The organism is Actinobaculum suis, from assembly GCF_900618115.1.
Lineage (GTDB): Bacteria > Actinomycetota > Actinomycetes > Actinomycetales > Actinomycetaceae > Actinobaculum > Actinobaculum suis.
Genome location: NZ_UYIO01000001.1, coordinates 1,613,267 through 1,728,609 on the forward strand (window position 1 = coordinate 1,613,267; position 115,343 = coordinate 1,728,609).

A 115,343-nucleotide genomic window follows, 5' to 3' on the forward strand; every position below is an offset into this window, starting at 1 on the left:
CAGGCCTTCAATTCCTTGCGCCAAAGAAAACACACGTTGGGCATCCGGATCGCCCTTCACCGTTTCCCGGAACTCTACGGCTTCGTTGTAACGCGGCGCGTTTTCGTCAAAAACTTCCGGGAGTTTAATATCGTTGCCCATCACCGCGGGTGGAAGTGCCTTGGTGAGCCGGTCCCCCATTTCGTAGGGGTAGCCGAGCACGCGGGAAGCGTCTTTGAGCGCTTGCTTGGTTTTGATGGTACCGAAGGTGACCACTTGGGAAACCTTATCGTGGCCATATTTTTCTTCCACGTATTCGATAACTTCACCGCGCCGCCGCTCATCAAAGTCGACGTCGATATCCGGCATGGATACTCGTTCCGGGTTCAAGAACCGTTCGAAAAGCAAGCCGTGTTTGATCGGATCAAGTTGGGTGATTCCCAGCGCGTAGGCAACCATGGAACCGGCACCCGAACCACGGCCCGGCCCCACGCGGATACCATTATCGCGAGCCCAATTAATGTAATCGGCTACTACCAGGAAGTACCCGGGGAATCCCATTTCGCAGATCACGCCAACTTCATAGTCGGCACGTTTGCGCACGTCTGCCGGAATTTTTTCGCCGTAGCGTTCATGCAGGCCGCGTTCTACTTCTTTGACGAACCAGGAAGTAATATCTTCACCCGCAGGGACGGGGAATACGGGCATATAGTTCGCCCCTTCCGCCGCGGTTTGGAAAGAGACTTCGCAGCGTTCGGCAATGAGCAAGGTGTTTTCCATGGCCCCGGGCAAATCTCCGAAAAGATCATACATTTCCTGGGTGGAACGCAGATGGTACCCTTCGCCGTCGAACTTGAAACGGGTGGGATCTTGCAGGGTGGAGCCGGAATTAATGCAGAGCATAGCGTCTTGGATTTCGGCGTCTTCCTTGCTTACATAGTGAGAATCATTGGTGGCGATAAGCGGGGCGTCGATCTTTTTTGCCAGATCTAGCAGGGCGTTACGCACGCGGCGTTCCACCTGGTTATTGTGGTCCATGATCTCCACGAAATAGTTTTCTTTCCCGAAGAGATCTTGCATTTGCCCGGCCGCTTCCAGCGCTTCTTTTTCTTGGCCGAGCCGCAACCGGGTTTGTACTTCCCCGGAAGGGCAGCCAGCCGTGGCAATCATGCCCTCGTGATATTGCTCCAGCAGGTCCATATCCATGCGCGGCCATTTACCCATTTGACCTTCGAGGGAAGCTTGGGAACCCATGCGGAAGAGGTTGTGCAGGCCCGTATTGTTATAGGACAGCAAAGTGAGATGCGTGTAAGCACCACGGGCAGAAACATCATCGGCACGTTGTTCTTCGGTTCCCCACAGCACGCGATCTTGCCCGAAGCGGGAAGTTCCCGGGGTCATATAAGCTTCAATGCCAATAATCGGCTTCACCCCCTGAGCTTTACATTCCTTGTAAAACTCGTAGGCACCAAAAAGGTAACCGTGATCGGTGATAGCGATAGCGCTTTGCCCGAGCCGTTTAGCTTCCGCTACAAGCTTTTGAATCTTTGCGGCTCCGTCTAGCAGAGAATAATCAGTGTGAACATGCAAGTGCGCGAAATCTTTAGGAGCTGCCATGCGGCCGATCCTACCGCACGCATACAGAGCTGCTAATGGGCCCGGGCATGTCTCACGTTTCCAGAAGAGCGCAAGTGGTAGTTAGCCGCGCAAATATTTACGGGCGGTGCGATGCGGTATCCCCGCGTCCAGGTATTCTTGGCCCGGAACTGCCACATAGCCCAGTTTTTCGTAAAACCCCAAAGCGCGGGTTTGGGCTGACAGTTCAATGAGTATTCCATCCCCAAGGTCCCAGGTAGCCACAGCGGCGGCCTCTGCAGCCTCCATAACGCGCCGCCCAATTCCCTGCCCGCGCGCGTGCGCGCAGGTTGCCACGCGGCCAATATGTACAACGGGAACCAACGTAGCTACTTCGGCTTGTATTAGTTGTACTTGCACGTCTGATTCCGAGACCAAAACTCGCGTAGGTGGTTGCGCGCCCGAAACTTGCGGATAAGACTGCGCGCCCGAAGCTTGCACACCGGAACCTTGCGGGTAGGACCGCGTGCTAGGTATCGCGTCTGCTTTGGTGGCCGGCAGCGTGGAGGAGCGGGGGCACCACGTGGCGTCGAAGTTTGCAGCGGGTACGGTCACTATGGGCACGCTAGCCGGATTCTTCCCTACCCCAGGTAACCCGACCCAATATTCTTGCAACTGCGCGCGGTTGAGGAACTCATCCGGAGGGAGCACCCGGGCTGTGCCGGCGTCGTGGCCTTTTATGGGATCGGTGACCACTAGGTGGATCGTGCGCTCATCGTGATCGGCACTGTCCCATTCTTCTTCCGGGGAAACGCCCTGCTCTGCAATAAAAACCTGCTGGCGGATTTCCCGGGCGCGGCGCAATATTTCGGCTCGCTGCCCCGCTTGCATTCCAGTTTCGGCACCTATTTGCATGTTTTTACTTGCCTATTCCTATTTGCACGCGTTCTTATTTGCACGCGTTCTTATTTGCACGCGTTCCTATTTGCGCGCGTTCCTATTTGCACGCGTTCCTATTTGAACACGCCTTCGCGCATGAGGTCGAGGGCGCCTTGCAGATCTGCCGGATATTGGGAAGTGAACTCACGCCACGTACCGTCTGGATGTTCGAATCCAAGCCGGGTGGCGTGTAGCCACTGGCGCTCCAAACCTAGTTTCTTTGCTAATACGGGATCGGCACCATACATTTCATCACCCACACACGGATGGTTCAGGGCAGACATGTGGACGCGGATCTGGTGGGTGCGCCCGGTTTCGAGATGTACTTCCACGAGCGTGCCCCCGGCCATAGCTTCGAGCGTGTCGTAGTGGGTGACGGCGTGCCGCCCGCCCTTTTGCACCGCCATTTTCCACTGGTGGCGCCGGTCGCGTTTGATCGGGGCATCTATCGTGCCCGAAAGCGGATCGGGATGGCCTTGCACTACCGCATGATAAATCTTCACCGGGATGCGATCATGAAATTCGCGTTTGAGGAGGCTATAGGCCCGCTCCGATTTAGCAACAACCATGCATCCCGAAGTTCCCACATCAAGCCGGTGCACGATTCCGTGCCGCTCCGGTGGCCCCGATTTTGCCACCGGTATTCCCGCTTCCTGCAAAGCACCTAATACGTCCGGACCCTCAAAATTCAAAGATGGATGCGCGGCTAATCCGGCCGGCTTATCGACCACCACTACATCTTGATCTTCATACAGCAAGGGAATTTCCACTCCCCCGATCGGTTCTACCTGCCGCGGCGCCGGAAGATTAATTTCCACCACGTTTCCCGCTGTCACCACGTCCGACTTCACCGCCTGCTGGCCGTCGAGGCGCGCCTGCCCCTCATCAATAATGCGTGCAATCGAAGAACGTGACATACCGGTGATACGGGCTAGTACTAGATCAATACGCTCCCCGTCAAAAGAATCCGGGATCGGGTAGACACGCCGCTCCGTCATCGGCATCCCTCCGTTTCTCTCCTCTCCGTAGATGTTTCACTAACGTGCGCTGCGGTTGCTTCTTCTGTTTTGTCCGTTGTAGGCACACTAGCGTTATCCAGCTTGCTGCTGGTTTCCAGTTCTCCAGTGCCAGGCGTATCCGCGGTGGCCAACTTGTTGCTGGTTTCCGTGTTTTCGGCCCGGAAGGCTTGTATTAGCAAAAGAACGACGCCGCCCACGATCGCAATATCGGCAATATTGCCTACAAACCAATCCGCATAGGCCAGGAAATCGACGACGTGCCCGGCCAGTTTTCCGGGTGGGAAGAACAAACGATCGATCACATTACCGATCGCGCCACCCCAAATCAGCGCGAACGCAATCCGGGTGAGCCGCCCCACCGGCCGGGAAAGAAGCCAGGGAATTACTACTACGCAAACCACCAAAGCAAAAACGGTAATCACCCGGGTGGCGCCCGCACCCATAGAGAAAGCGGCACCCGGATTGAAAACCAGTTGCAGGCCAAACAGATCGCCAAGCAGAGGGATCCGTTCCCCCGGATCCAGGTTTGCTAAAGCCACCCGTTTCGTAATCTGGTCTACGATCACGATGCTGAGGGCAATTACGGCTACGCCTAGCCATTGCGGAAGCCGCGCATCTAGCCCGGCTGGCTTCGTTCCAGCCGTTTCCGGTTCGGCTGGCTTCGTTCCAGCCGTTTCCGGTTCGGCTGGCTTCGTTCCAGCTATTTCTGGTTCGGCTGGCTTCGTTCCAGCTGATTCCGGTGCGGCGAGTTTGGGCGCGGCGGCTGGTTCCGCCTCATTACTGGCCGTTTCCGTTTTCTTCATCATGCCACCTACCTCCGCCCGCTTCGCTGAAATTGCGGGCGGACACCGCTTCGCTTCCTGTTACTACCGAGCTACCAGGATACTATTGCCGAACTACCCGGGGCCGAGCTACCAAGCTACTATTGCCGAGCTACCAGGGTACTGTCACCTGCATTTCGCCCGCTTCTCGCTCGCATATCGCCGGTATCTGGCTCGCAATCGTAAGCAGCTACCGGGCAGCAACATATTCTTTTTGGCACGGAGAAGCGGCGGCCTACCACATTAGGGTATAGGCCGCCGCTTTTCATTAACACTACTTGGTCTGGTTTGGATCTTGGGCGCCGGATTCGACGTTGTTCAACAAAGACTCCAGGTAGCTGCGTAGACGCGTACGATAGTCGCGCTCGAAATCCCGCAGTTCGGAGATCTTGCGTTCCACCAAGCCACGTTCCTGTTCCAGGTTGGCCAAAGTGCGGTTCGACTTTTGTTCCGCATCTGCCACGATCTGCTGGCTCTTGGCCTTGGCTTCGGCAACAAGCTGGTCCGATTCGGATTGGCCACGGGCCACCAACTGTTCGTAGGTTTCCTGCGCCATCTGCAATACCGCCGCGGCGGAAGTGCCAGCCTGTTCGCTTGGTGCCTGGCCCGCGAAGGAAGCCGTGGTGCTTGCCTGATCGGGACCGGCCAAATTCGCAGAAAGACCTGCTTGCTGATTCTGGGCTGCACGAGCTTCTGCCGTCTTCGCCCGGTTCTCCGCATCCTCGCGGGCAGCCGTTAGCTCGCGAATCGTTTCGGCAACCTCGTCGAGGAAGAAATCTACCTCATCCTCGTCATACCCCGTATCAACGCTTGCGGGTCGCTTAAAGCGGATGTTTAAAACATCTTGTTCCGTGAGCAACGCCATTCCTCACCTCTGAAGTTTCTATATGTCTAAATATTCCTCGGGACAAAGTCCCATAGGACCTAGAGTACCCGTTAATCCTAACCGTGTTCCCAGACCTTTGGAACATATCCGCCATGGCTAGTTATGCTTCTGGCCCGGGATTATGCCCTCAGAACACTCGAATAATGATCGAATTGAGAATCTGCAGGCCGAAAAACAAAATGAGGAAACCGATATCGAGAGAGATACCACCGAGCCGCAAGGGCGGGATATATCGCGCTAATAAGCGCAACGGCGGATCAGTGAGTTTGTAAATCAGGTTGATTATCACCAACAAAACACCGCTGGGACGCCAGTCTCGGGCGGTGATTACCACAATGTCTACAATTACTCGCCCCACGAGGATCAACAAGTATGTCTGTATGAGGAGCGATAATATAGTGCCAAGAACTGTCATTAGAAGCTATCGGTAGACTCCCGGCGTTGCATTTCCATGCGAACCGAATGCGGGGTCATCAACAGCACTTCCGAAGAGATCTTGTTGAGATCTCCGTGCAGACCAAAGCACAAACCGGTAGCAAAATCGACGATCCGATTGCGTGCTGAATCGTCAGCTTCCGCAAGGTTGATAATTACCGGCAAGCCATTGCGGAACTGCTCCGCAAAACCCCGTACATCCGTGAATGCCCGCGGCTTAGCGGTGATAATACGGGAGAAATCCGGTCCGGAATCCACCGCGCGCAAGGAGCTTACTTCTGCTTCCTCTTCGTGGTGGTCATCCTCGTAGTATTCTTCGGCGTCGTCGAACTCATCAAGATATTCATCATCATTGAGAGCTGCCCGGTTGACTATTCTTTTGAACATTCCCATGGCTACCCTTTCACAGTTTCCCTGAGCCTCAAGGTAGGTGAGTTTGGCCTGCTTGTCACTCATGTACCGCGGGCGTGTCGCCCCGGAGGGAACTAACACTACTGCCCCGGTATGCAGCATTAAGCAGGCCGGCGCCTACTTCCCCAATTCTAGCCCCGCTCTTCGAGCGTGACGATTCCCGCAAACCTTCCGGTGCGAGGTTGCGCACCTTCCCCGCTGCGTTGCGCTACATGGGTGGCACGGCGGTACGAATAATACGTGGGGTCTTCGTAGGTGCACGGCTCGTTATCGTATATTTGCCCAACGAGCGGATTTCCGGCCAGTTGGGCACGCAAACCAGCCCGCATATCCAGGGCGGGCGTGCCCCACCGGCTCGAAGCGCCCACCCCGGGCAGTATCGCTGCGGAGTCTTCCTGCATTTGCGCGCTTACCTCATAGCAAGCCGGGCAAATGCACGGACCCACATAAACATCAACGGGAACGCCGAGCCGCTCGATCGCGGCCGGCACGATACCGGCGAGCAGACCGCGCCGGCCCGCATGTACAGCCGCTGCGCGCGGGCTGGTTTTCCCTACCAAAAGTACCGGCATGCAGTCCGCCACCATAACGGCCGCGGCGAAGGACGCTTTGCCGTCATTAGCCGCGGCGGGAGGTGCCAACGTGAGCCCATCGGTTTCTGGCGAGGCGTAACAACCAGATTCCGCTAGGGCTGCGGCGTCGGCAATGCGCGTGCCATGTACTTGGTCCATGAACACGGGGCGGGTGCCTAGTTCGCGGGCAAGTAGCTCCCGATTGCGGGAAACTCGGCCCGGGTTATCTCCTACGTGGTGGCCCAGATTGCAGGATTCAAACGGGCTTTCAGAGACTCCGCCAGCGCGGGAGGTAAATCCTGCTTTCACCACATAGCCAGAGATTTCCCGTTCGCACACCCACCGCACGAGCATGAACTAGTCCTCTTCGAAAAGGAAGGAGGGAATGTCTAGATCGGCGCGGCGCGGTTCTTCCACGCGGCGCGGCAGTTCCACATTGCGCGATTCGTAACGGTAACGATTCGCTTCGGTTTCGGCCGCGTGTTGCGGACCCGCAATTGGGTGGGCGGGGCTGGCCACGGTATCCGGAATGCCCGCCGGTACCGCGTCTTCCACCGGGATTTCCGGAACCTGCTGCGCCACCGGTACTTCCGGCACTGCTTGCGGTTCCGCCGCGGGAACACCGCGATCCTGGTTTTCATCAAAACCAGCGGCGATCACCGTAACGCGCACTTCATCACCCAGAGATTCGTCGATGATCTGCCCCACGATAATATTCGCGTTCGGATCCACCGATTCCTTGACCAGCTTCGAAGCTTTCGCCAGTTCCTTCATGCCGAAATCTTCCCCGGCCTGGAAGCTGAGCAAGACGCCGTGGGCGCCGTCGATCTTCGCTTCCAGCAACGGGGAGGCGATCGCGTTTTCGGTAGCCCGCATGGCCCGGTCTTCCCCAGAAGCGGTACCGATCCCCATCAGGGCGGTGCCAGCATCCTTCATAATCGCCTTGACGTCCGCAAAGTCCAGGTTTACCAGGCCGGGAATCGTAATCAGATCAGAGATCCCCTTCACGCCGGAACGCAGCACTTCATCAGCCAGGTTATAAGCCTCAATAATCGTCAGATCTTGTTCGCTGATCTCCAGCAAACGGTCATTGGGAATAACGATGAGAGTATCTACAGCCTTGCGCAGTTCCGCAATCCCGCTTTCCGCATTCCGGGCACGCTGGGCGCCTTCGAATTCGAAGGGGCGGGTAACGACGCCGACCGTCAACGCCCCGGCATCCCGGGCAATGCGTGCCACCACGGGAGCCGCACCGGTTCCGGTACCGCCACCTTCACCGGCGGTCACGAAGACCATATCCGCTCCCTGCACGGCGTCTTCAATAATTTCGGTGTTTTCTTCCGCCGCCCGTTTTCCCACGGAAGGATCAGCTCCCGCACCCAGGCCATTAGAAACATCGCGCCCAATATCGAGCTTGGTTTCCGCTTCCGATTTGACGAGCGACTGCGAATCCGTGTTTACGGCAATGAATTCGACGCCGGCTAGGCCATCTTGAATCATTCGGTCAATCGCGTTTACGCCACCGCCTCCAACGCCGATGACCTTAATATCGGCGACATTATGATTTACCGTCATCTGTTTCCCTCCCGAACCTCAAGTAAAACTTGAGGTTTTACGCCTCTGACTTCGCGCAAAAGATATTGGCGAAATGATAGTGATGCAATTCTGACGCGCGGGCAACTTTCAGTCCCGCATAAAGTCACGCTTTAATGCCCTTCTTTCTAACTATTTAATTACCGCTGCGGCGGGTTCGGAGATATCGAAAACGGTGCCCGGCTGGCCGAGCAGCACGCGCAAAACTCCGAGTTTTTCCTGACCTTGCGAAGCATCTCCCCACACCACAGTTCGACCTTCCGTCAAGGCCAGCACCACCCGGCCCGCATTATCTAATTTAGTGCTCTCCACCAGGGCCCGAATATCTGGATCCAGGCCGCGCAAAACTTCCAAAGCCGTACTCACTGCCGCCGGATTAGTCTCGGTGGTAGCCCCGATGCGGGGCAGGGCGGCCCTGGCTTCTTCCGTCACCCGCATTTCTTCCCCCTGACCGTCCACCGGCGTGCATTCCGCACCGCGGCCCAAGCAGGCCACGGCTTCACGCCACGAAAGTTCCACACTCAAACCATGCGGATACTCCTTATGCGCGTTCACGCTAGCTAATTCCGGGATCTCCTCCTGGAGGGTGCTGGTCACCTTCCCCAGCCCTAAACGCGTAAGTGGGATACCCGCAAATTGGTTAAGTAGTTCTGCAATATCGGCATCGCTTACCACGGCTTGGGCAGATACCTCAGAGACGCTAATACGATCCTCATGCAAAGCAAAGACCGGGCTGAAAAATATCAGCCAAAGAGCGAACAGGCCCGCCCCGACCACAGCCCCCAGGCCCAGGGTTTTGCGCCACACTACGCGGCGTTTTTCGCGGCGCCGTTCCCGGCGTCTTTCCGCTAAATCCGGGGGCCGCGTGCCCGAACCGCTCGGGCTTTCTCGGCGCTGGTGTAGCTCTCCAGCCGCCTCGCTGGGCGAAATATCAGCCAGTTCAAAGAAAGAATCTTCGTAGACCACCGGCGCGGTGACAGCCGTGGGTGTAACCGGATGAGCATCGGTTTTGCGAGGCCGGTGCGCGGCTGTGCCCTGCGCCGGGCGCGGTTGCCGTGCGCCCTTGTGCGGTTGCGGCACGGCCGCGCGTGATTGCGGCACGGCCGCGTGCTCGTATGACTCACGTGATTTATGTGGCTCACGCGACTTGTGCTGCCGCGGGGTGCCCGCGCGCTCGCGCGGCTCACGCGGAGATTCGCTGCCGCGCGGGGATTCGCTGCCGCACGGCCGGCTGGCGGCGCGGCGCGGGTTGAGATCGCGCGCGGTACGGCGTCGGCGTACCTGGGAGCTTCCGTCCCCCGCATCCGGTGCGGGAACGGTAGGCTCCGCTGGTTCGTTTCTGCGGCCTCTCACCCGGCCTCCTTGAAACGATGCTGCAAGGTTTCCACGATGAGCGGGCAGAGTTCGGTAACGTCCCCGGCACCCATGGTGAGTAGCAGATCCCCCGGGGTGGCACTGCGTGCCAAGGTCCGGGCCGCTTCCTCTTTACTGGCAATAAAGGTGCCGTGCCCGTCCATTTGGGTGGTGATTAGATCACCTTCCACTCCCGGCATCGGTTCTTCACGCGCCCCGTACACGCCGGTAACGATCGCCGTATCCGCACCGGCCAGGGCGCGGGCGAATTCGGCCGCGAAATTCTTGGTCCGCGAATACAGGTGGGGTTGGAATAGCACCCGCACGGCTCCGCTTCCCGCTTTTTCCCGCGCGGCCTGCAAAGTGGCGGCCACCTCAGTGGGATGGTGAGCGTAGTCGTCGAAAAGCCGAATGCCGCACACTTCCCCACGCGGTTCGAAACGCCGCCCGGTTCCGGTATAGCTTTCCAAGGCCTTAGCCATAACCGCTGGGTCTACGCCCAGGTCTACCCCGGTAAGCCACACTCCGGTGGCATTTAGTTCATTGTGCGCGCCCGGAACCTGCAAGGTGAACCGGGCCAGGGTTTCCCCTTCCGGTGTTTCTATCACGCACTGGCCGTGCCCGCGTACCACTACGTGCTGGCGGGCCCCCGGTGCTGGCGCGCCGCGGCCATAGCTGGCCACGCGAATATTACGCGCCCCGGCCGCAGCGGCAAGGTGGCGTGCCCCAGGATCATCCGCGCACACAACAAGAAGCCCGCCCGGTACGATCCGCGCCGCAAATTCCTCGAAAGCGGCCGCGAAGGCTTCCTGCGTGCCATAAAAATCGAGGTGGTCCGGCTCAATATTGGTGACCAGTGCTGCCCGCGGCGCATAGTTCAAGAAAGACGCATCCGATTCATCGGCTTCCGCTACCAAAACATTGCCGCTACCCAAATGGCCGCCACTCAAATGGCTGCCATCGGCCGCGCGGATGCTTCCGCCAATCGCCCACGAAGGGTCTTGCCCGGCAGTTCGCAAAGCCATGGCGAGCATGGCCGAACTGGTGGTTTTGCCATGTGCGCCCGCAACCGCCACAAAATCCCGCGCCCCAGCGGCAAAAGCCAAAGCTTGGGAACGGTGCCAAACTTCTTGCCCTCGCTGGCGGGCCACCGCCAATTCCGGGTTATCTTCGTGAATCGCGGTAGAGCGCACCACAATCGCGCCTGCCGGCACATTTTCTGCCCGCTGGCCGATAGCTACCCGCGCGCCCGTTTCCCGCAAACGCTGCGTATTTTCTGATTCACGCGCATCCGAACCGGTAACAGTGTGCCCTTCGGCCAGTAACAAGGCGGCGACGACGGACATACCGGCCCCACCAATCCCAATCATGTGGAAGTGCCGCCGCGCTGATGTGCGGGCGGAAGTGGCCTGTGCTAACTGCGGTGTTGTCATCGTGCCTCACGTTCTGCTGCAACTTCTTCAATCACACGGCCCAAACGGTAGGCCCCATCGCGCGGGCTAATACCGCGCTGTGCGAGCCGTATGCGCTCGAGCTGCTCCGGATCGTGGAGAGTGCGAACTACTAAAGCTATGCTTTCTGCGCAAAACTCTTCATCCTTGACCAGCAAAGAACCACCCTTTTCCTGGGCGTCTTTAGCGTTGAGTGCCTGTTCCCCGTTCCCGATGGGAAGCGGTACGAACATGGCCGGAATGCCCAGCGCACAAACTTCCGAAACGGTTCCGGCACCGGCCCGGCTAATCACCCAGTCGGCCACCGCATAGGCTTCTTCCATTTCGGAGAGATATTCGAGCACCGCATAGTGTTCGTAGCCGGCAACCCGTTCCCGTACCGGGCCGTCTTTCCCGCGGCCCGTCAAATGCAGCACCTGGATCTCAGCTTCCGCGAAGGTCTCCGCGTTTTCAGCCACTACCTCATTAATATGTGCGGCTCCTAGCGATCCGCCGGTTACCACCACAGTGCGCATTTCGGGATCCAAACCGAAACGGGCGGCCGCCGCTTTCCGGCGTTCGCTGCGGTCATTATCTTCTGCCAGCTTCGCTATTTCAGGGCGGAGCGGCAGGCCCACAAACTGGGTGGTACCGTTGCGGGCACGCAAACGGGTAGTGGCAAAAGCTAGGCACACGGCGGCTGCATGGCGGGCGCCGAGCCGGTTTGCCAACCCGGGCAAAGCATTTTGTTCGTGTATCACGAAGGGAACTTTTAAGGCACGCGCTGCCGCATAGAGGGGCGTGGAAGTGTATCCTCCAAAACCTACCGCCACGTCCGCATTGGTTCGCCGCAAAATCTCTTTACAGCGTTTGATAGCGCGCGGGTAGCGCACCGGGAAGCGGAACAGATCCGCATTGGGCCGGCGCGGGAAAGGAACCCGCGGGATTACTTCGAAAGGAATTCCCGCTTCGGGTACCAGGCGCGATTCCATACCTTCGGCGGTTCCTATCGCGGTTACTTCGTGCCCCCATTCCCGCAGCTGGCGGGCCGTTGCCAGCATGGGATTAATGTGGCCAGCGGTACCGCCCCCGGCAAGAACGATCCGTAACGCCATAGCTGCCTCCTCTGGTTGCTTCACCTTGTTTTGCTAACGATTGATACCACGCGTTTGACCAAGTGGGGCCGCTGTTTGAAGGAAGCGCGTACTCCCTCTACGGAGAATGCGGCGCTAATTGCCACTCCCACGGCCATCAGGCAGGAGATCACCGAAGATCCTCCTTGGCTCATGAATGGTAGTGGAACCCCGAATACTGGAAGCATGGAAGTTACCACTAGCATATTCGCCAAGGCTTGCCCGCACAGCCACAGGGCAATCCCGCCCACCGTAAGCTTGGCGAAGCGGGAAGGGTGGTGTATGCAAATACGCACTAGGGATATCCCCACCATTAGGAATAGGATCACTACCGCCGCGCATCCTAAGAAGCCCAGCTCTTCGCCCACGACGGCGAAAATGAAATCGGTTTGAGCTTCGGCTAGATTGCCCGGCCATTTTTCAATCCCGGTGCCCAAGCCCGATCCGCCCAGGCCTCCCGAACCGAAAGCCCACAGCGCATAATCCGCTTGGGTGGGAGAACCACCGGCAGGCAAGGTAAAAATGTTTTCGAAGAAGTCTTGCACGCGGGCCAAGCGGGAAAGGCTCACCGCAATGGCGAGGGCCGTACCCAGGATGCCAGCCAGGCCGCCTACTGCAAACCATTGCCAGGCCATGCCGGCTAGCCAGAGCATTCCGGCCGTGAACAAAGCAAAAACCAGTACGGTTCCCATATCGTGGCCCAGGCCTACCAGCCCGGCGGAGAGCAGGAAGATAGCAATGGGCCACACCCAGTTTTTTATGTCTTCCCATTCTTCCCGGCGCAGCAAGTTGACGCTTGCTGCCCCGCGAATATTTACCAAGGTGGCGGCTAACGCAATAATCGTGGCTAGTTTCAAAAACTCGGAGGGTTGCATACGGATAGGGCCTAGCGCCACCCAGTTGCGGTTACCGGCTACAGCCACGCCGAGGGGTGAAAATACCAAGCATTGCAAAAGTAAGGCCCCCGCCCAGAATGCGGCCCAGGATTTGCGGAAGAACTCGATGGGGAAACGAGACAGAATTGCCGCGACTACTATTCCCACGCAGGCATAGAAAATTTGCAGATAAACCCCGCGGAAAGTGTTGGTAGCTCCCGCCGCGGCGCTTCGCATCGCGCCGGGCGTGACCGCGGAAAACACCATAACGAGACCTAAAACCGTGAGCACGAGGGTGGCCACCGCGAGCATAATGATCGAATGGCGCATTACGTCACGCACTTTTTCGGCGTTTTCTGCCGGCAGGCGGGTAGCGCCCGTTACTGGTTTGCCTTTCGGGGTACGGCGGCGGGCCTGGCCCGTAGCGCCGCGTGACCCGCGGCGTGTGGCACGGGTCGGGGCATCGTGACGGGTCGGGGCATCGTGACGGGTCGCGGCATCGTGGGTGCCACCGGTTTTTGCCATGTTGTTATTTCCTCGCTTCCCGGGCGAAGGCGTCCCCGCGATCGGCATAAGAAGTGAATTGGTCCATGGAAGCGGCGGCCGGCGCTAGGAGCACGGTATCGCCCGGCTGGGCAATTTGCCGGGCCCAGGTGATCGCTTCTTGCATGGGAGCGGTGGCCAGCGCGGAAATGTAGTACACCGGAATGGTGAGCGCACCGAGAGCCTCATGCCATTCTTCCTGTTCCGTACCGATCACCACCACGGCCCGCAGTTTGCTTTCCACTTCGCGCACCAAGTTTGTGAAGTGGGCCCCCTTCGGTTGCCCACCGGCGATCCACACCACCGTCCCGTCGGCTTGGGCGAGCAAAGAAGCCCGCGCTGCGTGAGCATTGGTGGCTTTCGAATCGTCGATATATCGCACCCCGTCTTTCACGGTTACGGTTTCAATGCGATGTTTGCCGGGCAGCATGGATCGCAGGCCGGCCCGGATCGACTGCGCGGAAATCCCCAATGCCCGGGTGAGCGCTGTGGCCGCCAAAGCATCAGCCACAATATGTTCCGGAACTACTTCCGCATCCGGGGCAAGCTGCGCCAAATCGGCTAGTTCGTACAGTTCGGTGGCCGTATTCCAACGGTCAGCCCCAAAGGCACGGTCTACCACGATGCCGTCTACCACGCCGAGCTGGCCCACTTGCGGCACGCCCGCGGTATATCCAATCGCCCGGGCACCTTCTACCACATCGGCCCCATCGACCATATTTTGTACTGTCTTGTCCCCTACCGGATAGATCGCTGCCCGGCGCACATTGTGGTAGACCCGGGCTTTGGCACGCCAATATGATTCTCGGTTGCCATGCCATTCCAGGTGGTCATCGTCAATATTGAGGCAGACCGCGGCGTGCGGAGAAGCCGTGTTCGTGGTTCGCAATTGGAAGCTGGATAGTTCTAAGGCCAGGGCCCGCGGAGCATCATTATCCGTGCGGATTGTTTCGGTGACTGCGGGGTTGCCGATATTGCCTACCGGGGTCCCGCCCAAACCTGCCTGCCTTAAAATATGGGCAGCCATGGTGACCGTCGTCGTCTTCCCGTTGGTACCCGTAACCGCCAACCAGGGCGCCCACCGCCCGACGCTATCGCAGGCACGCAAACGCCACGCCAATTCTATTTCGGAGGCCAGTTCCACCCCGTTTTCTTGCGCGAGGGTGAACAGCGGCGAGGTTTCCCGGATGGCCGGGGCGGGCACGATCAAGTCCGGACGCCAGCGGAGCACCTTTTCTGCTAATTCTTCCGCATCCGCATCCGAACCGGCAGTGGATAGCGGCAAAGCGGTTACCGCCGCGAGTTTAGATATATCGGAATCCCACGCGGAAACCTGCGCTTGCGTAGTGTTACACAGGGCACTTGCGGCGGCTTGCCCCGATTTTCCGAGGCCGACGACGGCGATTCGCATCCCCGCCATGCTTTCCGCACCCGGAATGTGCAAGCTCGTGGTGTCCAGAAGGTCGTAGTCGTTTTCCATTACTGCATCGCCAACCATTCGGCATAGAACAAGCCCACTCCCACGCAGGCACAAAGCGCTTCAATAAGCCAGAATCTGACGGTAACCGTGATCTCATTCCAGCCTTTGAGCTCGAAATGGTGATGTATCGGGGCCATGCGGAAAACGCGTTTTCCGGTGGCTTTGAATACTGATATTTGGATGACGTCGGAAACGATTTCGAAGACGAAAAGCCCGCCGGTAAGCAAGGCCAAAAACTCGGTATGGGTGAGGATAGAGATACCCGCGAAGGTCCCGCCCAGGGCGAGCGAACCGGTATCTCCCATAAAGATTTGCGCCGGGTTCGTGTTCCACCACAGGAAACCAATTACGGCACCCACTACCGCAATCGCAATAATCGCCATATCCCGCGGGTCGCGCACGGTATAGCAGCCGGGGGCGGCATCGACCACGCCCAAGCAGGCATGGTTGGACTGCCACATCGCAATACCGGCATAGGCCGCGAAAGCAATTGCGCTCGCCCCGGAAGCCAAGCCGTCCAAACCATCCGTCAAGTTCACCGCATTCGACCAGGCGGTAATCAAGAAATTCGCCCACAAAACGAAGAGGATCACGGCGCCGACCGCGCCCGCAAAAGCCAGGTCGAATTTAGTTTCCCGCATCACTGAAAGCGCGGTGGATGCAGGTGTGCGGCCATGTTCATTGGGGAACATGAGCACGGCTATCGACCAGGCAATCCCTACGACCGCCAGCCCAATAATTTTTGCGATCGGGGTGAGCCCCAAAGATTGTTTCTTGCGGATCTTGGTGAAATCGTCGGCGAATCCCACCGCTCCCATGCCAATCATCAGGGCCAGCAACAATATCCCGGATACTCCCGGGGTGCGGCCGGTGGCCAGGTTGGCTACCAGGTAGGCAACTACCACGGCGAAGATAATCATTACCCCGCCCATGGTGGGCGTGCCGCGTTTGGTGAGGTGCGAAGTAGGGCCGTCTTGCCGGATGAACTGGCCGAACTGCCGGGACACCAAGAATTTTATGAAGAGGGGCGTGCCCAACAACGTTACCACGAGTGACACCGCGAACGCGATGAGAATCGCTAGCATCTCTCCCTCTCTTTCGAGCTCGTAACGGCCGAGTCCGAAGCTTGCCCCGCCCCGGCCGCATTATTTTCATTCGACCCGCTCGCGGAATCTTCCGCGAAACTATTAGCGATCTGCCACACACCCGAACTGTGCGAGCCTTTGAGCAAAACCGCATCGCCGGCTCTGAGCATACCCGCTAGCTCGGCTTGTGCGCCGGAAGCGTTCGCCGCCTCCACCACGGTAATGCCATGTGTGCGGGCACTTTCCGCCAGCGGTGTGGTTTCCGCACCCACGGTGAGGAGATAGTCGACGCCGGCTGCTGCCAGTGGTGCGGCCAGGGCGCGGTGTTCGGCCGCGCTAGCTTCTCCTAGTTCAAGCATGGCACCCAGCACGGCGATTTTGCGCCGGCCGGTACCAATCCGGCCCAGCGCAGCAATACCAGCGCGCATGGAATCCGGGTTGGCGTTGTAAGAATCATCGATTACCAGGTATTTACCTCCGCTTCGCCACTGCACGTCCATGCGGTGCGGGGAGGCGGCAGGAGCGGCCAGGCCGGCCGCGATTTCTTCTCCGGCCAAACCCAAAGCGTAGGCGCCAGCCGCAGCCGCCAAGGCGTTACTGACTTGGTGCGCGCCCACCAAGCCGAGTTTGACGTCTTGGGAGCCGTATCCGGCAGGGCCGCGGAGCCGGAAATGGGCTCGGTCGTTTTCATCGAGCCGCACATTTTCGGCCACGAAATCTGCTTCCGAGTTGCCGGCTGCCGAAAAACGCCATACTTTGCCGGGGGCCAGGCTGGCCATGGTGGCCACCCGCGGATCGTCGCAGTTTAAGACAGCGGTGCCACCGGGCCGCAAGTTGCTCACCAGTTCGGATTTGGCACGCGCCACGTTTTCAATACCGCCAAAAACGCCGAGGTGGGCGCGGGCTACCGCGAGAACCACTGCCACATCGGGAGGCGCAATGGAACACAGGTAGGAAATATTGCCGATGCGGTCCGCTCCCATTTCGGCTACCAGGGTGGCGGTGTTTTCGTCTACCCGCAATACCGTGAGCGGCAAGCCGATCTCGTTGTTCAAGGAACCCGGCGGGGCTACTACTTCGCCGCGGCTTACCAGGATACGTGCCAGTAGATCTTTGGTGGTGGTTTTACCCACGCTGCCGGTTACTGCCACTACGCGTAGCTGGGGGTTTGCGGCGCGAGCGAGCCGCAAGTTTTCCCGAGCTAATTTACCTAGGGCGGCCGGTACGTCTTCCACCACGATGAGGCGGCGCGGATCGGCGCCGCTGGCGGTAGCACATTCCGGATCGGTGGTGAGCACGGCGGCTGCGCCCGCTTGCAGAGCCGGGCCGGCAAACTTAGCCCCGTCCACGCGCGCACCTTTAATGGCAGCAAAAATTGCTCCCGGCGTGACTTCCCGGTTATCGCGCACCACTGCCCGGGCCCGCACATTTTCGTGGCCGCGAGTGGCTAAATAGCCTTCCGCGGCCTGCGCTACCTGGGCGAGAGTCATTTCAATCATGCGAAGTCTCCTTTGTGGCCCACAGTGCCAGCACCTTCTGCCCCGGTCGCGCCAGCTTCCTGGCGGGCAGCGCCTTCTGCCCCGGCCGCGCCAGCTTCCTGGCGGGCGGCGCGGTTTTCCCGGAGCGTGAGGGCGCGGCGTGCTTCTACACGGTCATCAAGTTCTACTTCTCCGCCGCGCACCGGCTGGTGAGTTTCATGGCCACGCCCGGCCAGCAGCACGGTATCGGCCGCGTCCGCACCGCAAATGGCAGCGTGAATAGCTTCGCGCCGGTCCGGAATTTCTATTACGCGGGCCGGGCCCGCCGCGGTACCCCGCAAAAGGTCGGCACGAATTTGCGCCGGATCTTCCTCATGCGGATCGTCATCGGTGATATACACGAGGTCTGCTGCGGCGGCCACCGCCCGGCCCATAGCCGGGCGCTTATCGGCGTCGCGCTCCCCGGCCGAACCGGTAAGCACAATAAACTTGCCGGAAACAGTATCGCGCAGGGCCGCCATCGCATTTTCCAGGGCCGCCGTATTATGTGCAAAATCCACCACTACGCGCGGCTGTTGGGAAATGATTTCCATGCGTCCGGGCACTACCGGATCCACTCCGCCCGCCAGTACCGGGCGGATATCCACGCCCGCTTCCGCGGCCATTGCCACCGCCAAAGCCACATTTTCCACATTGAAGGAACCAGGCAGCGAAGTGCTAAACACGTGTTCTTCTCCGGCCGGGCTACGCAAAGCAATCTGCGTGCGATGGCCGGGTTGTACGCGGGTAACTTCCCAGGTGGGGAATCCGGGCACGCTTTCTTCACCCGGCAGTATTAGCTGGGTGGCCGGGATTTCAGCTTCGCGCAGCAGGCGCTTGCCCCACTCGCTTCCGCTGCGAATAACCGCGCGGCGCGCCCGCTGCGGGGTGAAGAAAGTACGTTTGGCCTGGTAGTAGCTTTCCATGGTCTGGTGGAAATCCAGGTGGTCTTGGCTCAAGTTGGTAAAACCGGCCACGTCAAAACAAATCGGATCGGTACGGCCTTGCGCCAAAGCGTGGGAAGAAACTTCCATAACTAGTGCATCCCCACCCCACTGCCGGTGGGTAGCCAAGAGTTTTTGCAATTCATCGGGCATGGGCGTGGTCAAATGCGCGGGCACGGTTTCCCCGCCGACCCGTACTTCCACGGTGCCGATTAGGGCCGGCTTTTTCTCGGCCTGGCGAAGTAAAAAGTCCAGGATGTACGCCGTCGTCGTTTTTCCGTTGGTACCTGTAACCCCGCAGGAAAGGAAACTGTGGGCTGGGTAGCCGTACAGTTTTGCGGCTAGTTCCCCCAGATGGGTTTGCGGCGATTGTGCCACCACCACCGGAACCGGGGTGGAGTTTTCGGGTACCTGGGCAGAGGTTCCAGAAACCCGTGCGCGGTTTTTAGAACCGTAACTTACGCCGGCATCAGAACCGGCACCGGCACCTGCGGCAGTGTTTACGAAAACGGCACTAAAACCCGCACCGATACCGGAGCCCGCAATAATTTCTGCGCCGGCCGCATCGGTATAGATTGCTACTGCTCCTTGAGCTACCGCGGCAGGTGCGAAAGTGGCGCCATGCACTTTTGTACCCGGCAGGGCCGCGAAGAGATCTCCCGGGCCGGCCAAGCGCGAATTAGCGGTAACCCCGGTGACGAGTGGATTGGCGCCACGCGGAGCCGTTTCGGTCAGTTCGCCCAAGGGCATTGCCTGCGCCCGTTGCGGTTCTTGTACCACGTCCTGTACCTACTTCCTGCTTCCTGCTTAGCCAATATCTGATGCGTACCACGGGTATTTGTACAGCGGCACCTCCGAAGGGGGAATGCCCAGCTGCCGGGTAGCGAACTGCGCAACCTCCTTGAACACGGGCGCCGCGGTTTCCCCGCCGTAACCGGCCCCTGCCCCACCGTAAACGATACCCGCAATTGCGATCTGCGGGTTTTCTGCCGGCACGACGCCGATAAAGGTACCTACCCGCTCGGTGAGGTTACCAGCTGCGTCCGGGACCTGCGCGGTTCCGGTTTTACCCGCCACATTGTAGCCGTCTACGCGCGCCGCCCACCCCGTAGAACCAGGCTGGGTGACCCCCTGCATCATATTCAGCATGGTTGCCGCTGATTCTTCGGAAATCACGCGGTGGGATTCTCCGGGCCCGGTGGGTATTTGGGCGCCGTCTGGATCGGAAACCGCGTCAATAATCCGCAAGGGCACGTAAACGCCGTGGTTGCCGATCGTGGCGGCAATTTGCCCCAGTTGTACGGTGGTGGCCGCCCAGCCCTGCCCAAACATAGTGGTGTAGCGGGTGCGGTTATCCCAGGTGGAAGGATCCCGCAAAATACCGGCCGATTCGGCAGGCAATTCAATCCCGGTAGGGGTGCCGATCCCGAAAGATTTCATGTATTCGAAACGGGTTTCATCCGGCACGGTATCGCCCACTTGGACCAACCCGGTGTTATAAGACAGCGCCATAATCCCGGCTACCGTCATTTGCCGGTTCGGGTGTTCGTCATTGTCCGAAATGGTTTCCCCATTGGGCATGGTGATCTTATCGGGCACGCCGAAAGTACTTAGCGGGGTCACGGACCCTTGGTCGATAGCCGCCGCAAAGGTGGGGATCTTGCCGGTAGAGCCCGGTTCTACGGGAGCTTGGACCGCTCGTGAACCCCAGTTTTCGGGGCTCGTGCCCGCCAGGTTTGAAGGATCCGGTGAATGCGAATCTGCTAGGGCGAGGGTGCGCCCGGTCCCAATTTCGATAACTACGGCAGAACCCCATTGTGCTTGGTTTGCGTCTACCGATTTATCGAGCGCCGCCATGAGGGAGTTTTGTAAATCCCGATCAATAGTCAAAGTGACGGACCGGCCATTCTCCGGTTCTACGCGGGTAGCCGTACCGTTGGGTACCACGGCCCCGCCGCCGGCCACTTGCACCGTGTATTCGCCGTCTTTACCCGCGAGAATATTTTCTTGCGTGCGTTCAATTCCGGCTTGTCCTACCGATTCGGGTTGTTCGGCAGTTTCGCCCACGTACCCGAGAATATTTCCGGCCACCGGCCCGTTCGGATAATCCCGTTTCATATATTGTTCGGGTTCAATACCGGGGATACCGAGGGAAGCGATTTCCCGCCAAGTTTCAGGGGAAATATCTTTGGCGATATAGACGAAGGTGGATTTCTTTTCCCCGCCGATCATTTTCCCGCCCAGTTCGGCGCGGTCAGTTTTGAGGATCGGAGCTAGTACTTTCGCGGCTTCTGCGGCCCCGGTACCGGCAACGACGGGCGCACCGGTAGCGTCGCGTTGCAGATTGCCTTCCGCATCGGTGGCGTAGTGTACGTAATCGCCGATGAGTTTCTGGTTGACGCCTATGTTGTAACGTTCCACGGAGGTAGCTAGTACCGCGCCGGAAGAATCCCGAATATCGCCGCGCTGGGCGTGCAGGGTATAGGTGCGGGTACGGAAAGCATCAGCCGCGGCGGAAAGCTGTTCGGACCGTAAGAACTGCAGGTCAAAAAGTCGGATTCCGAGCACGAGGGAACAGACCGCGAAAATTACGACGAGTGTGCGCATCCGGCTGCTAAACAGCGGGCGGCGTACGGGCCGTGCCGTACGCGCCGTGCCGTGAAGCTTACTCATCACCCTTCCTTCACTTTCCTTCCTCTCACCGCTACTCGTTTTCTGGGCGCTGCTGGTTCCTCAACCTAGTTTTCTACCTTTTCCCAACCTAGCCAAGATCCCGGTCATCGCGCCGAGATCGGCAGATAACTGCTAAGGCGTGTTGGTATGCGGGGTGATAACGCGACCCTGTGCCAGATCAATATGTTGCACATTTGGCGCCGGTTCCAGGCCGAGTTCTTTGGCCCGCTCCAGCAAACCGCCCGGCGTAGAGGCTGCCACCACTTGGTCCCGCAAAGTTGCTTCGTGAGCAGATTCTTCGGCAATGCCTTGCTGTACCGAACGAATTTCGTAGGCGGTTCCTACCATGGCCGTATTGAGCGAAAAGACGGTTATCAAAGAACCGATGAACAGCAGCGCACAAATCGCGATCGTCCACCCAAAACCGCGACTCGCGGTGGGGGTGGGTACCACGGTGAGATGGGGTTTGCCATCAATTACACGGCGTGGTTCGGGCCGGGCCTCGGTTTCGAGACGGCGTACTGCTTGACTCACTGTGCACCTCCATCGCGCATCGTGTTATCGCGCATTTTTTCGGCGGCGCGTAAACGCACCGAAGCAGAGCGCGGATTTTCGGCTATTTCTTCCGGGGTGGCCTGGCGGGCCCCGCGTGTCAATAACCGCAGCACGGGTTCATGGCCGGCCAGTTCTACCGGAAGCCCACGCGGCGTTGTGGAACGGGAAGCATCTCCCAAAACTTGTTTAACGATTTTGTCTTCCAAAGACTGGTAGGACTCGACGACGATCCGCCCGCCCACTCGCAAAGCAGAAATCGCTGCCGGCAGGGCCCGCTCCAAAGCGCCCAATTCATCATTGACCGCAATCCGCAAGGCCTGGAAAGTACGCTTAGCTGGATTACCGCCGGTGCGCCGCGCCGGGGCGGGTATAGCCGCGCGCACAATGTCCACTAGCTGGCCGGTGCGGGTAAGCGGCTCCTTGGCCCGCTGGCGCACAATTTCCCGGGCAATACGCGGGGCGAATCTTTCTTCTCCGTAACGGCGCAAAATCCGCACCAGTTCTTTTTCGGATGCCTGGGCTAAAAGCTCGGCCGCGGTAATACCACTCTCCTGGTCCATGCGCATATCCAAAGGTGTGTCATGGCTATAGGAAAATCCGCGTTCAGTGGCATCCAGTTGCAGGGAAGAAACTCCCAGATCCATGAGGATGCCAGCTACACCATCCGGGGCATAGGTAGCCGCTATATCGGCGACGGCGTCGTACACCGCCTGTACGGGCCGGAAACGCTCCCCGAAAGGTGCCAAGCGTTCACTGGCCAAGGCGATGGCTTGCGGATCACGGTCGATGCCGATCACCGTAAGTTGCGGGAAGCGGATGAGCGCCGCTTCGCTATGCCCGCCCATGCCGAGCGTGCAGTCGATGAGAATAGGCTTTTCCGAGGAGAAAGCGGGGGCTAGGAGGTCGAGGCACACATCGGCGAGAACGGGCTGGTGCAAGGCGTTGTGCGCCGCCCGTCCTTCTCCGTTGCTCATTTTGTGCCTCCCCGCATTCCCTCCTCGGAAAAGATCCCCTCCGCGGTTCTGAAGCTGGGGAATTGCCTCAGAGCCAGACGGAGAAGATCATCCCCGAGGCAGGATCCTCGTGTGCTGCTACCAGCGTGAGATCTTCGTTTCCTGGTTTTCCGGTGTAGTGGGCGGTTAGAAGAGCCCCGGAATGACTTCTTCTTCCCGTTCGGCGAATGCCGATTCTTGTTCTTCCAGATACGTGGCCCAGGATTCGGCGTTCCAGATCTCCACGCGGTTTCCCGTGCCGATCACTGCCAAATCCCGTTCCAAGCCCGCATATTTGCGGAGCATCGCCGGAATGGTGATGCGTCCCTGTTTATCGGGAACATCATCAACTGCACCGGAAAGCAACATTCGTGTATACGAACGTGCCTCCTTTGAGGTAAGTGGAGCCTTAGCCAAGGTTTGCTGCATTTCCGCAAATTCCTGAAGTGGAAAAACGTAGATGCAGTGTTCTTGGCCGCGGGTCATGACCAGACCTCCCTGCAGTTGGCCACGGAATTTGGCGGGCAAGATGATCCGGCCTTTCTCATCGAGCTTCGGCTCGTAAGTTCCTAGGAACATCTCGCACCCCCTTTCCCGTGGCGCTCCACTCCACAATACTCCACTTTGCTCCCTCAGCATTTCAAAAATGCTGGCCAACAGCAAGCAAAATAGCATATTTGCGCGGTTTTACGGGGTGGAGGAAGGTGGGCGCCGGATAGCTCACGGCGTGTTTGCGCCCGCGCGAAAAGGTGTACGAAAAAACGCGTGGACGCCGTTGCGGCAAACGTTTTTGGCCGGAATCGAAGCGCTAACCCAGGCGCGCCACCTCCCCACTAAACCGCGAAATCTGGCGGTTTTAGGAGCAGGGTGGGAAAGCGGTAGTAGCATTGCCGCGGATTAAAAAACAGTGGGCCCGTGGTCTTCTCCACCAGTTATTTCGGGGAGAAAACCACGGGCCCACCGCGATATGCCTTTTGTCCTAGGCTTTCAGTTATTTTGTTCTCATTATGCCAGTAGGCTGGGCGCCGCCGAATTTGAGCCAGGCACCGTCGATTTTGGGCTAGGCGCCGCCGTAGTTAGGCTATGCGCCGGCAAAAATAGGCTAGGCGCCACCAAAATCGCGCCGCCGCCGGTTCCATTCCTCTACTTGGCGCGCCATGAAACCGCGCGCCTTGGCACCCGGTGATTCCGTATTGGAATCAGCACCTACTGGCTGCTCTATTTTCTGGGTGGTGATACCCGCGAGCGCATACCACACCCCGCCGAACATGATGATCACACCACCCCCGGAAATCCACAGCATGCTTGCCGCCACACCCCATACGAGCAAGGCGATTCCGCATACCAGCGCGAGTAAACCGAGCACGAGATGCCGAATGGACAGCTGCCGCGTGACGGTTTCCCGAACTTCCTTCGGCTTCATGTTCTGAGCGAAGCTCGGATCCTCATCCGCCAGTTGTGCCTCGAGCTCCTCGAGCATCTTGCGCTCGTAATCAGACAGAGCCATGGGGCCTCCTTACCGAAAAGTCTCGTACCAGTTTAGCTTGTTAGTCCCGCTCAACCATAGCCGGTTCCGCGCCGCAGATCGACAAATGTTCAAGAGTCAGGCGTGGTTTTCCAGACTATGGCGCGATTTACGCGGTTTACTCGGTCTTGTTGGGGCCGGCCACTTACTCGGTTTTGTTGGGGCCGGCCACTTACTCGGTCTTGTTGGGGCCGGCCGCAGGGGCACGAAGTGGAGCGTCTGGAGTTTCCGGTTTGGTCTGGATGCGCTAAGCAGCCGGGCTGCCCGGTTTGTCCGGGGCGCGCGAACCATCTGGGCTGCCCGGCTTGTCCGGTGCACGTGCAGCATCTGGGGCGTGCGGGTCTGCCTTGGTGCCGAGCAGACTGGCCGGGCTTAGCACACTATCTCCAAACCGGGCGCGAATGGAGTCCATGGTTTTTTCAGCAGCGGAGCGGCGGGCGTCGTCGTCGAAAGCAAGTTGGACACCCTCGCCTTCCGGGCAGAGCTGTTCAGCACGCAAACCCAGTAGGCGCAAGCCGGGCGGGCGGATCTCGATGGGACGGAGAAGTTCTACCGCGCGGTCGTAAAGGTCTTGGGCTACTTGGGTGGGTTGGTCGAAAGTGGCGGAGCGGGTGATGGTGCGAAAATCGGCGAAACGCACTTTGATGGAAACCGTGCGCGCGGCCAGGCCGGCTTGGCGCAGGCGGCGGGCGGCGTCGTGAGCGTGGGCGAGCAAAACCTGGTGCAGTTGGGAACGTTCAGCCACGTGTTCGAAAAATGTGGTCTCCCGGCCCATGGATTTTTCTTCCCGCGTGGTTTCTACTGGGCGCGGGTCGTGCCCCATCGCAAGTTCGTACAAGTGCGTGCCGGCAGCTTGACCCAACACGCGAATCAGGCGCTCCGGGCCAAGCCGGACCAGATCACCCACGGTATCCACACCTTCCCGGTCAAGCCGTTCGCGTGTGCGATCACCTACTCCCCACAGCACGCCGACCGGTAAAGAGTGCAGGAAAGGCAGGGTTTGGGCGGCGGAAATAAGCATCCACCCGTCCGGTTTAGCCTGGGCAGAAGCAATTTTGGCCACGTGTTTGGTGGCGGCGATTCCAACCGAGGCAGGCACTCCTTCCTGGGCACGGATTTGCGCGCGAATCATTTGCGCGATTTCCACCGGGGACCCAAAGAGGCGGCGCGCTCCGGAAACATCGAGGAAAGCTTCGTCTACGGAAACTTGCTCCACCGCGGGCGTGACCTGCCGCAAAATATCCATAATGCGGGCCGAAACCGCCTGATATTTTTCGCCGCGCACGGGCAACATCACCAGTTGTGGGCACCGCCGGTAAGCCAAACCCACGGGCATGGCCGAGTTGACCCCGCATTCCCGAGCCTCATAAGAAGCGGCGGCCACCACGCCGCGTTCCTGCCCGCCTACGGCCACGGGCCGGCCGCGCAACTCCGGATGGTCTAGCAGTTCCACCGCCACGAAAAAGGCGTCCATATCCACGTGGAGAATCGGGGTGTCCGAATCGTCCGTCCCCCAAGAGTGCCGGGCGCTTTTGACTCGCGGTCCTCGTGACATATCGGATTCCTCCCTCCTTGTATTATCGCCGATCCGCGGCGCGGACGGTACTAGGCAACCGAAGCCAACGGCACCCGGAAACGGAAAGCGACCGTACTGGGTAACGCAAGCGCGCTTTATTTGGTAACAGGAGCGCGCGATACTCGGCAACGCGAGCGCGCGATACCCGGCAACGCGAGCGCGCGATACGCGGGAGCGAAAGGCGGCTTTTTAGTCACAAATGAGCGAAAATAACATTATTTTCCGTGATCTAGTAAACTATTTGTGTGGCTGATTTTCCTGTAGAACCTGTTGTGACTGATTTTTCGGTGGCCGAGCTGGAACGACATCGAGATCGCCCCTCTTTAGTAACTCTTTTTCTTTCCGGGGTGGAATCTTCGGCACTTGATTTGGATGATCCAACGTACCTCGAATTTGAGTACATGCAGCATTTTCGGTGCGCGGTAGACGCCGTTTTTCCCCCCAAGCAGCCGCTCAAAGCCTTACATTTAGGAGGGGCTGGGTGTGCCTTTGCACGGGCTTTAGATGCCTTGCGCCCCGGTTCGCGCCAGCTCGCAATCGAAATTGACCGGCGGCTGGCCGAATACGCCCGGCAGTGGTTTGATCTACCCCGTTCCCCGCGCTTGCGGATTCGCGTGGAAGATGCCCGGCACACCCTCGATACGATCAACCCCGCTTGGGACGTGATCATTCGCGACGCTTTCCAAGGCGTGGAAGTTCCTAGCCATTTGCGCACGGTAGAAAGCGCGCGGGAAGCAGCGCGCATCCTCGCTCCCGGTGGGGTTTATCTGCTCAATTCCATTGCTTCGGCCGGGTTGAACCGTTTGAACGCAGAAGCCGCCGCCTTGTTTACCGCTTTCAAATACGTAACCGCGATTACCGACCCGGCGATTTTACGGGGCCGGCGCTTTGGCAATATTGTGCTTGTTGCTTCTAATGACGAACTGCCGCTGTACGAACTGGAGCGGAAAGTGCACAGCCTTCCCCTGCCCACGCGGCTAGTAGATCCGGAAGACTTACGGGCGCGGGCGCGCGGTGCCCAACCCGCCCGAGATGCCGAAGTTGGTTGGGTGCCAGGAGCACACCCCTAAGCACGACGCCGGACGCGAGAGCTTCCGAGCAACCGAGCGTTTCCGAACGGCCCGATGTTTCTGAACGACGCCGGACGCGAAAGCCTCCAGGCGACCGGTTGTTTCTTAGGGCCGCCGCTCCACCTCCGAGGGCACCACTCGCCTCCGCGGACCGCCGTGTACCGGCTGCCTTTCCTTAGTCTGCCGCGTGCCGGCCGCGCCGCGGCTGCTGGCCGGGGTCAGTTTCGGAAGAGTTTTCGGCGTCGTAAGCTGTGCCATTAGTTGGCTCTTCGACTGTGCCGTTATTCGGCTCTTCATCCGCCGGGGTTTCTGCCGCCGTTGCTTCTTCGCCCTGTGGTGACGATGCTGCCTGGCCGGTATCCTCAGCCGGAAGGTTATCGCCGGCTACCGTTTGCTCGGTGCCCGCGGCCGGGTGGTCGGCGGCTGTGCTCAGCACCGGCCGGGCCGTACCAGCGTCTCCGGCGGTGGGCGCATTTTCGGGGTCGGTTTGCACTTGCGGGGCACTATCGGCGTCGTACCCTTGTGAGCTACCCGGGAACTGGGCTTGGCCACGCTGTACCATCCCGGGAGGCAGGGGGAACTGACGCGCCACGAACTGCCCATCCCCCGCAGCCGGCGCGCTATACGTAATCCCGGCATCTTCGGCATGGTTCAAGTTAACGGCCGGCCACTGCCCGCGCGAGGCCGCCGAAGCTCGCGGCGAAGGCCCGGTACGGTAGCCACGCGCGCGGCGGAAAGCTTCCAGCTGTTCGGCAATCCCGCCCAGGGATTCAAACTCGGTATCCTCGCCAGCCCGCGCCTGATCTTTTTGTTTCGAAGCTTCGTATTGGGCGAGGAATTGTTCGGCCGCGCGGCCAATTTCTTCTACCGAAGGCACATCAGCGCTCGTGCGCGGTGCCTGTACCAGGCCCGGATCGGCGTCGGACTTATCGTATTCTTCTTCGAAAGCAGTAACTATCTCCCGCAACTGCTCGTTTTGCTTCATCATGGTTTCCAAAGCTTCGTTTTCTTCCCGCGCCGAAACTTCCAGATCACCCAGCGGGAAAGAGAACCCAGAAACCGAAGCCAGCATAGAAAGACCCGAAACCGCGCCGGCAGAATACCGGTTTCCCGTCAGGTACACCGGCACGCGCACGGTAAGCGCCACCGATTCCATCCCGAACTGGGCAATGTTGTACTCAAAGAAATCCGAAAACGAAGCCGAATACCACACATTTGCTTGCAAAGCCGGGGCAACTTTCTCCCGGTTGTGGGACCGCACGAGCATATCCGGTTGGCGCGTGTGCGGCAGCCCCGCCGGAATAGAACCGACCGAGAAAACCCGTTTAATTCCGAAATAGTGGAGAGTATCCACAAGATCGGCAGCGAAAGTATCCCAGTAGAAATCCGGTTCCGTACCGGTAAGGAGCAGGAAGGGCCGGCCTTCCATATCCCGCACGACATAAAGGTCGATAGCTGGCCGGAACAGCCCCACTAGCTCGCCATTTATGTAATTGACGCGGGGGCGTTGGGCCCGGTAGTCCAAAAGGGGATCAACATCTATACGGGCCGCGCGTACCGTATCCAAAGTAAGTAGTTCTGAACGGACCAGATCCGAAACTGAGCCGGCGTCGTTCAAAGGATCCGTCAGGTTCACCACCAGAGTATCTAACTGGTCTGGAAAATCGCCGGTTGCGGCATCAATAAACCTGCCCACGTGATCTCCTTCCTGTGCGTGCCCTCAGGGGCCTCAACGCCATCAATCTTCTCATATGCCCGAAATCTGATTGATTTCGTTACAAGCGCATTTGCCTGCCCAGCGTGGTGGCCTGGGACACAACGGAGGCGAGGATTTTTCGCGATAATTGCATGTCAAATTCTCGGCACCGAAGTTTCGATCATATGCGGTTTGCGTGCAGAATACATTTTCCGCACGCACCCGTTTTGCTCGCGGCGTGCTTGCGGTAGTTATTTCCACGAAGCCGGTACTGCTTCCACGAGTTGCGTAACCAGGGTGCGTACTGATGGTGCACGGCTGTAGCTGGCGGTTGCAGCTGGCGGTTGCAGCTGGCGGCTGTAGCTGGCGGTTGTAGCTGGCGGTTGTAGCTGGCGGTTGCAGCTGGCGGTTGCAGCTGGCGGTGCGTGCTTGTGGTTCACACATGCCGTGCGTAACCGTGCCAAGAATTGCGCATTTTCTTGCGGTCTCTCCTGAGGAGTTGTATATAGTGACAGGCACTGAACAGTCCCCCCGGCAGCGCGCTATTGGCGAAGAACAGTCTTTCGTCGATACTGCGTATGCTGCGCTCGACCAACAACGCGATACTTACCAGGAGCGGCTTGATCGGGTGCGGGCACAGACCGGCCAGGAATCGGCTGGGGAAATGAGCGAACGCGATTCGTTTGCCACCCACTATGAAGATAACCTCATCCGCTTGCGCAATGTGGAGAACCGTTTGGTTTTGGGCCGCCTTGATTACACCGATGAGCGCGCTCCGGAACATATTGGCCGGATTGGTCTCAAGAATGATGCGCAAGAGATCATTCTTTTGGATTGGCGGGCCCCGCAATCTGAACCTTTCTACCGGGCAACTGCCGCTAACCCGGGTGGGGTGCGGCGCCGACGCCATATTCAGACCCGTTTACGAACGGTTACCGGGGTGGAAGATGAGCTTTTGGACGCCACGCACGCAAATGCGGACGATGAGCTGAATCTGACCGGGGAAGGTGCGCTCATGGCCGCCATGAATAAGGCGCGTGACGGCAAGATGGGCGATATTGTGGCTACTATTCAGGCCGAACAGGACCGGATTATTCGCTCCGACGCGCACGGCATTTTGGTGGTGCAAGGTGGGCCCGGGACCGGGAAAACAGCGGTGGCCTTGCATCGCGCCGCCTATCTGCTCTATACCTTGCGGGAGCGGCTGTCCCGTTCCGGAGTGCTTATTATTGGGCCTTCTCCCGTGTTTTTGCGCTATATCGATGAGGTTTTGCCTTCTTTGGGCGAATCTGATGTGGTTTCGACGACGATTGGCGGGCTCGTGCCGGGTGTGCGGGCCACCCGTACGGAAACACCGGCACTGGCGGAACTTAAAGGCCGCCTAGTGTGGCGTGATATTGCGCGGCGGGCGGTAACCGAACTGTTGGAAAAGCCTTTGCGGGAGCAAGTGGTATTCGATATTGGCGGGGTGACGGTGCGTTTGCGGCCGCGCGATGTGCAAGAAGCACAAGCCCGGGCCCGGCGTACCGGCCGGCCGCATAATGAGGCCCGCGATACTTATGCGAAGCATTTGGTAACGATTTTGGCTGAGCAGATTGCCCACGAAAACGAAGTAGAACTAGCCGATAACCAGTGGATTGTGGCCGATGTGGCAGCTTCGGTGGATGCGCGGCGGGAAATCAATTTGCACTGGCTACCTTCTTCAGCAGCCGAATTATTGGAACGCTTGTATAAGCGCCCGGCTCTGCTTGCCCAGGTTGCACCCGAGTTGACGGAAGCGGAACGGGAAAGTTTGTACCGCGCGCCCGGGGGTGGATGGAGCGACGCCGATATTGCGATCATTGATGAGCTTTCCGAGCATTTAGGGGTTTTCGATTCTGATATTGACCGGCGGGAGCGGCGTTCCCAGCGGGCCGCGGAAGCGGAAATTGACCAGTTCACTCAGGATGCGATGGAAGGTATGGGCCTGGGCGGCGGAATTGTGACCGCGGAAATGTTGGCGGAACGGATGAAGGATCAGCAGCATCGTGATTCTTTGGCAGAACGTGCCGCCGCAGACCGCACTTGGACCTACGGCCATGTGGTGATCGACGAAGCTCAAGAGCTCTCCCCCATGCAGTGGGAAATGATTATTCGCCGCAACCCTTCCCGTTCGATGACGATTGTGGGCGATGTGGATCAGCGCCCCGCGGGAGCACCGGAAGGCGGCTGGAAAGAACTTTTGGGCCGGTTGTCCGCGCAGGTGCGGGAAGAACATTTGACGATTTCTTACCGTACGCCGGCCCCGATTTTGCGAGCCGCCCAACGTGTTTTGGCCGCAGCGGGAGTACAAGTGCGGCCGGTAACCGCCGCCCGGGATGCCGAAGATTCCCTTACTTTGGTGCCGGTGGCGAAGGAAGGCGGGGCGCTGGCCCGGCAACGGGCAGTGGTGGAAACCGTGCGGGAAGCTTGCCTGCATATGGATGAACTGTACGGCCAGGATGGCGGTACGGCGGCAGTGATTGTGGCCAGTGCGCGGCGTACCGAATTTGCGGAAGTGTTAGATAATGCCCAGGAGCTGGCGGCGTGGCGGCGCGATACCGGCGGCGTTGACGTGACGGCCAGGATTCAGCTTTTGGACGCAGTGGACGCGAAGGGCCTCGAATACGACGCCGTGGTTTTGGTGGAGCCGCAAGAGATTTTGGAGGAAGGGCCAGGCAACCTGTATGTGGCCATGACCCGTCCTACCCAAAAACTCCGCGTCGTTTACTCCGGGGAACTGCCCGCTGGCTTCACCGATTAGGCCCCGGCCATAGGGGTGTTAGGCCCCGGCCATAGCGGGTGTTAGGCCCGCCGTGGGTTAGCCCCGGCCGGCTTGTGGGTTTGATTAGCCCCCGGCTTGCAGGTTAGCCCCGGCCGGCTTGCGGGTTTGGCCTGGCCGCGGGTTAGGCTTGGCCGCAGGTTAGGCTTGCGCTTCGCGTTCGGCGCGTTCGCGGCGTAACTCGTCGATGGCAGCTTGGAAATCGTCCACGGAGTCGTAGTTGGAGTACACGGAAGCGAAACGCAGGTAGGCAACCTCGTCTAGTTTTTTGAGAGGTTCGAGGATAGCGAGTCCCACATCATGCGAGTTTATTTGGGATCCGCCAGCGGAGCGAACTTCTTCTTCTACTTGGGATGCGAGTAGGGCGAGTTGGTCTTCGGTGACCGGGCGGCCTTGGCAGGCTCTGCCTACACCGCTAATGATTTTGTCCCGCGAGAAGGGCTCCGTTGCCCCCGATCTTTTAATAACAACAAGAGACGCGGATTCAATAGTGGTAAATCGGCGATGACACTTGAGGCACTCCCGGCGACGACGGATAGATATGCCGTCGTCTGTGGTCCGGGTATCGACTACTTTTGAATCCGGATTCCGGCAAAATGGACAATGCATGCTTAAACGCTACTAGCACGGCATGTTTATCAGCAAATAGCTGGGCATGTAGAACCGCGCGCGAACTATTTGCACGCGCGCACTAGTGCGAGACCATCCGGGCCTCATTACGAGACCATCCAGGCCTCCAGCTCCGCTCAGATCTATTCAACAGCTGCCCTATTTAACAGTTGTTCATTTCACAGCCATTAGGAGTTGGACCTGACCCCCTGTTGGTGGACATAGGCTAGCCCCGGCGTTCAGCCGGAGAAAGGTAGTCTTCTACCATGTCCCGTAAAACATATTCCGCGCAGTTCAAGAAAGACGCGGTAGCCGCGTACGAGTCCAGCGAGGCTTCAATGGCGCAGGTTGCTTCTGATCTGGGAATTAATCGTAATTCGCTGCAAAACTGGGTAAACCAGTTTGGCACCGGGGTGCGGGCCAGGCGGCGCAAAGAAGCAGAGGCGGCGCGGGTCTTATCTGAAGCAGAGAGAATCCGACAACTCGAAAAGGAAAACGCGCTTTTGAAAGAAGAACGCGATATTTTGCGCAAGGCGGCGCAGTATTTCGCGAAGGAGATGGGCTTGTGATCCGCTTCAAGTTCATCGAGGACCACCGTACTGAGTTCTCAGTCAAGCGGATGTGTACCGTACTGAAAGTAAGGCGTTCTTCCTATTACAAGTGGGCCGCAAATGCGGCCCGGCGCGAGCAACAGGTATACGCTGACGGGCTGCTAGGGGAGCGAATTCGGATCGCTTTCGAGGCGGAAGGTGGCTTGTATGGTGCTAAACGTATAGCCGCGTTGCTTACTGCGCAGACCCCGGACCAGCCGGTAAATCACAAACGCGTAGCACGGGTGATGAAAGCTCTCGGGTTGGCAGGTTTTACGAAAAAACGTCGTGTTCGCACTACTGTCAGTGATCCACATAAGCGGGTCTTTGATGATCTTCTCGAGCGTGATTTCACCGCGGCCAGGCCTAACGACAAGCTTGTCGGGGACATTACATATCTTCCCCTTGCCGGGCAAAAGAATATGTATCTGGCTACTGTGATTGACTGTTTCTCCCGGAAACTGGTCGGTTTTGCGATTGCAGATCACATGCGTGTTGAACTCGCCCGAGAGGCATTACTGATGGCCGCAGACCAGCGAGGATCCTTGCGTGGAACGATTTTCCATTCTGATCACGGCAGTGTATACACCTCCTCTGTATTTCAAGAAACATGCCGCCAGTTGGGAGTACAACAATCCATGGGAGCTGTAGGCAGTAGTGCCGATAACGCGCTGGCAGAGTCATTTAATGCAACGCTCAAACGAGAAGTTCTCAAAAATGCGAAGGTTTTCCCCAACATGCTCTCCTGCCGCCGGCAGGTCTTTGCGTGGTGTACTCGGTATAACACGAAACGATTGCACACCTGGTGCAATTACCAGGCCCCAGACACCTTCGAAAAACACGCGTCAGCTACACTTGACCTTGCAGCATAAACACCACCCCCATGTCCACTTTCCGGGGGTCGGGCCCGTTTCCGGATGCATTGCCATTAGTAGCTTTTTACTCACGCGCATTTACTATCTCGTGCTTACCCATACTATCTCGTGCTTATCTCGCGCTTTCTGGAAAGTCCGCGTGGTTCCCTGTATTTAGCCGCTTCTCAGTTCGTTCTCAGTTCGCGGTAATTCGCGGCTCACAGTAAACCGGCATAGGTCGTATATTCTTATTGGGCCGGTTATCAATAGGCCGGAATTTGCAAGACTTGCCCCGGCATAAGTTGTTCAGAAGAAAGCCCATTGATTCGCTGTAAATCCGCCAAGGCAGTGGCATGATCGGGAGCATCAACAATCTGGGCGGCGATCGAACTCAAAGTATCTCCAGTCTGCACGGTGACCGCTCCCCCGCTTTCTACACCAAACACAGAGCCGATGAGCAACCCCATGCTCAGGACTACGGCCGCAACAAAAACGTAGAGCGCAGCTTTCATGCCCGCCAGGACCGTGCGTTCCAGATCCGCAATCCCGCACACTGAATGCCCGGGGGCCACATATCCGCGTGCTACACGCCTGCGTACTGCATACCCGCGCACTGCATGCCCGCGTTCGCTATCTTCGGGTTCGCTATGGCCGCGCGCCACCTGGCCGCGCGCAACCTGGCCGCGCGCGGCATGTTTGTTGACCGCTTGCCCATTCGCTGTATCTTTACCTGCTTTACCTGACGCAAAGCTCTGTGCCGCCGGGTTTTTATCCGCTGCTGCAAGCGGTGGCACCAGCCGGAGCTGCGGCGCTGGTGCCACGCGCCGCACCGGTGCTTCTTGGTCTTCATATCGCAGTACTTCCGCAACACTCATGCGACTCCCCCGATCCTATTCGAACACATGTTCGTCGAACGTCTGTACGAATACTATCGCCTTGGCGGCGCACTGTCTAGAACAATTGTTCGACACGCGTGGCGAACAATTGTTTGAAAGAGCTCCGTTCTGGCTCTACCCTTGATGTATCCATAACAGCAGGCACCTCCGACAGAATTAGTTGGTGCGCGTGATGAACGGAGTAATAATGTCCCGCCTTCCCGAACTCACCGAGCGTCAGGCATCCGTTCTTTCCTGCATCATTAAGGCGATAACGCAGCGGCATATGCCGCCCACTATTAGGGAAATCTGTAAAGAGGTAGGGCTTTCTTCCCCTTCTTCGGTGAAGCACCAGCTAGATTCTTTGGAACGCCTGGGATATATCTCCCGCGATGCACATCGCCCCCGCAAAATCGAACTAACGGAGCTCGCTCTGGAAAGGCATGGCTTGATATCCGGTAGTGATTCCGTGCCTGGCGAGGGCTTACTTTCCGGTCGAAATGCCACTTCCGAGGCGGCGGGGTTGGCACCGGTATTGCCTTTACGTAGTGTGACCGGTGCTAATGCTGAAACCGGTGCATATGCTTCGGGTGGTTCTCCGGCTCCGGCCGGTACGGTTTCTCCGCTTTCGCATGCCACCTATGTGGATGAGTCAGGTGAAGTAGAAATACCGGAAGCGGTAAATGTGCCGGTGGTGGGAAGAATTGCGGCAGGCGCTCCGATTCTGGCAGACCAGCAGATCGAAGATGTATTCCCACTTCCCCGCCAGCTCACGGGAAGCGGCGAGTTGTTTACGTTGAAGGTTTCCGGGGATTCAATGATGGATGCCGCCATCTGCGATGGCGACTGGGTGGTAGTTCGCCGCCAACCGGTGGCTAATAATGGCGAAATTGTGGCAGCCATGATTGACGGCGAAGCTACTGTAAAAGTGCTCGACCGCCGCAACGGCCACATCACTTTGCTTCCCCGCAATGAAAACTATGATCCGATCCCGGCTGATGAAGCACAAGTATTGGGCCGGGTTGTCATGGTAATGCGCCGGCTGTAATTGCTGCGCATAGCGCGGCCCGCCGGTAGCGTTATGCATCACCGGCAGCGTTATGCACCACGAGCAGCTATATTTATGCCGCGCCAGTACCAGTGTTGCCACCGGTCGCGGCTAAACGTTGTAGCGCACCTTGCACGGTTTCGGGATTCGTCGTCGTCCACATGCGCGGCATTGAAGCCATCAGGAAACTTCCGTAACGCTTAGTGGTGAGCCGGGAATCGAGTACTGCCACTACTCCCCGATCATCACTTTTACGCAATAACCTGCCCGCGCCCTGCGCCAATAGCAAAGCTGCTTGGGCCACCGAGACTTCCATGAAACCGCTCCGGCCAGACTTCTCCGCTTCCTGCGTGCGGGCCTGCACCAAAGCATCATTGGGGCGTGGGAACGGAATTCGATCAATAATCACCAGCCGGCAAGTATGCCCGGGCACGTCCACTCCCTGCCACAAAGACAGCGTGCCAAATAAAGATGCTGCGTCATCGGCCGCAAAAGCGGAAATAAGTGCCGGCAAGGATTCCTCGCCTTGCAATAAGACCGGGGTTTCAAGCCGCTCCCGGGCAAACTCAGCTGCGTTTTCGGCGCCGCGCCGCGAGGTAAACAGACACAAAGCCCCACCCTGGGAAGCTTCGATAAGCCGCACCAACTCTTCCAAGTTCTCATTTCCGTAACCGTCGCGGCCCGGAGCTGGTAAGTGGCTCGCCACGTAAAGAATCGCTTGACGGGCCGGATCGAAAGGCGAACCGACGTCGATCCCCTCCCACGGGCCTTGCGAAGGATACAGAAAACCGACCTCGCGCGCCGCGTGCTCAAACCGCCCACCAATTTGCAAAGTAGCGGAAGTCAAAATCACCGGGGTCTCTTCGAATAGTTCATTCGCGAGCGCCCCGGAAACATCCAAAGGCGCCACGTACAAAGTGGGGCGTGCTTCCATATCGCGTGCAATCCACGGCACCAAACCGTTGCCCACGCGTTCAGAGAGCAACTGTTCCACAACGTCTACGATTTCTGCCACGCGGGCCCGCAGCACGGATTTCGCGGCCGCATCATTCGGATCCTTACCGGGCAGGTCCGCGATATCTTCCTGCGCGTTTTGCAGTTCGCGCAGCACGAGGACCAGCGAATCTTGCAAATGCGGGGGCAAACCGGCAAGCCGGCCATCTGGAATATCGGTCAGTACGTCTTCGAGGCCGCCCGCGGCGTCTTCCAATTTGCCGGGCAAAACATTTTCGCGGCGCAATAGGCGGGCCAGGCTACGCAATTGCATCGCCGAAATGCCTACCGTGAGTTGGGAGGTTACCCGGCTTGTTAGTTCGTGTGCTTCGTCGACGACGTACGCATCAGCTTCCGGTAAAACAGGCGTGCCCTGACTTTGGACGCCGAGCATCGAATGGTTCGTGACCACGATATCGGCGCCGGCCGCGGTTTCTCGCGCCTGGAAAGCAAAGCAACTTTCGTATAGAGGGCAACGCGAACCTAAACATTCCCGTTTAGAAACCGAGACCTGGCGCCATGCTCGATCGGAAGCACCGGGGATGAGGTCGTCGCGGTCTCCCGTTTCGGTTTCGTTCGCCCAATCGCGGATGCGGAGTACTTCCTCCCCCAGGGCCGAGGCACCGTAGGTTCCTTCCGCCCGGGAAAGGAGCGAATCATCTTCCGGATAGCCGCCGGCCACTTTGCGTAGGCACACATAGTTGTTCCAACCTTTAAGCAAAGCAAAACTTGGTTTTTTGCCCAATATTTTCTGGGTGGCGCTAGCGGCAAGCGGGGCGTCATGACGCACGATTTGGCGTTGCAAAGCCAGGGTGGCGGTAGAAATGATCGCCCGTTTTCCCGTGCGCGCGGCCCATTCCATTACCGGCACTAAATAGCCCAAAGATTTCCCGGTGCCGGTACCGGCTTGTACGAGCAAATGTCCGTCTTCTTCCAGCGTGCGAGCAACTGCCGCAACCATTTCTTCTTGGCCGGGGCGAGATTGCCCGCCTAGCTCACTAACGGCTTCCTGCAGGATTTGCGCACAACTTGCCGCACTTACGTTTAAAGTTTCCGTAGTGTTGGACTGTATGTACTCCCCTCCACCGGACTGTGCGTATTCTTTGTTACTGGACTGTGAGTATTGCCCGCTGGCGGTGTTTGTGGATTCTTCAGTGCTAGAAGCTGGGTTTTGTTCTTCCTCATGCATGAGAAACCTGGTCTTCCTGGGCAGCTTCTTGCCAAGCGGGGGAGAATTCTGCGGCGAGTTCTTCCGGTACGAGGGCATGCACGTAGGTGCCGGTAGCCCGGTATTCGACAGGAGCTAGCAGTTCTCCACGTTCATAAATCAGCGACACTAGTTCGCCGCGATCAAAAGGTACGATCGCTTCGAGCTCATGGCTTGGCCGCGGCAAAATCTCGTCGAGTTTTTCGCGCAGCTCTTCCAGACCTTCCCCGGTAAGCGCCGAAACTGCTACCGAATCCGGATAGCGGGTTTCTAGTGCAGCTAGATCTACCGGATCGGCGAGGTCTTTTTTGGTGAACACCATGAGTTCGGGAACTTCGCGTGCCCCCGGTACGGTTTCGAGTACTTCGTGTACCGCGCGGATTTGCCCCACCGGATCGGAGTGGGAGGAATCAACAGCGTGCAAGAGCACATCGGCGCTGCCCACTTCTTCCAAGGTGGAGCGGAAAGCTTCCACGAGTTGAGTGGGTAAATTGCGCACAAACCCAACCGTATCGGAAAGTGTGAACTCGCGGTCGGTGGCCGTGCGGGCCCGCCGTACCGTGGGATCCAGGGTCGCGAAAAGCAGGTTATCTACGAGCACTCCAGCCCCGGTAAGCCGGTTGAGCAAAGAAGATTTCCCAGCATTTGTGTAGCCCACGATTACGACAGATGGAATACCTGTGCGTTCACGTTCGGCACGGCGAGTATCGCGGGCAGGTTTCATTTTCTTGATATCGCGGCGCAGCTTTGCCATGCGGAAGCGGATGCGGCGCCGATCCAGTTCCAACTGGGTTTCACCCGGACCGCGCGACCCAATACCAGCACCACCTGCTGCCTGGCCACCAGCTTGCCGGGACATCGATTCACCCCAGCCACGCAAACGCGGCAAAAGGTATTCCAGCTGGGCTAGCTCCACTTGGGCTTTACCTTCTTTGGATTTGGCGTGGCGGGCGAAAATATCAAGCACCACCGCGGTACGGTCTACCACTTTTACGTCGACGATATCTTCCAAACCACGCCGTTGTGAAGGCGCCAATTCGGAATCAACAATCACCGTATCCGCACCCACGCTCGCAACCAGTTCGGCCAGTTCATGGGCTTTCCCTTTCCCTAAGAAAGTGGCCTTATCGGGTGTATCGCGCCGTTGCAATACCCCTTCGAGTACCTGGGAGCCAGCGGTGTGGGCGAGCGCGGCAAGTTCGCGCAATGATTCTTCTGCTTCTTCACGCGAAAACTCGTAGATACCAACCAGGACCACTCGTTCCAAGCGGACTTGCCGATATTCAAGTTCTAGAGCTTCATCTTCAGAAAGGTCGCGGTGTACACCGCTTACCCGCTGGAATTTTTGGCGCTGTTCACGCTCCAAAGTATCCCCGGACCATGCCCACCGTTCTTCGGCTGTTTCTTGTAGGGAGGTTCCCTCCAGCGAACTGAGATCAACCGTGCCTGCTATTTCTTCCTGGTGCCCCGTTTTTTCTTCCCGGTATGGAGTTTCCTTCTCGGTGTTCGCGGCAGAATCGGTAAGCCGTTGGTCCTCTTTGTGCAAACTGTATTCCTTTCCTGGTGCTGTTTGGACGTGTTCCGCGGCTTCCTCGCCTGCGGAATAATGCTTATTGTTCGTACCTGCTCCTTAACTGTTCTGCCCATTTTCCCACGAAGACGCCGGCGCGCCAACGATACGTATCACGATGCGTGTTTTGCGCGTCACCGTACTTTGCCGGTCGCTGTACTTTGCAGGGCGCCGTACTATTCCGGTCTGCCGGTCGCCGTACTTCGCCGGCGGTATCTCGGCGCGCCGGGTTTCTCACCCCTGCCGCGGGCCGAGTATCTGGTGTTTTAAAATCAGGGGTATGAGCGAGCACTATTTTTCCTCCAACCCGGAATCTGCGGCGCATGAACACCCGATGAAGGTGCGTTTGCGGGGCCGCGAGTATCAGGTAACCGGGTCCGACGGCGTCTTTGCCGGCAACCGTGTTGATAAGGGCACCTCGGTGTTTTTGGACAAGGTTCCCGATCCGCAGGTGGGAGCCGGGCAGATCGCCCTTGATTTGGGGTGTGGCTGGGGTCCGCTCACTATCGCGCTGGGTGCACATGCGCCGCAAGCGGAACTGTGGGCAGTGGATGTGAATGAGCGGGCGCTTTCGTTGACGAAACGTAATACGCATGCCGCCGGTGTGGAAGCCCATGTCGCTACTCCTGAAGATGCTCTAGCACAACTAGCTGACCGGGAGATTAGGCTGATTTGGTCTAATCCTCCTATCCGTATTGGCAAAGCAGCTCTGCACGAATTGCTCGGTACTTGGTTGGCAAAACTTTCCGCCGATGGGGAAGCTTTCCTGGTGGTGCAAAAGAACCTGGGTGCTGATTCTTTGGCTCGCTGGCTACGCGAAACGGGATGGGAGTGCGCCAAGATCGGTTCTGCGAAAGGCTTCCGTATTCTGCGAGTAGCCCGTAGCTAAGAACGCGTAACCCGAAGCTTTAAGCCCGTGGCCCGTTTCTGGCTGCTCTTTTTCAACGTGCTTTCTGGACGTTCTTTCTGGCTGCTCTTTCTGGATGCTCTCCTACCGCTAGTGCTACAAGTAGCGTTTACAGATCGACGAGGATGTAGCGCAAGCCGTTATCGCCTATCGGGCGCTGGCTAGTTCTCGGGCGCTGGCATGTTGCCGAGCGCTGGCTCGTTGCCGGACGCTGGTGTTTGCCCCGGTAGCGAAGCATAGATTTGCGCGGCAATTTTTGCGGCTTGGCCGGCAGTATTGTCGTGCCAGGTGAGCCGCGGATCGGCGGTAAACCAGCTGATTTGTTTGCGGGCAAGCTGGCGGGTAGCAACCGTGATTTTTTCGATTGCTTCGCTTTGGCTCATTCTTCCGGCTAGCACTTCAATAGCTTGCGCGTATCCCGTAGCTCGGCGCGCCGTGGGAGTATTAGCCAGCCCTTGTTCTAATAGTTCGGCAACTTCAGTAAGTAGCCCGGCCGCAAACATTTCCTCCACGCGTTTGTGAATACCTGCGTGTAATACGGCCCGTTCCCGGTTGATGCCATGCATATATACCTCCGGATAATGGGAGGTATGCCGCGGGAACCGGGAAGTGTAATGGCCGCGCAAGCGGATTATTTCTACGGCCCGGATAACCCGCCGCCGGTTGCGGTGGTCAAGCGTTTCGTAGGCTTGCGGATCACGGGTGGCAAGTTCGCGCAAGATTGCTGGATAGTCCGCCGTGGCTTCTTTTTCTACTTGGGCTCGTACTTGCGGATCGGTACCCGGAAAATCGAGCTCATCGAGCAAAGCGGAAACGTATAGTCCCGAACCACCCACTACCAGCGGGATCTTGCCGCGCTGCAAAATATTTGCGAGTGCGGCTCGCGCCTGTTTCTGGTAGGCAGCCACCGATGCTTCTTCGCTAATGTCGAGCACGTCTATCAGGTGGTGGCGAATTCTTTGCCTTTCCGCCGGGGTGGCTTTCGCCGTCCCAATATCCATGCCCCGATACAGTTGGAAGGCATCCGCGGAAATAATTTCTACTCTGCGCCCGCCACCCAGCATTTCCGCCAGCTCTAAGGAAATAGCGGTTTTGCCGCTCGCCGTGGGCCCGACAATCGCGATAATCACTCAGTTAGCCTATCTTCATTCGCGGCGCGCACGTTTTCCCGCGCAATACGTAGAGCCTTCGTGCACTGCTCATAGGTGTAGCCGCGCCGCGCCAACATGGCATACACGCGTTGCTCCAAAGTGTCCGGGTTACCAGAAGCTGCTAGCAGACGATTCTCTGCCAAACTGATCGCCCCGGCCAGTTCAGTTTCCGGTGCCAGTTCGGAAAGCGCGGCGCTAATCAGTTCTTCACTGATCCCTTTGCGGCGTAGTTCGATCCCGAGCACGCGGCGCGACATCGGTTTGACGGCCAGTCGGCGCCGCACGTATTCCTGGGCGAACCGGGCATCATCCACATAGCCGGCCGCTTCCATTTCCGCCAAGGTCTGGAGAATAACTCCTTCGGGAAGGCCGCGTTTGGCCAGCACCTCCCCTAACTCCGCCCGCGCATAGTCCCGCATACCGAGGCGACGATAGGCAATTTCTCGCGCTTTTTTAACTTGCTCTTCCCGAGGGAGCTCACTTAGATCAGGCCCGCGGCTTTTCCGCCTCGCCATCTAGCTTTTCACCGGCTCCTTCTCCGCCGGAGCAGCTTTCTCCGCCGTCTTAGTTTTAGCGGTAGTAGCTGTAGCCTTCTTTTCCTTCGCGGAAGTGGCTGTTTCCTTCTTGGCGGTACTCGCGGCTTCCTTTTCTGCCTCTGCCGCGGCAGCTTCCGGATCTTCGCGCACGCCCACGGCAATTAGGATCTTATTTTCGAGTTCTGCGGCAAGGTCCGGGTTATCGACCAAGAACTGGCGTGCCCTTTCCTTACCCTGGCCCAGTTGGTCGCCTTCATAGGTGAACCAGGCCCCGGACTTGCGAATAATTCCGGCTTCTACACCCATGTCGATAATTCCGCCCTCGCGAGAAATACCTTCGCCGTAAATAAGGTCAAATTCGGCTTGTTTGAAGGGCGGCGCCATCTTGTTTTTTACGACCTTCACGCGGGTGCGATTCCCGATCGGGTTTCCTCCTACTTTCAGAGCTTCCCCGCGCCGCACATCCAAACGCACCGAAGAGTAGAACTTGAGTGCCTTTCCACCGGTGGTGGTTTCCGGGTTCCCGAAGAACACCCCAATTTTTTCGCGCAGCTGGTTAATGAAAATCGCAGTGGTACGGGTGGAAGACAGCGCCCCGGTAATCTTCCGCAAGGCCTGGCTCATAAGCCGGGCTTGCAGGCCCACGTGCGCATCTCCCATATCTCCTTCAATTTCGGCTTTGGGAACGAGCGCGGCCACGGAATCTACCACCACGACGTCGATAGCTCCGGAACGCACTAGCATGTCCATAATTTCCAGAGCTTGTTCTCCCGTATCTGGCTGGGAAACGATCAATTCATCGGTATTCACCCCGAGTTTGCGTGCGTATTCGGGATCCAGAGCGTGTTCGGCGTCGATAAAAGCAGCGATCCCGCCTTGCTTTTGGGCTTCCGCTACCACATGCAAGGCCACCGTGGTTTTACCGGAAGATTCCGGACCATAAATCTCCACTACGCGCCCGCGTGGCAAACCGCCCACTCCGAGTGCAATATCCAAAGCAAGGGACCCGGTAGGGATCACCTCAACGCGGCGTGCTGGCCGGTCCCCCAGCCGCATCACTGAACCTTTACCGAACTGTTTATCAATTTGCGCGAGCGCCGCATCAATTGCGCGTTGCCGCTCGTCCTTATTTTCGGCGTCCTTCTTTTCGGCCATTCCCGGTCCTTTACTCGATATTCCTACAGAACAGGCTTCTAGCGAAGCTTTCCCTCTCCGGGTACTTCGCGATCGCCCTCCGCTTGCCCTCTCCGAACAAGCTCTGTTTCTAAGGTACGTCCAGCCTCCGACATAAAAAGACGCCGCGAACCAATCTGTTGATATCGCCGGCGCTTTTGCGATCTGTGGAACACTTTAATCCGAACGGGTGTTCGAGGGAAGCTCGGTTTTGGCGTGTTGCGCTAGAGGAATATCACCCGCGCCCAAACCTCCCGGCGCCACGCTCCCCATTCTTCCCCGCCACCCAGACTTCCCAGGCGTCCGTACTTCCTCGCCACCCAGACTTCCCAGGCGCCCGTACTTCCAGGCCGACCTTCGCGCACACCTACTTGCCGGCGGCGGCGCACATATTCGTCTGCAGCGGCCGCGCGTGTTTATCTGCGGCAGCACGGCAGGTTTTTTTAGTGTGGAGGCAGACCACGCTCGTTTGGTTTTATGCGGTGTAGGTACCGGTATTTTTCGGGGAAGCCCATGTTTTCACACAGGGCGTCCCACACTTTTTGGGGTTCGACGCCGTCTTCCACGGCTTCCGCTAGAGACCGGCCATCTAGGGCAGAAAGTACCATGTCTTGGGCCACGCTATGGCCACGATCGCCAAAAACCCATTCCAGGTTTGCCCAAAATTCTGATTCGCGCACGCGCTTCATCCTAAACCCCCACCCGTGGTGGGGCATAGAGTGGTGGGGCATAGAGTGGTGGGGCATAGAAAAGCCCGCGCACCGGGCGCGGGCTTCCTTTTAGCAGGCCGGTAATCCAGCCTGCGCAGTAGTCTGCTTACGAAGAGGCTTTTAGCGGCCCATCTTGGCGTATTCGCGGCGGACCATTTCTTCCGGAATGGCATCCGGGATACGCATATGGGCTGGAATGCGCCCTTCGTGAATATCTACGCGGTCTGCGGCCAAGCGCAATACTTGACTCAATGGCACGTTCAACGCGCGGCAAATTGAAGAAAGCAGTTCTGAGGATGCTTCCTTTTGGCCGCGTTCAACTTCGGAAAGGTAACCCAAGGAGACGCGTGCATCCGAAGAGACTTCCCGCAAAGTACGGCCCTGGCGTTGCCGATACGCACGTAGGACTTCTCCCAATTCCACGCGAAGGAGCGCAGGCTGCGTTGCCTCACGTTGCTCCGTTGTAGGAACATTATTCTTCCGGTTCAGGCCGGTCCGAGTATTTTCTGTCATCATTACTTTCTAACGCCTTCGCTGTGCACTTTATTCCCCGCCTGGCGAAATATCTCCGAAATATTGTGTTTCCCGAGTTTCGCGGCGCTTTCGCATCCCTGATGGCTCCCTTAGTAGCCATCTGTTCTGCTTCCAGTATTAAGTACGCCACTTGTGACTGGAGATTTGCTGGGAGTCTGCCAGAAAACTCCCAATTAGATTTTCCGTATCGTGCTTTACCAACTACCTATACGCGAAGGCAAAAACATCTTGTACATGGTAGTACTCCCAGTCTACACGGCTGGATCCAGGCCGAGTTTTTCTCGCAACAGCCGGATCGCCTGCCACACTGCGCCGGCACGTACTTCCTCGCGCCCTCCCGGTAAATGTAGCTCGCGTTCCGCACTGCCCAGGCTCCCGCTAATCGCGATCCACACGGTTCCGGCCGGATGGCCATCGGCAGGTCCGGGCCCGGCAACCCCGGTGGTGGCAAGGGCGACTGTGGCGTCATATAGGTGGCATGCGCCGGCCGCCATTTGCCGGGCGACTATCTGGTCAACCGGTCCGGTTTGTGCCAGTCGTTGCTCGCTGACCCCAAGAATGCTGGCTTTTGTTGCCGTGGCATAAGTACATATACCGCCCCGTAGCACGCTCGAAACTCCGGGGACTTCCACGAAGGTAGCAGTAAGTGCTCCCCCGGTTAATGATTCGGCGCAGGCAATGGTCAGGCCTCGTTTTTCGAGTTCGTGTACCGTCTCAGTAAGTTGTGCGGTCGCCTCAATTTTCATTCGGGTTTCCTTCGTGGGCGATAGCGACGGCGTCGCGCGTGTACCCAATGGCAGACCAGATGGACAATACCAACGCTACCCCGAGGATTATCCACCCCACCCACATGCAGGCTTGGGCAAGCATGGGCGTGGCCGCAAACCAGGAGTCCCACGGGACGATCAGCCAACCGGCCCCCACGGATTGGGCGACCATTTTGTATTTGCCGAGGGTGCCGGCGGCCATGACTTTCTTTTTCACGACCGTCATGCGCACGATCGTGATGTAAAGTTCGCGGGCGATGAGCAAGATGGTGACCCACCACCAGAGCCGGCCGTGCCAGGAAAGCATGATGAGCGCCGCCGCGATTAGACCTTTATCCGCAATAGAATCGGCGAGTTTGCCGAAGTTGGTGATGAGGCCGCGGCTACGGGCGAGGTGACCGTCGAGCTTATCGGTGGCGGCGGCAATAACGAAGATCGCCCAGGCGGCGAAGGCACGCCCTGGGGTTGGTTCCCAATACGCCCAGATAAAAACGGGGATGAGAATAACGCGTAACATAGTGAAAGCGTTCGCAATATTCACAATGGGTACTTCAGTTGAGCCCTGATTTTGCTTTTCGGTCATGTGGCCCAGCCTACCGTGCCCAGCCGCGAAACTTGTGACTCGGCGCGAGATTATACTTTCCGGACTCAGCGGGTGATACGGGCACGGGCTTCGATCACCTCGAAAGGCGTGGCCTGCGCGCGGGTAGTTACTTCCCCATCCACCGGATAGGTATAGCCCTCAACCGTGAATTGTGCCCGCCAAGTAACCGCAACCTGCGGGGAATACACCCCGGGCCGCAAATACGTATGCGTCACCGTCCCCTGCGGCCAGGTATCACCCGGAACCGTACTGTGGAAAACCGGGCTTCCGTCACCAGGATTCCACTCATAACGCACCGGCATCAGTTCCACCACCACTGGGAACCCATAGACCTCTACCTGGCGAGTATGCGCCTGCACCGAGGACATGAAATACACCGGCTTGTTTATCAACACCCAAGAATCCGCTGGGGAAATCTCGAAACTTCCACCATCAGTAACCAAAGAAGCCACATCCTCAATGGTCACCAACGACGCCGCATCAATCTCCACCACCGGCGCGGTATCTCCCGTATCATCTGCAGCTGGCTTGGCCGCAGCTGCAGTCCCCCGCGGCTTAAACCGCGACCGACCCAACCAAGCCATCCCCACCTGCTCCTGCGAATCCAACTCCCACTCCGCCGGCTGTAACAAGTGGTAGACACGGCGACTAGAACCAGACCCTGGTTTCTTTCCGCTACGCCACAGGCCACTACCGGAACTCTTTGGGGAACCGTGGTGTCGTATAGCTTCCGCGGCGCTATTGCTTCTGACATCGCGGTGCACGATTGTCACGGTAGCCTTGTTCCCGGTCGCTAGCCAATTACGGTCAAAATCATTTGCTTCTACTTTCGGGATAATAAACATGCAGGAAGCTAGCAGACCGAAAGCTAACGCGACCTTCCAATAAGTATGGCTATTCCACCTCTTTAAGGGCTTCGGATGCTCCAGCATTATTGCTCTGCACCGTCCTCCGAAATCCCATCTTCCGGGAGCTCCATATAGATGTCAGTAACAACCCATTGATCCGAATGATTCTCGAGAATCATTCCTACCTTAAATTCTTGCGCACGTGCTTCGCTGGTGCCTTCAGGGGAATTGAGTTGACTCGAGCCTCGCTTTCCTGCAAGGGCAACGACAAAATCGTTTTGTTCAGCGTCATACCATCCTTGTCGTTCGTATATTTCGAACTCAGGCATCGTTTCCAGATACCCAGTCCACCCTTTTAGTCGCCGAATTTCTTCCTGGCACCATGCACACTCGGCACCCGACATTTTTTCGAGGTCTTCTGTTTCCAAAGTCGTGGCACCATACAAGGTGAGTAGCAAATAATATTCGGCCGCGGCGATAGCGCCGTCGGCATCGACGTTTTCCATCGCGGCCGGCGGGACTGGTTTTTCCGCTTCGCCAGCTTCCTTCACGGCTGTTGTGGAATCAGCGTCATTGTTGGTTTCCACAGATTCCTTGTTCGCGGCATCGCTAGTTTGCAACGACTCCGGAGGTACCACCGTCAGGGTCGGGCTCGGCGAGCTTGAATCAGTCGAACCACAGCCGACCAGAACCGGCAAGACAAACAAAATAGACAATCCAAGAGCGGCATAGCGCCACGCGGCAGGCCGCCACACAAATCTAGGCTTCATACCGCGAAGAGTAGCCGCTTCCCCGGTATACAACCACTGCCTATCCACAGGACGAAAACTGCGCGGCCTTCCTTCCCAGCGCACAGCCCCAAGCCCAGCCCAGCCCAAAGCCCAGTCGAGTTAACAGCTCAGCGCCCGGCCCCATCGCTACCGCCACGCCACTCAAATGCGTTGCTACCGCTACACCGTCTAAGCGGGCTAGCTTTGTTTTACCTGCCGGTTAGTTGCCAGGCATCTTCGCCAGATTCCCCTTCAGCGTCAAGGTCGTCGTCATACCAGTTTTTGGCAACCGGTTCCTGGTTTTCTTCCGCCAGCGGGTCCGTAGCGTAGCGGTCGTAATACTCACCGGCATAGCCATTTGCGTTGTGCGCGCTGAGCGCTTGGTCCGGGCTCATCCCTGGCCCGGCATTAGCTTTTCCCGGCGAACCACCCGCGTTTCCGGCCGGATAAACACCGTGGGAATAATCGGCGTCGTCGGCACTGGCACTCGATGAAGGGCCACCAGCTACCCCACCGGCACCATAACCAGCGCCTGCACCGCCTGCGGAACTCGCATCACCAGCCGCGCCACCAGCTTCATCATCTTCGTACACGGATTCCTTTTCGCCCCGGAGCACGGCCAAGGCATCCTCCACGCGTTCGGGTGACACCAACACATCGCGTGCCTTCGAACCGAGGGAAGGCCCCACGATTTCGTATTGCTCCAACAGGTCCATCATGCGGCCGGCCTTCGCGAAACCGATGCGGAGTTTACGCTGCAACATCGAAGTGGAACCAAACTGGGTGGTAACCACGATTTCGGCGGCCTGCAGGAGAGTTTCCAGGTCGTCGCCGATTTCTTCGCGCTGCTTTTTGACGGCGCGCACTTCTTGCACGGTCTCTTCGAAATCTTCGCGGTATTGCGGGCGCAGTTGCGCCTTCACATGCTCCACCACTTTTTCGATTTCATCTTCGCCCACCCAGGCACCCTGCAACCGCATCGGCTGCTTACCGCCCGGCATGAATAGCGCATCGCCCTGGCCAATCAGCTTTTCCGCCCCGCCCATATCTAGAATCGTGCGCGAATCAGCGATGGAGGAAGTCATGAAAGCCAAACGCGAAGGAATATTCGCCTTAATCAGACCAGTCACTACGTCCACAGAGGGCCGCTGCGTGGCCAACACCAAATGGATACCGGCCGCTCGTGCCAGCTGGGTAATACGCTGGATGGAGGATTCCACATCGCGCGGGGCCACCATCATCATGTCTGCCAATTCGTCTACCACGACCAGCAGATACGGGTAGGGCGCCAGCTTCCGATTGGGATCATGCGCCTGCACCTTCCCTGCCCGAATCGCCGCATTGAAATCAGTAATGTTCTTGAAATGGTAGGCCGCCATATCGTCATAGCGAGCATCCATTTCTTTCACCACCCATTCCAAAGCTTCCGCAGCCTTCTTCGGGTTGGTAATAATGGGCGTAATCAGATGCGGAATACCGGCATAAATCGTCAATTCCACGCGTTTCGGATCGATCAGAATCATCCGCACTTGGTCCGGCGTTGCCCGCATCATAATGGACGTAATCATCGAGTTGATGAAGCTCGACTTCCCGGACCCGGTAGCGCCCGCCACTAGCAAGTGCGGCATTTTCGCCAGATTTGTGACCACAAACCGCCCGCGCACGTTCTTCCCCACACCCACGGTTAGCGGATGCGTATCTTTATGCGCCACTTCCGAAGCCAACACATCTCCCAAATGCACTACCTCGCGGTCCGCATTCGGAATCTCAATACCAATCGCCGATTTGCCGGGGATTGGCGAAAGAATACGCACGTCCGCGCTGGCAACCGCATAGGCAATATTCTTCGAAAGCTGGGTAATTCGCTCCACCTTAACGCCCGGGCCAAGTTCGACCTCATACTGGGTAACGGTGGGCCCGCGCGAAAAACCGACTACGTGCGCATCCACATTGAAATCTGCGAAAACCTGCGTGAGCGCGGCAACTACTTCGTCATTCGCTTCGGTCCGTTCGGCGTGGTTGCCACCCAAAACCAAACAGTCCGGGGAAGGCAGTTCATATTTCACGCTCGGATCGAGCGCCAATTGCTGTGTGCGCTGGATCGGCGCCCCACCCTGCGGTGCCGGCAAGCCTGCCGGTTCTGTTCCCGCAATAGGTTCTTGGCGTTTCGTTTTTACCGTTTGGGTGCGTCCCGGAGCCGCGGCCGCCCCCGGCGTGGCACCGCTTTCGGCAGGCCCGTCCAGCTTGCGGGTGGGAGCTTCCGTTCCGGCGGCGGCGCGCTGCGCCGTCAAAACTTGCGTTGCCATGGCATCCCCGGCATTACCATCTCGGCCCGCATCACCGGGCGAAGCCGCGCTCGGGGTGCTCGCCGCTGCCGTAGAGTCTCCTACCTGGCCGGAGTTCTTAGAGAGAGCCGCGGCCCAACGGCGTTTCTTGCGCGGTTTTAGCTCGGTGGTAGGTTCGGCGTCGTCGAGCGTTGCGGGTGAATCGTAAGGTACAGAGGCGGAAGCACCCTGGTTTGCTATATCTGCCTCGTGGGCACTAGCCGCTTCGGCACGGTCTTCCCGCCGCTGCTCCCTCCATTCGAGGAAGTTTTGCGCCAGCACCTGGATCGAAGTGTTAGTCATGTAAAGCAGTGCCCATAAAATGGCGAGCACTAGGATCGGAATTGCACCCCACGCGGATAGCAACATATTTAGGATGCCGCCGGAGATCCAGCCGAGCAGGCCGCCGGCCTTTTCAATCCCGCTGAAATCGTCTACGGGGCTTACCGGGTTGATCGCAACATGCAAAATTCCGGCTACTGCGGTGAGGATAATGCCCAGGCCAATGGCCATTCTTTGGCTGGCGTTAGTGCGGTCGGGAACGATGAGGCGCACCGCCATGGCCAGGCACAATACCGGCACGAGTACCGACAGTAGGCCCACTACCCCGGCGGTGGCATGATGAATGATGCCGCCTAGCACTCCGCCCATACCGAACCATTCGCGTAGTGCCACTAGGATCGCCAGGGCTAAGAATACGAAGAAGAAAGCATTGCGTTGATTTGCGGACAAGCGGCTCGTCTCCTCACCTTCCGCGGGAAGTTTACGGGTGGGCTCCGCGTTTCGTTGGCGTTTTGGGGACGCCGCGCCGCTACCGCGCCGCGAGGCACGCGGCGACGCACTTCTACTTCTTCGAGAATTCTTGTTACGGGATGCCACGTTCCGAATTGTAGCCGCGCCCCGCGTTGCCCGCCGCCCCCACCACACTTTCGGGATGACCTCACACCCTCCCGGAAATAGCGAAAAAGGCCGGTTGGCAGGCGTTATACATGCCCATCAACCGGCCTTTCCAGCGGCTTTAGTTTGCCGCTCCCTGCTGCAGGAGAGAAGAGGCGTCAACGCCGCACTTTGACATGGCGTTTAACATGGCCAAGCCATCCTTTTCCAATTGCGGATCTCCGTTTTGCAATTGTTCTAGGCCCGTCATATCGCCTTCCGTGACCTTGCTGAAAGCGTCGATTGTATGGTCAGATATCTTGCCAACCGTGTTTTCTGCCATGCACTGCACCAAATCGGGGTGCTTGGCCGCGTTTAAGGATTCCTCGCCCGTGCCTAGGTAAAGCAAAGGCAGGAGTGCCTTCCACGTTTCCAAGTGTTTAGCTTCGTCATATGTGGTGGCAGAAATGTCCCCGCTAGCCCCGCCGGCCTGTTTTTCAGTAGCTGCTGGAGTGGTTGGAGCCGCGGGCGTAGGCGTAGCGGCGGGCGTGGTGGCAGGCGTAGTTGCTTCTGCTACCGGTGTGGTGGTGGCGGTAGCGTCGTCTGCAGCGTCAGTCTTATTCATTGCATAAACGACGCCGAGAATCACCACAGCTAGCACCAAGACGGCCACCACAATCGCAATTACGACGCCGTTCTTCCGTTTCGTTTCCGGTTGGGGAGAACTGAAAGGCGAACTGCCATAGCCGCCAGCAGGATTCGGAGTTTGGCCAGCCGAGTACTGCGCGCTAGCTTGCCCACCCGGGTACTGCGCACCGGGTTGTCCGGTCGGGTACTGCGCGCCGGGATACTGTCCGCTTTGATATTGATTAGCCTGATATGGCTCTGGAGGATACTGCCCGGAGGGATACTGCCCCGCGGAGTTTTGCCCCGCCGAGTACTGCCCGGCAGGATTCTGCCCGCCCGGGTACTGGCCTGGAGTGCCGGCGCCGTTTTGCTCCGAACCCGGATAATTGCCCCGCCCGTATTCGGGCCTTTGGTTTTGATTCACGATTCTCCTTCGTGTTCGGATCAGGAAGATCTTTGGCGCTTCTCCGCGTAGTAATCGATATTATCATCGCCCGTGGCGCCAACACTCTTTATTGTCTATCTAGCTATTTATTAGCTAGATAGACATTGGTCCGCCGTTTCTGCAGATCCACCAGCTCGGTTATATCTCTACAACGGTCGGGATAATCATGGGTGCGCGGCGCAGCTTGCGGGAAGCCCACCGGCCAATTACCCGGCGCATTGCCTGTTGCATGCCGTACGCATCCATGCCCTTATCAAGTGCTTCTTCGAGGGCTTGTTGTACGTCGTCTTGAATATCGTCGAAGACGGCGTCTTCTTCCGCCATGGCCCGCGCTTGGATATGCGGACCGGTAACGATACTCTTCTCGTTCGGGTCTACAACGGCGAAGACCACGATAAACCCTTCCGAAGAAAGCACTTGCCGGTCTTTGAGTTCAGATTCGGTGAGAGTACCGATCGAACCTCCGTCTACATAAATGTTTTGGAAAGGTACCGAGCCGACGAGTTTGCATTCGCCGTCGAGCATATCGATTACGGAACCATTTTCGGCCAAGATTACGTTTTCGGGCGGCACCCCGGTTTCCACCGCAATCTTCCCATTAGCTACCAGGTGACGCACTTCCCCGTGCACCGGCATCGCATAGGCAGGTTGCAAAATGTTGTACGTGTAGAGCAGTTCGCCTTGGGCGGCGTGCCCGGAAACGTGTACCCGCTCGTTGCCCTGGTGGATTACTTGCGCGCCGAGCTTGATTAGCCCGTTAATTACACGGAACACCGCGTTTTCATTACCGGGAATGAGAGAAGAGGCCAAAAGTACGGTATCACCTTCCCCAATGGAAATTCGATTATGGGAACGGTTGGCGAGCCGTGCCAACACCGCCATTGGTTCCCCTTGGCTTCCCGTAGACATGTAGATGCGCTTATTGGGTGCTACCGAATCCATATTCCGCACGTCGATCACGGTGTTTTCCGGTATATCCAGATAGCCGAGTTCTTCCGCAATCCCCATATTGCGCACCATCGACCTGCCCACGAAAGCAACTTTACGGCCATGATTTGCGGCCGCGTTTAGTACTTGTTGCACGCGGTGTACGTGGCTGGCGAAGGAAGCGACTACTACTTGCCCTTGCGCGTTTTCGATTACGCGGTCGATCACGGGAGCGATTTCAGCTTCCGAGTGGACGAAGCCGGGCACTTCCGCGTTCGTGGAATCCACCATGTACAGGTCTACGCCTTCTTCGCCGGCGGCCGCGAAGGCCCGCAGGTCGGTAAGGCGCCCGTCCACGGGTAGTTGGTCCATCTTAAAGTCCCCGGTAATGAGGATATTTCCTTCCGGGGTGCGGACGAACATGGCTAGCGCATCGGGGATGGAGTGGTTGACGGCAATGAATTCGAATTCCATACCGGCAATTTCCAGCACATCGCCTTCTGCCACAATCTGGGTGCGGGCGCGGATCCGGTGTTCTTGCAGTTTGGCTTCCACGAAAGCGATCGTGAGTTGCGAGCCTACCACCGGGATGTCTTCGCGCATTTTCAGCAGATACGGTACGGCGCCGATATGGTCTTCATGCCCGTGTGTGAGCACGATGGCCACAATGTCATCGAGCCGATCTTCCAGGTAATCAAGGTTCGGCAAGATGAGATCTACGCCCGGTTGGGTTTCTTCGGGGAAGAGCACCCCGCAATCTGCCACTACCAGTTTGCCCTTGTATTCAATAATGTTACAGTTTCGACCGACCTCACCCAGGCCACCGAGCGGCACAATCCGCACGGCATCCTGGGCGGGTGGTACGCCCTTGCTATCTTTATTCACCCCGTCATTCTCTCATGACCTGGTTATTACGGGGTGATTTACTTTACGCAGGCAGGAGGTTTTCTTCTCGCATCACATTTGCGAGTTCGGTAATTTGCGAATTTGAGGCTCCAACTAGCGGCAAACGGAGTGTGGCAGAAGGCAAAACACCTTGCAGTTTGAGAGCTTCCTTCGCCATTACCGCGCCTTGCCCGCCACCCATAATCGCGTGGATGAGCTGCATTTGGCCGGCAAATTCTTCCCGCGCGGCCGGCAGATCCCCGGCGTCGACCTCCTGTGCCAGGGCCCGCAAGCGATCGGCAATTACATGCCCAGCAACGGAAACCACCCCGGAAGCACCGTGAGCAAGCCACGCAAAGTTGAGGGCATCATCCCCCGAATAGTAGGCAAGCCCGGTTTCCGCGATTTTCACGAAACCGCTCGCCACGTCCCCAGTGGCATCTTTCACTGCCACAATGCGCGGGTGTTCCGCAAGCCGTTTGAGCGTATCAAGTTCAATTTTTACGCCGGTACGGCCCGGAATGTCGTAGATCATGACCGGTAGGTCGGTAGCTTCAGTAACCGCCGTAATGTGCTGGTACACGCCTTCTTGGGAGGGGCGGTTGTAGTACGGGGCGACGACGAGGATCCCCCGAGCACCATTCGCCTGGGCACCCTTGGCAATCCGGACGGCGTGGGCGGTGTCATTCGAACCGGCGCCAGCATAAACAAGTGCGCGCTCACCTACGGCCGCTACCACTTCCCGTACCAGGGTGTCTTTTTCTGGCTGGTGGGTAGTGGGCGCTTCTCCCGTGGTGCCATTGAGCAACAGGGCGTCACACCCATCATCAACGAGCTTATTCGCCAGCTTCACAGCGCTATCTACATCCAGCGAGCCGTCTTCATTGAACGGCGTAACCATCGCCACTGAAACCGAACCAAATGGGCGAGCAATTTCCTTGTGCATGATCGCATTGTAGCTGGCTGCGCGCAGGCACGCGGCAATTGTTCATATGGCAAAAACGATGCCGGTGTGTACGAAAAACTCCTTACACACCAGCATCGCAGCTAGTTTATTGCTATTGAGTTGTTTCCCGAGCAAATCCGAGCTTTTGGTTTCCTGAACCAGCTCGAACTTTTGGCTCTTAGACAGGCCGGAGCTTTTGCTTCCTAGGCAAACCAGAGTTTTTGGGTTCGTCTCTTAGTTGCTGGAATTGTTTCTCTTGCCCGCTCCGCTACCAGGTGCATCTTCGCCGTCAAATGCATCATCGCTACCAAATGCATCGTCGCCACCCGGTTCTTCGCCGTCGATTATTTCTTGTTCAAAATCGGGGTCGTATTCTTCTTGCAGTCCGCAAGCCACCATGGCGCGGTCAACTTCCTGGGCGTCCTTTTCCATTTGATCGAAGCTGTAATCCGTGGGAATCTTCGATTCGTCGTAATTATCCGAGAGAACTACGTCCATCATGGCAAAGAAATTATCCGAGATCTTGCCGTCGGTTTCCTTCGCCAAGCACTTGGCATCCTTGTCGATGTTTGCCTGGTCGTACCCAGGATCAAACTCGGCCTGTAGCTCTAAGATCGGCTTCCACCTTTCGGCTCCGCCATTGCCCTTGCCAAGGAAGTAGAAAGCTGCGGCCACTATCGCGATGATGACGATAATCGCCACGATAATGCCCACAATGAGGCCGGTCTTCTTTTTCTTCGGTTGCGGAGAGAAAGGTGTTGACCCCGGTTGCGGAGAGAAAGGAGTTGACCCCGGCTGGGCAGAAAAGGCAGAGGTACCGGTAGTTCCGGCTCCCGCAGTTACTGGCGGCTGGCCCGGGTAGGCCTGGCCTTGGTCTGGCCGCTCCCCGCCCGGCTGAGCTGTCTGCGGCTGGCCCGCCTGCGGTTGCCACGCATTTGGCTGACCTGCCTGCGGTTGCCCGGTTCCGGGGGCGCCGGCCCCGGAACCTACTTCGGGGCCTTGCGGCGCACCGGCCGATTGCGACGAGGGAGGCATGCCGCCGAGCGGCGTCGCTCCATTTTGCGTAGTCGATTCGTCGTTCTGGCTCATATTTTTCCTCGTTTATTTCGCTTCCCAGTTTTCCCCACTCCGCTTTTCCGTTGGAAAACCGATTTCCTGGAAATACTTCCGGCAAAACCTTTCCTTACGGAAAAGCGGTTTCCCGCAGGAAACACTTCCTCGGAAATCTTATGTTCCCGGGATAGCTTCCTGTTCATTACCGGAAAAGCTCTCCCGCGATAGCTATCTCGCGAAGGCTTATGCGCGAAGATTTTCTTGCCGCAGAGAGGGTTTCTCAAGGGGCAGGGTTTGTTTCCCCAGGGACAGTGTCCCCCCCAGGGACAGTGTTTCCCCCCCCCCCCCCCCCCCCCCAGGGAGAGTGTTTCCCAGGGCCAGTGTTTCCGTTTCCCAGGGATAGTGTTGTTTCCCGAGTTTCCCAAGGGGTGGGAACGGGGTGTTATCGGCCGGCGCAGCGGCTTCGCCGCCAATTAGAAGCCATAGGATCCTTCATTTTTGGAAATATCCTACAAATCCATTCTCCAACCTGCCTGTCATTTTAGAGGTAAAGCACTGGCATAACCAGTACGTTTCCTCAGCTCGCCCCATAACCTCAGCTGATCCGCCTAATTACTTGCAAGCCCCGGGAGTTTTCCACAGCTACAGGTCCAGAAGATCTTCCAGGCCGTAGGTAAGCCCGCCGCGGCCAGAAATCTTCCGCACGGCCAACAAAACTCCGGGCATAAAGCTCGTGCGGTCGAAGGAATCTTGCCGGATTACCAATTGTTCTGCCGGGTTGCCCAACAAGATTTCTTCGTGCGCATTCAGCCCGCGCAAACGGACCGCGTGCACGTGCACGCCATCGATCACGGCCCCGCGGGCACCTTCCGGATCAATCGTCGTCGCATCGGGACTGGCCGGCACCCCGGCCTTTTGCCGGGCTTGGGCAATACGTTGCGCGGTAGCAAAAGCAGTACCGGAAGGCGCGTCCACTTTGTCAGGGTGATGCATTTCGAGCACTTCCACGGATTCAAAATACGGCGCTGCCAGTTCCGCAAATTTCATGGCTAATACCGCGGAAAGCCCAAAGTTTGGGGCCACCAACACGCTTTGCCCAGTTTCTTGTGCCCGGGATTGCACTTCCGCAAGGTCGGCGTCGTCCCACCCACTGGTTCCCACCACCACATCAACACCCGCTTCGAGCAGGGCGAGCACATTAGCCTTCGTAGCATCCGGAACGGTAAATTCCACCGCTACTGTGGCGCCGTTCAAGTTCTCCGCGGTGAGCGGATCGCCATGGTCAAGCCGGGCCACCAATTCCAGATCCGCGGCCGCCGTGACCGCGTCGCACACAGTTTTACCCATACGCCCCGAGGCGCCTACAACCGCAACTTTAATCATGTACTGAGCCTACCCGGACGCCTGCCCACGAGCGCGCGCCGTCCACAGCGCGCGCAAGCTACAAAGAACACGGGCTACCCGCAACTGGACAGAAAACACTTCGCCTACCGACTTCTGTATTTTTACGTTCCGGACGCCACATTTAGGCGCCCAGCGATAAGACTGGAATCATTCCAGAAAAGCATCTATAGTGGATGCACAGGCGATGAAAAGAGTCGCATCGCATGGCTCAATCGAGCCGAAAAGCCCGATTTTTAGCAAGGAGAGTACATGTCGCTTATTAATACCCAGATTCAGCCCTGGGAATCGCAGGCTTACCACAACGGCAAGTTCATCGATGTTTCGACCGAAGATTTTGCCGGGCGCTGGGTGATCGTCTTCTTCTACCCGGGTGATTTCACCTTCGTCTGCCCCACGGAACTGGCAGATCTAGAAGAGATCTACCCCGAACTGCAGGAGATCGGCGTAGATGTTTATTCGGTTTCCCGTGATTCGCACTTCGTGCACAAGGCTTGGCACGAAACTTCGCCCGACGTTTCTAAGGTCACCTACCCGATGATTGGCGATGTGAAGGGCGAAATCACGCAGGCTTTCGACAATATGCGTCCCACTGGCCTGGCGGATCGTTCCACTTACCTCATCGATCCGGACGGCATCATCCAATACATCGAAACCACCTCGGAGGGTGTGGGCCGCAACGCTAAGGAACTGCTCCGCAAGGTCAAGGCCGCCCAGCACGTACGGGCACATCCGGACCAGGTCTGCCCGGCCAACTGGGAAGAGGGCGATGAGACCCTCACCCCGTCCTTCGACCTCTCGGGGAAGATCTAAATGGCAGTTTTGGATGCACAAACAACAGCGCAGCTGAAGAAGTATTTCGAGCTCATCCGCGAACCGATCGAATTTGAACTCGTGGCTGATGAGTCTCCGGAATCGGCAAAGTTGCGTGCCTTCCTGGAGGAAACCGCGGCGATTTCCGAAAAGATTACGGTGCGCGAAGTTACTGGTGAGCGGGCCCCTGCTTTTCGGATTAGCCGTACCGGTACCGATGTAGCGGTAACTTTCGCCGGCTATCCGGGCGGGAGGGAGTTCGAGTCCTTCCTGCTGGCCGTACTCCAGGTAGGCGGGCATCCCGTAAAGATCGACGAGGATGTAGCGCAAGCCGTACGCGAACTTCCTGCCCTGGAATTCACCACCTACATTTCCCAGACCTGCCAAAACTGCCCGGTAGTGGTACAAGCTTTGAACGCGATGAGCGTGCTCAACCCAAAGATTCGCCACACCGCGGTAGAAGGCAGCTCGCATCGCGCCGAAGTAGAACGTTTGGGTGTGCTCAGTGTGCCCACGATCTACCTGAATGGGGAAGAATTCGCACAAGGGCGCATGGGCGTGGAGAAAATCATCGCGAAGCTGGCCGAATCCGGCAAGCTCGCAGATGCTTCGGGTACGACGCCGGAGGGCACGCTGCGCCCCATCGCGGAACGACGTATGGACAAGGCCGATGATTACGACGTGCTCGTGATCGGTGGCGGCCCGGCCGGTGCGACAGCCGCGATCTATTCTGCCCGCAAGGGTTTGAAGACGGCTTTGGCTACCGGCACGATCGGCGGCCAGGTATTGGAAACCACCGATATCGAAAACATTACCGGCACCCCGCATATCGAAGGTGTTGACTTTGGGGCAGCCATTGAACGCCACCTCGGAGATTACGATATCGATATTTACGAATCGGTAGAAGCTACCGGTTTGGAGCGTACCGATGCCGGTAAGATCCACGTGACCTTCGCCGGCGGTGGGGAGCTGCGCGGCCGGTCGGCGATTTTGGCGCTGGGGGCGAGCTGGCGTTTGCTCGGAGTGCCGGGCGAATCCGAATACCGCACGAAGGGCGTTTCCTTCTGCGCGCACTGCGATGGCCCCATGTTCGCCGGCAAACCGCTGGCGGTGGTGGGTGGAGGTAACTCCGGTGTGGAAGCCGCCATCGATTTGGCGGGCGTGGCCAGCCACGTTTCCCTCTTCGAGTTCCAAGACCACCTCAACGCCGATTCGGTACTCATCAAGAAGGCCGAAAACACGGAAAACATTGACATTCACGTGAATGCAGCAGTGAGCGAAGTACTTGGCGACGGTGAAAAGGTAACCGGCCTGGCCTGGAATGATCGTGCCTCTGGTGAACGCCACGAAATTGACCTTTCCGGCGTTTTCGTTCAGATCGGCCTGGTTCCGGCAACCGCCTGGTTGGGCGATACTGTGGAACGCAACCGGGCTGGCGAAATCATTGTGGATAAGCAAGGCGCTACCTCGCTCGAGGGAGTGTATGCCGCCGGAGATTGTACCGATGGTCCCTTCAAGCAGGTTTCGACCGCTTTGGGATCCGGCGCTACCGCGGCGCTCGGCGCCTTCAACCACATGATCCGCGAGGGCGTGGAAGCCTAAAACCAGCACTGCGGGTTCATGGAGCTGTTTCGCGAAAAACCAGTTCCCCGGTTTCCCTAAAACTGGCAAACCGGCCTAACTGGCAAACCGAATTTAGGGCCGCTCCCCTAGCTCAGAGCCGCTTCCCTTAAGTTGGGACAGCTCTCCTGGGGTAGGTAGAACAGCTCTCCTGGGGTAGGGCCGCTCACCTCGTTTATTGCAATACTGCAACCCGGCTGGGAATCTCTAGTACAACCGAGATTCCCAGCCGGGTTCTTTTTCGTTGTTTGTAAGGGCGAATAATGACGCGGCGTCCACGCTGTTTACTGCGCGGCGCCCACGATGACGCTGGAACGCGGCCCGCTGGCAAGCTCGCGCGCCAATTCCGCGATATCTGCGGCCGTAACTGCCCGCGCCCGGCGAATATGTTCACCTTTGGAAATGAGCTGGCCGCGGGTTAGTTCGGAGGTGCCTAAACGTTGCATTTCCGCGTTCACGGATTCCCCGCTGAAGACGATATCGGCCCGCACCCGCCGGAATGCCGATTCCACTTCTTCGGCGCTTACACCGTCGCGAGCTAAACGATCCAGTTCGCTATGCATAAGTTCCATAACTGCAGGCGCGTTTTCGTTCGCACACCCGGCGCTCAAACCGTACATACCGCCTTCCCGGTATGCGTTCAGGAACGAATAGACCGAATAAGCCAGGCCGCGCTTTTCGCGTATCTCTTGGAAGAGCCGGGAAGAGCTACCTCCGCCGAGGATCGCATTCAAGGCGAACAGCACCGGCAGGCGCTCATCTCGCACATCCAAACCCGGCATGCCAATGAGTACCGCGGCTTGTTCGACGTCTTTTTGGAGTCGCACGTCTTGCCCGGCCGGATATTGGATGCTGTCGCTTTCCCGGCGGGTGGCCGGATTTTCGGTAGCCGCAAACTTCCAGCCACCATTTTCCAAGGCATCTACTACACGGCGGCAAAAATCTTCATGGTCCACTGCCCCGGCCGCGGTTACTACTAGCTCTGCGGGCCGGTACACGGCGTGGTAGTGCGAGGTGAGGGCCGTGTGCGCTAAGGATTTAATATCTTCTGGGGTGCCGCCAATTGGCCGGCCCAAAGGATGTTTCCCGAACACTAGCTCGGGTAGTTTTTCCATGGCCACCATGGACGCATCATCGGCGTACATGGCGAGCTCTTCTAGGATCACGCCGCGTTCGGTCTGGAAATCCGCTTCGGCAAGTTTGGCGGAAGTGATCATATCCGCTAGCAAAGCAATAGCTTGCGGCAGATCTTCGTCAATTACATGCCCGTAATAGCAGGTGTATTGCTTGGAAGTGGCGGCGTTAAAACCGCCACCCAAATAGTCACTTTCGGCCGCAATATCTTGCGCGCTGCGCGTGGCAGTGCCTTTAAAAAGCAGGTGTTCCAAGAAATGCGTGGAACCTTCCGTACCGGGAGTTTCATCACGCGAACCGGCCCCCACCCAAAATGCGACATGGGTGGACCGCACATGCGGCAAAGCCGAAGTCAAAACCCGAAAACCGCCGGGTAGTACGGAGCGGCGCACCCGCGCGCCTTCATCATCTAGGTCTAAGCTGTGCCCTGTTTCCAAGGGGAGATCAATTAGCGAATAATGCACCGGACCAGCCTAACTGTTTTTTCCTGCTAGCGGTGCAGATACAACCGCTGGCGGTGCTCATACAAGTAGCGGAACGTATACAAGTATTGGTTCGCTAGCACGGGTGCGGGAGTTTCCATTTCCGCACACGCCGATTCCGTTGCCCGGGGAGTGGGGCGCCACCAGATGCCCGTGAGTTTCGGTAACAGCACGGCGGTCCCCGGGTGGGCGGGGCTACTGCCCTGCCCACCCGGGGACCGCGAGTTTACGCGGGCTGGTAGCGCCGCGTATGTAATCTGTTTTTAGTCTTCAGCCGGCTTGGTGTGCGTGCGGCGGCGACGCCGGCTGCCCCGGCTTCCCCGCGTAGTACGGCGCGAACCGCGCCCACCTTGCCGTGCTTCACCGTTTTCTTCGGATGCAGCCTCACCGTCGTTTTCTTCTGCTTCTTCCGCGGAAGTGGCGGAAGGTGCAGATTCAGCCGAATCAGCCGTGGCAGAAGAACTGGTGGAGGTGCGCCGGCGGGTGCGGCTGCGCCGCGATCCGCGCGAATTGGAAGCCGATTCCTTAGCTTCCGGTGCTTCCTTAGCTTCCGGTGTTTCCTTAGCTTCCGATGCTTCCTCGGTTTCTTCTTCCGTGCCGTGGTTTTCGGCATCCGCGCTTTCGGCGTCAGCGCCCCCGGCAACGGCGAGGGAAACCTTTCCGCGATCATCGATCTCGGTAATTTCTACCTCGACCTTGTCACCCACGTTGAGCACGTCTTCTACCTGCTCCACGCGCTTACCACCTACGAGGCGGCGGATTTGCGAGATGTGGAGAAGGCCGTCGCGGCCCGGAGTGAGGGAAATGAAAGCGCCAAAGGTGGTGGTCTTGACCACGGTACCTACGTAGCGTTCGCCCACTTCCGGTAGTTGCGGGTTGGCGATCTCGTTGACCATATCGCGAGCGGCTTCCGCGGCCGGACCATCGGTAGCGCCGATGAAAACAGTGCCGTCTTCTTCAATGGTGATTTCGGCGCCCGTTTCGTCTTGGATCTGGTTGATCATCTTGCCCTTCGGGCCGATCACTTCACCGATCTTATCCACCGGGATGTTCACGGTAAGGATCCGCGGCGCGGTGGGGGCCATTTCGTCTGGGCTGTCAATTGCTCCGCTCATGAAGTCGAGGATTGCCACCCGTGCGTCCCGGGCTTGGTCCAGCGCGCTAGAAAGTACGTCTGCCGGAATCCCGTCGAGCTTGGTATCAAGCTGCAGGGCGGTGATGTACTGCTTGGTGCCAGCCACCTTGAAGTCCATATCTCCCAGGGCGTCTTCCGCGCCGAGGATATCGGTAAGCGCTACCGAACGCATTTCGCCGTCGATTTCGGCGGTGATCAGACCCATGGCAATACCGGCCACCGGGGCGCGCAGCGGCACGCCCGCGTTGAGCAAGGAAAGCGTAGAGGCACACACGGATGCCATGGAGGAAGAACCATTCGACCCCATGGTTTCCGATACCTGCCGGATGGCGTACGGGAATTCTTCACGGGAGGGCAACTGCGATTCGAGTGCCATTTCCGCCAGGTGACCGTGCCCGATTTCGCGCCGCTTGGGCGAACCCACGCGGCCGGTTTCGCCGGTGCAGTAGGGCGGGAAGTTGTAGTGGTGCATGTAACGCTTTGCCGTTATCGGCAAAAGGTTATCAAGCTGCTGTTCCATCTTCAGCATATTAAGCGTGGTAACACCCAAAACCTGGGTTTCGCCGCGCTGGAAGATAGAAGATCCATGCACGCGCGGAAGCACTGCCACATCGGCGTAGAGAGACCGAATATCGCGCGGGCCGCGCCCGTCCATACGCACACCCTGGGTAAGCACGTGTTCGCGCATAACCTGCTTGAAGCTAGCGTTTACTGCCGCGCCCAGTGCCTTCGCGTCTTCTTCTTCGTCATAAGCAGCATCGTCTCCGCTGGTCAGTTCGCTGACCACCGCTTCGGTAAGCTCGTTGAGCGCGTTATCGCGTTCTTGCTTATCCACAATGCCCAAAATGCTGTCGAAGCGATCACCCAGTTGCTTTTCGACGGCGGCGTACTGTTCTTCCGTGTAATCGGGGAAGATCGGGTATTCCACCTTTTCCTTGCCGCATTCGTCGATGAGCTTTTGCTGGGCTTCGCACAGGGTGCGAATCACCGGCTTGGCGGCTTCAATACCTTGGGAAACGATCGCTTCGGTGGGTGCAATCCCGCCGGAAGTAATGTTTTCTTCGGTCTTTTCTGGCGCTTGCGCTTCGATCGTGGTGATAGCGACGTCGTTACCCACCACGCGGCCCGCAATATCCATCGTGAAGGTGGAACGGGCAATTTCCGAATAGCGCGGGAATGCCACCCACTGGCCATCTACCAGGGCAAGGCGGGTGCCGCCTACCGGCCCGGCAAAGGGCAGATCCGAAAGCGAAGTGGAAAGCGAAGCCGCATTGATAGCGAGTACGTCATAAGCATCGTCCGGGGCTACCGAAAGCACGGTTGCCACGATCTGCACTTCGTTACGCATCCCCTTGGTAAACAGCGGACGCAAAGGCCGATCAATAATCCGGCAAGCCAAAATAGCGTCCGTTGAGGGACGCCCTTCCCGGCGGAAGAAGCTACCGGGGATCCGGCCTACGGCGTATTGGCGTTCTTCTACATCAACGGTGAGCGGGAAGAAATCAAAATGCTCTTTCGGGGCGCTGGAAGCGGTGGTGGCCGAAAGGACAGTAGTTTCTCCGTCCAGGTAGGCCAAGGCGCTTCCCGACGCCTGCTGGGCGAGCAACCCAGTTTCAAAACGAATCGTGCGGGTACCGAAGGAGCCGTTATCGATCACGGCTTCCACGGAATGTACGTTAGGACCCTCCACGGGACCTCCTTGTTCTTGTTTCTTATCTTTTCCCGCCGCGGTCGTCAGTAAAAACTCACGGAGTGAGCGGCTCGCAGCAATGCGCTTGCGGCCGGCTTATATATTCTCCGGAAGCTATCACCGAAGACCACACGGGATCTCCTGCTATCTATATCTTCTATTAGTGTTTGCACACGAGGCCAGATTTCTGGACGAAACTGGGAAAACCCTCATGGCATACTGAAAGCGGCCCGGAACTACTCCGAGCCGCCCACGATTTTCTCCTAGCGACGCAGTCCTAGGCGCGAAATGAGAGAACGGTAACGTTCAATATCCTCATCGGCCAGGTACGTCAGCAAACGACGGCGTTGCCCGATCAAGAGCATCAAACCGCGCCGCGAATGGTGATCGTGAACGTGAGTGCGGAAATGCTCCGTCAGGTTCTTAATACGAGCCGAGAGCAGAGCCACCTGGACCTCCGGCGAACCGGTGTCTCCCTCGTGGGTCGCGTATTCGGCAATGATCTTCTGCTTTTCCTCAGTAGAGAGGGACATGCGATTCTCCTTTAGTATCCGTTGCGCGGAGCAGCGGGGCCTGTTCTCCCGAGCATGACGCTACCGCGGCCGATCGACGGCAATCAAATATCTTAGCACCCGTGCATACCCTCCCGCTTGTGGTACTGCTCGCAAGCAAGGTCGACACTGCTCGCAAGCAAGGCCGGCAGGGTGCGGACGATTCAGGTGGGGCGAAGGTGATTCCTGAAGCAACGCAGCCGCTCACTGCGCGGTTATTTACCACCATTTACTGCGCGGTTGCGGGGGTTGCTTACTGCGCGGCTGCGGGAGTTGCTTACTGCGCGGTTACTTGCCCGGGCGCGAGGCGGACGGCAGGCGGAACTCCTAATTTGTCCGCCACTTCTAGCAAGTCCTGATCCATGCGGGCTTGCAGACCGCTCACCTCATCAAATTTCATCATGGGCCGGATATAAGCAATAAATTCCACGGAAATTTCTTCGCCGTACAGATTTAGATCAGAACGTCCGAGCACATGCGCTTCTACCGTGCGGCTCTTCGCCCCGAATTGCGGATTATTGCCCACGGAAATCGCCGCCGGAAGATACTCGGTGGCGCGCGTGCCCGGCACCGCTCGTACCAGCCAACCGGCATAGACGCCGTCGGCAGGAACTTCCCCTAACTCGCTTCCGGAAAGGTTCGCGGTGGGGAATCCAAGTTCCCGCCCCCGCTTAGCGCCATGTTCTACGACGCCACGGATACGGTGTGGGCGCCCTAAGATTTCGGCGGCATCGCTAACATTTCCAGCTTCGAGGAGTTCCCGAACTTTTGTAGAAGACCAGCGCTGCCCATCCGGCCCGCACAGGTCGCTCACGACGTCGATATCCACACCGAAGCGTTGCCCCAGGCTGAGAAGGGCACGCGTATCGCCGGCGTTACCGCGCCCGAACCGAGCATCTTCACCAACAACAACTCCGCGGGCCCGCAATTGGCCCATCAGCTGGCGGGTAAAAAACTCCTGCGGGGAGGCTTGCGCATAGGCGAGTGAATAATCCTGCACGTAGGTAGCACCAATTCCGGAGGCGGCAATGCGATTGAGCCGGTCTTCTAAGTTGATAATGAGCGGGACCTTGCTCTTCGGGTTGTGAATTGTTGCTGGATGCGGATCAAAAGTGAGGACCACCGGCATCCACCCATGGGTGCGGGCCATTTCTACGGTCCGCCGTAAAATCGCCCGATGGCCGCGATGTACGCCGTCGAAGATACCGAACGTTACAGCTGTTGCACTCAAATCTGCCGGGATGTCTTCCGGCCTACGCCAAATTCGCACCCCCTCACCATACCTTTTACGGGCCACACAAAGCGGTACGCACACCCAAGCAAATGTCTAGGACTTTCGTCTCAGGGGTGGCGCGGGTGCACATTCGCCCCTTTTCGAGACGCACTTAGCGGTGCTAACGTGTACTACAACGGTTTAGTAGAGCATCGTCAAGGGAGACGCATATGGTGCCAACCGCCCCAGAAATTAGCGCTTGGGAAAAAAGTGAGTTTCGTGCTTTGGTAGCGCGCGCCGCCCAATCGCGCACCCGCTTCGGGTTTGGGTATTTAGATTACGACGGTCAGCTAGATCCTGACCACGACCTCGAATTATGGATCAACTGCCGCATGACGCATGTTTTCTGCCTGGCAGCTTTGCGAGAACAGGCAGAAGCGGAACCGGGCCCGCATTCTGCCCGGCAGCTGGCAACTTTTGGGATTAAGTGTTTGCGCGAGCACTTCTTCGATACCGCCCACGGCGGGTTTTTCTCCCGCCTCACGGCCGCTACCGGTCTGCCTTCCGGCCCGGGCGCTGACCGCAAAGAAGCCTACGCCCACGCTTTCGTGTTGTTAGCCGCCAGTTCCGGCATTCAGGCGGGAATTACCGGTGCGGAAGAACTTTTCGCTTTAGCCTGCACGGCACACGAGAATTTCTTCTGGGAAGAACAGTACGGCCTGGTCTGCGAATCTTGGGACCGGGCGTTCACAGAATCGGAAAACTATCGCGGCGTGAACGCGAATATGCACACTTTGGAGGCAAGTTTGGCGGCCTGGGATGCCACTGGCAACCCGCGCTGGCTAGCCAAAGCCTCACAAATCATTAATTTCGTGCTCGGGCAGGCCGCCTGTACCGGCTGGCATATTCCAGAGCATTTCAGCGCCACCTGGCAGCCCCTCCCCGATTTCAACCGCGATAATCCCGCCGATCCCTTCCGGCCCTACGGCTATACGCCCGGGCACGGCGTGGAATGGTCGCGGTTGATTTTGCAGTTCTGGGCGGCGGTAGAAACTCATGCCCAGCAGGCTGCGGCGCTCGCGGATACTGCGGGTGCGGTAGCGACGTCGAACAAAGTAGCAATATCTAGCGAAGCGCCAACGCCTAGCGGGACGGCCCGCAGTGACGCCGATACTGGCTCCCCCTTCGGCAAGTTACCGGCGCGGGTTTTTGCACAGCTTCCCCAGCTGGCACACCAATTATTTGCCACCGCGATTCGCGACGGATGGAACATAGACGGTGCTCCCGGTTTCGTGTACACGATCGCTCCGGATCGGAAACCGATCGTGCATGAACGCATGCATTGGACGGTCTGCGAAGCAATTAGTGCCGCCGCCGCTTTTGCTACCTACAGTGAAACCCACCCGGAAATGATTACAACCGCGAGCGCGGTAAGCCACGTAGTAGCGGACGCAACCAGCGACGCCGCCCCGATTTCCGAGGTTGCCCCGGTTTCCGAGGTTTCCCTGGTTTCCGACGCCGCACCGATTCTGGATCCCGCCCCGGTTCCGGAAGCTGCCTATTTCCGGGATTGGCACCGGCAGTTTATTGCGTATGCCCGTACCTATTTGGTGCACGAGCCAGGTTTATGGATCCATGAATTGGATGCACAAAACCAGCCTTCGCGTATCACTTGGCCGGGCAAACCTGATGTATACCACGCCGCCCAGGCCATGCTCATGGATGGGTTGCCGCTCTCCCCGTGCTTCGCGGGTGCCCTAAAGCTCACCGCGCAGGCCTAAATCGGACTCTCCGTGCAGGCCTAAATACTGGCGTAAGCCAGACTTTATAGCCCTTAGCTTGGCGGCGCGGTTGCTTGCGGCTACTCGCCTCGGAGCGGTACCAAGCTAGCTCGGGGGCCGATCTACCACCGGCCATATTGTCATGCCACTACCTGCAAAGTTGCCGGATAGTTGCGGCGATCTGACCACGTGAATCGTTTTCCGCTCACCGATTCCCGATTCCCTAATTTCTCGTTATTTATTTAAGGAACATTCGATGAGAAAGACACCAAAACATCGGGGGTATAAAGCCGTGGCCGCAGGCCTGGCTTTTGCCCTGGGTGCATTTGCTATACCAAACGCATTTGGCGCAGATTCTTACCCACCACGCGGGGAGGCTAGCCCGGGAAGTGCCCAACCCGTCGTCGCCGGATATCGGGTACAAGATATTCGCGATTGGAGCCCGGAAACAGATCCATTCTCCGCGCAGTTGCGCGCTACCGTGCCCTTGCAGTCTCGCATCGACCATAATCCAGCAACTCAGGTACGCCCCGAACTTGATGGCAAAGCCCAGGTTATGCTCATGCAAGGAGATTATGGGAACTCTTTCTTCGGTTCCACCACCTACAACAATACTTTTGGGGACCACACGCTGAATTTCTGGCAGTATGCCGATTATTGGGCACCTTGGCACGGGGCGGCTTCGAAGGGGGTCCCGCAGTCGCTGTATGACCCGCCCACCTCTGATTGGCGAAACCGCGGGTTTGAGTTCGGGGTGCTTTCCATTCCGACGCCGCAATACACTAACGCCGCTCACCGTAATGGCGTGAAGTCTATTGCCGTCATCTATTTTGATCCTTTCTTCCGGCCCGGCCTTACTTTCTCCGAAATGTTTGATAAGGATTCGGAAGGTTACATTATTGGCCGCAAACTGGTGGAAATGGCTAAATACTATGGCTTTGACGGTTACTTCCTGAACCAGGAAGAACGCGGGAGCGACCCGGGCGAGTTCAAGCCGCTCATGGCCTATTTAACGGCCCAGGGATTGTGGACACAGTGGTATGACGTGAATTCGAGCTTTGATGAGGCCAAGGCTTCCTGGCTGAAAGACAAAGAGCACGGGCAGATCCACAATTCTGTGTTCGTGAACTATGGCGGCGACCCACATAGTATGCGTAGCTTTGCGGAGAGCCACGGTTATGACCCTTACGCGGAAGTGTTTGCGGGCATTGAAGCGAATCAAACTGGTTTTGCCAGCCCCGGTAATGTGGACCGCTCTTTCACTTCGGCCGAGAATCATTCACCGGTTACTTCTTTGGCACTGTTCACCCCTTCCGATATGTATCAGCGGGGTTTGGATGACGACATTAAAACCGCCACCGGCCGTACCTCTCCCGAGTTTCCCTTCATGCAGCAAGACGAATATCAGTGGATGGTGGCGCAGCGTGAACGTATGTACTTCTCTGGGCCGCACCAGGATGTGACCCAGGCAGGGGCGGTAGAAACCCGCCCGGAAGTGGGCGTAACGAAGTCCGGTTGGCCGGGCGTAGCCGATTTTACGCCAGCGCGTTCTGTGATTAGCGGGCAGAATTTCGCCACCGATTTTTCGACCGGGAAAGGCCTGCGTTCCTACACGGACGGCCTGGTTGCTAATGATTCCGCGTGGTCGGATATGGGCGCGCAGGCAATTCTACCTTCCTGGCAGTGGTGGATAACCAATGACGGCGCCGATACGAAGATGCAAGCGGATTTCGATTACGGTACCGAACCGCGTTTCCAGCTGAATGGTACGCCTACCACTCCGCCTTTCACGCCACGCGGAGCTTGGGCCGGCGGTAATTCCCTGGCCTGGTATGGAAACCTGCACGGGACTAGCACGCTCCGGCTGTTCAAAACCGATCTGGAAGTAACTGCGGCGTCGAACCTGGCCCTTACTTGGCAGAACAGCACTCCAAAACCGGAGGCCGCCGCGAGCGAAACGAGCGAAAACAGCTCCGAAACCGCGCCGGCACCGCACCCGCAACTGGCGGTACGTCTAGACTTTGCGGGCGCTACCGCAGCTAATGCGAAAGCAAGTGCCGCAGGTGCCGCAGCAGATGACGCAGCAGGTGCAGCAGGTGACGCAGCAAATAACGCAGCGATTTTGCCTTTGCCCGCCGCGGCGGCCGGTGACGGCTGGCAAAACGCTACCCTTGACCTTTCTGAGTATGCTGGCAAACGCATTTCTATGATCAGTTTGGTAGCTACCGGTGAACAGGACGGCTTGCAGGTGAATCTGGGGGCTTTGACGCTCAGTAACGGCCAAGCAAAGCCGGATGCGCCTGCTGGTTTGCGGATAGATGAAATGCATAGCGATGGGCAAATGGTTGCTTCTTGGCAGCCGGGGAACTTCGCGAATATTGACTACTATCTGCTTGAAGGCGTGGATGCTTCCGGCACCGTACACCGCCTCGGGAAAACTTACGGCGATACGTATTACGTGAAGAATGTGGGCTTGAGCGGTAATTGGACCCTGCGACTCACCGCGATTGGCAAGGATGGGAGCCGTTCGGAGCCTTGTGACCTGGCGGTTCCGGGCAAGCACATGCCCCAAAAGCTAACTTATGATTCGGGTTTGGATCCACAAAAGGCTTTCCAGCAGGCTACAAAGCCCGGTGAGGTCACGCTTTCGTGGGAGGCGCCAAGTGCGGGCGCACCCGAAAACTACACCGTAACTTTGGAAAATATTTATGCTCCCGAACTGTATGCGGGCAAGGCTTCCGTGCAGGTGCCGGGGACGCAAACTACGGTGACTTTGCCGGCTCCGCCGGAAGGTCTGCCGTTCCGGGCTACGGTGAGTGCGGTGCAAGCTGATGGTAGTAGCGCGGCAACGAGCTTGCGCGGCCGCTACCATGACGCTTACGCAAAGCCGCTGACTCAACAGGATCTGGTTGTACAGGCCGATTCTTTCCATTTGCGTAATCCTTCTGCTCAGGATTGGCAGACCTTGGATTTGGCCGCGCCGAATGACCATGGGGAAACTTTGCGTGCCACGCGTGGTTCTTCCGCGGATGAGAACGCGCGGCTAACGCGCGAACGTGAGCTTGCCTCGCCGGTAAGCATTTTGCTTACTGATTATGCGGGTAATGTTTCGGCACCGGTAACGGTATCTCCGGGTGGGCAGATCGACGACGCCGCCGCGCCCGAGATTTGGGTGAGCCCGTGGACGGAGCAGAAGATTGGCGCGGGTGGAAGTCTCACACCGATAACAGTGCGGGCTGTGGATAACTTCTCCGCCCCAGAGGTGGCGGTGAGTATTGAACCAGATCTGCAAGCTGGTGAGGCTAACGCGAACGCAGCGCCGGAGGCTACGGCTCCAGCTACGGATACTGCCACTGCTACACCTGCGCAAAATACTCGGTCCGCGCGGGCGAAGCGGGCCGTACCGCAGGCTGAAAAGCTGGCTGATACGGAAAAACTCGCAGGAACAGAAGGTGCTACAGATGCTGGGGACAACCAGGTAGTCACAGCAGCGCCAAGCGCCGATGCTACTGGCACTGGTACGACTGCGGATGGGGCAACCGGGGATTCTAATTTGGCGGCTTATGGTTTGTCCTATGATCCGCAGACCCGCACCGTTAGCGGAGCTCCGAATTGGGAGGGCGTGCGGATCTTGCGGTTCACCGCAACGGACGCGGCCGGTAATAAGGCTTCGGTTACGGTACGAATCGAAGCGTCCGGCCCTGCCCCCGCGGTACCGCCTGCGCCGGTCACTCCACCAAGCACCGAACCGAGTACCGCGCCGACCACGAAACCGAGCACCGCGCCAGGTACCGCGCCGACCACGAAACCAAGCACCGGACCGAGCACAGAGCCGAGCATGGCACAGAGCACCGAGCCGAGCACCTCGCCTACCCCGCAACCAAGTGCGGCGTCTGCTGATAAGGCCAGCCAAAAGCCTGCCGGTAGCAGCCGCGCGGACCGTACTGAGCAGGGTAAACGGGGCCGGCTTTCGTTTACTGGAACGCAGGTTGGTGTAGGTATTTTTGTCGGTTTGATGCTTCTGGCTTGCGGCGGGGCTGCCATTTGGTGGCGGCGGGCGCGCGAAACGCGGGAGTAGCTAAACCGCTAGTGGGCTAGAGAGTATTTGTATCCGATTTCCCGTTGGCCGCCGGTTGTGAGCTCGGTTGAGCTTGCGCCGGCGGTCAGCTTTTGCGGCGCGCCTGCGCTTTGCCCAGCTTCCCCGCTTGCGGCAAGCGGCGTGCGGCACGCGGTTTTGCGGCACGCGGCGTGCTCGCTTGGCTTCGCCGCGTGCAACAGCTGGAGGAAAGTTTAGGCAGACCGAGCCGAGGCCGGCGAAACGTAACCGGCGGTGGAATCGCGGATTACCAAGGTGCCGCCGGCTTGTGCCTGGGTATGGGTAGTGCCGGTGTCGATGCCCCGGGCAAGAATTTGTGCGGCTTTGGTACCGAGCAGGCCGGGGTCGCGCGAAACTGCGGTAAGTGGCGGAGTGACTACGCGGCTAATCAGTGAGTCTTCATAGGAGACCACGAGTACGTCTTGCCCGATTTTGAGGTCGTGGCGGCGGAGTGCTTCTAGCCCGCCGAGCGCCAATACTTCGTTATCGAAAATGATGGCGTCGGGGCGGCGCGCGGCGGAAAGCAAGCGAATCGTGGTAGCAAAACCGGCTTGTTCGGTAGCATCGGTTCCCCCGGAAACTACCGCTTCAATTCCGGCACGGCCAGCTTCGTAACGTAAAGCCTCCGCACGTTCCGCGGTGTGGAAAAGATCCGCCATGCCGCTCACATAAGCAACGCGGTGGGCGCCGCGTGCCAACAAGTGGCTGAGGATCGCGTGCATCACGTCCCCCTCATCAATTGTGATCGCGCTGAAACCAGCAAACTCGTGGCCCACGAATACGGCGGGGATACGCAGTTCTTTGAGTACTTCTACGCGCGGATCGTCTATACGCGGATCGACGACGATCACCCCGTCTACTCTCCCCTGCCCATACCAGCGGTGGTAAGTTTCTACTTCTTCGGCTACGTTGTGCCCGGAACGCAAAACCAGGTCCAGCTCATACTCGGTAAGCCCGCTTTCCACCCCGAGAATGAATTTGAAGAAGAAAGTCTCGGTGTTAATGGATCTTTGCGGGCGGGCAATGTAAAGACCAACGGCGTCGGCGCGGGATTTGGAAAGGGCCCGCGCATGCTGGTTAGGAACCCAGCCCATAGTTTTCGCGGTTTTTAAAATCCGCGCGCGCGTAGCTTCGGAAATTCCCGGCTTGGAATTGAGCGCAAAAGATACTGCGGTTGGCGAAACGCCAACCGTTTCGGCAATATCTCTAATGGTCGGCCTGGCCATCGCGCTACGTTCCCTCTACTCTCTACTCTCGCCGTGCCCGCTACCATGTGCAAACAGTCCCGCTCAAGCGTACAAACACCTGCTTCTACCCGCAGGTTCGTAGTTTCTAATGGGCCCGCTTAGGACTCGCTAATTACCACTGATTGTACCCACAAAAACTAAGCGGTACAGCGGCGTCCGGCCAAGCGAAATTCTCCGGAAAATGCTTCGAATTACTACCTCGAAAACACTTGCACTAAACCGCTTTAGTCACTACGCTCATATGGTAGATGCCAAAGGAGTCATCAATCTTCCACCCGCATTTAGCGTTGCGACAATCCGGCCGTAACAGCTGTTATTTCCGCCTTACCCAGTAGCTTCTACGCGAAAGAGTAACAGCGGCAAAACTACAGAAAAGCGGGAAACGGAATTCCCTTACGGTCAAAGGAGGGCCGCGTATCCCAGGAAGGCACAAAAGCCTTTCGGGAACTGTTTACCCCTTTTGCATCCCGGCGTTCTATCCGCCTTTCTCAGTAATGACCAGCAGATACGGGGCATCACAAATGCACGATAATCGCAGTATTTTGGAAGGCCGCGTGCGGCGCGCGCTCGCGGAGAAGATTCTCCCGGCCTGTTATACAGAACTTACCGACTTAGACGTAACCTGCTGGCAGGTGCCAGATCCAGAAGCGAAACCGGTAACTCCAGCGCAGGTCCCGCCTTTCTCGCAGTTCCGTCCGTTTGCCATTGGTGAGTATTGGGGTCGGGCGTGGGAAACCGTGTGGATGCGGATGCGAGCGCAGACCGCGCCGCTTGCTCCCGAAATCAAGGAACTGCTTGGGCTTGGTGCCCGCACAAGCACTGCTGATACCGCGAGCGCTGACGGTGTTTGCGGGCCGGATAATACGTGCGGGCCGGATAGTACTTGCGCTGCTGACCAGGTTGAGATCCTGGTGAACCTGGGGTGGCAGGACCACTCCCCTGGTTTTCAGGCGGAGGGCCTGGTACACCGCACGGTTGTCCCGGAGGGAGCCCCGGCGGGCACAGACCAGGCATATATCGGCCCTACCGTGAAGGCGATCAATCCGAAGAATTTGTGGATTCCTGCTCGCAAGGTTCTCAGCGCTAGCGGCGATATTGATTTCACGATCGAAGCGGCAGCGAACCCGATCTTGCTTGATGTGCCGCCTTTCCAAGTTACTTACGAGGGCGATATTCGTACTTCTTCTGCCCGCCCGCTTTACCAACTGGTGCAGGCCAGTGTGGTTTTGCGGCACGGCCAGGTTTATCAGCTCGCGCTCGATATGAGCGTGTTGCACGAGATGGTGGCGGCAAAACCGGAGCTGGACGGGCATGACTGGTTGATTTTGCGCACGCTTTCTGCGGCTTTGGACCAGTTGGACCTGGCTGATATTCCGGCTACCGCTGCCCGGGCCCGGGAACTATTGCAGCCGGTGCTGACCACTCCTGCCCATGTGGAAGCACCGCAGATTTACGCCGTCGGGCATGCGCACATCGATTCGGCGTGGCTGTGGCCTTTGCGGGAAACGCCCCGCAAAGTGAACCGTACTTTGGCCAATGTGGTCAATCTTTTGGAGCAGGGCGAAGACATGTACTTCGCTTTCCCGGCCGCTCAGCATGCCGCGTGGCTAGCCGAGGAAGATCCGGAATTGTTTGCCCGGGTACGTAACTGGGTGGCAAAGGGCCGGATTGTGCCGGTCGGTGGCATGTGGGTGGAATCGGATGCGGTGCTTCCCGGTGGGGAGGCTATGTGCCGCCAGTTTGTGGAAGGGCAAGCTTTCTTCGAAGAAGCTTTCGGGGTGGAATGTAGCGAGGTGTGGCTGCCCGATTCCTTCGGCTATTCGGCGGCTTTGCCACAAATTGCGCGGGAAGCTGGAATCAAACGGTTCTTGACGCAAAAGATTTCTTGGAATCAGGTGAATGCTTTCCCGCATCACACTTTCTTGTGGGAAGGTATTGACGGTTCGCGGATTTTCACGCACTTCCCACCCGCAGATACTTATGGTTCCGATGTTACGGGGGCGCAAATCCGTCACGCCGTGATTAATTCTCGCGATAAGGGCCATACTTCGGTTTCCTTGCTGCCCTACGGTTACGGGGATGGGGGCGGTGGGCCAACCCGCGAAATGCTGGGCCGCCTAGCCCGGCAGCGTGATCTGGCCGGTGCTCCGCGGTTGCTTTCGGCTTCCCCGCATGATTTCTTCGACCGGGCTATCGAAGCCTACGAAAAGCCGCCGGTGTGGGCCGGGGAACTCTACCTGGAATTGCATCGGGGCACGTTCACTTCGCATGTGGCTACCAAACGCGGCAACCGGGAAACGGAAGCTTTGCTTAGGGAAACCGAGTTGTGGTGTACGACGGCGGCCGTGCGCGGCCTGATGGAATACCCCTACGAAGAGCTGCGGGCTTTGTGGCGGCAAGCTTTGCTGTGCCAATTCCACGATATTCTTCCCGGTTCTGCCATCTCCTGGGTCTACCGCGAAGTGGCCGGTATTTACGCCCATCTGCGCGAGCGTTGCGAAGCCTTAACAAAGCAGGCTTTGCAGGCTTTGACGAGCCAGGCAGCAAAGGTGCCAAACGCCCTGGCTACACCCAGTGGTACGGCCGGCACGGTTTTGCGGGCCAATGCCACTTCCTTTACGCAAGATGGCGTGCCGCCTTTCGCGGTGGGCTACGTGGGCGCGCGCGAAAACTCCGAAGCTGGGCCAACTGCAAACAATTTGGAGGCCGGGCCGGATTATTTGAGCAACGGGCTGCTAACTTTGCGTTTTGCGGACGGGGCTTGTGTATCTTTGCAAGACCGTTCCGGGCGCGAATATATTCCGCGGCAAGAAGCGGCCGGCACTTTCCAGGTGCATCAAGACTTCCCCAATATGTGGGATGCCTGGGATATTGATCCTTTCTATCGTGGTTCGGAAGAACGCCTAGACCTGCAGTTTGGCGGCACCGAATTTTTGCAGGCTACTAATTCCGCGGAATTAGCTGGCTCCGGGGTGGCCGCACAAACCGCGGAATTAGTAAGCACCGGAATAGCCGCCCAAACCGCGGAATTGGTTGGCACGGCGGTGCAGGCAGTTTCTACGGCCCGGTATGGCGATTCTGAGTTGCGCATTACGTGGCAGTTGCGGCCCGGAGAAGAGTTCGCGCGCGTACGCGTGGATGCTGATTGGCACGAACACGAAAAGCTTCTCAAACTAGCATTCCCGGTTCGGATTCACACCGATCGGGCCCAATACGAGACGCAGATGGGTTATATCGAACGGCCCACTCACACAAATACGTCTTGGGATGCGAGCCGTTTCGAAGTTTCCTGCCACCGCTGGTTGCGGCTAGCAAATGCCGGGGCTAGCCTCGCGATCGCTAATGATGCGACCTACGGTTGGGATATTACGCGCCATCAGGAAGGCCGGCGCAGCACGTATTCGCGCGTGCGGGCAACCCTGCTGAAATGCGCCCGGTATCCCGATCCGGAACAAGACCAAGGCCAGTTCTCCTGGAATTTCCGGCTCCACCCGGGAGCCAGCGTGGAGGCGGCAATTGCTGATGGTCAAGATATTTGCTTGGGCACCCGCTATGTTTCCGGCACCCCGGCAGGCCCAGCCGGCCCGGCAGTCCCGGCGGCAAGCCCGGTAGCTCCGCTCTTCCGCGTGGAAGGGGCCGTAGTCGAATCGGTGGCCATGGCTCCCGACCGTTCGGGCAACGCCGTCGTACGCATTTATGAGGGCCGCGGTGCTACTAGCCACGTAACCATTCAAGCTCCCGAGTTTTCCCGCGCCTGGTGTACCGATTTACGGTACCGCAGCCCGGAAGAATCCGGTTATGCAGGGCCGGAAATGCGGTGGGACGGTAAGGCCTGGCAGCTAGAACTCGCCCCCTTCCAGATCGCGACGATTCGATTCGAGCGTGCACTATGAGATTCGGAGTCAATTACACGCCGCGGCAAGGCTGGTTCTATTCCTGGCTAGATTTCGACCGCGCGCAAGTGCAAGCAGATTTCACGGCGCTCAAAGAAATCGGGGCGGATCACGTGCGGATTTTCCCGCTCTGGACGCTCCTGCAACCCAACCGGACCTATATCCGCCCGCAAGCCATTCGGGATGTGGTCAGCGTGGCGGAAGTCGCCGACGATCTGGGGCTGGATATTTTCGTGGACGTTTTGCAAGGCCACCTTTCCTCCTACGATTTCCTACCTTCGTGGGTACTCAGCTGGCACGAACGCAATATTTTCACCGACCCGCAAGTCGTTGCGGCCCAGCAAAACCTGATTACCACTTTGGCAGGCGCGCTCGCCGACATTCCGCACGCGCGCGGGCTCAGCCTAGGTAACGAGATTATCCAGTTCGCTGCCTCTCGCCACCCTTCCCCGCAAGCGCTCACTTCCCACCAGGCCCGTACCTGGCTGGAAACGCTCTACCGGACGGCAAAGGCCGCCTGGCCGCACGGGATCCACACGCATTCTTTTGATGACGATTTGTGGTTTGCGCCCGACCAGCCCTTCACCCCCGAACTGGCCACCGCAATTGGGGATCTGACCACCGTCCATTCCTGGATTTTTGGCGGCGTAGGCCCAGCATACGGAGCCGACGCCCCCGAACTCGCCTGGTTTGCTCGCTACCTGTGCGAAGTTGCTAATGCTTGGGCAGAGATCTCTGCTTCCGCACCCGAGGGGCGCGGTTTGTGGCTACAAGAACTAGGAGCGCCACTAAATTACCTGCACGACGACGCCGCAGCCGCCACTTTCCTAACCAAAACTATCGACTGCCTTTTGGGCGCCCATGGCGGCGGGCCTACCCCGCACCTGCAAGCAATCACCTGGTGGTGCTCCCACGATGTGGATCGCCACCTCGCAGATTTCCCAGAAGTGGAATACGGCCTCGGGCTTTTCAACAGCGCCGGAGAACTAAAACCACAAGGCCAGGCTTTCCAAAAAGCGATCACCCAGTGGGGCACCCGTGCCGGTACGGCGAGCCGCACCGGCGCAACCAGCCCCCACCCCAGTGCCTCGAGCGGCGCAACCAGCCTCCACGCTGGAACAACCAGCTCCCCCGCAAGCGATACCAGTTCCGCCCAGAACGCGGCCGCTCCCAGCTCTGCCGCGGGCACGCCCCGAAACACTTTGCGGATAAATATTTGCCCACAAAGGCGCGACCTGCTGGATCCGCGCCACGAATTCTTTGCTACCTGGGTAGCCCATGCCCGGGCTGGGGACGTGCGACGCATCGTCCTCGGCACCGCACCCACCCCCAGCCCGGCCACGCCGCCAGTAGCCAAAGCAAGTTTCCATCCCCAGCAAGCGGAGACCACCGCCTAGCCGGAGAGGAATAACGGAAGATTTCCAAACGGACTTCAAGGAGGAAGTGCCATGAAATACGCAAAACTATTTGCGGTTATCGGGGCGGGCGCCCTCGCCCTCACCGCCTGCACCGGTGGAGGTACGGCGTCACAAGACACAAAATCGGCCGCACCCGATAAAACCAGTAGCGAAAGCACCAAACTATCCGGCGAAATTTCTTTCCAAACCTGGTCGCTGAAGAATGACCGCTTCACGCCCTATTTTGAAAAGCTAATCGCAGATTTCCAAAACGAACATCCCGGCACCACCATTAAATGGATGGATCAGCCCGGTGAAGGCTACGAAGATAAAGTCCTGCAACAAGCAAACGCAGACGAACTACCCGACGTCGTCAACCTGCCACCCGGATATGCCGCCCAACTAGCGAAAGCCGGCATGGTAGAAAACCTCGAAACCGTCAACAAAGACGTTTTGAAAGAATACGTTCCGGGCGGCATTTCGGCCTACCAGTTCCCCGGCGTAGAAGGCACCTACGGCTACCCGTGGTACCTCGGCACCGACATGAACTGGTTCAACACCGAACTCCTCGAAAAAGCAGGGGTCTCCAAAGACCAGCTCCCCAAGACCATGGACGAACTCTTCGAAACCGCCGATAAGGTAGCAAAAGCCACCAACGGCGAAGTCAAGATGATCTCCAACCTGCCCGACGCCGACGCCTTCGCCAATGCCGGCGTAAAATTCCAGAAAGACGACGGCACCTACGACTTCAACACCCCCGAAGGGGTGAAACTCGTACAGCGCTGGAAGGACGCCTACGCCAACGGCTCGATGACCCCCGAAGCGCTCAACGCAGACTGGACGGGCAACGCCATGCTCTACAAGCAAGGCCGCACCGCCTGGACCACAGCCTCGGCTGGCTTCGCCTCCGAACTGGAAAAGGAAGCCCCCTCCCTACTCGGAGTCTCTGTAGCCACCCCGCGTATCGGCAACCCGCCACTCTTCGTGCAAGGCATCTCCGTCTCCGCACATTCGAAGAATCCAGAACTGGCCCGCGCCTTCGCCCAATACGTCACCAATAACCACAACCAAGTGGAATTCGTAAAAATCGCCCAAGGTTTCTTCCCCGGCACCCAAGAAGGCAACTCCAACCCGGACACCTTCACTTCCGTCATCAAGAATGACCTGCAGAAAACCGCGACCACCACGGCCGCCGAAGCCATGAAGACCGCCGCCCCCACCACGGGCGTGGACTTCACCGAAGACATGGGCAAATACACGAAACAACAGGTAGCGCTCGCGGTGCGTGGTGACGTGCCGATCGAAGACGCCCTGCAAAAGATTTCCGATTATGCCAACCAAAATGCTGTGAAATAGCGGCCGCTAACCGCTACTCACAGCTCTTACCCCTGGCTCGCTGGTAAAGGGCCGGCTGGTGCGGCACGCAAACCACCGCACTATCGGGCACCGTAACCGGCCCTTACCGCCAGCCAAGACCGCGCGCACGCGCGTAGCAACACAGCAACAAGTAACCATATGCAAGCAAGGGGCGGCAGCGGAGTTTTCGCTCCCTGCCGCCCCTGCTGAAAGGACTGATTTACGGTGATAGTCAACTGGCTCGGTGATAAATCATGAAATGGCACCGTTGGTATACGCCCTACGTGTTGATTGCCCCGGCGATCCTCTGGGTGCTTGTTTTCTCTATCTGGCCGTTCCTGAACACGATCTACCTTTCCTTCACGGACGCCAGGCCCCTGCGCACCCCAAATTTCGTAGCTCTCGAAAACTACGCGCAGCTATTTTCTGATGAACGCTTTAAATTCGCGATTATGACCTCGCTCGTGTACGTAATCGTGTGCGTACCATTGCTTACTTTCCTGCCGCTTCTTTTGGCCGTTCTGGTGCAAAAGAAAGTACCGGGGATTTCCTTCTTCCGCACTTCTTACTACCTGCCGGTAATCGCTTCCGTGGTAGTTATCGGGGTTATTTGGACGTGGCTTTTCGATTCCCAAGGGATCATCAACGAAACCTTGCAATGGCTGCATTTGACCGATCAGCCAATTAACTTCCTCACCGAACGGTGGCTGATTGTTTTCGTAGCCATCTCCCTTACCGTGTGGAAAGGATTGGGCTACTACATGGTGATCTACATGGTAGGCCTGGCCAATGTACCCAAAGACCTGTACGAAGCCGCCGAAATTGATGGGGCTGGCTGGTGGCGCCGCTTCTGGAACGTCACGGTTCCGGGGGTGCGAGGCATTATGCTCCTCATTTCCGCGCTAGTCACCGTGGCCGCAATCCGCGTCTTCTCCGAAATCTACGTACTCACCAACGGTACTGGCGGGCCCGGCGGACAGTCGCAATCCATAGTCATGATGATCCAACAGGCCGGTAAGGGACTGAACGGCAACCTCGGATATGCTTCCGCGATCTCCGTAGCCCTGTTCTTCCTTACCTTCCTCCCCCTGGTTTTGGTTGCCTACATCAACCAGGGAACAGAAATCCGGGCCACCCGCAAACTTGCCAAACAGCAAAAACTCATCGCGCGGCAACGGCGAGCAGAACGGGCCCAGCACACCGGGCATCGCCAGGAGGTAACCAATGAATAATCCACGCCAAGATAATTCTGCGGTAGCGCGCCCGCAGGCCGCTCCCGGCCCGTCCGCGCAACCGGCCCCGCCCGCTCTGCCCGCCACCCCGCCGGCCGCTCCCACCACCCAGGTAGTGACCGCGCCGTCCGGTACGGTTCCCACCCGGCGTCGTGCTGGGATGCACATGCGCCGGACCAACCGGCCCTTGCTAACTATTGGCCGCTACGTGCTTTTGCTTTTGATCTTCGTCATTTCGGTGGGACCATTCCTGATCCAGCTTTCGATGGCTTTCAAAGGCAAGAACGAAGACGCTTTTGGTTTCCCGCCGCAGCTCATCCCAGATGACCCAACGCTGGAAAACTTTGCGGAAGTGACCCGGAATGTGCCGGTGCTCCAATATGCGTGGCATTCGCTTTTGGTAGCCGTAGCTATCGTGGTTTCCAATGTCATTTTTGCTACTTTGGCGGGCTACGCTTTCGCGATCATGAAATTCCGTGGGAAAGCGATCGCCTTTGCGATTATCTTGTCCACGTTGTTACTTCCCGGCGAAGTAACTCTTACCTCCCAGTACCTGACCGTGAAAGCGCTTGGCGCGGCCAATACGCTGGTAGGCGTCTTCCTCCCCGGGGCGATTAGCGCCATGAATGTTTTGCTCATGACGGCCGCTGCCCGTTCCATTCCCACCGCGATTTTGGATGCTGCCACTTTGGACGGCGCCACTACTTTCCAAAGGCTGCGGCTCGTGGTGTGGCCGAACGTGCGTGGTATGGCCGCCGTGGTTGCCCTCATGTCATTTATCGGCGCTTGGGATGATTTCCTGTGGCCCTTGGTAGTGCTTTCTGACCCCGAAAAGTACACGCTCACGGTAGGAATCCAATACCTGAACTCCTCCTTCGGTTCGAATCCGCGCGTGGTGGCGGCAGGCACCGTGATCGCACTGGTCCCGATCATTATCCTCTTCGCGGTGTTCCAAAAGCAGTTCTTCCGCGGCGTGGAACAAGGCGCAGTCAAGGAATAATGATGAACGTTTGCCCGCTCCTCCCCCGCCCCCGCAGCTTCCGGGCCCTACCTGGCGTGCTCCGCCTCGATGCTACGACTATCGTGAGCGGGGACTTCGCGGCCGCTACGGCGTGGATTTTGCGCCGCTCCACCGGTTTGCCCTTCCCGGAAAAGATCGGTACCGAAAATCTGCCGGGCCCGCACCTGCGCACCGTGCACGATTTACAACTGGGCGCGGAAGAATATCGCCTCGTGGTGCAGCCCAGCGGTGTATTGATATGCGCCGGCGGGCGGCGCGGGGCGATCTGGGCAGCGCAATCTTTGTTACAACTAGCCCAAGTTCCCGCGCCCGCACCACGGGCGGTAAAGCTGGCCACCGCGCCAGTGGGTACGGAAGCTAGGCAACCGGCAACGCCGCCTGCAGCGGCAACGACGCCGGCAACGGCGCCCGCACCGACAACGGCCACGGCACCGGCCACGGAAACAGTACCGGCACCGCCGCTGGCCAGATGCGGCGTGGCGGAAGAGCTCGTGGTGCCCTGCGCAGAAATTACGGATCAACCCCGCTATGCCTGGCGCGGTTGCGGCCTGGATACGGCCCGCCACTTCTTTCCCGTGGCAGACCTCGCGGATTTTCTGGGCTGGCTTTCCTATTACAAGATCAATGTTTTTCATTGGCATTTGACCGATGATCAGGGTTGGCGCTTCGAATCGCGCCGCTATCCGCGGCTCACTTCCGTGGGCAGCTGGCGGAGCGAAACGATTAGCCCCTTGCACGGTACGGATCGGACCCCACACGGTGGTTTCTATACCCAAGCCCAAATCCGTTACATTTGCCAATTGGCGGAAAAGCTAGGCATCACCGTGGTTCCCGAAATTGAATTCCCCGGGCACCTATCTGCCGCAATCGCCGCTTATCCCAAACTCGGCGCTACCTCTGCGCAAGACGTACCGACCGCACCTGCCACTAGGCCGGTGGCCCGCACCTGGGGTGTTTTCGAAGGGACCCTGCGGTTCACGGAAGAAAACTTACGTTTCGTTACCGATATTTGGGAAGAAGTATTGGAAGTAACCGGGGCACGTATTGTTCATATAGGGGGTGACGAGGTACCGCCCGGGCCGTGGAAACTTGATAAACCCACCGCGCAGTTCTGTGCCAGGCATGGTATTGCCGGCCCGCACGCTCTCCAAGCTTGGTTCACAAACTATCTGGTCAGCTGGTTGGATGAACGCGGGGTACAAGCCGTAGCCTGGGATGAAGCTTTCGAAAACGTTCCGGCCACGCAGCAAGCCCCGAACCTGATCTGCCAGGCTTGGCGCGGCCATGCTCGCGGCCAGAAAATCGCGGCGGCAGACATCCGCACAATTATGAGCCCGGCCGAGCTGCTCTACTTTAACAACTACCAAAGCCTAGATAGCGCCGAACCCTATGCCCAGGGCGCGCTATCCACAGTTGCAGATGTATGTGCCTATGACCCGAGTGCAGGGCTGCCCGCGCCGGCCGCACGCAATGTGCTTGGCACCCAATTCATGGTGTGGACGGAATACGTGGAAAACTACCGCCAACTGCAGTATTGCGCATGGCCGCGCGCCCTTGCTTTCGCGGAACTAGCTTGGCACGCCACCCCGGTGCCCGCGCCCGCCGCAGCTCCAGTACCGGCAACAACTAGCGCACCGGTAGCTACCGCGGGCAATGCAGCGGCCGCGAGCGCGCAGACCGTTACCGAAACCAAAGCAGCCGCCGCGAGCGCGGCGAACTCAGATTTCCGCGCCCGCATGGACGCACATCTCGCCGTCCTCGCTGCCGCGGGGCTGAACTATCGACCATTGGCCGGCCCTCTCCCCTGGCAAAAAGCGGGGACCGGGCGGCGCCAACGTCCCGACCGGCTAGACGGCATAATTATGTAAACCCTGCGGGCCCGGCCAGCCCTGGCAGAGCTAGCTGCGGGCGGTGCCGGCGCACTACCGCCCGCATACCTGGTCTCCTGCCGAACGAGGTGGCCAGACCGGCTCGGACAGTTTTGGCAAAGTGGCGGGCGGGGGCACCTACGGGCGGGGCCACCTACGAGCATGGCCACCTACGGGTATGGCTACCCGCGGGCTGGACTAGTGTGGGGCGCGGCTAGCGGCGGCGTCGAAAAACTAACCGTAAAAGCAACCGATACTAAGGCAGGAAGAGAAATGAACGAGCAGATTTTAGTTGCGGGTGAGGCGCTCATTGATTCAATTGCGGCGGCCGGGCAGGCCCCGCGCGAAGTCGTGGGCGGGAGTTTGTTCAATGTGGCAGGCGGACTGGCGCGGCTGGGGGTTCCCACCGATTTTGCCACCTGGTTTGGAAAAGACGCGCGCGGCCAGCAAATCGCTGCCCATGCGCGCAAACTGGGAGTGCGAATCGTGCCGGGTTCGGCGCAAGCAACGGCGACGTCGGTAGCGCACGCCCGCCTCGATGCAGATGGGAAAGCTAGTTATACCTTCGAGGTCGAATCGGATATTCCCACGCTGGAAAACTTAGGCGATATTGGGCATGTGCATATCGGGTCTTATTCGGCAGTAGTTTCCCCGAGTGGGGAAAAGATCGCGGCCTTGGCCGCCGCACAGGCCAGGCGCGCCACGATTTCGTATGACCCGAACTGCCGGCCAGATTTGATGGGAGATCCAGATGCAGCGCGGAAGAAAATAATGGCGCTCGTGGAACTGGCCGATATTGTGAAAGTTTCCGATGAAGACTTGCATTGGCTTTACCCGGGGCTAGCGTTATCGGAGATTTTGGCGCAGTGGGCGCAAATCAGCATTCCTTTGCTAGTGGTAACCCGCGGGGCTGAGCCGGCGCTAGTGAGCGTGCGCGGGAAAACGCCTTTCCATGCGCTGGCCTCTCGTAAAGTACCGGTAGGCGATACCGTGGGTGCGGGTGATTCCTTTATGGCCGGGCTTTTAACCGGGCTGTATAGAGACCGTTTTATCGCTGCCGGTTCGGCCCGCGAGCGCTTGCGGCAAACCAGTTTTGCAGACTTTGGGGTCGCTTTGCAGATCGCACAAACTTGCGCGGCGATAACGGTTTCTGCAAATGGGGCTTATGCGCCTACGCGGGCGGAAGTGGCGGCCGCGTTCTGAACAGGTTAAGTTCTTGGCAGGTTAGCGGCTGTTTTTTGGCGGGTTAGCGGCTGGGTTCTTGGCGAATGCTAGATTCTGGGCATGCCCGGTTCTTCCCGTGCTGGGTTCTTAGGTGCTCGAGTTTTGCGGTCTGCCACGGGGCGAGGTTTTTCGGTTTTGTGGCGCCGGGTTGGTGCGTGCAGAAAACGCGGAATTGGTGAAGAGTGGGGATATGAGTACGCGTATTTCTTTGGTTAGTGGCGATATTACGGAGCTCGCGGTAGATGCGATCGTCAATGCTGCCAATTCGAGTTTATTAGGCGGCGGCGGAGTGGACGGGGCAATTCACCGCGCCGCCGGGCCGCAACTTTTGGCAGCCTGCAAACAGCTTCGCCGCGAACAGCTCCCCGCGGGGCTTCCGGTTGGCCAGGCGGTTTCCACCCCGGGTTTCGATTTACCAGCACGCTGGGTTATCCACACGGTGGGGCCGAATCGGCATCGCGGGCAAACCGACCCGGAACTTTTAGCAGCGGTTTTTCGCAATAGTTTGCAAGAAGCGGACCGGCTCGGTGCCACCTCGGTAGCATTCCCGGCAATTTCCGCGGGCGTGTACGGCTGGAAGATGGAAGAAGTGGCGCGCATAGGTCTCGAAACTGCGCGCGCTTACCCCGGGCCGGCCAGTATCACCTTCTGTCTTTTTAACGACGCCGCGCTCTCCACTTGGCAGGAAGTTGCCGCCGCCCAGCAAAACTAGAAATCGCCACTACTTAGCGGGAATCGCTGCTACTTAGCGGGTTCGGCGTCCCCAGCAGAGCAGCCCGAACGAACCAGAGAGCCTAAAGAAGCAGCAAATACAAACAGGCGCGGGCCCCTGCTGATTTCTCGTAGTGGCCCGCGCCCGGTATCGCCTCGCGCCCGTTTAGCGAGTATTGAGTTGTGATCTGTTGGCGGTGCCTGCCGGCAGATATATTTCTTTAGCCGACCGGCGATTTATGGTTACTCGAGCTTGCCTCAGGTCTTGCTCGCAACCCGTTATCCACACGTTCAGCGATGCTGACGCTAGTGGTATTGCTGATACTCACCGGTTATAGGTGCTAACTCACTGCTTCTCAGTGGTGTTAGCGATTCCCAGTGGCGGCACTGCCATTGCGTCTCTTTGGCTCGCCAGGTTTACCCCGGCTTGCCAAAGCACTATTTTACGCGGCGAGTTCAGTAGGCGCGTGATTTCTGCGCGTTTCTTCCAGAAGTCTAGGCGGCCGGCGGGAAGAACCCCACGTGGCTGTAGAACACGGTGAATGCTAGGAAACACCAGAGCACACCGCAACCCCAGGTAGCCAGCGTAAAGAACCTTCCAATGTGTTTGTTTTCCGGTGCGAAGGGCGAAAGCATCGCTGCCAGCCCCGTACCGCAATACAAGAACATCATCAGGAGCGGTTCAAGCAGGGAACCCGCCATGAGGCGCGCGATCGGTTCGGTGTCCGGCGGGCGCCACATTCCGAAGTGCATGCCCGCAATCCCGAAGAAGATTAGGCCGATACCACCGATTGCGGCCACGTAAAGGATAGGGCGCAGGGTGGCGACGACGTCGAACTTCCGCTCCCCACGATCCTCGGCACGTTCGCCGCGGATAATCGCGAGCCCGGCGAAGAAGGTGAGAACGCCGAAGAAAGCGGCCGGTTCACCGAAGGTGATGTTATCGACGGCGCAGCAGAAGGCACCGTCAATTTGGGCTAGCGGCCAGGTTAGCATCATGTGCAAACCGGTAATACCGAGGAATGCACCCAGCGCGGCGAAAGTCCAGCCAAAGCCGGCTACGGTACGCCGATTGGGGCGCCCCGCGGCCCGCATAAACAGTGGCACCATGACCATAATTGCGCCGGTAACAAGCGCCATCATGGTGTTATAAGTAATACCTTGCATCAATATGCTCATTACTTACGCTCCCCTAGTATTCCCTGCCGTACAGACATCAGGGCAACGCAAATAGCGCCGGTAAGGCACCAGCTCAGCGCGCCAAGATCTTGCCCGAAATCACCACTTGCGGTGACCCAGAAAACAACACCAATGGCGATGCCAATGATGAGCACTGCCCAGGTTATTTTTGCGAGCAACGCTGCCCACCGGTAAGCGACGGCGTCGCTTAGGTCCCTGGGAAGACCTGTTGTATCCAGCTTCTCGTCCATGGGACCATAGTACCCCATTTCTGGGAAACATCTGCAAAATCAGCGAACCATTTCAGGACTTTAGTCCTCAGGCTGGGAAAACTACCTTGGGGCCGATTAAATCGCCACGGCGCACACCGATCGCCACCAGATTGTTTGTTTCGTCCACGAGTGCTACCGGCGTGGCGCATTCTTGTATTTGAATGGCTTGGCCATGCCGCAAAGCAGCAACCTGGGCGGCAGTCACTGTGACCACGGGCAATGCCCGACTAGCTGCTTGTGCCGGAGGCATTAGTCGTAGCGTTCCGCGCGGGTTTGCGAGGCTATCGGTGTCTTGTTTCCCGGCGTTCTTCGTTTCTGTTTTTCCGGTGGCGTGCGTTTCCGCTTTTTCGGTGTTCCCCGTTTCCGTTTCCCCGGTGTTCCCCGTTTCCGTTTCCCCGGTGTTCTTCGTTTCTGTTTTTCCGGTGGCGTTCGTTTCCGCTTCCCCGGTGGCGTGCGTTTCCGTTTCCTCGGTGCGGCTGGATGTTGTATCAGCACTGGCACTCACGGCAGATGCGGTTACTTCCGCCGCAAGTTGTTCGATGGTGCGTGCTTCAGCGAGGGTAAACCCGCCTACGCGCCGCCGTTCCAAAGAGGTCATATGGGCTTCCGTGCCGGCCGCGCGGCCCGCATCGCGTGCCAGGGCCCGCACATAAGTTCCCGCTGAACACACTACGTCTACGTCGATATCCACTACCGGCACTTCCCGGATTTGCGGGACTGCACCTTCTGCAGGGGCAGGGACTTCTACCGCGGCGGTACCGGGGCGCGCCGGCCCGCAAACAGTTAGCGCCGAAATTTCGATCTGCGCTGGGGCCAGCTCGACTTCTTGGCCAGCGCGGGCGGCAGCATAGGCGCGTTGGCCGTTAATTTTCTTTGCCGAAAAAGCGCTTGGCACTTGCCAGATTTGCCCTATTTGGGTTTCTAATGCCCGCCGGATTTCGGCCTCAGCACTGCTCCCAGGCGCAGGAGTATAGCCGGGCGCGCGCAACACTTGCCCGGTGGAATCTTCCGTATCGGTACCGATTCCGAATCTGAAACCAGCGCGGTATTCCTTTTCGGTTCCCGCAATGTAGGGCAACAGCCGGGTAGCGCTTCCCACGCCGATTACCAGCACGCCGGTAGCCAGCGGATCGAGCGTACCGGCATGCCCCACTTTCCGAGTACCCGCTAAACGGCGGATAGCGGCAACGACGTCGTGCGAAGTAACCCCGGCAGGTTTGTTGACCACCAGGACTCCGTTCCCCGCATCGCAACCGCGCGGTAATTCGCCCCACGGAAGCTCGCGGCGCAAACGCTCACGCCGCGGGCCGCGCGCTTTTTTCGATTTTTTACCGTTATCGCCGTTTTGCGGGTGCGTCATTTGGCAGTGCCTCCTGTATTTCCGGATAGATTCGGCTGGGCAAGGGCGTGGCGGAGACGCCCCTGGGCAATGTCTATGGCGAACCCGCACACGAAAGCGATTACGGCAGGTACCGCGAAAGGCAAATGATTTGTGCCCAGCGGCATAGCGTCAAGTAGTGGCCGCAAGCCGGCAAATATTTCCAGCTTCGTGGCCCACAGCGCTTCGAAAAGCGAAACGAAAGCCGCCACCCAGGCCGATATCCGGTACGTCCAATACAGCCGCCCGGGAATCAAAATGTCTACCAGGGTTGTTACCACGAGCGTAATAACTACCGGGTAGACGAGTTGGTTTACCGGTTCGATCAGGTTGAGGATCGCCTCTAGCCCCATATTGGAAAATCCGAAAGCAATCAGCAACTGGCCCACCAACATGGTGTTATAGCTAATACTGGGGAAATACGAACGGAAGAAAGCTGTAGACGAGGTAAGCAGACCGGTAGCCGTGGTAAGGCACGCCAGGATCGCAATGGCCCCGAATAGCACCTGCCCACCCGTGCCGTAGAACTGTTGCGCCACACCGGAAAGTGCTTCTGCTCCGTTTGCGTAGCCATCGCCTGCAACCCGGGTGCCTATCATTGCCAAACCAATATAGACGACGGCGAGGAAAACGCCGGCTACCAGACTGGCCGCAGAAGTGGCCCGGAAAGAGCTCCGCTGGGTAGCAAAACCCGTATTCCGCAAATTCGTAACGATAATCAACCCAAATACGAATCCGGCTATCGCATCCATCGTGAAATAGCCTTGTAGGAGGCCGGTAGAAACCGGACTATCTACATATTTCGGCGCGGGCGGGTTACCAGCGGGCGGAAGCTTGATGACTACGGTAATAACCAGAATTGCCATCAAGATTAGGAGCGCGGGGGTGAGATAGCCGCCCACTCTTTCCACGACGCGGCTCGGCCGGCTCACCAGCAGGTACACGACAGTGAAGAAAACGAAGGAATAAATGGCCAGGCCGATGCCGCCCCCGGAATCTGCGCCAGGGACCAGCGGGGCGATAGCCATCTCATAGGACACCGCGGAAACGCGAGGTACCGCATAAAACATGCCGGTGGTGAGGAACATGGCGAAAAGTAAAACCGTACCGGGGATCTTCCCGATTCTTTCCGCTACTTCCCGCGGGGTGCCATCTTTAGAAGACGAAGCCGCGATGATTGCGAGCACCGGTAACAGCACTCCGGTACCCAAGAAACCGGCGAGGGCCGGAAACACATTAGTGCCTGCTTCGGTGCCGAGCATGACCGGGAAAATAAGATTGCCGGCGCCGAAAAACATGGCGAATAAGGCGAGCCCGGCCACCGTGATGGCCCGGGCTCGGCTATTTGCATTGGAGGTTGCGCGGGAGCTAGCGCTCACCTGCATTATCACTTTCTGCGCTGGCAGTTGCTCCGGCCTGTGCTTCTGGCTCGGCCTGCGCTCCGGCTGCGGCCTCCCGGTGGGCCGTCGCTTCCGTATTCGTTTCGAATTGTCTCTCAGCCGCCGCAGTTGCCTCGGCCTCGCGGGGTTTGCGATACGGATCTGCGTCTCCCGCATATTCGGTGCCACGCTGGCGCGCTAGCTGGGCATCGCGGTGCCGTGCTGCGGCAAGCACGTCTTCGAAACTGCGCGCAGTTTCGGGAAGCCGATCGAGTTCAAACTCGATGGTTGGCGTGAGCCGCAAGCCCAATTGTTTGCCAACTTCGCTGCGGATAATGCCGCGCGCCGCGTTTAGGGCACGTTCGGCGTCTTTCATCCGCTCTTCGTTATGCGCGGTGAAATATACGGTGGCTTGTTGCAGGTCACCCGTCACCCGCGCTTCGGTGATTGTTACTAGTTCCAGGCGGGGATCTTTCAGCCGATTTCCGAGCATTTCTGCCACGATCTGCTGTACCCGTTTTGCCACACGTTCGGCACGGGGATTAGCCATAACTATCTCCTCATCATTTGCTTGCCCACTGCGTACATTTGACCAACTTGGCGCTAAGTAACCGCGACCTTCCCGGGGATCGCCACTTTCATTGTCAGCACGCGGTTGCTACCACATACTTCGTCAGTACCAGCCAACAGTAGTTCGCGCACTCTGTTAGTGCCAAAACAACTACTCGGCCGGCGCCAAGCAAACCTGTGGGCAATGCCTTTTCAAGCAACCGTACAGTCAGTTCCAGCCCGCCCCGGGTAGAGGCAAAAGGCTGGTGCACTGTTAGCACAGCTTACACAAGCAAGGCTGGCTGGCTATTTTTTGTTCCATACTTAGCCCGCCGCATAAGGGGCGGAGCAGTTTTGCGGGACCTGCCTATATACGCCATGAGCGCAGTTACGTCATGAGCGGTGCCTTCACGCAGAGCGGCCCTAAACCTCGCGAGGCCGGGCAGGGCAATCCGTGTTCCCCACCCGGCCTCGCACTTATTGGTTGCAACGTGCCGTTCACCTTGCTCGATGCGGCACGGCGCCATGTTTAGGACTTGGCCTAAACATTTGGCTTAGGCGCGCGGCTTTTCTTGCATTTCGAAGGTTTCGATCAAATCGCCTACCTTGATATCGCGATAGCCGAGCGTAATACCGCATTCGTAGCCTTCGCGCACTTCCGCAACGTCATCCGTTTCGCGGCGCAGGGAGACGATCTTCAAGTCCTTTGCCACTACGACGCCGTCGCGTACCAGCCGTGCGTCCGCGCCGCGCTTGATGCGGCCCTTGCGCACGGTAGAACCAGCGATCATACCGGCCTTGCCAGACTTGAACAGCTGCAAGATCTCCGCGGTCCCCAGTTGGACTTCTTCGTAGATCGGCTTGAGCATGCCCTTCATCGCGGCTTCGACGTCGTTGATCGCATCGTAGATAACGGTGTAGAACTTCAGTTCCACGCCTTCTTCATCCGCGTATTCAGCAACCCGTTCTGCCGGGCGGACGTTGAAGCCAATAATGACCGCATTGTCCACGGTGGCAAGGTTGACGTCATTCTGGGTGATTGCCCCCACGCCCCGGTGGATAATATCCAGCTGGACTTCATCATCAACCTCGATATCCAAGAGCGAGGATTCGAGCGCTTCGACCGCACCGGAAGAATCGCCCTTGATAATGATGTTGAGGGTATCGACCTTGCCTTCCTTGAGCACATCTCCCAGGTTCTCCAGGGAGACGCGCTTGCGCCGGCGAGCCAAGGTGGCCGCGCGGTGGGCAGCTTCGCGCTGCTCGGCGATCTGCCGGGCCGTGCGCTCATCATCTGCCACGAGGAAGGTATCCCCAGCGGCCGGAACCGAAGAAAGACCGAGTACCTGGACGGGCCGGGACGGACCGGCTTCTTCCACGGCCTTCCCGTTTTCGTCGAACATGGCACGCACACGGCCATGCGCGGTGCCGACGGCGAGGGGATCGCCAATCCGCAAGGTACCAACTTGCACTAGCGCCGTGATTACGGCGCCGCGACCCTGGTCCAGCTTCGCTTCGATTGCCACCCCACGTGCCGGCCGGTTCGGATTGGCCCGCAGGTCCAATTCGGCATCGGCCACATACAGCACAGCTTCTAGCAGATCGTCAATGCCTTCTCGCTTCTTCGCCGAAATATCTACGAAGAGTGTATCCCCGCCGTAGTCTTCCGCCACCAAGCCATATTCGGTGAGCTGGGAACGGACCTTTTGCGGGTTGGCGCCGGCCACGTCGATCTTGTTGACGGCCACGACAATCGGAACCTTCGCCGATAGGGCGTGGTTGATTGCTTCCACCGTTTGCGGCATAACGCCGTCGTCGGCAGCAACCACCAGGATCGCAATATCGGTGACGTTGGCACCGCGCGCACGCATCGCGGTAAAGGCTTCGTGCCCGGGCGTATCGATGAAGGTGATGGCCCGATCTTCGCCCTCGTACTTGACGTGGGTCTGGTAGGCACCAATCGCCTGGGTAATCCCGCCCGATTCGGTACCTTCCACCGAAGAATGCCGAATGGCGTCCAAGGTCTTCGTCTTTCCGTGGTCAACGTGACCCATAACGGTAACGACCGGCGGACGCGGCACCAGATCTTCATCGTCATCGAGGATTTCTTCAGCTTCCAGATCGATATCGAAGGATTCGAGAATCTGGCGATCTTCATCTTCCTTCGAAAGTACTTCCACCTGGTAGCCAAGTTCATCGCCGAGAAGCTTGAAGGTATCTTCGTCCAGCGACTGGTTCATGGTGGCCATTTCGCCCATGCGCATCAAGACGGTAATGACATCTGCGCTGGAAGCACCAATTTGTTCCGCGAAATCGGCCACGGAGGCGCCTTGCCGCACGCGCAGGGTTTGCCCATTGCCATGCGGAATATTTACGCCGCGTACCGTGGGCGAAGACTTTGCTTCGAATTCTTCACGCCGGGTGCGCCGCTGGCTCCGGCCACGCCGGCCACCGCCGCCGCGCCGCCCGAAAGCACCAGCCGTGGAACCACCGCGGGTACGCCCACCCGAACGGGTGAAACCGCCCCCGTCAGGCCGGCGATGGCCCGGCTGACCGCCGCGCCCGCGCCCGCCCCGCCCGCGCGAATCGCCCGGATGTTGGCCTGCCATCTGGCTGGGCATCATAGCTGGCGAAGGCCGTGGGGCGCCGCGCCGTGGACCGCCCGAATGTGCCGGACGTGGCGCAGTTCCCGCGCCCGCCCCCTGACCACCTTGGGCCTTGCCGCGCCCGCGCCCACCACCGGGCCGAGGCATACCCTGCTTGGTGGCATACGGATTATTACCGGGCCGGGCCTTACCGCGCCCGCGCCCACCACCCGGCCGGGGCATACCCTGCTTGGTGGCATACGGATTATTACCGGGCCGCGGCGCTGCTTCGGCGCGCGCGGCACGTGCTGATTGGGCGGCTCCCATCGGCGTGGGGATTCCCGGCCGGCGCCCGGCCGGCTTGCGCTGCCCATCACGGTCCTGCCCCGGCTTAGGGGTAGGCTTACCCGCCGCTTGCGGGCGTGGTGCAGCCGGCTTCGCCGCAGGCTTTTCGTCACGGCCACCGGGCTTCGCACCCCGGCCTGGCTTTCCACCCGTAGCCATTGCAGCTGGCGTGGGGGCAGCGGCACGTTCCGGCTTAGCTTCTGCCTGCGCACCGCCCGGTTTGGCCGGGCTGGCCGGTTTGGCGCCGCGCGCCGGCTGCGGACCGGGCTTGGGACCCGGCTTCGGCGCTGACTTAGCGGCCGGCTTAGCCGTATCCTTCGCTACCGGCTGGCTAGCTTTTTCTGCCGGTGCTGCGTCTTTATCGGGACGCGGCGATTCGACCACAATTGCGTCGGAACCGGCCGGGCGATCTACCGCCGCACGGGTTCCTTGCCGCGGCTTACGCGGCTTTGCGGCGCGGCGTGCTTGGCCACCCTTCTTCCCTCCCTTTGCGGAGGCCGGATCGAGTTCTTCCGGATGTGCTTCAAAATAGTTGCGCGCCTTACGCACAACTGGTGCCTCGATTGTAGATGAGGCAGATTTGACGAATTCTCCATTTTCCTTGAGCACATCGAGCAAGCGTCGGCTCGTAGTGCCAAGTTCCTTGGCGAGTTCATGGACGCGGACTTTTGCCACAGTTCTCCTTCTTTGGGGTCCGGGCAAGGCGCGCGCGGACCTCTCTAGTTCTGGCAGCTCATCGCTGGGTACTCATCGGGTGCCCATCGGCTTCCAACCCGCTTTCTGTATCTCGGGTCATCGCCCCACCGGGCGAACTTACATTGCTATTGACCATTCGTAATGATCGTGGCGGTAAATGGGGTGGCATCCACTCGGCTCCGGAAAGCTCGAGGCAAGGCGCCACTGCGCAAAGCACGGCTAATACAAGTTGCAGAACCGTGAATCCACGCGCCGCGGCCCGGCATGTGACGTCGCGTATCGGCGAGCACATGGTGATCGCGAAGCACTAGCCGCACCATATTCTTAGCCTCGTCTTTTGCGCGGCAACCCACACAAGTGCGTGGATTCATAAGTAACCACCCCAAAGAACGCCCTGACTACTTTACCTGGAATTTAGGCAAAAGGTTAGTACGAATTTGCCCACATCAGTATTCGACTACCGCGAGATTGCTCTCACAGTGCCGGACGTACGGCTATTCCGACTGCGCGACCGTGCTGGATCTACTCCGGCTTTTCCGCCGTCTCGGTTGTAGCTGGCGCATCGGTTGTAGCTGGAGCATCGGTTGTGGCCGGCGTATCTAACGTTCCCGCTGCCGCCGCCACTTTCACAGCTTCCACCGCCTCCGTAGCTTCGGCAGGTTCCACAGGTTCAGTTACCACCGTTTCTTCCGCGGCTACCGCAACTTCTGCAGGCTCCGTGCCTTCCGCAGGCTCTGCGCCTTCCGCGGCTACCGCAACTTCCGCAGGCTCCGCGCCTTCCGCAGGCTCCGCTATTTCCGCAGCTGCCTCGTGTGGTTCCGCGATAATTCCTGCGGCCCGCGCGGCCTGGGCTTCTGGATAGTTACCCGCCGCCATATCGGATTCCTTGCGGATATCAATGGACCAGCCGGTGAGCTTGGCGGCCAGGCGCACATTCTGCGCTTCCTTGCCAATTGCCAGGGATGCTTGCCCATCCGGCACCACCGCGCGCGACTGGCGATGATCTTTGCTGAGAATATCGACTCGCACTACTTGCGCGGGGGAAAGTGATTCGGCAATGAATACCGCCGGATCGTCGTCGTAATCAACAATATCGATCTTTTCTCCGCCTAATTCTTGGGTCACGGCCCGCACGCGCTGCCCGTTATGCCCAATGCAAGCGCCCTTCGGGTTCACGGATGGATCGGCAGACCACACCGCCACCTTGGAGCGGTGACCCGGTTCGCGCGAAAGGGCCACCAATTCTACCGTGCCATCCCCAATTTCCGGAACTTCCAATTCGAACAAGCGCCGCACGAAATCCGGGTGGGTACGTGAAAGCCGCACGGAAGCACCGCGCGGAGTTACCGCCACATCCAAAACCAGGGCGCGAATATGGTCACCGCGGTGCAAATGTTCCGTGGGCACCTGTTCTTCGGCCCGCAAGATTGCTTCGTGCTCCCCCACATCCACGATGAGGTCGCGCGAATCGGCGTCCCGCCCGGCTCGGCGCTGCACCACGCCCGAAACGATCTCACCCTTCTTATGTTTGAAGGAACCGAGCACCCGGTCGGCTTCTGCTTCCCGCAAACGTTGGGCGATTACTGACTTTGCGGTAGTGGTCGCGATCCGCCCGAAATCATTGGGGGTATCGTCAAATTCGCCAATTACGTTATCTTCTTCGTCGACTTCCGGAGCCCATACGGTTACGCCCCCGGTTTTCTGGTCGAGCTCCACGCGCGCACCCCGCACTGCCCCGGGCATCCGCATATAAGCGTGCAAAAGCGCATCTTGGATCGTAGTCATCAGTACGTCCACGCTCACTCCCAGCTCGGTTTCCAAAGCTCGGAGCTCATTCATCTGGATTTTGAAATCCACGATTTCTCCTAATCCTTCTTAGGGCGGTCAAACTCAATGTGGACGCGCGCTTTCGCAACCTCTCCGATCGATAACCGCCGTTCGCCAGATTCTCCGCGGAATACCAAGGTATCACCCTCCACCGCCACGAGCCGCTCCGTGAAGGGTGTTTCCTCGCGTGGCGTCACTTTCACGAGCCGCCCGATAGCGCGTGAGAAATGGCGGGCTTCCACCAGCGGCCGATCCGTACCCGGCGTCGTTACCTCCAGCTGGTAAGCGCCAGCAATTACATCAATCTCATCGAGCACGGCAGAGATTTCGCGGGAAATATCCACGAGTTGTTGCGAATCTACACCGCCCGGACCTTCCGGCAGGTCTACGGTTACCGAAACAATGGGGCGCGACCCGCGGCTTACCTGCACATTTTCGAGGTAGAGACCCGCGTTTTCCACCACACTTACCAGCGCCTGCGCAATTTCTTCCCGCACTTGCCGGCGTTCGGCAGCGCTTCGCGAGCGCGGCGTGTTTTCTCGCTGCGCGCCGCGGCCTGCTGGTGATTGATTGCGATGACGTCGATTCATGCCCTATAGCCTACCTTGCTTTGTGTGGCTTTCGCCGCCGCGTGCCAAGTTCGTGAGAGATTCCTAGCCCGTGAGAGAATAAAACGATTGTTGCGCTCTCGCGTTCGGAGGTCCATTGTGAAAAAACGCCGCCAGAATTCTCCTGCTGGTGCTTATGATCCTGCCGCTTACGAGGCCGGTGCCTCCGGTGGTAGCGCTTCCGGTGCTGGCGTTCTCGGCGCTAGCGTTCCCGGTGCTAGCGCTTCCGGGGTAGCGACGACGCCGTCTACCCCGCCGCCTCACCGCAGCTCCCCGGTGTTACGCGCTATTGCTTGGTCGGTGCTCGCCCTCATCGTTATTATTGGCATCTTTGCCGGCCTGGGCGTGCGTTTTGGTGAAACTAAACCGCAGATTCCGCCGGCCTCACCAGCGGAACAGGCCCGGCAAAAAGTTGCGATCCAGGCGGCCCGGGTGGCGGAAACCGCGGCAGCTTTGACACATGCGAACGCGGGCGGCGGAGCAAACGGGCGCGCAGGTGATGGGGGCGGTAATGCTGGTGGCAGTGGCGATAACGCAGGTGGCACCGCAACCGGCGCTGGCGAAGCAGGCAGTAACGCTGGCACTTCCGCCGTTTATGAGCAGGTGCAGGCGCATGCGAACGAGTTCCTGACGCAGCTGGGCGGGGTGTGGCAGCCCTGGCCTAGTGGCGCGCCTTCTCCGTATACGAATCCGCCGTTGGATACCGCCGCACCCGCAGATCCGCAGGCCTCTAATTTGCTGAACCAGGTGCAAGAATTACGGGAAGCGGCGATTGCCGCCGCAGAAACCGTGGTGCCGGATACGGATAGTAGTGAAACCGCTGCGGGTACGGACAGTAGTGAAACCGCTGCGGTTACGGGCGCAGCGCCAAATTCCCGCCCGCTTTATCTTTCGATTGCTTTGCGTAGCCATTTCGATGCGATGCAAATTGCCCAGGCAGCCGGCTTGGAAATACCTAGTTGCGAGTTCGCGGCCGGCGCTACCGTGCAAATGGATGCGGTTTCGGTGGGCCGCAGTTTTGCGGGCGCCGATCCGCATTTCCTGCGCCAGGCCGCAGCCGCCCGCCAGTGGATTGAAACAGCCACTTCCCGTTTGGAACCCGGCCAACGAGATGCCCAACTAGCCCGCATTGATAAGCTCACTGCTTTCGAGGAGGGCATGCTGCAAACGGGGATGGAAGATACGCGCGATATTGCCGCCCCGTATCCAGAAGATCAATCCAGCCCGGCCCTGCTTGCACAAGGCCTCAACACTTATGCGGGGGTGCTTGTTTCCGGGCCGGGGGAACCGCGCGCGGCGCTCACCTTCGCTTGTTCCCTCTACCTGGACGACGCCGAACGTGCCACGGCTCCGACCCTGCCCGGCCTGCAAAACCCCGGATCGGCCTAGAACACATAGCTAACCTTTTGCGGTACTGAACTCGCAGATAGAGCTCGCTAGACAATGCCCACTGGACAAAACCCGCCATATAGAGCTCGCCAGATGGAGCCCGCTAGACAGAACCCCCGAACCGAGCTCCCGAACCGAGCCCGCTGGTCCGTAACGCTATGTAGCCCGCGCTTTACGGCGCGGGCTACTGCGGCATTATTCGCGATTGCGTTACCGGTGGCTATTCGTTGTGGGCGGCCAGGAGCTTACGCATGGTGGCCACGGCCTGGTCTACCGGGACCAGTTCCCGTTCATCGGTGCGCCGGTTGCGCAATTCCACATTGCCATCGGCCAAAGCGCGGCCTACCACGATCCCGTAGGGCATTCCCAAAAGTTCGTAGTCCTTGAACTTCACGCCGGCCGAAACCTTGCGGCGGTCATCAAACAAGACTTCCACCCCGGCTTGTTCGAGCTCGGTTGCAATCTTCTCTGCCGTTTCAAACACCGCGGCGTCTTTACCGGTAGCCAGCACGTGTACCTGCGCTGGCGCAACCGCCACCGGCCACACAATACCCCGCTCATCATGATGTTCTTCCGCCAGCGAGGCCATGACGCGAGAAACACCAATCCCGTAACTACCCATAGTAACCACGCGGCTCTTGCCATTTTCATCCAAAACCGTAAGACCCAAAGCTTCAGAGTATTTACGGCCCAGCTGGAAGATATGACCAATTTCGATTCCGCGTGCCAGTTCCATCGGCCCCGAACCATCCGGAGCCGGATCGCCCTCCCGTACTTCCGCTGCCTCAATGAAACCATCGGCTTCAAAATCGCGACCGTACACATAGTGGAAGAAGTGCTTTTCGTTTTCGTTACCGCCCGCGATCCAGCTACTGCCGCGCGCGATATGGGGATCCAGCAGCAAGCGCAAGGGCAGCGCGGCCTCTCCCGCTTCAGCTTCCCCGGTAGCGCCGTCACCTGCGGTTTTACCTGCAGCCTTGCCGGCAGCCTCACCGTTCGCAGAAACCGCGGAATTAGTTGTGGCTGCGGTAGAACCGGTGCGGCGGGCGGATTGCGGGCCGAAAACGCCCGGACCCATATAGCCGGGAACCAGTTCGGGATAGGCGGCGATTGCTTCCGCATCGGCCATTTCGATTTCGGCGGGTGCCAAGGAGGCCTCCACACGCTTGAAATCTACTTCCCTATCTCCTGGCACCGCCACCATTACCAGTTCAGTTTCTCCGCTTGGATGGGTGAGCTTGAGGAGAACTGTCTTCAAGGTGTCTGCGGCTTGCCAGGGCCGATCTTCGCGCGGATGCACCCGGTTCGCAACTTCTACCAGGTCCTCAATCGTCTTCGCATCCGGCGTGGAAACCAGCTCAGCTTCGGGTTCATTAGCGAAGTCCTGCGCGGGTGGCTGCACGGTTTTTACCGCTTCCACATTCGCCACATAGCCGCCCGCAGAACGCACGAACGTATCTTCGCCCACCGGCGTCGGGTACAAGAATTCTTCCGACTTTGAACCACCCATCGCCCCGGCAACTGCCGTCACAATCTGGTACGGCAAGCCGAGCCGCTGGAAAATCTTTTGGTAGGCCGCACGCATCGCCGCATAAGAATCCTCTAAGCCGGCATCTTCCATATCGAAGGAGTAGGCGTCCTTCATCAGGAACTCGCGGGTGCGGATCAGGCCCGCCCGCGGCCGCGCTTCATCCCGATACTTGGTTTGGATTTGGTAGAGCGTGAGCGGCAGATCCTTGTACGAGCTGTACAGGTCCTTGACCAGCAAGGTGAACATTTCTTCGTGGGTAGGTGCCAACAGAAAATCGTTTTCCCGCCGGTCTTGCAAACGGAACAGCTGCGGTCCGTATTCTTCCCAACGGCCGGTGGCTTCATAGGGTTCACGCGGTAGCAGTGCCGGGAACAGCACTTCTTGCGCACCGGCGGCATCCATTTCCTCGCGGATAACCGTTTCTACTTTCCGCAAAACCTTCAAGCCCAGTGGCAACCAGGTGTAAATACCGGGCGCCACGCGGCGAATGTAACTCCCGCGAACAAGTAATTTATGGCTGGGTACCTCCGCATCGGCGGGATCCTCACGCAGGGTACGCACAAACAGCGTTGACATTCTTAGCACTTGCCCAGTGTAACGCCCCGCGGCTATGCCCGGTGCCAGCTAGAGGAGAATCGTTGCCCAATCCTCACGCCGCGTAAAGCCCACTTTTTTATAAACCTGCACGGCCCGCAAATTATAATTATTGACGTAGAGAGATACCGTGGGGGCAATATTTTCCAGAATGTGGCTCACCACGGCGGCCATCGCGTGGGTAGCTATTCCTTGGCCGCGCCGGTCCGGTGCCGTCCACACGCCTTGTATTTGGGCGACGCCGCCCGCCAGGGCCCCAATATCAGCTTTGAATATCACGCGGGGCTGGCCGGTAAGGGCATCGTTTTCAACCCGCACAAAAGTATGCCCGGCAGAAATAAGCGTAGAAACCCGGTGGGCATAGGAATTGCCGTAAATCATCGGGTCGTATCCCACTTCTTCGGTAAACATGGCCACCGAAGCCGGTAGCACAAGCCCGGCTTCAGCGAACCGGGCCGGGCGCACCAGCGAGTCTGGCGCGACTGCGGAAGGGCGATCCATCACCATGGAAAGCTGGCAGGATCTGATATCACGCGCCGGTCCCCAATCGTGGCGGGTCCGTTCCCACAGGCCCATTACTTGCGTGGCCGGGCCAACAAAAGAGCTGGCAATACGGCGCCGGGAAAGTAAGGAATCGGCGAGCTCATCTAACCCGGCAGGGGTGAATCCGAGCGGGATAACATTCCCGCCATCCCAGGCTAGAGCAGTAATTTCTTGGGCATCGTTATATTTAGCGAGGGCGGAAGCCGGCCCTAGCCCCATGCGTTCGACGTTGACTCGCGCGAGGACGGCATTTACCGGGTCACGATCCAGAAATTCCAGCGCGGCAGCTTTATCAGTGCCATAAAGCCGCCGTAAAGAGACCGCAGACTTTCCTCGCCATCTTAGAGGTATCACGAGTATTTCCTCCATTCTGGGCGAGGCCGATGCTTATATCGATACTTGGCCACATCGAGAGTATGGCACCGCGCAGCGCGAAAACGAATATCTGACCGCACTTTGAGATTAGCGGAACGGTCGGCGGCAAGCCCGGCAAGCAAACCCGGCCGGTAGGAAACCCGGCCAGTAGGAGGCCCGGTAGCAAACCCGGCCGGTAGGACGCCCGGCAAGCAAGCCGGGGCAACAAGACGGTGACAAGCCGGGGAAAAAGACCGGGGCAACAAGACCGTGGCAAGCCGGGGCAACAAGCCAGGTAGCAAGGATTGGAACTATTAGAAACTGGGTTTATTCGACGCTGGTGAGGACAGATACGGCCCGTTCAATGAAGACGTCTACCACTGCTTCATCGTAGGCGGCGCTGTTTTTTGCTTCGGGGAAGAGCGCGTTGCGTAATTCATGCGAAGTCAGTTCTGCTTCCCCGTCGAAATATCGGGCCAAACGGCCCATGAGGGCGTCCACTTCCTGTTTGCGGTAGCCCCACCCATCGGCGTCGGCAAAACGTTCCCCGCGTGGCCGCAGCAAGCGCGGATAGAGCGATTTAGCGGCTTCGTATGAACGTTTTAGCCATGCCTGTTCACCCTGGTTGGAGATAACGTGGGCCCGGCGCAAGTGAATAAACGCGGCCTCCAGCCGGTCGAGAGCCGCATCTACCGCGGCGGTATCATAGCCGCGCCGCGCGCGCGAAAATCCGACCGAGCGGACGTCGTTTTCGTCCAGGGAACCGTCTTCTGAAGAATAAGCTTGGCGGGCTTTATCGAGGAAGGAATCCACTTCTTCCACGTTGTATCCGTGCGCAAACGGACTGACCCGTTTAAATGTTTTCTTGGCCATTCGCTTCTCTCCTCGCTTCCTGCGCCAACCCCACTTTAGGACGCCGCTACAGCTTACGCAGCGGTGACGACCACGCCTATAGTATGCCGCCCGCCCAGGCCACAATTAGATAGCAAAACGGGGCCCACATAAGAATGGAATCCAAGCGGTCTAGCATACCGCCGTGCCCGGGGAAAATGCTCCCCATGTCTTTGACTCCGAGTTCTCGTTTGAGCATGGACTCGGCTAGATCACCACCGGTGCAACACACTACCGCCACCACTGCGATAAGCACGCACACCCACCAGGGATGGCCAAGCCACAATCCCATCAATGGAAAGGCGAACACTAATGCCAAAATGATCGAGCCGGCAAAGCCTTCCCAAGATTTCTTCGGAGAAATCTTGGGAGCTAGCGGGTGTTTGCCGAACAGTACCCCGGCCGCCCAGCCGCCCGTGTCATTGGCCACCGGCATCAAAATTAGGACCGCGATATGTGCGGCGGCAGCCTCTGTTCCCGCCAGTGCCACTGCAAACGTACCCAGCAGGCCAATCCAGGCAGCTGCAAAGGCGCCGGCACCGGCGTCGCGCCCGGAGCGGGCGGGGGTCTTCGCATCGGATGCGGAAAGTGGCGAACTAGCCGCGCTACCACCGGAGTTTGGGGCGCGGCCCCGGGAGCGGCGTGCGGCTATGAGCTCGCGGCCCGCAATCCACAGACCATGTACGAGGGCGGTGGCAATATACGCACCGAATCCGGCCAGTAAACCACCCCACCAGGTGGCCGCCACCATCGCCGCCACCCCCGCCATGAGCGGAATTACGGCGATGCGGATCCCGCGGTTCAGAAAGGCACCCGCGACCTCCCAGATAGCTATGCATAGGGCAATAGCTACCAGGATCACAAAGATCTCTATTCGGAAAGTCACCGATAAGGCCACTAACGCCAACAAAATGACGGCGGTGGGTATGGCAAGTTTTAGGTTCCGCCCGGCCCGCGATCCCGAAGGGGCGGGCGGAGTGGGCGGATGCGGCTGCAAATGCGCGCGCAAGCTCGCTCCCCGCCCGGAACGGCTGGGCGCTACGGCCTCCGGCGCGCCCGGCGAGCTCGCGGAGACCGGTGACACCGGTATACCCGGTGAACCCGCAGACACCGGTGATACCGGACCACCCGGCGTGCTAGGAACTGACGAAGGATCTGTGGACATCAACGTTTCCTCACGAGGTGTGTTTGGCTACGCCTAAACCTCCATGAGGTCCTTTTCCTTGGCTTCCAGCAGGGTGTCGATTTCGCCTACGTACTTCTTGGTCAGGTTTTCTACCTGTTCTTCTTGCCGGCGTACTTCATCTTCGCCCACGTCGCCATCTTTTTGCATCTTCGCGAGCGCATCCATGGCCTTGCGTCGCACGCCGCGGACGGTAACCCGGCCTTCTTCGGCGCGGGTACGGGCCAGCTTTACGTATTCTTGCCGGCGTTCTTGGGTGAGCGCGGGCAGGTTAATGCGGAGCACATTGCCGTCGTCGGAAGGATTGACGCCCAGATCGGATTCGCGCAGGGCCTTATCAATATTGGCCTTGGCACCCGGGTCGAATGGCGTGATCATTACCGTGCGCGGTTCGGGGATAACGATCGTTGCCAACTGTTGCAAGGGCGTTGGCGTGCCGTAATAGTCGACCAGGATGGGGTTGAACAAACCGGCCGAAGCGCGGCCAGAACGGATGTGGCCGAATTCGTCACGCGTAAATTCGACCGCTTTTTGCATGCCATCCTCCGCTTCGCGGAGAGTTTCCTCAATCATTTTCTACCTCTGTATTCCTGCTAATTCGTTTTTATACTCAGGGGCGGCGTGCCGGCATCCTGATGTATCCATGGTGAACTCTAGCTTATGACGTCCCCGCTAGTGACGAGACTCCCGATATTCTCCCCGCGCAAGGCGGCAGTGACGTTGCCCGCAATGGTCATGCCGAAAACGCGTATCGGCAGATTGTTATCCCGACACAGGGAGAAGGCAGCCGCATCAGCCACCCGCAAATCATGTTTGATTACGTCTGCGTAGGTCAAATGGTCGAGCTTTACGGCTTCCGAATCCACATTCGGATCTGCGCTATAAACACCATCTACCCCATTTTTGCCCATGAGGAGTTCATCGCACCGCAGTTCCAAAGCCCGCTGGGCGGAAACGGTATCGGTGGAGAAATACGGCATTCCGGCGCCAGCTCCAAAAATAACCACCCGGCCCTTTTGCAGGTGCCGGATGGCTCGCAATGGAATATAAGGCTCAGCTACCTGGGTCATTTGGATTGCGGTTTGAACGCGGCAGGGAGTACCCGCCCGTTCGATAAAGTCTTGCAAAGCGATCGCGTTCATAACCGTGCCGAGCATGCCCATATAGTCGGCGCGGGCCCGGTCCATACCGCTGTGTTGTAATTCAGCACCGCGGAAGAAGTTACCGCCGCCCACCACGATCGCTACTTCTATGCCTTGGTTCACGGCCGCGGTGATTTCCGAAGCCACCCGCGTGAGCACATCGGTATCCACTCCGACCCCGCCGCCACCAAAGGTTTCGCCCGAAAGCTTAAGCAAAACGCGCCGCACGCCGTCTTCCGCTGCTGGCCGCCCCAATATAGTCATGCTTCTCCTCGCTTCGTGTTTCCTCCACCCGGATTCCTGCTTCGGAATCAACCAGAAATAACATTACCAGCGCAAAGCGTTTGGCCCGCAGATTCCCAAAGTGAAACTAAACCCGCGCCGGCCGGCAGCGCCGCATAAATCTCGCCGCTCGCCAAGTGGGCACCGGCACTACGCCACGTGCGGGCGGCGCCTCCCCAACCTGACCGCCTCGCCAAGTGGGCACCGGCACTACGCCACGTGCGAGCGGCGCCTCCCCAACCCAACCGCCTCGCCAAGTGGGCGTGGGCCCTCACCTGCGCGCCGAGTGTGAGAGACTGGTCCACATGCGAGCCATCATGACTGTTACAGGCCGCGATCGCACGGGAATCGTGGCGGCCGTTACCACTAAACTTGCCGAACGAAAAGTAAACGTCAAGAACATTTCGCAGACGATTATGTCTGAGTATTTCACGATGATTTTGGAGATTTCTTTGCCCGAAGATTTGGATATCACCAGTTTGCAGGCTGATATGCACGCCTTGGGAGAAACGGAAGGCCTGGAAATCCGCGTGCAATCAGAAGCAATCTTCGACGCTATGCATAGGTTGTGAGGCCAAGTTCTATGAATACTGAAAAAGATATTCTGGAAACACTGGCCATGATCCATGAGGACCGGCTCGATATTCGTACCGTGACCATGGGCATTTCCCTGCTTGACTGCGCGGATAGCGACGGCGAAAAGGCCCGCGCACGGGCCCGGGAAAAAATTATTACCAAGGCCCGGCAGCTTGTGCCCGTGTGCGAAAAAATCGAAAAAGAGCTGGGGATTCCGATTATCAATAAGCGGATATCGGTAACTCCAATCGCTTTGGTTGCGGCCGCTTCGCGGGAAAAGAACCTCACCGCGTGGGCGCACATGCTTGATGCTGCGGCTCGAGAAGTCGGGGTGGATTTCATTGGTGGTTTTTCCGCGCTGGTAGAAAAGGGCTGTACCCCTGCTGATAGCGCGCTTCTTGCCTCTATCCCGGAAGCTTTGGCCAGCACAGACCTAGTGTGTTCTTCCGTCAATATTGGTTCTTCCAAGGCCGGAATCAATATGGATGCCGTAGCCCAAATGGGTGAAGTAGTGGTTTCCGCCGCACATGCCACCCCGGATGGGTTAGGCGCTGCCAAACTCGTAGTTTTCGCCAATTCGGTAGGCGATAATCCCTTCATGGCGGGTGCTTTCCACGGCCCCGAAATGCCCGACTCCGTGGTTTCGGTGGGCGTTTCTGGGCCGGGGGTGATTACTCGCGCCATTCACAGCGCAGGGGATGCCGGCTTCTCCGAACTCGCTGAAACCATTAAGAAAGCGGCTTTTAAGGTCACGCGCATGGGTGAGCTGGTGGGCCGCCTAGCCGCCGAACGCTTAGGTGTTCCCTTCGGGATTGTGGACCTTTCTCTAGCGCCGACGGCGGACGTAGGCGATTCGGTAGCCCGCGCTTTGGAAGCAACTGGGCTGGAACGGGTTGGCGCGCATGGCACCACCGCGGCTTTGGCCCTGCTCAATGATGCGGTCAAGAAGGGTGGACTCATGGCCTGTTCGCGCGTGGGCGGACTTTCCGGATCCTTTATCCCCGTTTCTGAAGATGAAGGGATGATTGAGGCTGCCGCTACCGGAGCGATTTCTTTGGCGAAGTTGGAGGCTATGACGGCCATCTGCTCGGTAGGCCTAGATATGATTGCAGTTCCGGGTGCTACTCCGCCGGCGACGATTGCGGGCATGATTGCGGACGAAGCGGCAATCGGCGTAATGAATTCGAAGACCACTGCGGTGCGAGTTATCCCAGCTCCGGGCGCAAAAGTTGGAGATACCGTCGAATTTGGCGGGCTTTTGGGCTCGGCGCCGGTAATGGAAGTTTCGCCCTACTCTTCGGCCGCATTTATTGGCCGCGGTGGAAATATCCCCGCGCCCGTCCATCAGTTCAAGAACTAAGGTGCGGATGGCACGCCAAGTACAACTAACGCAGGCAGGGCGAATAGCACAATAAGCACGAATAGCGCAATAGGCGCGAAAACGCGGGAGCTCAAAAGCACGATATGCGCCCCTCACCGCGCGAAGCGAAAAGCGCGCGAAGTAAATATGGCCCAGCGGCCCGGGTGTGGTGGTCCCGATCGGGACCACCACACCCGGGCCGCTACTGCGAGTTTTGATGTGGCTACCGCTCGTTTAGCTTTGCCGGTAGCTGCTGCCTATTATTCGCCGGTTGTTGCGGCCGTTTTTTCGGCCGCGCGGACGAAACCGAAATAGAAATAGGTGGCTACTACGAGCGCGCCGCCCACAATATTGCCGAGGAGCACCGGGATCCAGTTATTGATCACGATCGCAGAAATATCGAAATCTGCGAACTGTTCCGCTGTTATGCCGGCTTTTTGTACGGCCGCGGATTCCCAGAACTTAGCTCCCCCGAATTCCTTGATCATCCATCCGAGCGGAAGCAAGAACATATTCGCAATCGAATGTTCAAAACCGGAAGACGCGAATAGCGGGATGGGGCCCAAGCAGGCCAGAATTTTATCCGTCGTCGTACGCCCGGACTGGGCAATGTAGACGGCCAGGCACACCATGATATTGGCGAGCATGGCCAGTAGGAACGCCCGCGGGAAGGAATAGTGTATTTTTCCGTATGCGGTTTCAAGGGCGACTCTGCCCCATTCTCCCCCATTTGCCAGGTATTGCCCGGAAGCGAAGACGATCACGGCAAGTAGCAAAGCTCCAAGCAGGTTGCCGGAAAGTGAAGTTCCCCAGTGGGCGAGCCAGCGGCGCGGTGTTATTTTGCGCGAGTAGAGCGGCATCACCGTCATGGTGGTGGAGGTGAAAAGGTCGGCGCCGGTCAGAATTATTACGACGAGGCCGACGGTAAATGCCATACCGCCCAAAATTTTTGCGGGACCGACCGGAAAATCGGCCATCCCCTGTTGGCTAGTAACGTAGAAAATGTATCCGACGCCCACCAGAAAACCGCCGGCGATTGCCAAGTAGAATGCTTTGGCTGGAGGCCTTTGCGTTTTAAGATATGCGGCTTGGGCGTTTTCCACGGCTAGTTCTGCCGCGGCCGGGACAGTTGCATGTGTAGAGGCCACTGTTCCTCCTCTTTGAGTGTTTAATGCGTACAGCATATATGGCGTTTCCGCACCCGCACGCCGCCGCGCCGGAATTTAATGTTAACAACACCTGGGACTTTACGCCTATGACCTGCGGAAATGGTGCTGGCTGGCGGGCCGGGATGGGGTTTTTACGGCGTTACCGAAAATGTGGGCGGCAGGGCCGAAGAAGATTTCATGCTGCCACCAGCCGATTCGAGGGCGTTCACACGAACCGCGGAATTGGTACAGATTTGGTAGAAATGAGCATAAATGTGGGGCGCCACGGCGGTGACGCCCCACATTTGTGTGCACTAATTAGAACTAGTACACGCAGTATTTATTTTTTAGTTATGCACACTGGCAAACCAGTAGCGAACCGCTGGCCGACATACCGCTAACCAGCAGCGAACCGCTAACCAGCAGCGAACCGCTGCCGAATCAGTAACGATCCGCTGGCGAACTAGCGGTGTACCTGAGGCACACAGGTAGCGAAGAGTTTAGGCCTCTTCGGTAGCGGAATCGCCAACGCGCACGCGCTTGAAGCCGGTCACCTTACCGCCGTGTTCGGCGATAACCTGCTTGACGGACTTCTTCGGTTCGCGCGCCCAGCCCTGTTCGAGCAGTACAACCTGCTTGTAGAAGCCGTGCATGCGGCCTTCTACGATCTTCGGCACGGCCTTTTCGGGCTTGCCTTCGGCGATCGTGGTTTCGGTGGCGATACGCTTTTCGGTTTCCACAACGTCTGCCGGTACGTCCTCAATGTTGAGGTACTTCGGATTCAGCGCCGCGATGTGTACGGCCACGTCATGCGCGATGTCACGGCCAGCTTCATCGGTAGCAACTAGAACGCCTACCTGCGGCGGCAGATCCGGGTCAGTGCGGTGCATGTAAGCATCCACAACTTCGCCTTCTAGCACTTCCAGGTTGGAAACTTCGAGCTTTTCGCCAATAACCGCAATTTCTTCGGTCACGCGATCTGCCACGGTACCTTCGGCCAGCTTGGCGGCCAGCAGTTCTTCCACCGTCGTTGCCTTGCTATCAATCGCAACTTCGAGGATTTCTTCTGCCATCTTAATGAAGCGATCGGTCTTGGCCACGAAGTCAGTTTCCGAGTTCACTTCAATGAGCACGCCCCGCTGGCCTGCTTCGGTATCAATAACCTTGGACGTAACCAGGCCGTTGGCCGCAGTCCGGCCTTCGCGCTTAGCCGCGGCCTTCGCACCGTGAATACGCAGGATCTCTTCCGCTTTCGCGGCATCGCCCTGTGCTTCGTCGAGCGCCTTCTTAACATCCATCATGCCTACGCCCGTCTTGTCACGGAGCGCCTTGACATCGGCGGCTGTGTAGTTAGCCATTTTTCTCCTCAGCCCTTAAGTTCGTTTTCTTAGTTGGCAGCTTCGGCCGGGGCCGCAGCTTCAGTTTCCGTAGCGGCAGGCTTAGCTTCCGCAGCGGGCGCCGGGGTTTCGGCAGCTTCCGCAGCCGCAGCTTCCGCAGCCTCAGCTTCTGCAGCCTCAGCCTGCTCCTTTTCTGCATCTTCAGTTGCACCCGCGGCCAAAACTTCGCGTTCCCATTCCGGCATTGCATCTTCGGCCTTGCCACGGTTGCGGGCCAATAGGCCTTCCGCCACCGCATCGCCGATCACGCGCGTCAGGAGCTGTACCGCACCGATAGCGTCGTCGTTACCGGGAATCGGGTAAGCCACGTCATCCGGATCGCAGTTCGTATCCAGAATGGCAACCACCGGAATATTAAGCTTCTGTGCTTCCGCAACCGCCAGGTGTTCCTTATTGGTGTCAACAATCCACACCGCAGAAGGCAGCTTGGTCATATCGCGCAGACCACCCAGGGTTTTCTCCAGCTTGTCCTTCTCCCGCGAAAGCATGAGCAGTTCCTTCTTCGTCAAGCCGCTGCCCGCGGTGTCTTCGAAGTCCATCTGCTCCAGTTCCTTCAAGCGCTGAATACGCTTAGAAACCGTCTGGAAATTGGTGAGCATACCGCCCAGCCAGCGTTCGTTCACATACGGCATTCCGGTACGTTCTGCCTGCTCACGAATCGCTTCCTGCGCCTGCTTCTTGGTGCCCACGAAAAGAATGTTGCCGCCATGCGCTACGGTTTCCTTTACGAAATCGTAGGTGCGGTCAATATCGGCAAGCGTCTTCCGCAGATCGATAATGTAGATAGAGTTACGATCCGTCAGAATGTAGCGCTTCATCTTCGGGTTCCAGCGACGAGTCTGGTGTCCGAAATGCACGCCAGCTTCAAGCAGCTGGCTCATAGTTACGACGGCCATGTGGCGGTCCTCCTCAGGCGCGCCTACGCGCGCGATTAATCGGTTCTTGTGCGCGGCGGGATTGCCGGCGCACCCTGGCACTTCCAGCATGCGGTTCCCAAAGCATCTCAATTACTTGTTTATCTGCCCCAGGACCGATCCGCATGCGCTATCGGGAAGCACGCGTATTTTCAGCGCGGGTAGACCCACGCCGGTTGCCTATCTTACCGGAGAAGATGGCACTTTCTCGAGTGTTCTACACGGTTTGGCGTGCGCTATGCGCCACTTCTAGCTCGCCGTGTTTTGCGTAGCAGGTTTTCGCTTGCTGTATTTTGCGTAGCAAGTTTTCCCTTGCCATGTTTTCGCGGGCGCTGTGGTTACCCATGTTTCCCGGCGTCTTGCCGGGTTTTATCGGGTTTTATCGGGTTTTATCGGGTTTTATCGGGTTTTATCGGGTTTTGTTGAGTTTTGTTGGGATTTGCATTCTCGGGTTTTGTTGGGCTTTGCATTCTCCGGCGCGGTTTTTTCATTTCCGTGCCGGGCACGTTTCCACAGTTGTGTACGCGTTGCGGTAATCCACCAGTTTCGTGCCGACGACGCCGCCCACCTGCCACTTGCGGCCATGCTGTTTCTATGTGGTACCGCTTTTATAGTTTTCTGATTTGCGCCGTATTAATCGCTCTGCCGGCGCCGCCCGCGGCTGCGCTTTCAGCTGCTCCCCTGGAACCATTTATGGCCGCGCCGGTGCAGTCCCTACCGGATGCACCGCCACGCGCCCTACCGGCTGCACTGCCCCTGGCTTTGCGAGGAGCGCCACTTGGCCATTTTCCGGCGCCACCGGGATACAATCCCCCAAGATTCTTCGGGCCGTTCCTGCCCGGCATGGAAAACGAATCTTCAGGCCGCCGGTTTATTTCTCCCAGCGGTGAAGAACCGATTATCACACGCGGATTCAACGCTCCCGATCCGAATTGGTTGCCCGGCCATCGCGGGGTGGATATGGCTTTTGTGCTTGACCAGCCGGTATTAGCAGCCGGTAGCGGCACGGTTATTTATGCCGGGATGCTAGTTGATCGCATGGTTATTTCAATTGAACATCCCAATGGGATTCGCACTTCTTATGAACCAGTAGAACCGCGCGTGAAACGCGGCCAGAGAGTAACGGCTGGGGAAGTAATTGGGTGGGCGCAGGCCGGGCATAGTGACAAGGTGCCGGAAGGTTTTGTGGCTGTCCATTGGGGCGCCCGGCGCGGTTCGGTTTACCTGGACCCGCTGTCTTTATTACGGCGCCGCGAAATCCGCCTCTACTAACTGCTAACTGTCCGCCTCTACTAACTGCTAACTGCGCAGACGGTACTACCAGCGCTGTCGGTACGAGCAACGCCGTAGATACATTGGGGCACATAGCTGCGGCGACACAGTCGCTACCAACGGATGCGTGCAACAATGCGGAATGTGCCGCGTTTTCGCCATGCGGAATGCGCCGCAAGCTAGGCGCGCGGATGGGCTTGTTCGAATGCGGCCCGCAAACGTTCGGCCGAAATATGGGTGTAGCGCTGGGTGGTTTGCAGGGAGCTATGCCCGAGGATTTCTTGCACCGTGCGCAGATCTGAGCCGCCTTCCAAGAGATGAGTGGCCGCGGAATGGCGTAAGCCGTGCGGGCTAATATCGGGTACGCCGGCTTGGGCGGCCAAGCGGTGCACCACCTCGCGCACAGCCCGCTGATTAATCCGCCCGCCGCGAGCGCCCAAGAAAAGAGCCGTGGTTGGTTTGTTTACGAGCTCCGGGCGTACTTGAATGTATTTATCCAGGGCGCGCATTGCCGGCACTCCGCAGGGTACTATCCGCTCTTTGTCGCCCTTTCCGATCACGCGAATCGTTCCCCGCGCCCCAATTTGGTTCACATCCAAAGCACACAGTTCAGCTACGCGGATACCGGTGGCATATAAAACTTCGGCCATCGCCCAGTCTCGGATGAGTAACGGCTCCCCCGTATCCGCTTTTTCCTTGGCGGTATCTAATAGTTGCGCGGCTTGTTCTTCAGTCAAAACTCGCGGGATTTCATTCGCAACTCGCGGAGATTTGAGCCGCGCCCCCGCGTTCACTTCGGTATATCCGGCCCGGTACAGCCAGGACGTAAAACTTCGCACCGAAGCTGACTGGCGAGCTAAGGAAGCCAGCGCGTGCCCCTCGCGGGTGCTGGCCAGCCACGACCGCACATCCCCCAAGGTTAGGTTTTCCAAGTCGAGGGTTTCGCTTGGATCTTGCCCGGCAAGTTCGGCCAAATATTGCAAAAATTCACGAGCTTCGCGGGTATATGCCTTCACCGTGTGCGGCGAAAAACCCCGCCGCAAGGAAAGGTCACGTTTATATTCTTCGAGAATCTGCGCCACCGTACCAGCCATGCTTCAACCATAGCTCGCACCGGTTCTGCTTAGGCTATTAGTTTGCGTTCCGCGCACTGGCTTCGCGCGCGGTTTGAGTGAGCCGCCAGCCAGCAGCTTTCCGTTCGGCAATGCCCGCCAGTTCTAAACGGCCCAATCCCCGCATAGTTTCGGCAATTCCCAGCCCGGCTGTGGCCGCGATTCGTTCCGTACTTGCCGCCCGCACTGCTGGCAAGGCATCGCGAATACGCACGGCTAGCGGATCACCGGCCAAAGGGTCTGATTTTGCCAAGCCCGGACTAATATCCAAAGCCAATTGGGAATGCGAGCCGGGAGAAACGGCGTCGTTGCCCAACAATTCGAGGGCATCTTCCGCGCTGCGAATACAAATCGCCCCTTCGCGTAATAGCCGCAAACACCCTAAAGCGTGCGGCACGTCCACCGCATTTGGAACCGCACCGACGGGGCGGCCTTGCGTAAGAGCGTGGCGGGCGGTGGAAATCGCGCCAGATCTATAGGGCGCTTCCACGACGACGACGCCTGCCGAAACCCCGGCAATAATACGGTTTCGGGAAAGGAATCGGTGCCGGTGTGGGGCCGCGCCAGGCGGGGATTCAGAGATTATCAGGCCGCCGGTGCGGCGAATCTCCGCGAAAAGTTCCGCATTGGCACGTGGATATATCCGATCCGCTCCACTGGCAAACACTACGATGGCTTTCCCGCCGCCTTGCAAAACACCACGATGAGCCGCGGCGTCGATCCCGAGAGCTCCACCGGAAACTACCGGAATGCCGTGCCGGGCTACTTCGAACCCAAACTCGGTGGCCAGCCGTGTGCCATAAGCACTCGCTGCGCGCGAACCGACAAGTGCCAAACTGGGCTGGTGCAGTAAAGAAATATCGCCGCTGTACCACAGACCGAGCGGTGGTACGGCCTGCAAGGATGTAAAAGCAGCGTCTAAAAGCTGGCGCGGATAACCCGGACCGTTCCAACGCACGAAACCCAAACCGTTCACCCGGGCATTGTTCAAGTCTTGTGCGAAAGCAGCGTCGTCTAGCCGCGGCGTCCAGCGTTGTAAACCTTTTCTGATTGGCTCCGGAAGAGCGCGAGTGGAATGCGGATTGCGCACAAAATCTAAGGCGAGGGCGAATCCCATTTCCTGTACCAAGGCCATCGCGGCATAATCTTCACCTTCGGCCAGGCGCGTCCAGGCCATGGCGGCGCGTTGCTCGGCAGCTTCGTCGGTAGCTTTGGCGGTCGCTTCGTCGGTAGCTTCGCTGGCAGCATTTATTTGTTGCGGGTGGCGAGGAGACGCCGTTGCAGCACCCGGTGTGGCGGCGGTCTGGTTGTAGATAGCACCCGGTGTGGCGGCAGGCTGGTTTTCGGGGTCATCTGGGCGCGAGTACGTATCGTGCATGCGCTTTTATCCTTTCGGAGCTCGAGGTTTCATATTGTTGTAAGACTCGTGGTGGCCGGCCTTAATGACTCGTAGCAGCCGGCCGTAATAAGACTGCCGGCATTCGAGACATACGAAATCAGCTGGCTGGCCTTCAAGATCAGTTCGGAAAAACATCAGTGCGCCAAGAGAGCTGTGCGGATAAGCCCGGCAACTCGTGTATCGGTGTACCGGCTGACGGTAGCCGTGGGTTTAGCTGGCGGTTATGCAGTAGCGGTGGGTTTAGCTGGCGGTTATGCCGTGGCGGTGGGCTTAGCTGGCGGTTATGCCGTGGCGGTGGGCTTAGCTGGCGGTTATGCCGTGGCGGCGCATGGCGTAGCTTTCGGCAAAATCATCCAGTTCCGGATGCTTGCGGCCGGCCAGGTCTGCAATGGACCAGGCCACTCGCATTATTTTGTCCAGAGCGCGCATACTCATTTCACCGCGGGTAAGTAGTTGTTCGAACTGGTTTTGTACCGTATCGGGCAGATGCGTGTGTTGCCGTATCCACGAACCGGGCGCCCGCGCATTCGTAGCCCACGCACAGTTTCGGTAACGGCGTTCTTGCCGCGCCCGAGCTTGGGCTACTCTTTGTGCAATCGGCGCACTGGCTTCCGCGCTGGCCATGGCCAGCGCCGCCCGGCTCGGCCTGCGCATCACAATATTGATATCGAAGCGGTCCAGAATCGGCCCACCTACTCGGTTCCAATACCGGATCCGCTCCCGGACCGGGCAAGAACATTGCGCCGGGCTATCAATATATTTGCCACAGCGGCACGGGTTAGCCGCCCCAATCAGTTGGAACAGGGCTGGGAAACGCAAAGCGCCACGAGCCCGAAAAACCTGGACTTCCCCAGTTTCCATGGGCTGGCGTAGAGCTTGCAGAGCGTTACCCCGAAACTCTGGAAGTTCATCCAAAAACAGCAGGCCGTGATGGGCGCGGGAGGCTGCTCCCGGCCGCGGCCGATTACCGCCACCTACTAAAGCCGCCGCGGTAGCAGTGTGATGCGGAGCCGCGAAGGGCGGGGTGTGGGAAAGGGTGCCCGAAAATTCTCCGAGCACGCTCGCAATTGCCCCTACCTCTACCGCCGCGGCCCGCGATAGGGGCGGCAAAATCCCGGGTAAGCGTTGTGCCAACATGGATTTGCCAATCCCGGGTGCTCCGGTGAGCAAAGCATGATGGCCGCCCGCCGCCGCTATTTCGACCGCCCGGCGCGCTTCTTCTTGCCCCAATACGTCTTGCATATCGGGTACCGATTCCGCCGCCGTTGTTTTTGTTTCCATTACCGGTGCGGGCGGTACCGGCAGAGCGTCAACTTCTAACAGGTGTGCGATCTGGCTGAAATGCCACAGTTCTTGTACCGCCAGACCGGCCAGGGCAGCTTCCTGGCCGCACCCGTGAGGCACAAACGCGGTATGGAAACCTTGGCGGGCAGCTTCTAGCGCTGCCGGTAATACCCCGCGTACCTGCCGTACCGAACCGTCTAAGCCTAGTTCGCCAATAAAAACCGCGTTGGCGGGTAGTTCGCGGCCGCTGGCAGCGGCCATAATCGCTCCGGCGATTGCCACGTCGAAACCGGTACCAACTTTCGGCAGGTCCGCTGGGGAAAGATTGACGGTGATCCGGGTGCGGGGAAAACCTAAACCGGTGGCCGCAAAAGCGGCTTTAATCCGCTCCCGGGATTCAGAAACTGCGGTATCGCCTAAGCCGACAACAGTGAAACTTGGTATTCCTGCCAGGCTTGCCGCTTCTACCCGGACGATTGCTCCCGCCACCCCGTTGATGGCTACTGCGTGCGCTACTTTCACCCGCATTAGATATTCCTCAGGTGATACAGAGCCTGGCAAGTTTTATGGCCCGCTTCCACGCCAATAAAATCTAGACGCAGATTCGCATGTGGTTGCGGATGTGCGGCCAACCATTCATATAACAAAGCGCGCAAACGTTGCCGTTTTTGTGTGGTCAATGACAATAGAGCAGGAACCTGATTAGCTCCGCGCCGCGTTTTGACTTCCACCCCGATTAGTTCTCTGGCCTGTGCGTCCCTGCATACCAGGTCGAGTTCGCCGGTGCGATGCGGGGAACACCAATTTTGGGCAAGTATTTCTAGCCCGGCACTTGTTTCCAGATATCGGCGGGCAATATTTTCACCCCAGGCTCCTATTTCTTGGCGGCTGGGCCGGGCTGGGAGTTCCGGTAATTCCAAATCGGGCCCGGGCCTAATAAACGTACTCTTCGTGGTCATGGCGCCATTGTGGCCAAACCCGAG

Annotated in this window: 92 protein-coding genes (1 of these 92 cut by a window edge); 22 read left to right on the forward strand and 70 right to left on the reverse strand. The window is 58.4% G+C overall.

All coding sequences use genetic code 11. From position 1 onward, the window contains the following. The 23 genes from dnaE to dinB all read right to left on the reverse strand — a co-directional run. Nucleotides 1-1,596: the 5' end (the start) of a DNA polymerase III subunit alpha gene (dnaE, locus tag H8274_RS06620; RefSeq protein WP_185934138.1), read on the reverse strand. It extends 1,938 nt beyond the left edge of the window; the window shows 1,596 of its 3,534 coding nt (coding positions 1-1,596); the start codon lies at nucleotides 1,594-1,596; its stop codon lies beyond the left edge, outside the window. Nucleotides 1,597-1,677: 81 nt separating this feature from the next. Next, on the reverse strand, nucleotides 1,678-2,469 hold the full coding sequence (locus H8274_RS06625) for a GNAT family N-acetyltransferase (protein ID WP_065415161.1): 792 nt from the start codon (nucleotides 2,467-2,469) through the stop codon (nucleotides 1,678-1,680). Between the two features lie 98 nt (nucleotides 2,470-2,567). After that, nucleotides 2,568-3,491 (reverse strand): RluA family pseudouridine synthase, encoded by a 924-nt coding sequence (locus H8274_RS06630; RefSeq protein WP_049619050.1) that lies wholly within the window; start codon nucleotides 3,489-3,491, stop codon nucleotides 2,568-2,570. After that, nucleotides 3,488-4,318 (reverse strand): signal peptidase II, encoded by an 831-nt coding sequence (gene lspA, locus H8274_RS06635; protein WP_065415162.1) that lies wholly within the window; start codon nucleotides 4,316-4,318, stop codon nucleotides 3,488-3,490. Before lspA ends, H8274_RS06630 begins: the two co-directional genes overlap by 4 nt. Before the next feature lie 289 nt (nucleotides 4,319-4,607). After that, the gene (locus H8274_RS06640) at nucleotides 4,608-5,198 is read right to left on the reverse strand and encodes a DivIVA domain-containing protein (RefSeq protein WP_065415163.1); all 591 of its coding nucleotides are present in this window, start codon (nucleotides 5,196-5,198) and stop codon (nucleotides 4,608-4,610) included. Between the two features lie 148 nt (nucleotides 5,199-5,346). Beyond that, nucleotides 5,347-5,634: a YggT family protein gene (locus tag H8274_RS06645; RefSeq protein ID WP_049619052.1), complete on the reverse strand. Its 288-nt coding sequence runs from the start codon at nucleotides 5,632-5,634 to the stop codon at nucleotides 5,347-5,349. Next, on the reverse strand, nucleotides 5,634-6,047 hold the full coding sequence (locus tag H8274_RS06650; RefSeq protein WP_049619053.1) for a cell division protein SepF: 414 nt from the start codon (nucleotides 6,045-6,047) through the stop codon (nucleotides 5,634-5,636). The genes H8274_RS06645 and H8274_RS06650 overlap by 1 nt, the downstream gene beginning before the upstream one ends. A gap of 149 nt (nucleotides 6,048-6,196) precedes the next feature. Continuing rightward, nucleotides 6,197-6,991, reverse strand: a complete 795-nt coding sequence (locus tag H8274_RS06655; protein WP_065415164.1) for a purine nucleoside phosphorylase YfiH/LACC1 family protein — start codon at nucleotides 6,989-6,991, stop codon at nucleotides 6,197-6,199. A 3-nt stretch (nucleotides 6,992-6,994) separates the two neighbouring features. Next, a complete protein-coding gene (ftsZ, locus tag H8274_RS06660) occupies nucleotides 6,995-8,212 on the reverse strand; it encodes a cell division protein FtsZ (protein WP_065415165.1) in 1,218 nt (405 codons plus the stop codon). 150 nt (nucleotides 8,213-8,362) lie between these two features. After that, nucleotides 8,363-9,583, reverse strand: coding sequence for a cell division protein FtsQ/DivIB (locus H8274_RS06665; RefSeq protein ID WP_185934139.1), 1,221 nt, complete (start codon nucleotides 9,581-9,583; stop codon nucleotides 8,363-8,365). After that, nucleotides 9,580-11,016, reverse strand: a complete 1,437-nt coding sequence (gene murC / locus H8274_RS06670) for a UDP-N-acetylmuramate--L-alanine ligase (protein WP_185934140.1) — start codon at nucleotides 11,014-11,016, stop codon at nucleotides 9,580-9,582. Before murC ends, H8274_RS06665 begins: the two co-directional genes overlap by 4 nt. Beyond that, nucleotides 11,013-12,128 carry an undecaprenyldiphospho-muramoylpentapeptide beta-N-acetylglucosaminyltransferase gene (murG, locus tag H8274_RS06675; RefSeq protein ID WP_185934141.1) on the reverse strand — a complete coding sequence of 372 codons (1,116 nt, stop codon included), beginning with the start codon at nucleotides 12,126-12,128 and terminating at the stop codon, nucleotides 11,013-11,015. Before murG ends, murC begins: the two co-directional genes overlap by 4 nt. A 20-nt stretch (nucleotides 12,129-12,148) precedes the next feature. Beyond that, nucleotides 12,149-13,546, reverse strand: a complete 1,398-nt coding sequence (locus tag H8274_RS06680) for an FtsW/RodA/SpoVE family cell cycle protein (protein ID WP_231583044.1) — start codon at nucleotides 13,544-13,546, stop codon at nucleotides 12,149-12,151. A 4-nt stretch (nucleotides 13,547-13,550) separates the two neighbouring features. Next, on the reverse strand, nucleotides 13,551-15,044 hold the full coding sequence (gene murD, locus H8274_RS06685; protein WP_185934142.1) for a UDP-N-acetylmuramoyl-L-alanine--D-glutamate ligase: 1,494 nt from the start codon (nucleotides 15,042-15,044) through the stop codon (nucleotides 13,551-13,553). Continuing rightward, the gene (mraY, locus tag H8274_RS06690; RefSeq protein WP_185934143.1) at nucleotides 15,044-16,129 is read right to left on the reverse strand and encodes a phospho-N-acetylmuramoyl-pentapeptide-transferase; all 1,086 of its coding nucleotides are present in this window, start codon (nucleotides 16,127-16,129) and stop codon (nucleotides 15,044-15,046) included. The genes murD and mraY overlap by 1 nt, the downstream gene beginning before the upstream one ends. Then, nucleotides 16,123-17,628 (reverse strand): UDP-N-acetylmuramoyl-tripeptide--D-alanyl-D-alanine ligase, encoded by a 1,506-nt coding sequence (locus H8274_RS06695; protein WP_185934144.1) that lies wholly within the window; start codon nucleotides 17,626-17,628, stop codon nucleotides 16,123-16,125. The genes mraY and H8274_RS06695 overlap by 7 nt, the downstream gene beginning before the upstream one ends. Further along, nucleotides 17,625-19,370 carry a Mur ligase family protein gene (locus tag H8274_RS06700; protein ID WP_244924547.1) on the reverse strand — a complete coding sequence of 582 codons (1,746 nt, stop codon included), beginning with the start codon at nucleotides 19,368-19,370 and terminating at the stop codon, nucleotides 17,625-17,627. The genes H8274_RS06695 and H8274_RS06700 overlap by 4 nt, the downstream gene beginning before the upstream one ends. A gap of 27 nt (nucleotides 19,371-19,397) precedes the next feature. Further along, complete coding sequence (locus tag H8274_RS06710; protein WP_185934145.1) at nucleotides 19,398-21,263, reverse strand: peptidoglycan D,D-transpeptidase FtsI family protein; 1,866 nt, start codon at nucleotides 21,261-21,263, stop codon at nucleotides 19,398-19,400. Nucleotides 21,264-21,395: 132 nt separating this feature from the next. Continuing rightward, nucleotides 21,396-21,797, reverse strand: coding sequence for a cell division protein FtsL (gene ftsL, locus H8274_RS06715; RefSeq protein ID WP_049619061.1), 402 nt, complete (start codon nucleotides 21,795-21,797; stop codon nucleotides 21,396-21,398). Then, nucleotides 21,794-22,792: a 16S rRNA (cytosine(1402)-N(4))-methyltransferase RsmH gene (gene rsmH, locus H8274_RS06720; RefSeq protein ID WP_185934146.1), complete on the reverse strand. Its 999-nt coding sequence runs from the start codon at nucleotides 22,790-22,792 to the stop codon at nucleotides 21,794-21,796. Before rsmH ends, ftsL begins: the two co-directional genes overlap by 4 nt. Nucleotides 22,793-22,957: 165 nt before the next feature. Then, a complete protein-coding gene (gene mraZ, locus H8274_RS06725) occupies nucleotides 22,958-23,389 on the reverse strand; it encodes a division/cell wall cluster transcriptional repressor MraZ (RefSeq protein ID WP_049619063.1) in 432 nt (143 codons plus the stop codon). Between the two features lie 523 nt (nucleotides 23,390-23,912). Continuing rightward, nucleotides 23,913-24,317: a DUF3040 domain-containing protein gene (locus H8274_RS06730; RefSeq protein WP_185934147.1), complete on the reverse strand. Its 405-nt coding sequence runs from the start codon at nucleotides 24,315-24,317 to the stop codon at nucleotides 23,913-23,915. Between the two features lie 265 nt (nucleotides 24,318-24,582). Beyond that, nucleotides 24,583-25,890 carry a DNA polymerase IV gene (dinB, locus tag H8274_RS06735; RefSeq protein WP_082159955.1) on the reverse strand — a complete coding sequence of 436 codons (1,308 nt, stop codon included), beginning with the start codon at nucleotides 25,888-25,890 and terminating at the stop codon, nucleotides 24,583-24,585. Between the two features lie 266 nt (nucleotides 25,891-26,156). Here dinB and H8274_RS06740 point away from each other — a divergent pair, with 266 nt between their 5' ends. Continuing rightward, nucleotides 26,157-26,981 carry a spermidine synthase gene (locus H8274_RS06740; protein WP_244924548.1) on the forward strand — a complete coding sequence of 275 codons (825 nt, stop codon included), beginning with the start codon at nucleotides 26,157-26,159 and terminating at the stop codon, nucleotides 26,979-26,981. Between the two features lie 175 nt (nucleotides 26,982-27,156). Here H8274_RS06740 and H8274_RS06745 read toward each other — a convergent pair whose 3' ends face one another. Then, nucleotides 27,157-28,677 carry a PAC2 family protein gene (locus H8274_RS06745; protein ID WP_065415173.1) on the reverse strand — a complete coding sequence of 507 codons (1,521 nt, stop codon included), beginning with the start codon at nucleotides 28,675-28,677 and terminating at the stop codon, nucleotides 27,157-27,159. A 508-nt stretch (nucleotides 28,678-29,185) separates the two neighbouring features. Here H8274_RS06745 and H8274_RS06750 point away from each other — a divergent pair. Further along, nucleotides 29,186-31,459 (forward strand): HelD family protein, encoded by a 2,274-nt coding sequence (locus tag H8274_RS06750; protein ID WP_185934148.1) that lies wholly within the window; start codon nucleotides 29,186-29,188, stop codon nucleotides 31,457-31,459. A 159-nt stretch (nucleotides 31,460-31,618) separates the two neighbouring features. Here the strand turns inward: H8274_RS06750 and nrdR are convergent, their stop codons facing one another. Next, nucleotides 31,619-32,086, reverse strand: coding sequence for a transcriptional regulator NrdR (gene nrdR / locus H8274_RS06755; RefSeq protein ID WP_065415174.1), 468 nt, complete (start codon nucleotides 32,084-32,086; stop codon nucleotides 31,619-31,621). 266 nt (nucleotides 32,087-32,352) lie between these two features. On the opposite strand from nrdR, the gene H8274_RS06760 reads away from it, so the two are divergent. After that, nucleotides 32,353-33,548 (forward strand): IS3 family transposase gene (locus H8274_RS06760; protein ID WP_185933549.1). Its coding sequence is split into 2 segments (ribosomal slippage): nucleotides 32,353-32,635 and nucleotides 32,635-33,548, totalling 1,197 coding nucleotides; the frame shifts between segments, so codons are not numbered across the junction. Between the two features lie 245 nt (nucleotides 33,549-33,793). Here the strand turns inward: H8274_RS06760 and H8274_RS06765 are convergent. Continuing rightward, a complete protein-coding gene (locus H8274_RS06765) occupies nucleotides 33,794-34,405 on the reverse strand; it encodes a LysM peptidoglycan-binding domain-containing protein (protein WP_185934149.1) in 612 nt (203 codons plus the stop codon). Between the two features lie 208 nt (nucleotides 34,406-34,613). Between H8274_RS06765 and lexA the strand changes: the two genes are divergently transcribed. Then, nucleotides 34,614-35,453, forward strand: a complete 840-nt coding sequence (lexA, locus tag H8274_RS06770) for a transcriptional repressor LexA (protein ID WP_049618719.1) — start codon at nucleotides 34,614-34,616, stop codon at nucleotides 35,451-35,453. 73 nt (nucleotides 35,454-35,526) lie between these two features. Here lexA and H8274_RS06775 read toward each other — a convergent pair whose 3' ends face one another. Continuing rightward, nucleotides 35,527-37,635 (reverse strand): ATP-dependent DNA helicase, encoded by a 2,109-nt coding sequence (locus H8274_RS06775; RefSeq protein WP_244924549.1) that lies wholly within the window; start codon nucleotides 37,633-37,635, stop codon nucleotides 35,527-35,529. Continuing rightward, the gene (hflX, locus tag H8274_RS06780; RefSeq protein ID WP_456151697.1) at nucleotides 37,628-39,199 is read right to left on the reverse strand and encodes a GTPase HflX; all 1,572 of its coding nucleotides are present in this window, start codon (nucleotides 39,197-39,199) and stop codon (nucleotides 37,628-37,630) included. The genes H8274_RS06775 and hflX overlap by 8 nt, the downstream gene beginning before the upstream one ends. Before the next feature lie 304 nt (nucleotides 39,200-39,503). On the opposite strand from hflX, the gene H8274_RS06785 reads away from it, so the two are divergent. Next, nucleotides 39,504-40,112 (forward strand): class I SAM-dependent methyltransferase, encoded by a 609-nt coding sequence (locus tag H8274_RS06785; protein ID WP_065419330.1) that lies wholly within the window; start codon nucleotides 39,504-39,506, stop codon nucleotides 40,110-40,112. A 179-nt stretch (nucleotides 40,113-40,291) separates the two neighbouring features. Here the strand turns inward: H8274_RS06785 and miaA are convergent, their stop codons facing one another. The 15 genes from miaA to dapB all read right to left on the reverse strand — a co-directional run bounded on the left by miaA (nucleotide 40,292) and on the right by dapB (nucleotide 56,689). Next, a complete protein-coding gene (miaA, locus tag H8274_RS06790) occupies nucleotides 40,292-41,260 on the reverse strand; it encodes a tRNA (adenosine(37)-N6)-dimethylallyltransferase MiaA (RefSeq protein WP_185934150.1) in 969 nt (322 codons plus the stop codon). Beyond that, on the reverse strand, nucleotides 41,257-41,796 hold the full coding sequence (locus tag H8274_RS06795; RefSeq protein WP_049618720.1) for a regulatory protein RecX: 540 nt from the start codon (nucleotides 41,794-41,796) through the stop codon (nucleotides 41,257-41,259). Before H8274_RS06795 ends, miaA begins: the two co-directional genes overlap by 4 nt. Next, nucleotides 41,797-42,972, reverse strand: a complete 1,176-nt coding sequence (recA, locus tag H8274_RS06800) for a recombinase RecA (RefSeq protein WP_049618721.1) — start codon at nucleotides 42,970-42,972, stop codon at nucleotides 41,797-41,799. 461 nt (nucleotides 42,973-43,433) lie between these two features. Beyond that, complete coding sequence (locus H8274_RS06805) at nucleotides 43,434-43,670, reverse strand: DUF3046 domain-containing protein (protein ID WP_065414490.1); 237 nt, start codon at nucleotides 43,668-43,670, stop codon at nucleotides 43,434-43,436. Nucleotides 43,671-43,820: 150 nt separating this feature from the next. Next, nucleotides 43,821-44,213, reverse strand: a complete 393-nt coding sequence (locus H8274_RS06810; protein ID WP_053093561.1) for a helix-turn-helix domain-containing protein — start codon at nucleotides 44,211-44,213, stop codon at nucleotides 43,821-43,823. A 272-nt stretch (nucleotides 44,214-44,485) separates the two neighbouring features. Continuing rightward, nucleotides 44,486-44,980, reverse strand: coding sequence for a CinA family protein (locus H8274_RS06815; protein ID WP_049618723.1), 495 nt, complete (start codon nucleotides 44,978-44,980; stop codon nucleotides 44,486-44,488). After that, entirely contained in the window at nucleotides 44,970-45,584 is a 615-nt protein-coding gene (pgsA, locus tag H8274_RS06820; protein WP_065414473.1) for a CDP-diacylglycerol--glycerol-3-phosphate 3-phosphatidyltransferase, read from the reverse strand. Before pgsA ends, H8274_RS06815 begins: the two co-directional genes overlap by 11 nt. Before the next feature lie 65 nt (nucleotides 45,585-45,649). Next, nucleotides 45,650-46,189: a PKD domain-containing protein gene (locus H8274_RS06825; RefSeq protein ID WP_185934151.1), complete on the reverse strand. Its 540-nt coding sequence runs from the start codon at nucleotides 46,187-46,189 to the stop codon at nucleotides 45,650-45,652. Between the two features lie 347 nt (nucleotides 46,190-46,536). Further along, the gene (locus H8274_RS06830; RefSeq protein ID WP_185934152.1) at nucleotides 46,537-47,223 is read right to left on the reverse strand and encodes a DUF6318 family protein; all 687 of its coding nucleotides are present in this window, start codon (nucleotides 47,221-47,223) and stop codon (nucleotides 46,537-46,539) included. Nucleotides 47,224-47,432: 209 nt separating this feature from the next. After that, complete coding sequence (locus H8274_RS06835) at nucleotides 47,433-50,279, reverse strand: FtsK/SpoIIIE family DNA translocase (RefSeq protein ID WP_244924550.1); 2,847 nt, start codon at nucleotides 50,277-50,279, stop codon at nucleotides 47,433-47,435. Nucleotides 50,280-50,565: 286 nt separating this feature from the next. Continuing rightward, entirely contained in the window at nucleotides 50,566-51,474 is a 909-nt protein-coding gene (locus H8274_RS06840; RefSeq protein WP_185934154.1) for a hypothetical protein, read from the reverse strand. Nucleotides 51,475-51,633: 159 nt separating this feature from the next. Next, nucleotides 51,634-53,307 (reverse strand): ribonuclease J, encoded by a 1,674-nt coding sequence (locus tag H8274_RS06845; RefSeq protein ID WP_049618728.1) that lies wholly within the window; start codon nucleotides 53,305-53,307, stop codon nucleotides 51,634-51,636. A gap of 43 nt (nucleotides 53,308-53,350) precedes the next feature. Next, nucleotides 53,351-54,253 (reverse strand): 4-hydroxy-tetrahydrodipicolinate synthase, encoded by a 903-nt coding sequence (gene dapA / locus H8274_RS06850; protein ID WP_049618729.1) that lies wholly within the window; start codon nucleotides 54,251-54,253, stop codon nucleotides 53,351-53,353. Nucleotides 54,254-54,487: 234 nt separating this feature from the next. Next, nucleotides 54,488-55,342, reverse strand: coding sequence for a hypothetical protein (locus H8274_RS06855; protein WP_185934155.1), 855 nt, complete (start codon nucleotides 55,340-55,342; stop codon nucleotides 54,488-54,490). A gap of 606 nt (nucleotides 55,343-55,948) precedes the next feature. Continuing rightward, nucleotides 55,949-56,689 carry a 4-hydroxy-tetrahydrodipicolinate reductase gene (gene dapB / locus H8274_RS06860; RefSeq protein ID WP_185934156.1) on the reverse strand — a complete coding sequence of 247 codons (741 nt, stop codon included), beginning with the start codon at nucleotides 56,687-56,689 and terminating at the stop codon, nucleotides 55,949-55,951. A gap of 270 nt (nucleotides 56,690-56,959) precedes the next feature. Here dapB and ahpC point away from each other — a divergent pair, with 270 nt between their 5' ends. Beyond that, nucleotides 56,960-57,520 (forward strand): alkyl hydroperoxide reductase subunit C, encoded by a 561-nt coding sequence (gene ahpC / locus H8274_RS06865; protein ID WP_049618732.1) that lies wholly within the window; start codon nucleotides 56,960-56,962, stop codon nucleotides 57,518-57,520. After that, complete coding sequence (gene ahpF, locus H8274_RS06870) at nucleotides 57,521-59,122, forward strand: alkyl hydroperoxide reductase subunit F (protein ID WP_185934157.1); 1,602 nt, start codon at nucleotides 57,521-57,523, stop codon at nucleotides 59,120-59,122. It abuts the gene before it with no gap. Between the two features lie 302 nt (nucleotides 59,123-59,424). Here ahpF and H8274_RS06875 read toward each other — a convergent pair whose 3' ends face one another. The 4 genes from H8274_RS06875 to H8274_RS06890 form a co-directional block, all read right to left on the reverse strand. Further along, nucleotides 59,425-60,738 carry a M16 family metallopeptidase gene (locus H8274_RS06875; RefSeq protein ID WP_185934158.1) on the reverse strand — a complete coding sequence of 438 codons (1,314 nt, stop codon included), beginning with the start codon at nucleotides 60,736-60,738 and terminating at the stop codon, nucleotides 59,425-59,427. Between the two features lie 281 nt (nucleotides 60,739-61,019). Then, nucleotides 61,020-63,581 carry a polyribonucleotide nucleotidyltransferase gene (locus tag H8274_RS06880; protein ID WP_185934159.1) on the reverse strand — a complete coding sequence of 854 codons (2,562 nt, stop codon included), beginning with the start codon at nucleotides 63,579-63,581 and terminating at the stop codon, nucleotides 61,020-61,022. A gap of 263 nt (nucleotides 63,582-63,844) precedes the next feature. Next, complete coding sequence (gene rpsO, locus H8274_RS06885; RefSeq protein ID WP_049618736.1) at nucleotides 63,845-64,114, reverse strand: 30S ribosomal protein S15; 270 nt, start codon at nucleotides 64,112-64,114, stop codon at nucleotides 63,845-63,847. Between the two features lie 295 nt (nucleotides 64,115-64,409). Continuing rightward, nucleotides 64,410-65,402 carry a bifunctional riboflavin kinase/FAD synthetase gene (locus tag H8274_RS06890; RefSeq protein ID WP_185934160.1) on the reverse strand — a complete coding sequence of 331 codons (993 nt, stop codon included), beginning with the start codon at nucleotides 65,400-65,402 and terminating at the stop codon, nucleotides 64,410-64,412. Between the two features lie 173 nt (nucleotides 65,403-65,575). On the opposite strand from H8274_RS06890, the gene H8274_RS06895 reads away from it, so the two are divergent. Then, a complete protein-coding gene (locus H8274_RS06895; RefSeq protein WP_185934161.1) occupies nucleotides 65,576-67,126 on the forward strand; it encodes an AGE family epimerase/isomerase in 1,551 nt (516 codons plus the stop codon). A gap of 256 nt (nucleotides 67,127-67,382) precedes the next feature. Beyond that, nucleotides 67,383-71,204, forward strand: a complete 3,822-nt coding sequence (locus H8274_RS09780; RefSeq protein ID WP_185934162.1) for an endo-beta-N-acetylglucosaminidase — start codon at nucleotides 67,383-67,385, stop codon at nucleotides 71,202-71,204. Between the two features lie 212 nt (nucleotides 71,205-71,416). Here H8274_RS09780 and H8274_RS06905 read toward each other — a convergent pair whose 3' ends face one another. Then, a complete protein-coding gene (locus H8274_RS06905) occupies nucleotides 71,417-72,448 on the reverse strand; it encodes a LacI family DNA-binding transcriptional regulator (RefSeq protein ID WP_185934163.1) in 1,032 nt (343 codons plus the stop codon). Between the two features lie 542 nt (nucleotides 72,449-72,990). Here H8274_RS06905 and H8274_RS06910 point away from each other — a divergent pair. The 8 genes from H8274_RS06910 to H8274_RS06945 all read left to right on the forward strand — a co-directional run bounded on the left by H8274_RS06910 (nucleotide 72,991) and on the right by H8274_RS06945 (nucleotide 85,172). Further along, nucleotides 72,991-76,362: an alpha-mannosidase gene (locus tag H8274_RS06910; RefSeq protein WP_244924551.1), complete on the forward strand. Its 3,372-nt coding sequence runs from the start codon at nucleotides 72,991-72,993 to the stop codon at nucleotides 76,360-76,362. Next, on the forward strand, nucleotides 76,359-77,759 hold the full coding sequence (locus tag H8274_RS06915; RefSeq protein WP_065414487.1) for a glycoside hydrolase 5 family protein: 1,401 nt from the start codon (nucleotides 76,359-76,361) through the stop codon (nucleotides 77,757-77,759). The genes H8274_RS06910 and H8274_RS06915 overlap by 4 nt, the downstream gene beginning before the upstream one ends. A gap of 51 nt (nucleotides 77,760-77,810) precedes the next feature. Then, on the forward strand, nucleotides 77,811-79,115 hold the full coding sequence (locus tag H8274_RS06920) for an ABC transporter substrate-binding protein (RefSeq protein WP_049618740.1): 1,305 nt from the start codon (nucleotides 77,811-77,813) through the stop codon (nucleotides 79,113-79,115). Nucleotides 79,116-79,369: 254 nt separating this feature from the next. Next, on the forward strand, nucleotides 79,370-80,347 hold the full coding sequence (locus H8274_RS06925; protein ID WP_065414488.1) for a carbohydrate ABC transporter permease: 978 nt from the start codon (nucleotides 79,370-79,372) through the stop codon (nucleotides 80,345-80,347). Further along, nucleotides 80,340-81,347 carry a carbohydrate ABC transporter permease gene (locus H8274_RS06930; RefSeq protein ID WP_244924552.1) on the forward strand — a complete coding sequence of 336 codons (1,008 nt, stop codon included), beginning with the start codon at nucleotides 80,340-80,342 and terminating at the stop codon, nucleotides 81,345-81,347. The genes H8274_RS06925 and H8274_RS06930 overlap by 8 nt, the downstream gene beginning before the upstream one ends. Beyond that, nucleotides 81,347-83,236, forward strand: a complete 1,890-nt coding sequence (locus tag H8274_RS06935) for a beta-N-acetylhexosaminidase (protein WP_185934164.1) — start codon at nucleotides 81,347-81,349, stop codon at nucleotides 83,234-83,236. The genes H8274_RS06930 and H8274_RS06935 overlap by 1 nt, the downstream gene beginning before the upstream one ends. A gap of 273 nt (nucleotides 83,237-83,509) precedes the next feature. Next, a complete protein-coding gene (locus H8274_RS06940) occupies nucleotides 83,510-84,439 on the forward strand; it encodes a carbohydrate kinase family protein (RefSeq protein WP_185934165.1) in 930 nt (309 codons plus the stop codon). Between the two features lie 211 nt (nucleotides 84,440-84,650). Then, the gene (locus H8274_RS06945) at nucleotides 84,651-85,172 is read left to right on the forward strand and encodes an O-acetyl-ADP-ribose deacetylase (RefSeq protein WP_065414651.1); all 522 of its coding nucleotides are present in this window, start codon (nucleotides 84,651-84,653) and stop codon (nucleotides 85,170-85,172) included. A 494-nt stretch (nucleotides 85,173-85,666) separates the two neighbouring features. Here H8274_RS06945 and H8274_RS06950 read toward each other — a convergent pair whose 3' ends face one another. From H8274_RS06950 to H8274_RS06990, 9 genes are all read right to left on the reverse strand, one after another. Continuing rightward, nucleotides 85,667-86,350, reverse strand: a complete 684-nt coding sequence (locus H8274_RS06950) for a DUF981 family protein (protein ID WP_083078442.1) — start codon at nucleotides 86,348-86,350, stop codon at nucleotides 85,667-85,669. Continuing rightward, the gene (locus tag H8274_RS06955; RefSeq protein WP_049618744.1) at nucleotides 86,350-86,601 is read right to left on the reverse strand and encodes a hypothetical protein; all 252 of its coding nucleotides are present in this window, start codon (nucleotides 86,599-86,601) and stop codon (nucleotides 86,350-86,352) included. The genes H8274_RS06950 and H8274_RS06955 overlap by 1 nt, the downstream gene beginning before the upstream one ends. A gap of 67 nt (nucleotides 86,602-86,668) precedes the next feature. Next, entirely contained in the window at nucleotides 86,669-87,982 is a 1,314-nt protein-coding gene (gene truB, locus H8274_RS06960; RefSeq protein WP_185934166.1) for a tRNA pseudouridine(55) synthase TruB, read from the reverse strand. Further along, a complete protein-coding gene (gene brnQ, locus H8274_RS06965; protein WP_244924553.1) occupies nucleotides 87,979-89,379 on the reverse strand; it encodes a branched-chain amino acid transport system II carrier protein in 1,401 nt (466 codons plus the stop codon). The genes truB and brnQ overlap by 4 nt, the downstream gene beginning before the upstream one ends. Beyond that, nucleotides 89,369-89,929: a 30S ribosome-binding factor RbfA gene (gene rbfA / locus H8274_RS06970; protein WP_065414620.1), complete on the reverse strand. Its 561-nt coding sequence runs from the start codon at nucleotides 89,927-89,929 to the stop codon at nucleotides 89,369-89,371. The genes brnQ and rbfA overlap by 11 nt, the downstream gene beginning before the upstream one ends. A 553-nt stretch (nucleotides 89,930-90,482) precedes the next feature. Beyond that, entirely contained in the window at nucleotides 90,483-93,533 is a 3,051-nt protein-coding gene (infB, locus tag H8274_RS06975) for a translation initiation factor IF-2 (protein ID WP_185934167.1), read from the reverse strand. A 146-nt stretch (nucleotides 93,534-93,679) separates the two neighbouring features. Beyond that, complete coding sequence (locus H8274_RS10025; RefSeq protein ID WP_185934168.1) at nucleotides 93,680-93,925, reverse strand: YlxR family protein; 246 nt, start codon at nucleotides 93,923-93,925, stop codon at nucleotides 93,680-93,682. 151 nt (nucleotides 93,926-94,076) lie between these two features. Further along, nucleotides 94,077-95,411 carry a transcription termination factor NusA gene (gene nusA, locus H8274_RS06985; RefSeq protein ID WP_244924554.1) on the reverse strand — a complete coding sequence of 445 codons (1,335 nt, stop codon included), beginning with the start codon at nucleotides 95,409-95,411 and terminating at the stop codon, nucleotides 94,077-94,079. Nucleotides 95,412-95,419: 8 nt separating this feature from the next. Continuing rightward, on the reverse strand, nucleotides 95,420-95,971 hold the full coding sequence (locus H8274_RS06990; RefSeq protein ID WP_049618747.1) for a ribosome maturation factor RimP: 552 nt from the start codon (nucleotides 95,969-95,971) through the stop codon (nucleotides 95,420-95,422). Nucleotides 95,972-96,088: 117 nt separating this feature from the next. Here H8274_RS06990 and H8274_RS06995 point away from each other — a divergent pair, with 117 nt between their 5' ends. After that, on the forward strand, nucleotides 96,089-97,378 hold the full coding sequence (locus H8274_RS06995) for a hypothetical protein (protein ID WP_065414621.1): 1,290 nt from the start codon (nucleotides 96,089-96,091) through the stop codon (nucleotides 97,376-97,378). A 220-nt stretch (nucleotides 97,379-97,598) separates the two neighbouring features. On the opposite strand, the gene H8274_RS07000 is transcribed toward H8274_RS06995, so the two are convergent. The 4 genes from H8274_RS07000 to H8274_RS07015 form a co-directional block, all read right to left on the reverse strand. Continuing rightward, entirely contained in the window at nucleotides 97,599-99,485 is a 1,887-nt protein-coding gene (locus tag H8274_RS07000; RefSeq protein WP_049618749.1) for a proline--tRNA ligase, read from the reverse strand. A 48-nt stretch (nucleotides 99,486-99,533) separates the two neighbouring features. Next, on the reverse strand, nucleotides 99,534-100,400 hold the full coding sequence (locus tag H8274_RS07005) for a GNAT family N-acetyltransferase (protein WP_065419372.1): 867 nt from the start codon (nucleotides 100,398-100,400) through the stop codon (nucleotides 99,534-99,536). 327 nt (nucleotides 100,401-100,727) lie between these two features. Beyond that, a complete protein-coding gene (locus H8274_RS07010; RefSeq protein ID WP_049618751.1) occupies nucleotides 100,728-101,273 on the reverse strand; it encodes a DivIVA domain-containing protein in 546 nt (181 codons plus the stop codon). A 76-nt stretch (nucleotides 101,274-101,349) separates the two neighbouring features. Next, nucleotides 101,350-102,177 (reverse strand): phosphatidate cytidylyltransferase, encoded by an 828-nt coding sequence (locus H8274_RS07015; RefSeq protein ID WP_244924555.1) that lies wholly within the window; start codon nucleotides 102,175-102,177, stop codon nucleotides 101,350-101,352. Between the two features lie 40 nt (nucleotides 102,178-102,217). Here H8274_RS07015 and H8274_RS09785 point away from each other — a divergent pair, with 40 nt between their 5' ends. Beyond that, nucleotides 102,218-102,493 carry a hypothetical protein gene (locus H8274_RS09785; RefSeq protein ID WP_244924556.1) on the forward strand — a complete coding sequence of 92 codons (276 nt, stop codon included), beginning with the start codon at nucleotides 102,218-102,220 and terminating at the stop codon, nucleotides 102,491-102,493. On the opposite strand, the gene frr is transcribed toward H8274_RS09785, so the two are convergent. Both frr and pyrH read right to left on the reverse strand, forming a co-directional pair. After that, nucleotides 102,490-103,047, reverse strand: a complete 558-nt coding sequence (gene frr, locus H8274_RS07020; RefSeq protein ID WP_049618752.1) for a ribosome recycling factor — start codon at nucleotides 103,045-103,047, stop codon at nucleotides 102,490-102,492. The genes H8274_RS09785 and frr overlap by 4 nt on opposite strands. Before the next feature lie 80 nt (nucleotides 103,048-103,127). Continuing rightward, on the reverse strand, nucleotides 103,128-103,880 hold the full coding sequence (gene pyrH, locus H8274_RS07025; protein ID WP_185934170.1) for a UMP kinase: 753 nt from the start codon (nucleotides 103,878-103,880) through the stop codon (nucleotides 103,128-103,130). A gap of 335 nt (nucleotides 103,881-104,215) precedes the next feature. On the opposite strand from pyrH, the gene H8274_RS07030 reads away from it, so the two are divergent. Both H8274_RS07030 and H8274_RS07035 read left to right on the forward strand, forming a co-directional pair. Continuing rightward, on the forward strand, nucleotides 104,216-104,470 hold the full coding sequence (locus tag H8274_RS07030; RefSeq protein ID WP_244924557.1) for an ACT domain-containing protein: 255 nt from the start codon (nucleotides 104,216-104,218) through the stop codon (nucleotides 104,468-104,470). A gap of 11 nt (nucleotides 104,471-104,481) precedes the next feature. Further along, entirely contained in the window at nucleotides 104,482-105,834 is a 1,353-nt protein-coding gene (locus H8274_RS07035) for a PFL family protein (protein WP_185934171.1), read from the forward strand. A 260-nt stretch (nucleotides 105,835-106,094) separates the two neighbouring features. Here H8274_RS07035 and H8274_RS07040 read toward each other — a convergent pair whose 3' ends face one another. From H8274_RS07040 to rpsB, 3 genes are all read right to left on the reverse strand, one after another. Continuing rightward, nucleotides 106,095-106,982 (reverse strand): formate/nitrite transporter family protein, encoded by an 888-nt coding sequence (locus H8274_RS07040; RefSeq protein ID WP_244924558.1) that lies wholly within the window; start codon nucleotides 106,980-106,982, stop codon nucleotides 106,095-106,097. A 500-nt stretch (nucleotides 106,983-107,482) separates the two neighbouring features. Continuing rightward, on the reverse strand, nucleotides 107,483-108,340 hold the full coding sequence (gene tsf, locus H8274_RS07045) for a translation elongation factor Ts (protein ID WP_049618757.1): 858 nt from the start codon (nucleotides 108,338-108,340) through the stop codon (nucleotides 107,483-107,485). 29 nt (nucleotides 108,341-108,369) lie between these two features. After that, complete coding sequence (gene rpsB, locus H8274_RS07050) at nucleotides 108,370-109,275, reverse strand: 30S ribosomal protein S2 (protein WP_185934173.1); 906 nt, start codon at nucleotides 109,273-109,275, stop codon at nucleotides 108,370-108,372. 861 nt (nucleotides 109,276-110,136) lie between these two features. Between rpsB and H8274_RS07055 the strand changes: the two genes are divergently transcribed. Then, a complete protein-coding gene (locus H8274_RS07055) occupies nucleotides 110,137-110,565 on the forward strand; it encodes a M23 family metallopeptidase (RefSeq protein ID WP_049618817.1) in 429 nt (142 codons plus the stop codon). Nucleotides 110,566-110,744: 179 nt separating this feature from the next. Here H8274_RS07055 and H8274_RS07060 read toward each other — a convergent pair whose 3' ends face one another. From H8274_RS07060 to H8274_RS07075, 4 genes are all read right to left on the reverse strand, one after another. After that, entirely contained in the window at nucleotides 110,745-111,659 is a 915-nt protein-coding gene (locus H8274_RS07060) for a tyrosine recombinase XerC (RefSeq protein ID WP_065414625.1), read from the reverse strand. 37 nt (nucleotides 111,660-111,696) lie between these two features. Beyond that, nucleotides 111,697-113,055 (reverse strand): DNA-processing protein DprA, encoded by a 1,359-nt coding sequence (dprA, locus tag H8274_RS07065; protein WP_185934174.1) that lies wholly within the window; start codon nucleotides 113,053-113,055, stop codon nucleotides 111,697-111,699. Nucleotides 113,056-113,376: 321 nt separating this feature from the next. Beyond that, nucleotides 113,377-114,888, reverse strand: coding sequence for a YifB family Mg chelatase-like AAA ATPase (locus H8274_RS07070; protein WP_185934175.1), 1,512 nt, complete (start codon nucleotides 114,886-114,888; stop codon nucleotides 113,377-113,379). Next, on the reverse strand, nucleotides 114,888-115,319 hold the full coding sequence (locus tag H8274_RS07075) for a YraN family protein (RefSeq protein ID WP_185934176.1): 432 nt from the start codon (nucleotides 115,317-115,319) through the stop codon (nucleotides 114,888-114,890). Before H8274_RS07075 ends, H8274_RS07070 begins: the two co-directional genes overlap by 1 nt. Nucleotides 115,320-115,343 lie beyond the last annotated feature (24 nt).

Bases quoted from the DNA above. Each gene is read 5' to 3' on its own strand.
- H8274_RS06625 (WP_065415161.1), bottom strand. From the start codon at position 2,469: ATGCAAATAGGTGCCGAAACTGGAATGCAAGCGGGGCAGCGAGCCGAA.
- H8274_RS06630 (WP_049619050.1), bottom strand. From the start codon at position 3,491: ATGACGGAGCGGCGTGTCTACCCGATCCCGGATTCTTTTGACGGGGAG.
- lspA (WP_065415162.1), bottom strand. From the start codon at position 4,318: ATGATGAAGAAAACGGAAACGGCCAGTAATGAGGCGGAACCAGCCGCC.
- H8274_RS06640 (WP_065415163.1), bottom strand. From the start codon at position 5,198: ATGGCGTTGCTCACGGAACAAGATGTTTTAAACATCCGCTTTAAGCGA.
- H8274_RS06645 (WP_049619052.1), bottom strand. From the start codon at position 5,634: ATGACAGTTCTTGGCACTATATTATCGCTCCTCATACAGACATACTTG.
- H8274_RS06650 (WP_049619053.1), bottom strand. From the start codon at position 6,047: ATGGGAATGTTCAAAAGAATAGTCAACCGGGCAGCTCTCAATGATGAT.
- H8274_RS06655 (WP_065415164.1), bottom strand. From the start codon at position 6,991: ATGCTCGTGCGGTGGGTGTGCGAACGGGAAATCTCTGGCTATGTGGTG.
- ftsZ (WP_065415165.1), bottom strand. From the start codon at position 8,212: ATGACGGTAAATCATAATGTCGCCGATATTAAGGTCATCGGCGTTGGA.
- murC (WP_185934140.1), bottom strand. From the start codon at position 11,016: ATGACAACACCGCAGTTAGCACAGGCCACTTCCGCCCGCACATCAGCG.
- murG (WP_185934141.1), bottom strand. From the start codon at position 12,128: ATGGCGTTACGGATCGTTCTTGCCGGGGGCGGTACCGCTGGCCACATT.
- H8274_RS06680 (WP_231583044.1), bottom strand. From the start codon at position 13,546: ATGGCAAAAACCGGTGGCACCCACGATGCCGCGACCCGTCACGATGCC.
- murD (WP_185934142.1), bottom strand. From the start codon at position 15,044: ATGGAAAACGACTACGACCTTCTGGACACCACGAGCTTGCACATTCCG.
- mraY (WP_185934143.1), bottom strand. From the start codon at position 16,129: ATGCTAGCGATTCTCATCGCGTTCGCGGTGTCACTCGTGGTAACGTTG.
- H8274_RS06695 (WP_185934144.1), bottom strand. From the start codon at position 17,628: ATGATTGAAATGACTCTCGCCCAGGTAGCGCAGGCCGCGGAAGGCTAT.
- H8274_RS06710 (WP_185934145.1), bottom strand. From the start codon at position 21,263: ATGAGTAAGCTTCACGGCACGGCGCGTACGGCACGGCCCGTACGCCGC.
- rsmH (WP_185934146.1), bottom strand. From the start codon at position 22,792: ATGAGCAACGGAGAAGGACGGGCGGCGCACAACGCCTTGCACCAGCCC.
- mraZ (WP_049619063.1), bottom strand. From the start codon at position 23,389: ATGTTCCTAGGAACTTACGAGCCGAAGCTCGATGAGAAAGGCCGGATC.
- H8274_RS06730 (WP_185934147.1), bottom strand. From the start codon at position 24,317: ATGGCTCTGTCTGATTACGAGCGCAAGATGCTCGAGGAGCTCGAGGCA.
- dinB (WP_082159955.1), bottom strand. From the start codon at position 25,890: ATGTCACGAGGACCGCGAGTCAAAAGCGCCCGGCACTCTTGGGGGACG.
- nrdR (WP_065415174.1), bottom strand. From the start codon at position 32,086: ATGCATTGTCCATTTTGCCGGAATCCGGATTCAAAAGTAGTCGATACC.
- H8274_RS06765 (WP_185934149.1), bottom strand. From the start codon at position 34,405: ATGAGTGTTGCGGAAGTACTGCGATATGAAGACCAAGAAGCACCGGTG.
- lexA (WP_049618719.1), top strand. From the start codon at position 34,614: ATGTCCCGCCTTCCCGAACTCACCGAGCGTCAGGCATCCGTTCTTTCC.
- H8274_RS06775 (WP_244924549.1), bottom strand. From the start codon at position 37,635: ATGCATGAGGAAGAACAAAACCCAGCTTCTAGCACTGAAGAATCCACA.
- H8274_RS06785 (WP_065419330.1), top strand. From the start codon at position 39,504: ATGAGCGAGCACTATTTTTCCTCCAACCCGGAATCTGCGGCGCATGAA.
- H8274_RS06795 (WP_049618720.1), bottom strand. From the start codon at position 41,796: ATGGCGAGGCGGAAAAGCCGCGGGCCTGATCTAAGTGAGCTCCCTCGG.
- recA (WP_049618721.1), bottom strand. From the start codon at position 42,972: ATGGCCGAAAAGAAGGACGCCGAAAATAAGGACGAGCGGCAACGCGCA.
- H8274_RS06810 (WP_053093561.1), bottom strand. From the start codon at position 44,213: ATGACAGAAAATACTCGGACCGGCCTGAACCGGAAGAATAATGTTCCT.
- H8274_RS06815 (WP_049618723.1), bottom strand. From the start codon at position 44,980: ATGAAAATTGAGGCGACCGCACAACTTACTGAGACGGTACACGAACTC.
- pgsA (WP_065414473.1), bottom strand. From the start codon at position 45,584: ATGACCGAAAAGCAAAATCAGGGCTCAACTGAAGTACCCATTGTGAAT.
- H8274_RS06825 (WP_185934151.1), bottom strand. From the start codon at position 46,189: ATGGCTTGGTTGGGTCGGTCGCGGTTTAAGCCGCGGGGGACTGCAGCT.
- H8274_RS06830 (WP_185934152.1), bottom strand. From the start codon at position 47,223: ATGAAGCCTAGATTTGTGTGGCGGCCTGCCGCGTGGCGCTATGCCGCT.
- dapA (WP_049618729.1), bottom strand. From the start codon at position 54,253: ATGCACAAGGAAATTGCTCGCCCATTTGGTTCGGTTTCAGTGGCGATG.
- H8274_RS06855 (WP_185934155.1), bottom strand. From the start codon at position 55,342: ATGAGCCAGAACGACGAATCGACTACGCAAAATGGAGCGACGCCGCTC.
- dapB (WP_185934156.1), bottom strand. From the start codon at position 56,689: ATGATTAAAGTTGCGGTTGTAGGCGCCTCGGGGCGTATGGGTAAAACT.
- ahpC (WP_049618732.1), top strand. From the start codon at position 56,960: ATGTCGCTTATTAATACCCAGATTCAGCCCTGGGAATCGCAGGCTTAC.
- ahpF (WP_185934157.1), top strand. From the start codon at position 57,521: ATGGCAGTTTTGGATGCACAAACAACAGCGCAGCTGAAGAAGTATTTC.
- rpsO (WP_049618736.1), bottom strand. From the start codon at position 64,114: ATGTCCCTCTCTACTGAGGAAAAGCAGAAGATCATTGCCGAATACGCG.
- H8274_RS06895 (WP_185934161.1), top strand. From the start codon at position 65,576: ATGGTGCCAACCGCCCCAGAAATTAGCGCTTGGGAAAAAAGTGAGTTT.
- H8274_RS09780 (WP_185934162.1), top strand. From the start codon at position 67,383: ATGAGAAAGACACCAAAACATCGGGGGTATAAAGCCGTGGCCGCAGGC.
- H8274_RS06905 (WP_185934163.1), bottom strand. From the start codon at position 72,448: ATGGCCAGGCCGACCATTAGAGATATTGCCGAAACGGTTGGCGTTTCG.
- H8274_RS06910 (WP_244924551.1), top strand. From the start codon at position 72,991: ATGCACGATAATCGCAGTATTTTGGAAGGCCGCGTGCGGCGCGCGCTC.
- H8274_RS06915 (WP_065414487.1), top strand. From the start codon at position 76,359: ATGAGATTCGGAGTCAATTACACGCCGCGGCAAGGCTGGTTCTATTCC.
- H8274_RS06920 (WP_049618740.1), top strand. From the start codon at position 77,811: ATGAAATACGCAAAACTATTTGCGGTTATCGGGGCGGGCGCCCTCGCC.
- H8274_RS06925 (WP_065414488.1), top strand. From the start codon at position 79,370: ATGAAATGGCACCGTTGGTATACGCCCTACGTGTTGATTGCCCCGGCG.
- H8274_RS06930 (WP_244924552.1), top strand. From the start codon at position 80,340: ATGAATAATCCACGCCAAGATAATTCTGCGGTAGCGCGCCCGCAGGCC.
- H8274_RS06935 (WP_185934164.1), top strand. From the start codon at position 81,347: ATGATGAACGTTTGCCCGCTCCTCCCCCGCCCCCGCAGCTTCCGGGCC.
- H8274_RS06940 (WP_185934165.1), top strand. From the start codon at position 83,510: ATGAACGAGCAGATTTTAGTTGCGGGTGAGGCGCTCATTGATTCAATT.
- H8274_RS06945 (WP_065414651.1), top strand. From the start codon at position 84,651: ATGAGTACGCGTATTTCTTTGGTTAGTGGCGATATTACGGAGCTCGCG.
- H8274_RS06950 (WP_083078442.1), bottom strand. From the start codon at position 86,350: ATGAGCATATTGATGCAAGGTATTACTTATAACACCATGATGGCGCTT.
- H8274_RS06955 (WP_049618744.1), bottom strand. From the start codon at position 86,601: ATGGACGAGAAGCTGGATACAACAGGTCTTCCCAGGGACCTAAGCGAC.
- truB (WP_185934166.1), bottom strand. From the start codon at position 87,982: ATGACGCACCCGCAAAACGGCGATAACGGTAAAAAATCGAAAAAAGCG.
- rbfA (WP_065414620.1), bottom strand. From the start codon at position 89,929: ATGGCTAATCCCCGTGCCGAACGTGTGGCAAAACGGGTACAGCAGATC.
- H8274_RS10025 (WP_185934168.1), bottom strand. From the start codon at position 93,925: ATGAATCCACGCACTTGTGTGGGTTGCCGCGCAAAAGACGAGGCTAAG.
- H8274_RS06990 (WP_049618747.1), bottom strand. From the start codon at position 95,971: ATGAATCGACGTCATCGCAATCAATCACCAGCAGGCCGCGGCGCGCAG.
- H8274_RS07000 (WP_049618749.1), bottom strand. From the start codon at position 99,485: ATGTCAACGCTGTTTGTGCGTACCCTGCGTGAGGATCCCGCCGATGCG.
- H8274_RS07010 (WP_049618751.1), bottom strand. From the start codon at position 101,273: ATGGCCAAGAAAACATTTAAACGGGTCAGTCCGTTTGCGCACGGATAC.
- H8274_RS09785 (WP_244924556.1), top strand. From the start codon at position 102,218: ATGGCAAGTTTTAGGTTCCGCCCGGCCCGCGATCCCGAAGGGGCGGGC.
- frr (WP_049618752.1), bottom strand. From the start codon at position 103,047: ATGATTGAGGAAACTCTCCGCGAAGCGGAGGATGGCATGCAAAAAGCG.
- pyrH (WP_185934170.1), bottom strand. From the start codon at position 103,880: ATGACTATATTGGGGCGGCCAGCAGCGGAAGACGGCGTGCGGCGCGTT.
- H8274_RS07030 (WP_244924557.1), top strand. From the start codon at position 104,216: ATGACTGTTACAGGCCGCGATCGCACGGGAATCGTGGCGGCCGTTACC.
- H8274_RS07035 (WP_185934171.1), top strand. From the start codon at position 104,482: ATGAATACTGAAAAAGATATTCTGGAAACACTGGCCATGATCCATGAG.
- tsf (WP_049618757.1), bottom strand. From the start codon at position 108,340: ATGGCTAACTACACAGCCGCCGATGTCAAGGCGCTCCGTGACAAGACG.
- rpsB (WP_185934173.1), bottom strand. From the start codon at position 109,275: ATGGCCGTCGTAACTATGAGCCAGCTGCTTGAAGCTGGCGTGCATTTC.
- H8274_RS07055 (WP_049618817.1), top strand. From the start codon at position 110,137: ATGGAAAACGAATCTTCAGGCCGCCGGTTTATTTCTCCCAGCGGTGAA.
- H8274_RS07060 (WP_065414625.1), bottom strand. From the start codon at position 111,659: ATGGCTGGTACGGTGGCGCAGATTCTCGAAGAATATAAACGTGACCTT.
- dprA (WP_185934174.1), bottom strand. From the start codon at position 113,055: ATGCACGATACGTACTCGCGCCCAGATGACCCCGAAAACCAGCCTGCC.
- H8274_RS07070 (WP_185934175.1), bottom strand. From the start codon at position 114,888: ATGCGGGTGAAAGTAGCGCACGCAGTAGCCATCAACGGGGTGGCGGGA.
- H8274_RS07075 (WP_185934176.1), bottom strand. From the start codon at position 115,319: ATGACCACGAAGAGTACGTTTATTAGGCCCGGGCCCGATTTGGAATTA.